Genomic DNA, 115,343 nt, shown 5'->3' on the forward strand with positions numbered 1-115,343 from the left:
GCAGTACCAGCCGTTGCCGAAGGTGCCGAAACTGACGAAGCCGCCCTTGCCGAAGCCACCGCAGACGAAGTCGTTCCAGCCGCAAGCACCGCCTGAGCCGCCAGGTTGGACCGGCCTTCCAGCGCCACATCGACCTGATCGAAACCGAGATCAAAACCGGCAGGAAGCACCTCATCGGCATGCCTGAGCCTGTAGTGGACAAGCAAAGTCACCTTACCCAGCTCAGGCACGTCGAATGCAGGCAGTCTCAGCTCGGCCTCACCATGAGCCGGAATACTCGGGACCGAACCGCAATAAGTCTCGGCAGCAACGTCGCAAGTTTCAGATGGGTCGCACTTTCCACCGGTCGGCGCGAAACAGCCGCGCATTTGAGTCCTGCCATCCACAAGCAATTCCCAGGAGAACGTGACATAGTCCGACAAATCCACAAAATCCATGTAATTATGAACTCTGAACACCCCGGTAGACGCATCAAAACCGACTACACGAGCGGGGCGGAACACGTTTTTGAACTCTTTGAGACCAGTGTGTGGCTTACGGTCCGGATAGACCAAGCCATCCATGCAGAAGTTCCCTTGATGCGGGAATTCGCCGTGGTCACCGCCATATAGGTAAACCTTATGCCCTTCCAGGTCGCGCCCTTTGTCGATGGCATGGTCGCACCACTCCCATACACAGCCGCCCATCAAACCGTCGTGCCGTTGGAACGCCTCGAAATACTCCTCCAAATCGCCAGGGCCATTACCCATGGCATGACAGAACTCACATAGGAAGAAAGGTCGCAATCCGCCGTTCCCGTCATCACCGGTCTTGCATACCCCATGAGGTCCTTCTGGGGTGAAATAGTCGTCGATCATCTTCACCGAAGGGTACATACGCGAATAAATATCAAGATTGGAATAGTCCAAACCCACCCGCGGAGAGCCGTGAATAGCGGATTCATAGTGCGTCAGGCGAGTCGAATCCCGTAGCTTCGTCCATTTGAGAGCTTCTTCGAAGCCACACCCGTACCCGGATTCATTCCCCATAGACCATATGACCACGGCCGGATGATTCTTCTGCCCCTCCACGTTGCGCTGCACACGATCCACAATGGAGCGGGTGAACCTGGGCTCGTCAGCGATTTTGCCGTTCCATAAGTCAAAGTCACCGCCCTTTGAATGTCTACCATAAAGGGATTCGATGCCATGCGATTCGATATCAGCTTCCGCTATGACATAGAATCCGAGCCGGTCGAACAGCGCATAATACTGCGGCGAGTTGGGGTAATGGCTGGTGCGGATGGCATTGACGTTATGTTCCTTCATCAACGTCAGATCATGCATCAGTTGGTCCTGGCTGATCGTAAAACCGGTTTTTGGGTCACTGTCATGGCGGTTGACACCATGGATCTTGATGGGGTTGCCATTCACCTTGACCACATTGCCCTCGGCATGAACCTCACGTATCCCTATATAATCGGTAATAATCTCGACAGGTGTAGGTTCGTTTCCACAAGCGGAAACATCGTGGACAGTACACGGAGCGAACGTCTCCAGCTCCAAACGGTACAGATTAGGCTCTTCGGCGTTCCATAATTGCGGTGTACTGATGTCCCAAGTCAGGTTCGCCTTGCCGTTCTCGACCACTGCCTTAGTTCGTCCTACGAATTCATCATCAGGACCGTACAGTGACGCCGAAATAGGACAGAAAACACCTTCTACGGCCGAATCAGCCAATATACCGTCACGAGACACCACGACAGAACCTGAAATCTCATCGGACTCGAGCGTTCCTCTCTGGCTGGGATGCCCCGACATCAGAAAATCGACGTCGACACTCACCCTCGCCGCACTATAGTCGGCGTTGAGGTCCGTACGAACAAAATAATCTCGTATTCCCTCTTTCGGACGCCGTAGCAGATAGACACTGCGGAAAATTCCACTCATCCTGAATTTGTCCTGATCTTCCAAGTAGCTGCCATCGCACCATTTAAGGACAAGCACCACCACTCGGTTGCGACCCGGACGCAGCAAGTCGGTTACTTCGAATTCCGTAGTGGAATGACTCACCTGGCTATAGCCCACCAGTACACCGTTCATCCACACGTAGAAACAGGAGTCCACCCCTTCGAAATTCAGGAAAGCCCTAGGAGCCTTCGAATCGACCTCATAGTCGAAATCCCGCAGATACACTCCACATGGGTTGTCCTGCGGAACGAACGGCGGATCATAGGGAAACGGATACTCGACGTTGGTATACTGCTGATGGTCATAACCTTGCATCTGCCATACGGAAGGAACGGGAATCGTGCCATACACACCAGTACCGTCATCGCAACACATATCAAAATCGATGTCGTAGAATGGTTTGGAACCTTCTATCTGTGCTCTGGAGACTTCCGCATCCAAGTCATAAACACTGTGGTAATAGTGAAAACCCCATTCCCCATCAAGGCACACGAACCTAGGTGACTGCATGCGCAGATCACCACGCAAATCGCCAGGAACCGAATCCGGTACAAAATAAGCATGTGGCGGCTCTGCACCGACATGGAGTTGAGAAGGATCTTCGTAGTAACGTCGTATAAACACAGCTATCCTTTATCCTTTGCTTCAACGCAGCGGCCACAGAGCCGGGAGCGAGGTATGCCATCGTACTTCCAAGAACAATGGTAGTAGTCACAGTAAGCAGAATCGCCAATTGGACAAATCATAGGGGCACAGACCGATATGTGAACTTTCCCGCAAATCAGGAATGAGACGAAACATGCAATCTGACCGTCACAAACGAGCAAGGAACGTTGCAAGCCTAACGGTCAGCTTCTTTGAATTGGCCACGAGAGAGCAAAAACACAGAACGACGTCTATTCCCGTGAAAGCAGCTATGCATGCTTGTCCGTAACATGAGCGATGCGAATCCTCCTGTCGTGTCCCGATCATGTGCGACAAGGCGATCGCGATGCCACTGGAGGACACGAACGAATTTTTGCAAAATCCGGAAAGCCCCCGCCCTTAGGTTTCGAAGACGGACCGATTGCCATATGACGATTGAGACCGTATCAAGCAAACACGTCGTCATCATAACCTCCACGGTCTCATCTGTGCACTTCATTCGAAGAAGCCCCGCGTCAGAAGGGTATCCGCCGGCACAAGGCTCGTCCCATGATTCGCCTAACGACCTGCACAACGACTGACATCACAGACCTGTGCACGTTCAAACCAGACATCCTTGTCACAAACCAAAGAAATCAAAGGAGCTGCGACATGTAAGACATGCCTTGAGAACGAGGACAACACGATATAATGAATGAACCGCCAGTATGCCTAACAGCTGGAAGCCGGAACCACCTGTAGCATCAACGCGATCTTGGATCAGATTCCGGCATTCGCCCGAGAAATCCATGACCATGAACGATGCTGCCCCGTAGAATCAGGTAGGCTTGCCCAAAGACGGTCCAACGAGTGCATGCAGACAACTCTTCACTCTTCACCTATACAGGCTTATCTTGACGGGGAAACACGGCAGTATGGATGTCCGATGAGCGATTCGATCACGTCACGGTCGACAGGGGCGACGTCACTCGGATCGCCACCAGCACGCACACGGTCGATCTCTTCCAACACGATCCCATCAGTGTGCCTATCCAGAGTCAAAGTGCGGCAGATCAACCAGCACATGACCAAGGAAACGGAAACCCATCCGAACATCAACACGGCCAAGGCCGCCCTGGCGCTTTGCGGTTGCCAGGGGCGCCTGGAATCGAAGCCCGCCCACATAAGAATCATGCCTACAAGGATGTTCGACAACCCTGAGCACGTCTGTCGAAGACAGGCTTGAATTCCCGAGTAGGTGGCAGGACGATAACGCCCGGTCATGACTTGATCTACATCTGAAATATAGGGGAACATCGCCCAAGGAAGAAATCCGTACAAAGAACGGAACACGAAAAAGAGCAAGGATCCCATGACCGCAAGGAGCGTCCATGATGATTCCGACAGTCTGACCGACATTGCGACGGCCACGAAATCAAAACCAATGAGCCGAGAGCGCCAGCGAAACCCGCGCCGTACAGCGGCTTGGGGGCCCATGCGTGAAAGCAGGGTGTTAAACAACGGCATCAAAGGCAAACATATGACTCCTGATGAAAGCAGAAGAGACGCAAAAGCGGCGGTGCGGTTCCAGTCATAGACCACGAAGAACACAAACACCTGTCCGAATACGTCACCTGAAATCTGGATGAGCAGATAAACGGAAAGATGCTTGCGAAAGACGGAAAGCCTCAGCGTACTCGCCTATTCGCCAATCGCTTTGGAAACGCCACGCACCATAAGAGGTAACGATGCGAACCTGCCGTAACCACCAGACTGGCTCCCCCTGCCACCCGCCGCAGAAGACGCTTGGATACCCTTCATGCCGTCACCGTCATCAGACGAATATCGTGCGAAACCAGCCTCCTCATGCGTCATTTCCCAAGTGGATCGCCAGCAGATGAACACCGCCGCCGAAAAAAACATTACGGTCGTGACAGCAAGAATCATGTACCCTTGGGGACGGCGATCGCCGAAGACCTTAAGAACGACGCCGCTGGCAAGCAATATCACCGTGCCGGCGAGTGACGATATCGTCAACCGTGTGGTTGAAAGGAGGTTGCGCTCGTTGAAATTACGTGTCATTTCACCCGCAAGAGGATTATATGCGGCGGCAAAGAGCTGTGCCAAGACGATCCAGAATACATAGGTCAGAAAATAGAGAGGAACCGGGATGCCGGGAATCCACATCAGAGCACCGAGCAGAACAAGCGGTGCAACGACGAGCAGGACAAGACGCCTCCTGCCAAATCGTCGGCCTATGCAAAAACGGTAAAGATTGTCGTCCAATACCACGAAGCATAGGGCGACAATCGCACTGACGAGTGTGCTCAAACCGATGAACGTCTGTGCGGTGGCGATCGACATGCCACAGAAGCGCGTCCAAAACAGGTTATGATAAGTCCCGATAAACGTCATTTGTCCGCCGCTGAAGAAATCCCCACCCCGTATCCGATTGCTGAATGTACGATCACTTGACGCTTGACAGTAATTTTACCAGTTGTCTTCCAGGAAACCTCAAAGGGGTCCGCCTTTCGTTTACCGTACCTTCGAAAAGCCGGTGAAGCGGGAACGATACCGCATTTTTATACACCTGCCCAAAATCGTCATCATCTTTGATATGCGTATTGGCTCACACACCTATGTCTATTAATCCTCCAAGGAGACCGGCTGAATGATATCCTTCGACTGCACCTTGGAAATGAAACCCGGAAAACCGGATTCCTGTGACCGGTTCCGCGACATTAGCCGATGTACCCATCAGCGGCTTGCAGACGCTCATATTCAGCTCGGGTAAGCGACAGTACACCGCCATGCTTCGTATGGGCTCGCATATGGAAATCATCGATGTCCATGTACGAGAACCCACGGTCCGGGTCGGAACTGATCATTGGCCGATATCCAATGGAAGGTATCACATCCACATATAAATAGACGGCGGAATCACTGTGCGACGCGAAGAGAGCCGGGCCTTCCACCCCGCCGGGATCGCCGTTCTCGGTCCAGTCAGCGCCGATGTTCTCTTGAAGCAGTGTCCATTGTGCCTGAGGAAGCCACCAACGTGGGTCGTCAGTGGCATCAAGCCAGATGTTCGCGTGAGGCCCATTGTCCTTCGTGGCTCGGTACGTACGCTTGACCCCTGTGGGTGACGTGAGCTGAAGCATCGTAGTATCGATGGTGTCGTGGCCGCGATCGATGAAGATGCCACCGAAAACGAACGTGTCCTGAGTGAAATCGGTCGTCACTCCCCAGAGCACACGGTCATACACATTGGGATCCTCATGTAGGCAATCGACATTCGCGAATACTTTGCTCGACCAATAGAGAACGAACGCGCCGCGACCGCCGCCATGCCCTTGCGGATAATAATCCGGAACCCACGTGGCTTCCGGAGCCCAGGCCATGCCCAGCTGCGCATGCGAGCCATCACCTCTGGCTGATACGTCAAGCGAGCTGGCCTGCCCCCAGTGCACCATGTCATCGGACTGCCAGACGATGAGATTCGTACTGCCGTGATGGGAGAATGAATTCCAATCCGTATTACAATCAGAACCACCACCATTACCGAAAACACGCAAATCAGTCGCTATTATGTAAACACGTCCGGTCTGCGGATTACGGACCAGGTAGGGGTCTCGGACACCGGATGTACCCAGCCGTGAGGTAAGCACCGGCTCTCCCCCATTGAGTGGTTTCCAGCTGTTCGGCTTGTCACCGTCCGAAAGATCCAGATAGATTCGCTCCGCATAATTATCGGGATCTTCGATGAAATGAATCAGCAGATAGCCATATGGCCTTTCATCTTGCATAAATCCTCTTTATTCCATAAATCAGATGACCCCTCATCGCTTGGGCCAATGTACCAATGAGTAAATCTTCCATTAAGATCAGTTATCTGCATATGTATGCGCTGCCATAAAGCCGTAGTTTGCCAAATCATTAATTCCCATTCATCACAAACACATATTATTTAGTAAATAATGATGGCCTATAAGGCAACAACAACATATGCAGATAACTACGTTATATCGTATTTATTTCAGTCACGGGCTACTTGCGGTTATCGAGCCTGTGCACCATCTCGCTCAATTCAAGCTCATGCTCGAACTGACGAGGCTCCGTGCGCTCGTCGATTGTGGAAAGTTCCACTCCGGCAATGCGGGCGAAGTCCTCCCAAGCCTCACGACCAACGGAAGTTGTCATGCAGGTGTGGTGGGACCCGCCGGCGCGCAGCCAGCATTCGGCAGCGATCTTGAGGCTCGGGCGCGGCTCCCACAGCGCGCGGGCGCAAGGCAGCTTCTCCAAGCTTCCCTCAGGTTCGACCACATCCACTACATCCATCAACAGACGGAAGCGCTCACGCATATCGGCCATGGAGACCACCACGGCGCCCTTGTGAGGGGCGGCGGTGAAGACCAGACGCGCGGGATCGGATTTGCCGCCGATACCGAGCGGGTGAATCTCCAGACGCGGCTTGGCGATGGTGCCGATGGAGGGCGATACCTCTAGCATGTGCGAACCCATGTCCATCTCATGCCCAGAGACGAAGTTGTAGGAGTAATCCTCCATGAGGCTTGCCCCGCCTTCAAGGCCGTAGCCCATCACATTGCCGACGCGCACCAGCATCGAGGTCTTCCAATCGCCTTCAGCAGAGAAGCCGAAACCATACTCGCTCGGCATACGCTGTGCAGCGACGCCGGGAAGCTGGGGCAACGTAGCGAGATCCTCGAAGTTATCCACGCAGGCGGTCGCACCGTTGTCCCTCATCATGTTGACCATGGCAGCCTCCTCACGAGCCTGCACTTTAAGCTCATCCAGACGCGCGTCAAGCAGCTCGGGAACCACATCGTACTTGGCCTTGTAATCCTCGATGATGTCGTCGATCTGAGCGTCGCCGACCTTTTCGTAATAGCCGACCAGCTCGTTGACGGCCCAGGTGTTGACCTGGGTGCCGAAGACTCGCTCGGCCTCGGTCTTATCGCCCTCGGTGACCGCCACGTTGCGCATGTTGTCGCCCCAACGCATGACCTTCATGTTCTGAGCTTCGCTCCAGCCTGTGCAGGCACGCGCCCAAGTGCCGATGCGTTCGCAGACTTCCGGATCGCTATAGTGCCCGACCACGATCTTGCGCGGGATGCCGAGACGGGAGACGATGTAGCCGAACTCGCGGTCGCCATGCGCGGCCTGGTTGAGGTTCATGAAGTCCATGTCGATGGTGCTCCACGGAATCTCCTTGTGGAACTGCGTGTTAAGCTGCAGCAACGGCTTGGTGAGCACCTGAAGCCCACGAATCCACATCTTGGCCGGAGAGAACGTATGCATCCATGCGATGACGCCGATGCAGCTCGGGTCGGCGCTGGCGCCGGTCATGAACTCCTTGACCCCGTCGGACGACTTCAGCGTGGGCTTGAGCACAAGCCTGACCGGAATCTTCCCCGTGGCGTTGAGCGAGTCAACGATCTGCGTGGATTGCTCAGCCACCTGGCGCAGGGTGTCTTCGCCATAGAGATCTTGTGAGCCGACGGCAAACCAGATTGTCTTGCCTTCATATGGATTTTCGAATGTCATATTGACTTCCTTTGCATGGTTGTTTGTTTGGACGATACATCAGAACCGCTGGAACTCAGCGTTCCAAAGATATGGATTCTATGGCTGCCCGCTCGATTGGCAGGCTCTTCTCGAACTGCTCGAAGAATGCTTGGAATCCCTCCACATCCTTCGGATCAGGCTGTTCGGTGGTGGATTGCGCATCCTTGAAGACACAGCTTTCCAAATAGTCCTCAAGCGGCATGTCGGCATGACCGAGATAGTCGGCCAGGACGGCCATCCCCCATGCCCCGCCTTCCGCAGCCGTTGACATGACTGTGATCGGCGCGTTGAACGCGCCTGCGAGAATCTTCTGAGCGACTCTAGGTGTCTTGAAGATGCCGCCATGCCCGACCATCGAGGTGACTTTCACGTCCTCCTGCCGCGTCATGATGTTCATCCCGATCGTCACCGGGCAGAAGGCGCCGAAAAGCTGCGCGCGCATGAAGTTCGCCAGGTTCATCCTCGACTCCGGGCCCCGGGCGAAGACGGGGCGGCCTTCTTCAAGACCTGCCAGGAACTCGCCCGAGTAGAAGCAGTAGTTGAGCAGCCCGCCGGCATCCGGATCGGCCTGCGGACCGATGGCGGCGTTGAACAGCGCTGAATACAGCTCGCCTCCGCCAACCTTCACGCCGAGCGCGTCGGCGAAGTCAGAGAACACCGATACCCATGCGTTGAGGTCGGAGGTGAAGTTGTTCGCGTGGCTCATTCCTGCGGCCTCGCCTGCCGGAGTGGACACCAGATCGATTTCCGGGTGGAACTTGGCGAGGCTGTGGTCAAGAACGACCGTGGCGAAAATCGAGGTGCCGGCCGATACGTTGCCGGTACCTACGCGCACTGAATTCGTCGCTATCATGCCGGTTCCAGCATCACCCTCCGGAGGGGCCACAGCGATGCCCGCTTGCAGGACGCCACTGGGGTCAAGCAGCTTCGCCCCAGCCTCGGTGAGCGTCCCCGCATCCTGCCCCGCCACAAGAACCTGCGGAAGCAAATCGGTGAGCTTCCATGGCTGAGCCTTGGATTCCTCAAGCTCATCGAACTGAGCAATGAACCGTTTGTTCCAATCATGGGTCTTAGGATCGATGGGGAACATTCCGGATGCATCCCCCACCCCAAGCACCTTGCGCCCGGTGAGCTTCCAATGTACGTAGCCGGCAAGAGTCGTGAAGTACGCCACACTAGGCACGTGCTCTTCGCCGTCCAGCATGCACTGATACAGGTGGGCGATGGACCACCGTTCCGGGATGTTGTATTGGAAGAGCTCTGATAACTTCTCATGGGCCTCATGCGTATTGGTGTTGCGCCAGGTGCGGAAGGGGACCAGAAGTTCACCGTCCTTGTCGAAGGCGAGATAGCCGTGCATCATCGCGGAGAACCCTATGGCTCCGGTGGTGGCCAGCGGCTGGCCGTAACGCTCTTCTACATCCGCCGCGAGCGCGGCATACGCGCTTTGCAGGCCCGTCCATATATCGTCGAGCGAGTAGGTCCACAGACCGTCCTCGAGCCTGTTCTCCCAGCCATAGTCGCCCGAGGCCAGAGTCTCATAGGTCTGGGAATCTATAAGCACCGCCTTGATACGAGTCGAACCGAACTCTATGCCCAGGCTCGTCCTGCCTGAGGAGATACTGCCTGCTTGCGTACTTCGTTCCATTCCGGTTGCCTTCGCCACCATCACGGGTTCCGCCTTTCTACGTCCACCATGACGCACATCACTGTTGTGAGCGCTAACATTCCTTGGGTATATTGTACCCACAGAGTCCTATTGGCACAACCTCCGCGTGGCTTAGACGAATTTGCGCTTACGCACGCCGAACACCAGAACGTCAAGCCCACCGAGGTGGAACTCCCCGGCGAACATGACGATACAAAAGCACTGATCGTAAGTCGTCAACGCGGGTCTATGGCAAACCAGAGCACTCCGTGTGCCGGCACCGTGCCGCGAATCATCCTATCGGCACCGGAGCCGTCAAGACGTGCCGCAGCCCCCGAAGCACCATCAACCACGTCAGCAAACAAATCCGTAAGCTTGTAATCGGTCCGAGCATTCTCAATGCCCACAAACGTCTGTAATTCGATGGCCTCGTCTATCTCATGAGCCTCACTGCCAGTCCAGAACACGGCTCCGTAATAACCATCTTGATGCGCACTGACCGTACCGTCACCCCAATCAGCCGCACGGGCGCTCCATATAATCAAATCGCCAAGATAGGAGTCAGGGTGATCAGGACCATCACGATAGATTCGCTCACGCCCTACTTCACGGTTATCCACACTGCCCGCGCCCACCTCTCTGAGGACTGGATTCGCAAGCAACGCCACAGTTTCAGGTGTGCTCGTGGGCAGATCGCCACCCACCATCAGGGGCGAACGACCCATGCACCACAAGGCCATCAAGGTGCGGCGCTCCTCAACAGTCAGTTTGCAGTCACGTGAGTCACCGTTGTGGGCGCGAACGCCGATGTGCCCCAACGGCAGCATGTCCGCATCAGCCCAATGTCCATTGGTCTGGAATGGCGCCCAACGCGAAAGCCTGACGAACTGCTGGTACACATCGTCCCAGCGATCCCATAAATCATCGGATATCCGCCACATCTGTGCGTTCTTGCGCAGGAAGTCGACATGCGTGGTGCTGTTCCAGGTTCCCGGCGAAAGCGACAGCACGATTTGCGTGCCGTATTTGGCTTCGGCCTTAACGATGGCCTTATGATACGCTGCGATTTCGGCGCTGTAGAATGGCGCCTGCATGTCATCGACCTTCAGGAAGTCCACCCCCCAGCTGGCGAAAAGATCGACCTGCGCGTCGTACCACGCCTGAGCCGCGGGATGGCTTTGGTTGATGCCGAAATTATCGGGGTTCCAGCGGCAGACATGCTCCCTGTCCGCGATGTCGGCCGCCGTATATCCCTCGGCGCCTTTCACTGGCAGATGCCGTTCCACGGCCAAACGAGGGACTCCGCGCATCATGTGCAGACCGAGTTTCAAACCCATGTCATGCAAACGCTGCGCCAAGGAGGCGAAGCCGTTGCCGTCGGAGGCGCTTGGGAACCGTCCCGGGTCGGGAAGCTGACGCCCGTATTCGTCGAGCAGCAACGGAGCGCCGTCGTTGTAATGGTGCGCACTCGCTGTGGGGTCATACCAATCGATGTCGATGACCACGGTGTCCCATCCGAAACGAAGCAGATGTTCGGCCATGAATTCCGCGTTGGACAGCACCTCGGCCTCCGTCACCGAGCTTCCATACGAATCCCAACTATTCCAACCCATAGGCGGTTTTGCCGCGGAAAAACAACCATTATCATCTCTCATTGCATTACCTCGTTGACGATGGGGTGCGCATAATTCCATGTTGAATCGCACAATACAGTATCTAGCATATACAAGGCCCATCAACAAATAAAGGTGTCTGCAACCGGTGCATGACCGGAGCAGACACCCTGCAGATATTGTTCCGAAAGCCTTACTTCATGCCGGTCATGGCGATTCCTTCGACGAACCGCTTCTGAATAAAGAAGAACACGATCACTAGGGGCAGTGCGGATACCAACGCACCGGCCATCACCACGCCGTAGGGAGTGACGGACGAACCATGCCCGGTAAGCATGGCCAACCCGGCTGTGATGGTTCGCGTCTCAGGCTTCGAGGTCATGATGAGCGGCCAAAGAAGGTCGTTCCAGTTACCCATGAGATTGAACATGCCGACCGTAAGAATGGCAGGAACCGCGTTCGGCAGAATGATTTGAAGGAAGATACGGAACTCTCCCGCACCGTCGATGCGGGCGGCTGCGTCGAGGTCCTTCGGAATGGAAACGAAGAACTGACGCAACAGGAAGATACCCCCCACATCGGCCATGCGAGGGATGATGATGCCCCAGTAGCTGTTGACCAAGCCCATATTCGCAAGAAGCTTGTATACGGGGATAAGCAGCGCCATGGCCGGAATCATCATCGTCGCGATGAGAATGTTCAGGATGACGCCTCGTCCCTTAAACTCAATACGAGAAAGGCCATAAGCAGCCAAGGAATCAAAGAACACCGAGATGATAGTGACCGCACCAGCGAAGACCAGTGTGTTCAGCATCTCCCTGGCAATCGGCAGACGCTGGAACAAGGATGTGTAGTTCGACAGCGTGAAGGCGCTCGGAATCAATTTCGGTGGCCAGGTCTCCGTGATCGCGTTCGGGGTGAAGGAAACGAAAATCACGACCAAGAGCGGGAACACCATGATGACGGTGATGATGATCAGGGCCGCATATGTCCCGAAAAGTCCGAAGCGCCGACGGAATCGAGCTTTTCGGCGCAGCTTGTCGTTGAATTCGCCCTCAGCCGACTGAGTCGAGGCGGCCGCCGATGCTTGAGATGTTAACGTTGCGGTGCTCATGCGAGTTCCTCCCTTTCATGCTTGGCGTTGCTCAACAACTGTGCCAACCCGACGATCAATGTCATGATCAGCAGCACATAGGAAAGCGCCGAAGCGTAACCAAGTTTGCCGTTTCCGAAGGCCTCGGTATAGATACGGTACACAATGGTCTCCGTAGCCCGGTCCGGACCTCCGGATGTCATGATGAACACCTGGTCGAACACCTGGAAGGAGCCGATAAGACCGAAGATGATGATGTAGTTGAACGTAGGCCGAAGGGCAGGTACGGTGATGTAACGGAACTTCTGCCACCAGTTCACCCCGTCCAGCGCCGCGGCCTCGTAGAGCTCCTGCGAGATGCCCTGCAGACCGGCTAGGAAGATGACCATGAAGTAGCCGAAATTCTTCCAGACCGTGATAAGCACGATGGTGATCATGGCCGTTGAGGTGCTGCCCAGAAGGTCCATATGCATGACACCGGTGAGCTTGCCAACCCAGTAGGGCACAAGACCAAGGGAAGGCGAGAGGATGAAGTCCCATGCGATGGAAGCCACGGTCATCGAAATCACGAAAGGCAGGAACATGGCGCTGCGGAAGAAACCGACGAACTTCAGGTCCTTGCGGTTGAGCAGAAGTGCAAAGAACAACGCGACGATGACCACGAGCGGAGCATAGAGCACCGCGTAGATGAGCGTATTCTTCACATCAGTCCAGAAGTCAGCGTTGGTGAATAATTTGACATAATTGTCAAACCCGACGAACCTACCTGGACGAATGATCCTGTCTGAGGTCAGCGATGTAATGAACGTCTTAATCGCAGGATAAAAAACGAATATAGCGAGAACAATCAGCGCCGGTCCCACAAATATCATGCCGAGGAAAAAATTATGTCTGGATAAGGCTTTCTTGTTTTCCTCGATGCTCAGAGCCCCAGAACTCCTTTTAGAATGCTTCTTTGCCATGAATCCCTCCCCATGCTGGCCGTTTTACCTGCAGCCGGCCAGGTATGCACATGAACATACCCGGCCAGCAGTCAGTGTCGCCATTGACAACAGCGACAAGCCTTTTATTTATCAGTCCTGTGAAGCCTGCTCTTTGAGATAGCCTTCAAGCTTTTTGTTCGCGGTCTCCAACAGCTGCGAGATGTCGGTGTCCTTGCGGACCGTGTTGTTCGACAGGGAATCGACGGTCGCGCTGATATCACCGAACCCGCCTTTGAGACCGGCAATGGCGATGTAGGAATGATCTGTGTTCTTCGCGATCTTGGCGATGAGTGGACGCTTGGCAAGATCAGCCTCAGTGACCTGCGTGTTGTTCGGCGGATAAGCCGAGCCGAGGGACCATTCGATCTGCTTGTCCTTGGAGTTGTAGTACTTCATGAACTCGTAGATGCCCTTCTTCTTCGGGGAGTTACCCACCTGCGAAGTGACCCACCAGTACAACCCGGTCGAACCGGTATTGGAACCCTTAGTGCCGTCAGGATAGACATAGGTACCATTGCCATCAGGAACAGGGAACAGGTCATGATCGATATGCTTGTCGGTAGCCGCTTGATCTTCCCAAGGACCGACGATGGCCATCGCAGACTGTCCAGACTCGAAGGATTCACGGGCTTTAGTATCGTCCATGCCCTTAATGGAATAACCACCCTTATAGAAGTCGCGCATCTTCTCGAGGAACGCCTTGTTCTCCGGGGAGTTGAGCGAGGCCTTGCCGTCTACGGTGTAGACGCCAGTGCCGTTGCCCTTGAGGAAGGTGGCCCAGCCATAGTCCGGAAGCGCAATGCCATACTGCTTGCCTGGAATGGTCAGCTTTTTGGCGGTCTCAAGCAGCTCATCCCAGGTCTTGGGATAGTCGTTCTCCGTCAAACCGGCAGCCTGCCACATCTTGGTGTTGTACCATACGGCCGTAGGCGCATAGCCCATGGGCACCGCACACTTTTCCTCCTTGCCGTCGATCTTGTAAGTGATCTGCTTGACGACGTTGGGGATGTAGTTCTTGGTCTCGTATTGCGGATCGCTATAGAAATCGGAGACGCACTGGAACGTGCCGTCGATGGACCAGCCCTGACCATTGTCAGCACCGGTGGTGACGATATCCGGACCATCTCCTGAAGTCACCTTGGTGACCATCGTTTCGCCGATGGTGCTCCAAGGCTGCAGCTGAGCGTCGATTTCATACTTATTCTGGGACTTGTTGAAGTCCTTGACGATCTTTTCCAACGTTTTGCCATCGGCTTCAGAGAAGCCATGCCACATGGTGATCTTAACCTTGCCATCAGCCGTCTTCGCTTCCTTGGAACCATTGGCACCATTGGAGCCGCACCCGGCGAGGCCCATGCTGGCGGCCAACACGAGAGCCATGCTCGCCACCAGAGTCTTCTTGATTTTCATGGAATCTCTCCTCTTTTTCCTATTATGCTGAATGTGCTATCGTTGCCAAGCGGACAAACACTGTCCGGTCTAACGTTCAGCCATCACATCGACTTTAAACACCGATGCTAAAGCCCAACATCCTTTCATTTGCAACGATGTAATTTATGTTATAGCACTATTTCTATCGTTGTACAAATTAGACACGCACTTTTATTGCCTATTTCGCATCATCTCCTCCGTCTGGAGGCAAAATATCCACCGTGACCGGAGTCCATCGCGTGTCCGGCTGAGGTACGCCAAAGTCCGGCGTACCGTCAGCCTTCCAATTCACGACGCCGACACGAGCATGACGGTTCGGGTCGAAGAGCGGATCGCCTTCGATATGCGTGTAGTTTCGCGCATGGTAGACCATCAGATCTTGTTGCCCGTCTTCCGATTTCGTGAAGGAGTTATGTCCGGGACCATACTGCCCATTCGCCTGGCAGGTTTTGAAGACCGGCACCGGGCTCTTCGTCCAGCTGGCAGGGTCGAGCAGGTCACTGCCCCGGCTGGCCGTAAGCAGCCCTACGGCATATGGGACACCAGTACCGGAGGCCGAATAGGTAAGGAACACCTTGTCGGCGTGCAGCAGGAAAGCAGGCCCTTCGTTCACAAGGAAATCGATGCATTCCCAGTCATACTCCGGACGGCTGAGCATCACAGGCTCGCTCGCAAGCGTCCACGGATCGCTCATCCTGGCGATGTAGAGATTCGAGTTGCCTTCTATGGCAGGGTCCTTCTGCGCCCAGACCAGATACTGCACACCGTCGATGACTTCGGTGGTGGCGTCAAGGGAGAACGAGTCAATGGGCGTCTCTATGCGCCCCTTCTCTGTCCAGTTGCCACTCATGGGATCCGCATCCGCGTTCTCGAGCACGTACATGCGGTGCGTTGGGAGTCCGGAGGCTTCGAAGTCGGTCTGGGCTGCGGCGAAGTAGATGTACCATTTCCCCGACACCTTGTGCAGTTCAGGCGCCCAGATGTATTTGCTCATTGGACCTGAATCATGCCTATGCCAGATGGTGACCTCCGGAGCCTTCTGCAGGTCGTCGATCCGTTTCGCGGACCGGATGCCGATGGTGTCGTAGCGCGGGTCCGAACTCGTGAAGTAGTATGTGTCACCATCCTTCAGCACCCACGGATCGGCACGTTGCAGCACTATCGGGTTCTCATACTCAGCCATCATAACCTCTGCTTCTTGAGTAATTTATAACGTTGAATATATCAAATTTACATCGTTATAACAAATTACGGCGTTCCTTCAGGGAATCCAAACGAATCCACAACGAACCGCTTGCAACCTCCTCCGCCCCAAACTTCCGACTCGACATTTGGCGCTTGCGAGTTTAGGCGCCAAACGGAAACGACACCGCTTCCCTACTTCACAGAAGCGGCAAAGCGGCGCCAACCGACGATTCATTCCCTTACCGCCCAGAAGGCCGTTTCACCTCCATGCTGCTTCGCGTCCGGACCGGCGTTCCTGAAAGCATCACCGCCCAGACCAGTGAAGAAAAGCCTCTTGCGCCCGGTCTCGTCGTACTGCTCGTTGACCCTGGCCTTGTATTTTCCATGCAAGTGGGACTGTGCAGGTGCCGTTGCCACGTCAAGACTCACCTCGGTGCCGTCGACGGACCAGCTGCCCGAAACCCCCTCCCCGCTCAGGCTGCCATCGCCCTTGAGTTCAACGGTCTGTGCCTGGTACACCGCCTTGCTGCTTGCGTCACCACCGGAATAGAAAGTAGTCGGGTTATGCACGACGAACCCGTATCTACCCTTGATCTGCCCCGTGGTATACCCCGGTTTGCCGAGCAGCTGCCCGGATTTCTCATACGGGGCCATGACTAGCCAACCGTTGGCGTCAACCATCGGCGTGACCCGTACCTGGTGCTCCTCCTTGTCACCCGAATCGCGCACGAACCTGGTATGGTACACGTTGTAGATGATGCCATCCGAATCCTTAAGCAACGAATTACCTCCCTGAGCGGCCAGAACCGTCTGCATGCCGGGCTCGCTGTACGAGCTGTCGATCCGCAGCCCTCGGTTGAAGGCCAGATTCGTGTCCACATGGCGCGTATAGATTGCGGCGTTGCCGTTCTGATCGAGGTAGGGACCGGTGATGGACTTGGAGCGGAACTCTCGCATCTGATAGCCGCCTCCCTGCTGCAAAGCGCCGTAGGAGAGCATCATGTACCAGTATTCACCGTTCTTGACGAGGGCCGTTCCCTCACCGGAATTGCCGTGGCCGCCAGCCAGCTTGTGGCCGTAGTACGCATCGGAGACGTTCTCCTTGGTGGGATAGGTGGTCTTGTAATCACGCAGACCGGTGGACGGGTCGAGCTTAAGCATCCAGATGCCGCCGAACCAGCTGCCGAACGCCATCCACATATCGTCCCCGTCGTACTTGACGCAGGCATCGATGGCATTGATCTCCGTATCCTGGGTATCGAAGTAGCGGGTGAGGTCGGCACCGCTGCCCAGCACCCTGGGGACGTCCGTCTTGTCCGCATCGCCATTACCGAAACCAGAGAAGACCACAGGGCCCACGTACGTCCAGTCTCCTTCGATGTTGTCGGCGGTCAGCAGGACGATCACCGACTTGTAGTTGTCTCCATTGGCGGAAAGGTACATGCACCATTTCCTCATGGTTTTGTTCCAGATCACCTCCGGAGCCCACATGTTGCCCCTTACGTCCGGATTGGACGGCTGCTTGGGCCAGGCGTTCCAGATCGGACCGAGCAGGGTCTCGTAGTCCTGGGTCAGGTTGTTGCTGAAATAGCTCCAATGCTGAAGGTCGTCGCTCTTGGCGAAGGCCCTATGCGTGCCGAAAATGTAGTATTTTCCATTCGCCTTGACCACGGACGGGTCGTGCGAACTTACGCGTGAATGGGTCAATTTATCTCCTTGCAAAGCGGATTCGATAGTGTCTTTCGCAACGAAACCACCAACGGCGAGCAAAACCACCAGCAGTGCAGCGATTGCGACAATCAGTGGTTTGTGTGAACCTCTTCTACGAGGTGCATGACCAGCGGAAACGACGGCTTCGGATGAATTCACATTTATGGCTTTCGAATTCAGGGAATCTTCATTACATCGTTGTATATCTGGCATATCATCCTTTCGTCCATGCAACGATTGATTGACAGAAACAACATATCAATTGTCTATTCGTACAGCGCATAACCCTCTACCGTCTGCGCTGTCGCAAACGTCCTTCTTTGACTATATTTACAACGTTATAGTAGCCGACACGCCGGAACCGTCTGCAAATCCATATTTTATTCGTTTCGTATCTTCAGCTGCGCAAAACACGATATAGTTGTATAAGAGGGAATGAATGTCCCCATATCAGCGCGCATAAAAACATAGGAGTTGTTTATGTCATTTTTACATCGTTGTATATCGAATTCTAGAAAAGGTGAATCAGTCAACCCTCCATGCATATCGCGTAGCCTCAACAAGGCCATGGCCGCACTAGCCGCCATGTGCGCCCTTGGCGTCATGACGGCTGGGGTACCTGCGAGCGCAAACCCCGCTTCAGTCCGTACCATAGGCATCACCGCGCAAGATCTGCCGAATGCAATCGTGGATTACGACTTCACCGACGTTGAGAACGGATCCACTAGCGTCAACAACAAAGCAAGAGGATCCACACTTGGCGAAGCGAAGATTCAAAACATCGCGAATGAGAGCACGAAGGGCACCTTCAAGAACGGAGCCCTGCAGATGGATGGCAACGTCTACGTCAAACTGCCTGACGACATCCTTAAAAACAAGGCATCCGTCACAGTTTCAACCCAAGTGAAGAACGACACCTTCAACAACGGGGGCCCTTGGACCTACCTGTGGGCATTAGGCAGTACGGGACAAACAGGCACCGGCTCATGGGCAGCCTCCACCCATACCTCGCTTTACACATCCATCACCTCCAAGGGCAATGGGGAAGGTGAGACTTTCTTCCCGGCCAGCGAGAACCTATCATTCGACGACTTCCAGACCCTCACCGCCACTGTGGATGGAACGACCAACCTGGTGAAGCTTTACCTCAACGGGCGGCAAGTGGGCCAGTCGAAGGCCACCACCAATCCTTCGAAATTCAAGAACCAGACGAACGATGTCATCGGCAACTCCCGCTACCCGGGAGTGGGGGACGCGCTCTTCCACGGCGCCATCAAAAACTTCGCCGTATACGATGGAGCACTCAGCCAGGAGCAGATCGCACAGACACTGCCCAAAGATCAGGTGAGCGATCTTCTCCTGCACCAGGCAGCCGACATACAAGTACCGACCGGTGCATGTAAGGACTTCACGTTGCCCTCCACTACCGACAATGCTTCAGTCAGCTGGCAATCCAGCAATGCGGCTGCGATCAGTCTCAATGCCAACCAAGCACACGTGACGTTGCCAATGAGCGACACCGACGTGACCTTGACTGCCACGCTGAGCCCAAATGCAGGGATCCCCGTACCTGAAACTCCGGTGACCAAGACCTTCACCGTCCGCGTCCCCAAAGCCGTATCCACCGACACACTGCGCAAGCTCATCGCCGACGCGGTGAAAATTGAGAGCCCCGATAACATCCGGGGCAACATCCTGCTGCCGGCCACGCTTTCACTCAGCCAATATGGAGTGAGCGCCAAAGTGGTTTGGACTTCCTCGGATACCAAGACGCTCAAGATTCTTCCCTTAAGCAAAGGCGCCACAAACTACGAGACAGAAGTAAACCGCCCGACCGGGAAGAAAGCTCAGGCCGTGGAGCTGACGGCCACGGTCACCGACGATGGCCACAGCGATGCAACAGTGGCGCACGATTCCCTCGTAAATCCGGTGACGCGCGTCATCCCATCCACCGTACAACCACTCAGTGCGGGCAACGACACCACGCACTCCCGCATCAGCTCGCACGACCCATCGATCGTGAAGACGAACGGCAAATATTACATCTTCGGCTCGCACCGCGCTTTCGCGCGCAGCACCGACCTGCAGCACTGGGAGTATTTCCACAACAACCTCACCGACGACTACGAAAACGTGCTTCATGACATCTGGCAATCCTGGCCCAAGCAGGAGAGCAACCCTGACGTGGCCGGCAACATGTGGGCTCCCGAGGTGATCTGGAACAAGACCATGAACAAGTGGTGCATGTACCTGTCCATCAATGGTGGAGGTGCGCATCAGAAGACCCTCATGGCACTGCTCACGGCAGATGACATCGAGGGAGACTGGACGGTGGTAGGTCCGGTCATCTACTCCGGATTCGAACCAAGCAACGTCGGCCAGACCGATGTGCCGAGGGTACTCGGCTCGAACGCCGATATCTCTCGCTACCAGAGTCTGTGGAACACCGGCATCAACGCCATAGACGCCAGCGTGAAGTACGACGAGCACGGCGACCTGTGGATGGCCTTGGGAAGCTGGTTCGGCGGCATCTGGATGATCAAGCTCGACCCGGCTACCGGCCTGCGCGACTACAACACCACCTACGAAACCACACCGAACGTCTCCGATGCCTACTACGGCCATAAGCTGGCAGGGGGCTTCGGCAATTCCGGTGAAGGGGTGGCGCTGACTCACGCCGGCGACTACTGGTACATGACGCTCTCCTACGGCGGGCTCACCCAAGGCGGCGGCTACCAGATGCGCGAGTTCCGCTCCAGGAACATCTACGGACCCTACACCGACCAGAACGGCAACTCGGCGGTCTACACACAGCACGTGACCAGCGACCTGGCCTTCAACCGCGGCCTGCGCATCGACAGTTCCTACGTCCTGCCGGGCAGCGAGAATGCCAAGACCGCGCAGGGAGGCAATGCCTTCCTCACCGACGACGACGGATCAATCTACAATATCTACCACACACGCTTCGTGAAAGCCGGCGGCGCCGGGGTAAACCTTGAGGAGCATCAGGTCCGCGTAACCCCGATGGTTCTTTCTCCCGACGGTTGGCTGGTCATGGCGCCGTTCGAGAAATCAGGTTCCCTGGCCTCACAGCCTTACACCACCGCTCAGGTGGCGGGCAAATACAGCCTGGTGGTGCACAACCCAATCAAGTTCTACGCCGGAGGCGACGAAAACAGCGACGGCATCTACCATGCCATCACCGTCCAGCTCAATACCGACGGCTCGTTGGGCGCAGACGCAACGGGCACCTGGACACTGGACGGTGGGGCGCAAAGCCTCACCCGCGCGGCTTCCGGGACGGCAGTGACACTCAACGTCACATCAGCGGCGGGCACGTCGTTGCTGCACGGCGTTTACCGAGCCACACTCGGCGAGCAGACCGATGAAAGCGGCAAGCCAACCTTGTTCATGACCGGCGACGGCGGCGACGTATTCACCGATGACGGGCCGGACGCCACCTCACACGGAGGCAGCGCGGCTTTCTGGGCGGTGCAGGAGTTGGAAAATCCAATCACTCCACCAACGCCAAATCAGGATCAGAAACCGAATCCGAATCAGAATCAGAAACCGAATCCGAATCCGAAACCTAATCCAAACCAGGAACAGACACAGAAGCTCGAAGCTGACAAAGGGTTGTCGCACACCGGCACGACAGTAGTTGCAGTCATCGGCGTTGCGGCATTGCTTGCGGCCTTCGCCTCTGCGATGAGCATGGCCGTTACAAAAGAGCGGCATAGCACCACACAACGCTAGCGGTTGATACACAAAGATTGCGGGTGCCAGCCACAAAACCGGTACCCGCACCTTATGCTGAAGTCTCAGCACTATCCGATAGTACGAAACACTGCAGGACTCATCAGGGCACAAAACACGAGACCGTTCATCCTACTTTTTATTCCAAAGGCTTGGTGGAACCGCGCACCACGAGCGCAGATGAGACCTTACGGAACACATGCCTGCCGGGCCCAACGCCCAGTACGTCGGTCTTACCGTCGATACGGTCGCGCAGCACACGCACCGAAAGACGAGCAACAGCCTCAAGTCCAGGAGCGATGCTGCTCAGCGGGGGCGAAAGGTACTGCGAATCATCGGAGTTGTCGAAACCGATAACAGAGATATCGTCCGGCACCTTGAGCCCACGCATCTGGATGGCGTGCATGGCGCCAGAGGCGAGCATGTCGTTGAGCGCGACCACGCCGTCCGGCCGCGCGTCCCCGTCGAGCAACTCGTTCATTGCGTTCACGCCGTCGACGCGGTGCCACATGCCTGCGGGAGCCACCAATCGCTCATCGAATTCAATCCCATTCTCCTCCAAGGCCTCACGGTAGCCTTGGAAGCGCAAACCTGCCGAACCGACCTTCTCACCAGGGTGCACGCCCAGCACGGCGACGCGCCTACAACCGCTCTGGATGAGGTAGGATGTAGCACGTTTGGCACCTTCCACATTCTCAGTGGCCACATGGTCGACCGTATTGGTGAAGATGCGTTCACCGATGAGCACCAGCGGGTAGTCCACCTTCAGTTGGTCCACATCTTCCTGCCCCAGCTCCAACGGACTGAAGATCACCCCGTCGAACAGGTTCTGCCGGCTGCCATGCAAGGCATCGATTTCACCTTCTCTGGAGTACAACGTAGGCTCCACTATCACGTGAAGCCCCAGTTTCTTTGCTTCACCGATAACCAACGACGAAAGTTGGGCGAAGTAGGGCAACTGCAGATCGGGGATAACAAGCGAAATCACACCGGTCTGGCCCAATCGTAAGTTACGTGCCGACACGTTGACCACATAGCCCAGCTTTTCGATGGCCGTATTGACCTTACGCCGAGTGGCCTCGGAAACATGCTCATAATCATTAACGACGTTCGATACCGTTTTGACAGATACGCCAGCCGCTTGAGCCACTTCACGCATGGTTACGGATTTGGTCGCTCCATCCAGCGATTTCGCAAGGCCACCGCCGTTGCTGCTCTTTGTTTTCATATTCGCCCCATTCATGCACAATGTATGTAAATGCTTTCTCGAGCTCGACCTTAAATGTTTTACATCATTGTAACTTCTACTCTCACCGAAGGCGTTAAGAACGAAATCCCTTTTTCACGCTCACCTGACGGCAGCATACCGCCAGCCTCATGGCGAGCAGACACCCATGTGCCATAGCTGCAGTGATTCAAAACTGTATTCTGTATTATGCAAAAACATGAACCGGACTCGCGTTTCCACCGCTAAAGCAAGACATCCGGCTTCCAACCGTCGTATGTCGTTGTAAAGCACCGACCTGCAACGCGGATTACCCAGCCAACACAAAAACCGAATTCCAAGATCACACAAACCCGCGCCGAACCCCACACATATATCGGCGAACGGGCACGACTCCGATTCGTCAGCATTGTCACACGCCGTACGACTCTCACCCACCGATTTACCTATTTCCATGATGCCTTTGTTTCCGGTTCCGTTAGTTCCACGTTTCCACAATGGACCTGATGCACCAGCCTCCCACCATCGAATCATTGGCGGCATCATTAATGTACACCGTGAATCCAAAACTCAATCAGCGTCAAGAAACACACGCATCTCCCCCAAACCCCGGTTGGCCCATGCGAAGTAAGGGATCAGGGTGACTGTCACAGGCTCGCGCCTTACCGGTGCCCATCGGTAATATAACGGCTGGTGCCGGTTCGAGCGGTAGGGATGTGCATCCGACACCTGACGCCAGGCACGTACACGGAGTTTTACCATTTGGCGGACACACTCATCGACCTGTCCGATCCCGTCCTCTCCGAACCCTTCCGAACCTGCCTTGAAGGCAAAAGCCTCCGCCTGTGCCTGGATGGTCCCATCCGAGGTATCGACATGAAGTTCATGCAACCTCGACCCATTGTCACTTTCCTCGGCACAATAGACGATCGGCCCTCTCAAAAATGCGACCTTACCGGCGTCCTCGTTCACCCGACCGTCGGCCATGAGGGGAATCACCGGCATGGCAAAGTCAAGCCTCACGACATCGCACTCGTGCCATTCGCCGGTAAGATACAGATATCCATCACGCACCTCTCGCCTTATCCGTGAGGTCACGGGTCGCCCCGCCGCATCCACAACACCGACCCCGGCAGCCGCTTGGTCCCGACCGCCGGCCCAAGCGGGAAGATGGAAGGCAAGAGTGAAGTCATGAGAACCACGATACCCAGGCGAATCCTTCCGAAACCTCGGCTTGTCCACATCATCTGAAGCTATATGCACCTTGGCCTTGGCCGAACCGGACCAGGGTTGTTCGCTCTGCATCTCAAGGCATATATTCGAGAAGGCATCGGAATCGGCATGGGTCAACGCAAAACGCACTTCCCCACCAATGTATAGATGAACAAACAAGGTGCTTCCATCATCTCCAAGGGTGTAGGCATAACTCTGCACCGACTGGACGAGTCTGGCGATGTTGGGTGGACAACAGGCGCAGCCGAACCACTTACGGCGTAAGGGAGATACATGGGCAAAGCGGGAATCATGGTTGAGATATGTCTGAGGCCGTACCTCCAACGGATTCACATAGAAGAAGCTTTTGCCGTCCAAAGCTATGCCCGCCAACACGGTGTTGTATAGCGCCAGTTCCATGACGTCGGCGTATTCTCCCTTGGGTTCCAGCTGCAACATGCGCCGAGCAAGGAACACCAAAGATACGGCCGCACAGGTCTCGCTATAAGCCAAGTCGTTCGGCAAATCATAGTCGTATGAAAAAGACTCACCCACCGCCGTCGAACCCATACCACCGGTTATGTAAAGTTTATGATCGACGATGCTGCGCCAAAGCGCCCGTACGGCATTCCCCAGTTCGTCATCTTGCGTAAGACGGGCGATGTCAGCGATGCCGGAATATAGATAACCTGCACGTACCGCGTGACCTACGGCTTCATTCTGCGTGGCCACCGGCCTGTGCGCCTGATAATAGGCATAAGGCTCAGGCCAATCCTTGTTAGGTTCGTATGGGACGCCGTCAAATGCCGCCCGCTTGCGATCCTCCTGTTCAAAATACAAGGGGGCGCTTCCTCGTTGGTGTATGAAATACGAGGCCAGCTTCAAATAACGCGGCTCACCGGTTACCTCATAAAGTCGAGCTAAGCCCATTTCAGCGATCTCATGTCCAGGATACCCATGAATCCGTCCCGGCTCAGTCCCGAAGACGGACCCCACATAATCAGCGAAGCGTTCGGCTGCACGCAGCAGCTTGTCTTTACCGGTTCCCTCATAATATGCAACGGCGCCTTCAATAAGGTGCCCCATGCAATACAACTCGTGATGGTCCTTCAGATTAGTGAAGTGCCGGTCCATTCCACCCAGGATGTAGAACGTATCGAGGTACCCGTTGGGCAGCTGTGCGGCGCAAACCACGTCTATTGCTGTATCCGCAGTAGCTTCCAGCTGCGCATCAGGGTGGTGCGCCAACGAATAACCGACAGCCTCGATCCACTTCGAGAAATCGGTGTCTTGAAAAACAAAACCGTAGAACCGATCGGGATCGGGGTTTTTCGGATCATCAGGAAGCACATCGAAGCCACGGTCCGTATACCTAGGGGCCTCGAACCGGCCGCCATTACCCTCGACCTCACTGCGCCGCTGGTTCAGTCTTGCGGCTGCTCGGAAGTTGTGCATGCAATAGCTCGGATCGGCACCAGGAACCTGGTCGTTGAGGACACGCCACTGATACGGTAGCACGACAGATCTCACCAGCTCCTGCTCCGCAGACCAGAACCGTCCAGTGACCGATGCCGAACAAATATCAATCGGATGACTTGTGACCGGCCCACGATGTCCACTTACAGCTTCTTTGCCCATGTGAGGAATGCCTCCGGATTCAGATTTCTAACGTTAGAATAATACAATATCCGAATTACATTCAAATATGAGCCGCATTTGCAACCAGAATCAATTGCGCGACACCGGGCCAAGGGAACGACGCTGCATGATTTCGCACGAAATCAGACCGGCTCCGTGCGCCGATTCCTGGAACGAAGTCTGCCCAGTGACGCCAAGCAGACGAAGCACCTCCTGCATGGCCGCCGCACCCAAGCGATCAAAATCAGGCCGCACCGTCGTCAACGGCGGCATCATGTTGTCCATGCCTGCCATATCATCGAAGCCAACGACGCTCACATCTTGAGGGACCCGTAACCCGTGCTCACGCAACGTCCGATATACGCCGACGGCCTGTGCGTCGTTGGCGGTGATGACGGCGGTGGGACGATTCTGCCCCGACTGCCCCAATCGTTCCAGCTCCCGGTTCATCAGCGAATACGCCTCACCGGCCTCCCAAGATCGCGCCTGTATTATCCGGGTATCGATGGAATGCAATGCAGAGACCTTTCGCCAGGCGGCCAAGCGCGTCACCGCATCACGCCACTGAACCGGCCCTGCAAGGTACCACACCGATCGGTGTCCGAATTTGGCGACCAACTCGGCCACTCGCTCCATGGCACCCCATTGGTCGAGGCCAACGATGGCCGTACGCTGGCGATCCTCATCGCTCATCATCCTTCCGGCCTGCCCCATGCCCAATTGCCCGTGCGTGGAGGTGACCAACACGCGAGGCTCGCTCAACCTCGCCTTGCAAGCCGCGGAAAACATGACATCGGTAGGTGCCAGCATCACGAAAGCATCTACGTTCTGGTCTTCGAAGGTGCGGCACAATTCCTCGAACTCACCCTGTGTACAAAGGGCCTCATGGATGAGCGACACGGTCACGAAAAGACCATGTCTCCGCGCGAGCTCCTCGATGGAAGCCAGAGTCGAAACCGGTCCGAAGAAATGCTGTCCTCCTGCAATCAGTCCGATGGTGTGGGATCGCTTTGAAGCCAATGTCCTAGCGGAATTGCTCGGCCGGTAGCCCAGATCGTCGATAACCTGCTGGACTCGCGCACGGGTGGACGCGGATACATGCGGCGAATCGTTGATGACGCGGGAAACCGTCTGATGACTGACACCGGCCAGCTTCGCCACCTCGAACATCGAGGGAGACCTGTCGGCCTTATGACTCGCATCGATGCCCATGCCGCCTCCTGTCGTTTCGCACGTCAGCACATACTCACATATTACTATCCCAAGAACAAACCCCGGCCGGACTCCAACGATCCCTCCACCGGAATAACCGGAATATGCCGCGGAACGCTAGGCATACACATCAAGGACACCGGCATCACCACCGGCATCCAAAATACGCTGATGCCGTTTCTTCACTTCTCCGACGACGAATTCGCGATATGCCTGTGCGATTTCGGGGTCAAGCCCTGCATCGATTGCCACACGACGCTGGCGCGCCGCCTGCTGCGCCTCCCTCTCGGCATCCTCGGGCGCAAAACCGGAAGACGCCTTGAGCCGCCCCACCTCGCGGTCGTTTTGAAGCGTTCCGCCAGCAATGACGTTATGGCTGTATCGATATTGTCTATCGTTCGGCGCAATTCCTTGATGCGCCGAACACTGCCGGCCACTTCGGGGTTCGCTGCGGCCAAGGCGTCATCAATCGTCGTATCGCGCCATCGAACGGACCCCACTCCGTCCGCCACACCGACTTTACCGTTCTCGCTCATGGAATCCTTAATTCTGCTGTTGAATCAAACTTTTAAGGAAATCACGGTTGGTGGCCGTCTTCTTCATCCGCGGAACGATGGTCTGATAGGCCTGCTCGGGTTCCATGCCGCCGAGCAGACGGCGCAGACGGTAGATGACGGCGAGTTCGTCCGGCGCCGTGATGAGCTCCTCACGCCTCGTGCCCGAAGCGTTCATGTCTATGGCCGGGAAAAGACGCTTGTCGGCCAATTCTCGGGAAAGACGTAGCTCCATGTTGCCGGTCCCCTTGAACTCCTCGAATATGACCTCATCCATCTTGGATCCGGTTTCCACCAAAGCTGAAGCGATGATGGTCAACGACCCGCCGTTCTCGATGTTGCGCGCGGCACCAAAGAATTTCTTGGGCGGATAGAGAGCCTGGGCATCGACGCCACCCGAAAGGATACGACCCGAGGCCGGGGCGGCGATATTGTATGCCCTTGCGAGGCGGGTCATGGAATCGAGCAGCACGACGACATCCTGACCAAGCTCGACTAGCCTCTTCGCCCGCTCTATGGCCAGTTCCGCAACGGTGGTGTGGTCGGAGGCTGGACGGTCGAAGGTCGAGGAAATAACCTCCCCTTGCACCGTGCGCTCCATATCCGTCACTTCCTCGGGCCTTTCATCCACAAGCACCACCATGAGATGCACCTCTGGATTATTGGTCGTTATGGAGTTCGCGATGTTCTGCAACGTGATCGTCTTGCCCGCCTTGGGTGGAGAGACGATCAATCCTCGCTGCCCTTTGCCGATGGGCGCCACCAGATCCACCAAACGACCGATGATATTACCGGAGACCGTTTCCTGTTTGAGGCGTTCCTGTGGGTACAGCGGGGTGAGTTTGGAGAAGTTGGGCCTGTCGCCCACCTCATCGAACGCGACGCCATTGATCGTCTCGATGGATTGCAAAGGCACGAACTTCTGACGCTGGTTACGCCTGTCGCCTTCATGCACCGGGCGGATGAACCCATGCACCGCATCACCTTTGCGCAATCCATACTTGCGAATCTGACCCATCGAGACATAAATGTCATTTGCACCAGGCAGGTAGCCCGAGGTACGAATGAAAGCGTACGAATCAAGCACATCGACTATGCCCGCTACAGGCACCAGGTTCGCTTCGTCTCTTCTGGCACCACGGCGCACCGGCGCTGGTTCGACGCCCTCTTCCGCGCGATAATCATGATTGCCATGCGCACGGCTGTTACGATCGTCATACTCGACATCGGACTCATCTTCGCGCTCAGGTATCCTGCGTTGGCGTGTCCTTCCGCGATCAGAATCATTACGAGCGTAACGCTCCTCGCGCATGCGCCCACGACGGACGGAAAGCGACGGCTGCACTTCGACCGACCCATTGCCTTCTTCAGCTACGGGAAGCGTGGCTAAGATATCGTCTAAATTACGCACTTGACCCTCATCGTGCGCACTACCGCTGTTTGCACGAACGTTTTGATTGAGCGGATGACGGCGGAACTTGCGCTCCGACGAATCTTCATCATGGTTACGACGGCGTGGCGAATCCAACCCAAGATCCTCCAACAGATTCATTCCACCTGCGCGGCGGCCCCGAGACAGGGAACGCCCACGCACAGGCGCCCTTCTTACAGCGCTCTTTTTGCCTTCGTCGTCAGACGAGCCCGCGTCAGCGTCGGGCAAGCCGACCTCGTGTCCGATCCTGGAATCCGACCCTTTAAGATGAGTAGCATTTTCCTGCTCCTGTACTGGCAACTCACCCTGCTCTGGCATGTCACCATCCTGCGCCGCATCACCTCCGGCAACGCGCGTCGTTCCGGCCACGCCACGTGTGGAGTCATCCTCCGCATGGTCGCCGTTATCCATCTCAAACGGACTTGAGGATTCCTTGGCGCCAGACTCAACATCATCCGACACCCCACCGGACTTCTTTCCGGTGGGCACAGCTGAACTAGCCGTTGTCTGTTTTTCAGCCACGGGTGCCCCCGCGCTAACACCTTCGGGAGCTTGACCGCCGGAGCGGGCTGCTTGCAGTGTGGCTATCAATTCCGGCTTACGCATCGTCGACGTGCCGCGAAGACCCATCTGCTTAGCTAGCTGCTTCAACTCAGACAGCTTCATATCTTTAATATCTTGGCTTATTGCCACTAGTATGCCTTTCCTTGACTCTTCACGCATTAACCGCCCAAGAGCTTTATGAAAAAGATGCGGTATCCATACCGCGACTAAACGTTCACCTCTTAATCAAGGATTTGAACTTCGTATTATGGTACAGCACATCTCGGACCTGAACACCATCGGCGTGGCGTTTCAATCAATACGCTTATTGCATCATTGTATGCCGCCATGAACAACCATGACTTCACCGATTAGGATTCACTGTCCGCAGGATGCCATTCTCAAACCCTTTCAGGCTCTGGGCCAGCAAACCGATACACCGATCCTCATGATTTACGACAAAACATCAACCGTCCAAAAATCAACAGTACGACCATGAAAAGGCGGTGCGCGCCGAGAGGGAGCACACCGCCTTCAACCATAAAATCATCGGGAATTCATCACGCGGACTTTTCCTCATGATAGGATTTCTCAGTGTTCACAGACCATACGTTCTTCTTATCCTTGCGACCTGACTTGATATTGTCCACCGCTTCAATGGCGGTCGCCATGGAATGGTCTTGGTTGTTGTAACGATGCTGTCCGTTGCGGCCAACGCAAAACAGATTGCCGAAAGTATCAAGGTAATTGATCAGCTCAGGCATCTGGTCATAGGTGTCGAAGTAAGCGGGATACGCCTTCTTCACCTTCTCGCAGTGCGAATCGCGGACATCAGAAGCTCCGTTGATGACGCGCATTCGCGTGAGTTCCTTGATGGCGAAAGCTATGTGCTCCTCATCGCTCATGTTCCAGAACTCGTCGCCTTCCTTGCAGAAGTACTCCAGACCCACCCATACAGTGCCATCGGGGTTCTCCACCATGTAAGGGCTCCAGTTGTTGAATATCTGAAGCCGGCCTACCTTGTAGCCCGGATCCTGCACATAGATCCAGCAATCCGGAACAATCTGAGGATTCCCCAGCGTACGGATGTTCGTCTTGTTCTTGAGACGCAAATGATCCACCAACAGCCCTACGGTCACGAAATCACGATAAGGCAATCCATTAGCCACCCGCACCATCTCAGCAGGAACCGGTTTCGTGGCTTTGGAGTGTCCGGACTGCTTGGAAGGCGCGTCAATCGCGTTGATGAGATCCTTAAGAGGCATAGAACTGATGAATTCATCGGCGGCGAGTTCCGTACGTCCGCCCTGCGCGTCTTCGAACACGACCGAGGTTACAGCCCCGTCCTCACCCTGACGCAACTCGACCACATTCGCATCGGTAAGCACCTTAACGCCGCCTTCGACGCACTGCTTTTCGACCGTCTCCCACAGCTGCCCCGGCCCAAGCTTGGGATACCAGAACTCTTCAATCAGACTCGTCTCAACCTGGCTCGAATCGCGTTTCTTAGGCAGCATCTTCTGTATGGCGTTCTTCAGCACGCTCATCACGCTCAATCCACGCACGCGCTGCGCGCCCCAATCAGCACTGATCTCACTGGGATGACGCCCCCATAACTTCTCCGTGTATCCTTCGAAGAACATGGAATAAAGCTGACGGCCGAAGCGATTGATGTAGAAATTCTCCAAATTGTCTTCCGGCAGCTTGACAAACATGGATTTAAGATAGCTGAAACCGGCCTTCAACGTAAGTTTGAAGCCCAATGCCTTGAACAACGAAGGAGACAGGCTTATGGGGTAATCGAAGAATCGCCTGTTCCAATAAATCCGCGAAACCCTGTGACGCTTAAGCATCACGGCATCGGTTTGTTCCGGGTCAGGTCCGCCCGGCTCCAGATCATGGTGACGGCCCAGCTTCTTGTCATCATAGGAAGGAGCTCCTTGCAACGGGAGGATGTTCTTCCACCAGTCCATGATCCGATCGTCCTTCGAAAAGAACCGATGGCCTCCGATATCCATTCGATTGCCGTTATGCTTGACGGTGCGCGAAATGCCACCGAACTCCTTGGACGCCTCCAAAACCGTCACGTCGAAGCGACCATCGGGTCCGCAACCGCCGTCCTTGGCGAGTTCCCAAGCCGCGGTCAGGCCAGCCGGGCCACCACCGATGATTACGACTGTTTCCTTGCCGGTGTTTCCTGCATCGACCATCACAACCTCCTAAAAACCGAACAGCATCACACTACACGAATGCATGTCCTACCATGAAACCCATGCAGGCTCCTTCCCAACGCAAAACACAACCAAAGTCGTGCCCATACATTGTGGAACGACGTCTCCCGCTTGAAGCATAATCGGACATGACACCTCTGGGCTCAATCCAGCCGTACATCACTTAATATCGTCCAACGATTCGGGAATGTCTATATCGGTCTTTTGAACCTCCTCGACGTTGACGTCCTTGAATGTCACGATCCGAACGTTCTTGACAAAGCGCGACGATCGATACACATCCCACACCCAGGCATCAGTCAGCTGAACATCGAAGTAGACGTCCTGTCCTGCGGAACGGACGTTGAAATCGACCTTATTCGCGAGATAAAAACGGCGTTCGGTCTCCACCACATAGGTAAACAGCTTGATGACATCACGATATTCCCTGTAAAGGGCCAATTCGGCATCCGTCTCATAATTGTCGAGATCTTCAGCGCTCAACGCTGCCTCCTTCACCCATGCGGCCGGGCCTATCGGCATCGGCGTCGACTGACTTCACGACGGACGAATCACGCCCATCGCCACGTCGACCATCCGCACTGCGGCCAAGATTGCGCCACCACGCCTTCTTCGACTTCTTGGCATGGTTCGAGGAATATGGCCATTGCGCCGAATCCTCGGAATCCTTCGTGCCGTGTTGGGCGATTTCCATGGAATGCTCATGCGCCGCCATGACCTCCTGCACGCCGGGATTGTCGGCTATGACGTGCATACCGAAAGCGTCAAGTGATGCAATCGGATCATACTCGTCCGCCAAGGTGTCCATGACAACAAGATCTTGGTACTTGCCTGCGGATGCGTTCCAGAGCGAATCGCGGGAAGTACCGGAAGGCACAAAGCCGAGCGATTGGTACACCGAAAGGGAACGGGTGTTCGTTTCCGGCACCGCCACCCAAATGCGGTGCATCGCCAGCCCCGCCGGTTCCGCAGCGAAGGCATAGGTCATGACCCTGGGCATGGTGTCCCGCGAATAACCACGACCGCGATAATCCTTGCCGAGCAGCATCTGGATGCGCGCCGAGCGGGCCCAACCATCGATATCGATCAGAAACACCATGCCGATAACATTGTCCGTCGCCATGGCATCCACCTGTCCGTCGGAATCATGATCCGCATCAGTAAGCACAGCCCAGGCTATCGTACGGCGGAATTCCGGATCGCCGACACCGGATTCATTCGGCGTACCCCCATTGGACCAAGCCACGGAACGCCGCACCCAGGTGTGCACGATGGCCCGTTCTGCCTTCTCCTCTTTTCCGGTGATTCCCGAAGCATTGTAATAAGCCTGCAACGTGTCAAGCCTGGTGAGGTCGTCAAGAGTGGCAGGACGAAGATGAACCATCTCGCCTCGGATTTCGGGGATGTTCAAACGATCCGGGAGTGTGCGTGAAGCCTGAGAATCGGGAGAATCAGGTGATTTCTCGTCGTTATCTGACATTGGTTGAAGCCCCTTGTTGTGCTTTGCATCTGCATACAAGAATACTGTGCTCGCATGACTATTATCCACAGGCGCCGGGTGCGATCGGCCCCGTTCGTCGCAGCGGCATTGCAAAGAACAAGCGCTGCCGTCCCCATGCGAACTGCACGGGATGGCAGCGCCTCGGAATGCGTCGGCAACGGCCTGAGAGCTCCATCAGATCAGGCCGCGCCGGAATCAGCCCTTGATCTTCTTGATGACCAGAGCGGAGACGGCCTTGGCATCGGCTTGTCCGCGGGTTGCCTTCATGACCGCACCGATGATGGCACCCATGGGCTTCATGTTGCCGGACCGGAGTTTCTCGGCGATGTCCGGATTCTGCGCAAGAGCCTCATCGACGGCCTTTTCGAGCGCACCATCGTCGGAAACGACTTGATAACCATGCTTCCTGACGACCTCATCCGGCGCGCCTTCGCCGGCAAGCACACCCACAACGGTCTGTTTGGCGAGTTTGTCATTGAGCTTGCCATCGGCAACCAGCTTTTCCACCTGGGCCACATCAGAGGGCGTAATCGGCAGCTCCTCCAACGACACCCCCCGGGAGTTGGCTTCGCGCGAAATCTCACCCAGCCACCACTTGCGCGCGCCCGCAGCACCGGCACCGGCTTTGACGGTCTCCTCGACCAGGTCCAATGCGTCGGCATTGATAAGGTCACGCATCTCCAAATCGGAAAGCCCCCACTCCTTCTGCAAGCGCTTGCGACGTTCGGCGGGCATCTCCGGCATGGTCTTCGAGATTTCGTCGATATGCTCCGGGGTAATGTGCAGCATGACCAAATCCGGATCGGGGAAGTAGCGATAATCGTTGGCATCGGACTTCACGCGACCGCCCGCAGTGGTCTGCGTAGCCTCGTCCCAATGACGGGTCTCCTGCAGGATCTCGCCCCCGGCATCCAAGATGGCCGCCTGCCGACGAATCTCGTATTGCAGCGTGCGTTCGATGCCGTGGAACGAGTTGACGTTCTTGGTTTCACTGCGGGTTCCAAGCTCGGTATCGCCCTTACGGCGCAACGAGATGTTGACGTCGGCGCGCATGTTGCCCTGTTCCATGCGGCCATGTGAGATGCCCAATGCCCGCACGATGTCGCGAATGGCACGCATGTACGCACCGGCTATCTCCGGCACCCTCTCCCCTGCACCCTCAACGGGCTTGGTTACGATCTCGATAAGCGGGACACCGGCACGGTTGTAGTCCACCAATGAATGGTCTGCACCCTCGATTCGTCCATCAGTACCGCCGACGTGGGTGTTCTTCCCTGCATCGTCCTCGATGTGCGCACGCTCGATCGGCACACGGAACACCGTTCCGTCGTCAAGCTCGACATCAAGGTAGCCTTCGCCGTTGGTCGGTTTGTCGAACTGCGAAATCTGATAGTCGCGAGGCATATCCGGATAGAAGTAGTTCTTGCGTGAGAACTGGCTCCACTCGTTGATATGGCAGTGCAACGCCAGACCAAGCTTGATGGCGAAATCCACGGCAGTCCTGTTGACCACCGGCAGCGATCCCGGCAACCCCAAGCTCACAGGGGTCAGTTGGGTGTTCGGCTCCCCGCCGAACTCGATATGGGCCGGGCAGAACAGCTTCGTGTTCGTGCACAGCTCGACGTGCGTTTCCAAACCGAATACCGGATCAAACTCTTTGACGGCATCAGAATATTTCATCAAATGTTCAGCCATGATATCCATTCTCCTTACCGTCGTTTACTTCGCGGACTTGCCGTCAAGCCAAGGGGTCTTCAACGAGCTCCAGATCGGACCGCCCCATTGTTCCTCGAGCGCCGCCTCGAGCGCCGCCGCGGGTTTGTACATCACGTCGTCACGCTTCTGCGGCCCAATGAACTGGAAACCGACCGGAAGACCGTCGTCGCTCAGACCTGCGGGAATGCTCATGGCCGGTGTTCCGGCCATGTTCGCCGGAATCGTGGCGATGTCATTCATATACATCGAAAGCGGATCATCCATCTTCTCTCCAAACCTGAATGCTGTGGAGGGCGAGGTTGGAGAAATGAGCACATCCGCCTTTTCGAACGCCTGCTCGAAATCATGGATAATCAGCGTGCGGACCTGCTGTGCCTTGCCGTACCAAGCGTCATAGTAGCCTGCGGAAAGGGCGTAGATGCCAAGAATGATACGACGCTTGACCTCGTCCCCGAAGCCAGCCTCGCGAGTGTACGCCATCATATTCGCCGCCGTCTGTGGAACGCCTTCCGGGGGCATGACGCGCAGACCGTAGCGCATGCCGTCGTAACGGGCCAGATTCGAGCTGACCTCCGAAGGCATGATGATGTAATAGGCGGCCAGGGCATAGTCGAAATGCGGGCAATCGACCTCGACGACTTCAGCACCCATATCCTGCAACAACTTGACACCCTCGTTGAAACGCTGCTTGACACCAGGTTGATAGCCGTCACCGCCCAGCTGCTTGATCAAACCAACTTTCAGCCCCTTCAGATCTCGTCTCATACCCTCACGGGCGGCCTTGGAAAGAGCTGGAACCTCCATGGGAATGGAGGTGGAATCACGCACGTCGTGACCGCCGATGACTTCCTGAAGCAGCGCCGCATCAAGTACAGAACGGGACACCGGTCCGATCTGGTCCAGAGAACTGGCCATGGCAATGGCACCGAACCGTGAAACACCGCCATAAGTCGGTTTGACTCCGACCGTTCCGGTCAGGGCTCCAGGCTGACGAATGGAACCGCCGGTATCAGTGCCCAAAGCCAAAGGAGCCTCAAACGCCGCCACCGCAGCTGCCGAGCCACCACCGGAACCACCGGGCACACGGCTGGTGTCCCACGGATTACGGGTAGGGCCGAAGGCGGAATGCTCCGTGGAGGAACCTTGCGCGAATTCGTCGAGATTCGTCTTGCCGAGAATCGGCATGCCGGCAGCCTTCAGCTTTTCAATGACGGTGGCGTCGTAGGGCGGCACCCATCCCTCAAGAATCTTCGAGGCGGCCGTCGTCTCGATTCCTTTGGTGACGATCATGTCCTTGATGGCGATGGGAACCCCCGCGAGCTCAGGCAACGAACCAACCTCGCCGGCAATGTTTTTCTTATCGAATTCATCGGCCTGGGCACGGGCTTCGTCCGCCGAAACCTTCAGGAACGCATGTAAACCTGGTTCCGCCGCATCGATGACGTTCAGATGCGCGTCCACCAATTCTCGGCTGGAAATCTCCTTGGCCCGCAGCCTGCTCGCCATCTGCGCTGCAGAAAGTCGCAGCAAATCGTTGTCTTGCGAAGTACTCATCACTCTTCATCTCCAAGAATCCGTGGGGCTACGAACATGCCATCCTCAGTCGCCGGGGCTCCTGCAAGCGCGTCCTCACGCTTAAGCGGCGCTTGGGGGATGTCGGGACGCAAATACGCCTCCAACGGAATGGGGTTGGCCGTTGGCTCGACATCGTCGGACGCGACTTCCTGAACCTTGTTGATAGAATCTGCGATGACGTTCAACTCGCCTTGCATGCGGGTCGCTTCCTCGTCAGTGAGCGCTATTTGTGCGAGCTCACCCAAATGCGCGACTGTTTCTCTAGTGAATGTAGGCATGAATCCATTATATTAGGCGATTGTGACTTACAGGTTACTTCTCAACGCCTGCGAACCACGGAGGTTTACCCGGTAACCCGACCGCTCGGTCCAAACGCCGCCCCAGCGTGCGCCGGCGTTCGAAAACGGTATACGAAAACGGCCGCGCCGAATCCCACCAAGAGACCGACGCGGCCGAATGACTGATGCCAATGATGTCACAGATTGTATGTATGCGACACTTTGGCGCCGTTCGTCGAGATGAAATCGGTGATCTCAACCGTGATGGGCGAACTGTCCTTGAGCACGTATCCCTGAGTTACCGTACCGTTGGCGCCCGGTTGCAGCTCCGCCAAGGACGAGTTCGCATCGTACCCGGCCGGCGCATCGGTGTATATCGCCAAATCAAGAGCCTGGCCGTTTTGGAAGGCCTGTGCATGGGTCGCCACGCTGAAGGCGGTGTTCTTCGTGTCCTTGTTCGTCCACTGATACGTGACCAGCGCGGTCGGTGCGCCGTTGTAATCGTTCCCGCTTCGTGCCGCCGAGACAATCTTCACATGAGCGTGCCCCAGGTCCCCCTCGGTATCCTGAGCACCGCCCTTGGCTGCGGATTTAGAGCCGTCGCCTTTCTTCGCATCCTTGGAAGAACCGGAGTCCTTCGGCGCAGAGACCGATGAGGACGCGGATTTCGATGTGGAATCATTGAGCGACTTGCTCAGGCCGGACTGCATTCCCAGCGTAATGACGATTGCCAAAACATTGAGAATCGTGGCGATGATCGTGAGCGCCTTGCCTTTCTTCTTGCCGCGGAACACACCAATCAAGCCGACAACCGCAAGGATCACGCCGATGACGGCAATGATCGCCGCAAAATTGTTGACAATGGGGATGAAACTCAGAATGAACGCAAGAACGCCAAGCACCAAAGCGATGATGCCGCACACCGAATTCCCCACCGGGTTGGAGGAGTGCCGGCCGTCAGGCAACTGCCCACCTGGTACAACGTCGTTCGTATCTAATTGCGTCATGATATCTCTCTTCTACTTGATGTTGCATACTTTGCGTTTTCCTAAACTACGGCATGGAGAGACCTCCCGCTATGGGGCAAAAGGGCAAAAACGGATGACCGTTCGGACACGTGAGAATCTCATAAATGACCTTACGTATACTGGCGCTTGGGGTATCGAGGCAATATCGTAGGAAGCGTGGACACCGATACTGCGCAACAAACCGGTATGACCGGAGACATGACACGACAGGACATGACCGGACCGGCTTCGGGGCATGAACGCATCGTCCCCCAACGTGACGGGGAATCGGGGGAAGTACCCGTACATACGAAATGGTTATGTACAATCACCATGATGGTGTTCGGGTTGCTCCTGGATATTGTGCAGCCCGCGATGCAGACGAACCAGTATTCCCAGGGCACCGTCGGATTCAATTGGTGCATCTTCTCCTTCTTGGTCGGGCTGGTAGCCATCATCATCATCCCGTACCGTTCGAAGTACCCCGAACAGATGTTCTGGGTGGCATGCCTGCTGGTGGTGATATTCCCGCTTGATTCGCTGTTGGCAATCATGATGTTCACGTCCACGCTCGCTAGAAGAAACCAGCGGGCAGTGGCCATACGCTCGACGATAATGGTGACGGCCGTCTCATTATGGTCCCAGCTGCGCGATGCCCGACAGGCCCCGAATGCGTCCGTGTGGAAGATATTCTTCTCCGAGCCACGCGACGACAAGGAGGCACCGATCATCGTGACGACGAACCAGACGACCATCAATTGGGCGGCTACAATCGTGACGTTGAGCGCCATAGCGGTGGCGACGTTGATAGGACTGTACATACGTTCCCGCGCCAGTCTCGATGTAGCGAACCTAAAGACCGATGAAACGCAGAACCATGCCGCCACCCTCGAGAATGCACTCAGCAGCAAACAAGTGTCGGAAGCCATCGCCGCCGAGGCACATGACACACTGGCGCACTCGCTCACCCTGATATCACTGAATGCCAACGTCGTAGTGATTCAAGCCGAACAGCTCCGCAGACAGATGGAAGCCGGTGATGCTCAACGGAACCCAGATCGGCCGGCCGTTGACTACGACAATATCCGGGATACGGCGGCGTCAATTCACGAGAAGGCCACCGACATACAACGTCAGGCAAAGAACGCCCTGAACGACGCGCACTCCATCATCGGCATGCTCAAGAATCCACGGACAGCTCTGCAGGCGTTGGCTCCCAATGACGAGACCTCAATGACCAGGGAGTCGTTGGAAGGACTCATCAACGACGCCAAGGCAAGCGGCATGAAAATCGCCACATGGATCGACATCCATCAATTGAGTGAACTGAACCCCACAATCAGCAAAGTCGCATACCGTGCAGTACAGGAAGGCCTCACCAATGCGCGCAGACACGCCCCAGGCCAGGAAGTCTCTCTGGAACTGACCGCCGCTCCCCAACTTGGCGTGCATATACATATCAGCAATGAGACGGCGGGCGGACATGGCCTCGCGGAGGTTTCGCAGGGCGGACGGACGGACGCCACAAATTGGCCGATGCAGGAACAACAGCCGGATACCGGGGGCAACGGGCTGCCTGGATTGAAGGAACGCGCACGTGCCGTCGGCGGAAAATGCGAATATGGTGTCGACTCCAGGCGCCATTTCACTTTGGAAATGAGCCTGCCCTGGCTCTCCAACACCGCCGAGCCCGTGAAACCCAGCTGAAGGAACATATCCAGCATCGTGACGTGTTCAAAATCACTCTTGCCGAGTACAGTTATGTGCTATGAACGATCTTCTGCAAGCGAGTCACCGGTTTGACACCGATTCGTGTGACGCTGCAGAAGCCGACAGCGTGAACGGCATCCACGGTGAGGTTGAGGGCGAGTTTCATCGACCCATCCGCGTGAGCATAGCAGATGACGATCCGGCCATCTGCCAGCTTATGGAGCAAATCCTGACCACATCATCGAATGGAACGATTCGCGTCGCATCAACATCGACCGACGGCGCCGCTGCAGTGGAGCACGCGCGCGAGGAGCATCCCGACGTCGTCCTTATGGACATCGCCATGCGGCCCGGAATGGATGGCATAACTGCCACGCGCCTCATGCAGGACATAAAGCCCAAGCCGCACATCCTCATTTTCACAGCTTTGGGTCCTACCGACAACGTGCAGAGGGCCATAGAGGCCGGAGCCGACGGGTTCATATCCAAGGCGGGAGACATCAGCGAATTGATAGGGCGGATCACCGACGTCTGCCACGGTGACCCCCAATTCGACATGCCGAGCCAGAGACAGATCATCCATGATCTGCACCATGACCAGCCAAGAACGCGAAGGGACGAGGCGCGAAAACTGCTCGATTCCCTGACCAATCGTGAGCGGGAGATAGCACTGTTGGTAGGGCAGGACTGTTCCAATGCCGAAATCGCCAACAAACTGTACATCTCGGAAAGTTCCGAGAAGAAGACGTTGACAAGTGCCTGCAATCGGCTGGGCATGAGCAGGGTGCAACTCGCCCAACTGGTCGCCGTGGCGGACTTCGATGCCTGCGACCTTTGAGCATCCACCCGCATCACTGGCTGCAAAACCGTGCCGCCCGTTCGCAAGATAGGGCAAACGAGCGGCACGGATAAGAAATCTGATTGTAGACGTCAGAGATTAAACGTGTGCGATATCTTGGCTGTATCCGACCCGAATAAATCGGTTACCTCCACCGTGAGGGGCGAATTGTCGGATACGATATATGCAACAGTGGTGGTCTCACTGGCTCCAGGCTGCAATTCCCTGCTCTCGGAAGACTGATCGTAGCCCTGAGGAGTATTTTCACTGCTATAGAAAGTGGTCTCCAGTTCTTTCCCGTTCTGGAAGACCACAGCACGCATCGCCGTAATGAAGTCACTGTTCTTAGTATCCTTGTTTGTCCATTGATACGTCACCAGTGCGGTCGGCTTGCCGTCGAAATCGTTCACGCTCTTCACCGCCGAAACAATCTTGACGTGAGCATGGGGCAAATCGCCCTCGGAGTCCTGTGTGCCGCCCTTTGAATTTGACTTGGCGCCGCCGGAGGCTTTACCGGAGTCCTTCGAGTCATGGTCATGCTTAGGAGCAATAGCCGATGAGGATTGAGATTTCGTGACGTCCTCATTCATTGCCTTGCTCAATCCAGCCATCATGGCGAAGGAAATGATCAACGCCAGGACATTAAGCACGGTGGCGATGATGGTGAGCACTTTACCCGTCTTTTTGCCGCAGAACACGCCGACCAAACCGACGACGGACAGAATCACACCCACAATCGCGAGCAGTATCGCAAAGGTATCGACGAGGGGTATGAAACTCAGAATGAATGCAAGAACACCAAGCACCAAAGCGATAATGCCGCATACGGTGTTCCCTTCAGACCGGTTCGGTCCGTCGGTACCCGGCATCTGGCCATTGCCACCGGCGAAAGGTTGCTGGAACTGGGGCTGCGGTTCCTGCGGGAACAACTGCGGAGTCTGCTGACCCTGTTGCTGGCTTGACTGGAACTGCGGCTGCGCCTGAGTCTGCGGGAACTGCGCACCCTGCTGAGAAACCTGGAAAGGCTGCTGAGATGCCGGCTGATATGGCTGAGACGCTTCCTGATACGGCTGGGCAGGTTCCTGGTACGGCTGAGACGCCTCCTGATACGGCTGGGTATAAGGCCCTTGTTGAGTTTCATGAGCAGTCGAATCATGCTCAGGAACCTGGGGAACTACGGGGCTTGGCGGAACCTGAGGCGTTTGTGAGACCTGCGGGGTTGTTGCGTCCGACGCTCCCAAGGCGTTGTCACCATTATGGCTTCCATTGACATACGGCGAATCATTCCCAAGACCGTTTTCCGTTGGATTCGGCTGATTCACCTGCCCATCATTACCGGGCTCGAGACCATCAAATTCCTGCATATCTTTTCTCCTGCTCTCGATGCATACCTTGCATCTGCTATAAATTATTACACAAACTATGGTATTTACGGCATGCCCAACCAAATTCGAGGAGCATTCTTACAACCGTGTTCCTGCCCATACCGCAGACCGCGTTATTGCCGTCTCTCCGACACCGCCGCCAAACAACCGCTCAGATCCACAGCCAGTATCATCTTCCGCACCGATACACACGGCATCACTGGCGGCATCATTTCGTCACAATCACATATCACTTCATCGGGCGATGAAATAAAACGCTCATTAACAAGCGACGACATAGCGTTCAATATTCGACTATGCCCAACCCCGCACTTCAAAACGAACGATACCGTATACCCTGCGCAAAATTAAGAATGCTGGTGCCACTTGCTGCACTCTAAGGGACGTCACAGATGCTGCGAAAGACAGCAGTGCATGGCCACTGCCGCCGCCGCACCGGCATTGATGGACCGAACCGAACCGAATTGCGAGATGTAGACCACGTCATCGGCGAGTTCCACGGCCTTTCGTGACAAGCCCGGCCCTTCTGCACCGAAAAGCAGCAGACATCGAGCGGGAAACCGGTAGGTCTCGATCGGGACCGCACCGGGGATGATGTCAAGCGCTATGATTTTGGATTCTCGGGCTTCACGCTCGATTTCACGATATCGCCGCTCATCCTGTTCGAGTCGCCCTTGCTTCTCGTCATCCGAAGCATCATCGCCATCCGTCCCCCTACACGAAGCCGTACCTTCCACGGCATCCATGTATGAAGCGCCATATTTCTTCGTGGCCATTCCATTACCGCAGATCGTATCGTAGATACGGTCACGGGCTTCTTCGGCCCGAGCGATCTCCCCGGCGATTTCACAATGCCAAGCATCCACGAGGCTCTCAATGGAAGGATAATGGTCGACATGCTGATACAGCTCGGTCATCAACGAACCTTTGCGATTCCATTTATGCGGGCCGACGATGTGCACCGACTTCGCACCGAACGCGTTGGCCGTGCGAACCATCGACCCGATATTGAAATCGTGCGTCCAATTTTCGACGGCGACCTCAAAACCATGCCGTCCCTGGCGATCGAGCTCGGATTTAATGGCCTCCACAGACCAATACCGGAAGCGATCAAGCACATTACGCCGATCTCCTTCGTCAAGGAGCTTCGAATCATACCGGGAATCGAAATCCGGACTGGAATGGTCATCCGGACGTGGCACCCCAGGGTGGGTTTCACTCCACGGACCTACGCCCACCTCTCGGAACACCGGTTCTCCTGAAGCTTTTGCGGCGGCGGTAATCGCATTGGGCTCACGCACGGACCCTCACCTGCCATTCCTTGTCATACCGCCATCCAGTTCATGGGCGGCACCACGACGCAATTCGTGCTCTTCAAAAGCCATGACGAAGGGAATTGACCGCCGCCCACCGTCAACCGGATCGACGACTTGAATGTCATGCGCGGCCGTCATGTCGCTGGCTGACGCAGAGGGAGCGGTATCATGCATTGCGCCGGCCACCTCGCCAGAGCCGTCGATGCTGCCGCCAGTGGCACATGCGGCGACGGCATCACTTCGCGAATCGTCCACCCCACCTATCAGCGAGGCCACGGCCAACACCTGCGCACCGGCGCGGGATACGATCCCGAAGTCAAGGCTTAGCTCATTGCCATTATGTAATGTAACCAGGGAGGAGGTCTGTACATAGGATTTCTCGGAAAGCCAGGCATCCACAAGTATGACCTTCTTCCCCTCGATGGACGGCCCTTTGATGGATGGGTAAACGAAGTCCATAACAAACCCGTCCAATCCGAAGCCAGCTTGCGCCGCCGAGGTTACCATAGCCGTGACCACTGGAACCGCAGCCGCCGTCAGCGCACCAACGGCATCGAAAGAACCAGCCCCAAAACCCCGGCGATCAAGTTCATCGAGCAATACGGAACCCAGCACGCAAGCCCCTTCATGACTCAAGGTCACCGCGAACAATTCATTGAACGGCTTGTCTGAAATCTGCTGCTCAAGCAAGGCACGCAACGTCTCTTTGTCATCCAGCCGATGCGCATCGACCGTCCGTGTACGTTGCGCCATTCGAACTCCGTCCTCACGATCTAGGTTCTCCATACTGTCACCATAACGTGAGTGCAGGTCATAGACCAACACTTCACGAAGCTGCATCCAAAAAGCCGCTGCGTCGAATTCTCTCCATGGACCACCCGAAGCACACCGATCTGCTGAGATCAACAGACACCGTGTGCGAACGTCACGACAGGAGCACTGGCACACCGTCCACATCACCGACTTCAGACAGGCGTGACCGGAGAATCGTCATCCGATTGAAGCTCGGGAGCGCTAAGCTCACGTAGGTTGGCCTTATCTGGATCGACCATCTCGACGGGTTCAATCACCTTGTTTCCATCGATCTTCTGCATCTTACGCGCCGTAACGAGCACGCGCGACTCCAACGACGATGCGAATCGATTGTATGCGTTCACGGTGCTTGAAATGGATTTGCCCAGTTTGTTTGCATTCGCCCCCAAGGTCGCGAATCTCTCATAGAGCTCGCGAGAAAGCCTGAACAACGTCTTGGCATCATCTGTAAGGCTCTGCTGTTGCCACGCGAACGCCACCGATTTGAGCACCGCCCACAACGTGACTGGAGAGGTCAATGCCACCTTCTGGGCGAATGCATCATCCATCAATGAGGGGTCAACCTCAAGAGCCGACTGAAGCAAAGCATCATTGGGGATGAAGGCTATGACGAAATCAGGCGCGGTATCAAACGCATTCCAGTATGCCTTGTCTCCCAGCGTTTTCACATGCTCGCGCAAGGCACGCGCATGGGCCTGCAGCAAACTCTTCCGTCTGTCAAGGTCTTCGGGCGAAGCCGTCTCTGGAATCTCGCAAGCCCTTTGATAATCGGAATACGGTACCTTGGCATCAATCGGAATGGCCTTCCCGCCGGGCAGATGGATCACCATATCCGGCCGTTGAATATTGCCCTCGGGGTCGGTGACCACCACTTGGGTGTCGAAATCGACATGCTCCAGAAGACCCGCCGACTCTACTATGTTGCGCAGCTGCGCCTCACCCCAGGCGCCACGAACCTTGTTATTGCGAAGCGCGGCAGACAATGAACTCGTCTCCTTATCGAGCCTTGCCTGCTGGTCCCCAAGACCCTTGAGCTGCTGGCCCAAAGCGCCCATCTCGCTTTTACGTCCCTCCTCGATTTGGGCGACTTTCATCTGCAGCGCATCGAGATTCTTCTGCACCGGGGCGAGCGCCGCAATCACTTTGCTCTGCTCGCTCATGGTCTTGGCCTGTTCCTCGCGCTTTCGTTCCGCCTCCTGTGCGGCACGCTCGCGTTCATGCTGCACTCTGATTTGCTCGGCCTGCTGTGCCTGGGCAAGCTGCGATTTGACGAACGACAGCTGTTGACTCAGACCTTCCGCCTGAGCGCGAACACGTGCGTTGTCCGCGTTCAACGCCGAGACCTGTGCGTTGAGGCTCTCGTTTCTGGACCGAAGCGCGTCTGCCTCCTGCACGGTAAGCATACCCGCACCAAGACCACCTTCGGCCCCATCGTGGAGCACGGAGCGCTCACCCTTCGTCTTACCTACGGCATACCCGGCGATCAGCCCCAGAGCCGCTACGATAAGCATAAGAACTATTCCAACCACAGGATTATCGAACATATGTTCGATGTTATTATACAATTCGAGTGCACACGCCGACGATTCCGATCCGTCGTATGATTGTTTTCTCTGCACGACCTGCAATGATGGAGATGAAAGGAGGAAGACGATTGCACATCAGCATATTCAACATATTCCAAGACGGACTTGCCGCCGTTGTGGCCGCGGTGTTGACATGGTTTGTCATCCAATTCTTCCATTCCGACGGAGCGGACGCCTCCACTGAGGCGACCCTGCTTGGGCACGGTGACATGAAGGCCGTGTCAGACCCTTCGAAGCTCCGCGATTACACTAAACACACGTCACGCTCACTCGCCATCGCCGCGATACTCACCGTTCCCGTGCTTGTCGTTTCGTTGTTCACACGATCAGCTCCAGGATTCCTGCCATCGTGGCTTGACAGCCCTTGGCTCCAGGCGATTCTCATCACGCCGGTGATGTTCTACTGCGGCTCATCCGTGCTGCACGAAGGATGGGAGGCACTCAAGCACAGGATTCCCGGCAGGTCGGTCCTTATCTCGCTGGGCATCATTGCCTCCTACCTTTACAGTATGGTGCTGTGCATCGCAGGCAATCAGCTGCCAAATGGCTCTCACCCTTATTTTGAAGTCACCGGCATCATCATCTCCCTGTCGCTGTTCGTAGACCGGCTGAAGGCAGGCGCCTTGCGCCTACATTCCTCTACTTCACAACGGCGGACTGCCAATGTGGAAGCATCCACTCAATTGGCGCATGTCGCCGCGTTCATTAGAGTTTTCGTCATCGCGAGTCTGTGCGCAGCGATTTGGTGCTTCGCAATATTCCTGGTATTCGGACCTCAGCCGCGGTTGGCGAACGCCTTAATCATCGCCATAGGGGTTCTACTCATCACCGGATTGTTCCTTTCAGCCTACTCCATATGGGAACTTGCTCGGGAGCCACGCACAAACCAGGATTGACGCTCGACACCGCCGGTCGCATCCGACAAGGCGGCGACTGCGACAATCTTCGAAGGCACTACGGCACAAAGGAACACGGACATAATCTAATCCAAGAACCACTGGCGGTGGTTTCGCAGTCGCCACCGAACGCATCCGTGAACCCACGGAAATGGAATCAGTGCGGATGGATCAAGACAGGTCATCACCCATCCGCATCTGACGACCCGCGGGGAACGCACCTTTAGACCTGAACTGTTCGTTTGAACGGTTCGTTCAGACGAACCGTTCAAACGAACACTCGCACTCCTGAATGCGTCACGCCTTCCCTTCCTGCGAATCCTCGGCAAGCGGGTCGGATGGCATGACAGTGAGTTCAAGATGCTCGCCACCGGTCTGGTCGACCAACACGGTGTCACCGTCATGCACCGCTCCGCTGAGCAGCATGCGGGCCATCTGATCGCCGACCTCGGTCTGCACCAGCCGACGCAGCGGACGAGCCCCGTAGGCGGGGTCGTAACCGGCATCGGCAAGCCAGGACTTGGCGGCCTGGGTGACCGACAACGTAATGCGCCGATCGGTCAGACGCGAGGCGACCTGCTTTACCTGAATATCCACGATGCCGCCAAGCTCTTCGCGTGTGAGCGGATGGAATATTACCATCTCATCAAGCCTGTTGAGGAATTCCGGCTTGAAGTGCGCGTGGGCCGCATCCATGACCGCCTCACGTTTCGCGTCTTCATCCAGGTCATCCTGAACCAGGAACTGCGAACCCAAGTTCGAAGTCATGATGAGGATGGTGTTCTTGAAGTCCACCGTCCGGCCCTGTCCATCAGTAAGCCTTCCGTCATCCAACACCTGTAGCAGCAGGTCGAACACCTCCGGGTTGGCCTTCTCCACTTCGTCGAACAGCACCACGGAGTATGGACGGCGCCGTACGGCTTCGGTCAGTTGACCGCCCTCGTCATAACCGACGTAGCCTGGTGCAGCACCGATAAGCCGCGATACCGAGGATTTCTCCATGTATTCGCTCATGTCGATGCGCACCATGGCCTTCTCGTCGTCGAACAGGAAGTCCGCAAGCGCCTTGGCCAGTTCGGTCTTGCCCACGCCCGTAGGCCCGAGGAACATGAAGGATCCCGTCGGTCTATCGGGGTCGGAGATACCTGCACGCGAACGGCGAACCGCATCTGAAACGGCTTGGATGGCCTCTTTCTGTCCAATCACCCGCTTGGACAGAAAGTCTTCCATGTGGAGCAGCTTCTCGTTCTCCCCCTGCATGAGCCGTCCGACCGGAATGCCCGTCCACTCGGAGACGATACCAGCTACGGAATCAGCGTCCACATGGTCGGGAACCATGGGTTCCGTCTCCTGGCCACTATCGTTCTGCTCATCCGCGGCCTGCTCGGCCAAGTCCAACTGTTTCTGGATCGCCGGTATCTCACCGTACAGAATGCGGCTGGCTTCTTCGAGGTTGCCCTCGCGGGTGAACTTGTCGGCCTGAACACGCTTGGCATCGAGTTGGGCACGCAAATCGCCCACCTTGTTGTGCCCCGCCTTTTCAGCATCCCACCGGGTCTTCAATCCCGCAAGCTTCTCACGGGTATCCGCAAGCTCCGATTGCAACTTCTTCAGTTGGATCTTGCTGGCCGGGTCCTCGGCTTTCTTCAGCTGCATCTCCTCCATTTCGAGACGCGTCTCGCGGCGCTGCAGCTCATCGATCTCCTCGGGCTGACTGTCAAGCTCCATGCGCAGGTGCGCGGCGGCCTCATCCACCAAGTCGATTGCCTTATCAGGCAGCTGACGACCGGAGATATAGCGGTTCGAAAGCGTGGCCGCGGCAACAAGAGCGTCGTCACCGATCGTCACCTTGTGATGAGCCTCGTAACGTTGCTTGAGACCACGAAGGATGGCAATGGTGTCCTCGACACTCGGCTCACCGACGAACACCTGCTGGAAACGGCGCTCCAACGCAGGGTCCTTCTCGATGTTCTCGCGATACTCGTCGAGTGTGGTCGCACCGATGAGGCGCAGCTCGCCCCTGGCCAACATGGGCTTGAGCATATTGCCCGCATCCATCGATCCTTCGGCGGCACCCGCCCCAACGATGGTATGAATCTCATCGATGAAGGTGATGATCTCGCCATTGGCACTCTTGATCTCGTTGAGCACGGCCTTGAGGCGTTCTTCGAACTCGCCGCGATACTTCGAGCCAGCCACCATCGATCCTAGGTCGAGACTGATCAGACGCTTGTGTTGCAGACCAGTAGGCACGTCACCGGCGACGATACGCTGCGCCAATCCTTCGACCACGGCCGTCTTGCCGACTCCCGGCTCTCCTATCAGCACCGGGTTGTTCTTGGTGCGCCTGGAGAGAATCTGGATGACGCGGCGAATCTCCTGATCACGGCCGATGACCGGATCGAGCTTGCCTTCCTTCGCCTGGGCGGTCAAATCGGTGGAGTATTTCTCCAAGGCCTTGTAATTGCCCTCGGCTTCGGGACTGGTCACTTTAGCTCCGCCACGAACCTTGGGCACGGCATCGCGAAGCGCCTTGGCCGTGACGTCATGCGAAGTCAGGATGCGGGCGGCCTCGTTCGGCGCCGCATCGATGATTCCCATCAGCAGATGCTCGGTCGAGACATACTCGTCACCCATCCGCTTCATCTCTTTTTCGGCCTCGCTCAACGTTTGGCTCAGCTGGCGGCTGGCATCCGGCTGCGATGTGGACGATCCACTGGCACTGGGCAACTGGACCAAGGCGTTGCGTACTTGCGCGCCAATGGCCTGGCGATCACCCCCTGCCGCTTCGATGAGTCCGGGCACCACTCCGTTCTCCTGCCGAAGCAGCGCATCCAGCAAATGCAGGGTGTCGACCTGCGGATTTCCTGCGGCGGCGGCGCTTTGAACGGCATCTCCGATGGCGCTTTGTGCCATAGTCGTAAAGTTCTGTTCCATATGATTCCTCCATGCTCGTTCACACCCGATGTCCAACCAACCCCGAACGTCCATCGGAAGCGAGATTTCCGTAACTGCCATGTTCAACAGTTCACGAGCACAGATATTCCCAAAAGTTGAGTTAGCTGGACTCAACTTTTATAATCCTTCGTCGCTGACCCCATGCGCGTAGACGCGATGCGCAAATACCGTCGCACCCTCGACGCCGAGGGCATCGACCCATGCACGAACTTCAGCCGGACGACGATCGCAACGCGTGCTCCGGCAACGGCGTGCGACCTTGCGGCGTGGACGGGCCGTTCCACCACGGCCGCGAGCGCACCTCACCGACCACGGCTGGGATTAGAATCGGAGACATGCAACTTCATGTATTGAATCACCCGCTGGTGGAACACAAGCTCACCGTTCTACGGGACAAGAACACGCCATCCAACATCTTCCGCGAACTGGTCTCAGAGCTCGTCTCACTGGAAGCCTATGAAGCGACGCGCAACCTCGCCGTCGAAGATCGCGAAATCGAAACCCCAATCTGCACGATGACCGGCAAGCACCTGACCAATCCACGCCCCATGGTGGTTCCCATCCTTCGCGCCGGCCTGGGTATGCTCGACGGCATGACCCGTCTGCTGCCCACCGCCGAAGTCGGATTCCTCGGAATGAAGCGTGACGAGGACACCCTTGATATCATCACCTACGCGAACCGCCTGCCCGAGGACCTGACGGGACGTCAGTGCTTCCTGCTCGACCCGATGCTCGCCACGGGCGGCACCACCGTCGCTGCCACGCATTACCTGGCGGAACGCGGAGCCAAGGACATCACCTCGATCAACATCATCGCCGCCCCCGAAGGCCTCAAGCGCGTCGAAGAAACCTTGGATCCGAGCATCGACTTCAAGGTCGTGGTATGCGGCGTTGACGAAAGACTCAACGAGCACGGCTACATAGTTCCGGGCTTGGGTGACGCAGGCGACCGTCTCTACGGTCTCATCGACTGAAACACCGAAGTGGTATCGTAACGGCTTCGCAAGTTCTTGCAAAATAAGGGGCGTTGTGGCACATGGCCGCATGCGCCCCTTATTTTCACTTCCCATCGCACCCATACACGCCATCAAGATGGCATCATCGGGGTTCATGGGTCCGTGCTGAAAGCCAGCCGTCCCGCTACAACCCGTGCATTAAAGCCGGCACGATGTCTTCCGGGCACGACTGTGCATTCATTCATTCAGGGCACCCACAGAACCAACTGACGAAACCCGTTCAAATAAGGCGGAAAACAACACGCGCAAAACGCAATTCGATTACAGTTGTATGAATGACAGATGACGGCGAGCACGCAAATCGCTTGGCGACAAGCGAGCACACGAATAGACGGGCTAAAATCTGGATTCCCGACCAGCCCGGAGCCTGGTTCATGGCACTGGGACCGGCGTTGGGGGGGGTTCGTCATAGGCGGTCCTTCCTGGAGAGGGGCATGGCTTCTTGTGGCTTGGACGTTATGCTACTGCCTCCAATTCAGCACGGCACGCTATCTGGCGCTGCTCGCACACAGTACCTCGACGCGCAAAGGAGCGCGGCACCACGGTCATTGCACGGGCAACTCGACCACCTCCGCAACGGCCCACCCACGGGCAGATGGCCAGCAGACGGGCTACCTGCAGTCCCATACACCGTCCGATGCCGGCAACGTGCATGTGCGGCAGGCGTCCCACACGTCACAGACCCCACATACTACGACGAACGCCGGCAAATTCAACGCACGCACCACGAAATACAAAGCCAGACTGTGCAAGGCCGCGATACCGACGCTGACATATGCGGCGTGCACGGCGGCAGTCGGGGTCCCCTTGGTCGTACTGACACCGAGACTGTTGTGGTGGGCTCCAGTGATGATCGTGCTTGCGGCGATGTCCTTCATCGCGGCTTATGTACGCAAGGAGCGCTCCTTATGGGGAAACGCCGTCGCGGTGATCTGCGCATCATTGATGTGCGCCATCACGTCGTCACTGGGAACGCATCATGACGCTCAAACGCTGGTATACGCTTTGACGCCGACCTTGGCCTTCGCCGCCACGGAATATGCATCAGTGCTTTTCGTGAAGACCATGATCAGAAAACATGGAGATTCCCGATACTACGCACTTTCCATGGGCTATCACCTCATCGTGGCGGTACTCGGCTTCGCCGTACGACCGCTTTGGGGATTGGCGGCCTGCGTCCTGCTTGCGCGGGCGTGCGCACTTCCTCTGATCAAGCGCCGCATCAGACCTATGTACATAGGAATGGTGGAGATTGCCACAAGTCTCATGAACTGGCTGGCCATCGTCTTAGGTGCGGCGTGACGGCCCACGAACCATGACGATGGCCGCAAAGGGTGCGGTCAGAAATCATTCTCATGTACCCCGGCCGATCCGCCCTGTTCGCATTCGGAGACGGGCAAACGGAGGCGGTCGCCACGTCGGCACCATAACAGGCTCTCGCAGAAGCATTCGGAGACGGACAACGGGGACTGTCGCCACCTTGAAACGGCATGATAGCAGGTCCGCTCATCGCATATCCGAACGATGCGCGAAGTGCTTGAGATCCACGCCGAGCAATCGTGCCTCCTCGGCGGTGTCTGCCGTGACCAACAGATCCGTGCGACGCAGGTCGGTGACACTTCGCGCACCAAGCAGCGCCATAAGAGAAATCATCTGGGACTTCCAAGCGTTGATCTCATCGATAAGGGACTGCTCCCCATGCTCGTCCAACGTGTGCAGGAAATGCCCTGAAACCCCCACAGCTTCGGCCCCCAACGCGAGCGCCTTGACCACGTCGAGCGCGCTACGCACTCCTCCTGAGGCAAGAACGGCGACCGGCGAAACATCGGTCTGCGTCTCTGGCTCCGTGCCGAGCGGCTTTTCGCCCACACCGGACGCAGCCCGTTTAGACAAGGCAGGGCGTTCATCGAAAAGTGCACCCTCGGCATCGTCTGCCATTGCGGGACCCTGCATCGTGCCTGAACCGACCCGGTCGTCCTCAAGCTGAAGCAGACACAGCGGGGTGGACTGGCCCCAGCCATTCATATAGGCATACTCGTGCAGCCGGCGACGTTCGTTTTCTATGACTCCGAAATCCGTACCCCCGCAACCACTGACATCCACGGTACGCACGCCCAGATCGGCAAGTTGCCGCACTGTACGAGGACTCATGCCGAAACCCACCTCCTTGATGACCACGGGCACCGGCGAAGCCTGCACAATATGGCGGATGTTGTCCGGCCATGAGCTGAAAGAGCGGCTTCCTTCAGGCATGATGGTTTCCTGCACGGCGTTGAGGTGGATTTGCAATGCTTCCGCATGCATCATGTCCACCGCCGCCAATGCCTCATCGACGCCGGCATCAGGACCGATATTGGCGAAAACGAATCCCGTGCGGTCCAGACGCCGGATAACGGTGAACGTCTCGGCCAACGTCGGATTATGCAACGCCGAGCTCTGTGAACCTGTAGCCAAGGCGATACCCGTCGCCGCAGCCACGCGAGCCAACGACGCGTTGACCTCCCCGGCTTGAGACGAACCTCCCGTCATGGCGTTGACGTAGAGAGGGAAGTCCCATCTCCTGCCGCAAACCCGTGTTGAAGAATCCACTTCGGAGGCCGAAATACTGTCCAGACTGTGATGGACGAACCGAATGTCGTCGAAAGCGTTTCGGCCTTCATGCCGGCGCTGATCCAAAGCGAGCCTCATATGCTCGTTCTTCCGGTTCTCCCCATACCCCTGGGCGTATGCCCCTGAAAGAGCATTGGCTTGCCTGGACCTCACGGCCATCCACCCATCGAGCCGCAACTGAGGGGCGGTGACCGACAAATCCAACGGCAGAATTCCCCTGTCACGCCATTCACGGCATATTTCGGCGCTTTGTCCGTCATTGTCGTTCGCGCCGGAAGCATCACCACGGAGCGCCGGGACGATGGCGATGCCGCAGTCACCACCGCCGGCACCTGAGCTCTTCGCTGCCGCGCCGTATGCCTGCGCTACATCGATGAGCTCGGTCAGTTTCGGAGTTTCGATCAAGGTACCCGTGAAATCGGACAGACCTTTCAGCAGCTGACGCGCCTCACCTATGCATCGGGAGACAACCTCCATATTCCCCTCGACAAGAGCCTCAGCAAGAGCGTCCACACAAACGTCACTGGCATGCAGAAACTCACGGTACAACCGTTCATGTTCAGCAGCACTGCGTTCCTTGACCTGACTGACCAACGCCGACGTCGACGCCGGATTGCCGGTCCACCCGACCAGCAACTTCAATGGCGCGTTATTCAGGGAACCTCCGCGTGCCCCGGCGCATCCGCCGGAAGCCCGCGCAGGAGCATGACCTTCATGACGGTCATCGACTTCACGTCCGTCAACCAATCCGCCAGCGGAACCGACGGTGGCCGACGGTACACCGCTGTTCCCCTCAAAGGCATCGATCCTGGCCATGCTCAACCCAGGCCAAGGCATATCGATAAGCTCTGCGAGCGGAACGCCCTGCAGACGCTCCGTGACCCATTGCCGATCCACCGAAGTGAAGCGAATGCACCCGCCGAACAGGCTGGCGGCTATGTCTCCGCCCGAACCCACTTTCTGCGCCCTGCTTGCAGCGGAAAAAGCGAGTTTGTAAAGCTGCATGGATGTCAGATCAAGTCCGTAGAAGCGCACAAGTGCCTTGACCGTCGCCACCGTCACTGCTGCGGAAGACCCCAAACCGTACTTCCGACCCGAAGCATCGTCCAACTCACTGGTGATGTTTACGTCGTAGACGCGCAGCGTTCTTCCGGCCGTCTGAGCAAGTTCCTCGACCGCATGAATCGCCGCGAGCACGAAGGCCGCTCCGGGCTGCTCCAAATCGGGGACGGCGACACCACCGCGCCGTCTCCAGGTGACGGAGGCTTCGGGATGACCTTCGGAATGGATGCGTCCGACCAAATCCACTCCGGCGCCCACACCACGCAAACCGGAACGAATCGACCCCGATTGCCCCAGCCACACGTCGGCGGATGTTGAAACACAATTCTCATTCCCGTCCACACGGATCGTCTTGGAAGGAAGGGAACCGACCTCACCCTCCGTCCCGCCGATACGGGAACTCAAGGCCCGCACACCACCATCAGCGCTCTCCCCTATGACACCGACTGAAACGCCGAGACCCGAAGCGCCCTCATGCTGGCGCACTTCGCTGACCCGAACGGTGAGCCAACGGTCGACGCCGACCAGAATAGCCGGATGGCCCTGCTCCACCACAGCGTATTCTCCGGCGACGTAGAGCTTCCCGGACGCCCTCGCTTCGGTCTCTCCCGGCAGATCACCGTCCGTCACCTGATTACGCCCGTTCGCCGTGTCACGGTCGATGGCCTGCCCCGAAAGATTCCCATCAATGTCCATCTATCAATTACTTCCTCACGCCTACGCCCTGAAGCACCAAAGACTTTCCTTCATCATAGCCGAAGCCGTGCGGGCTTTCCAACGAACAGCGCACGCCGTACCCGCCATACCCCAAACCTCCGGCGACACGATCTCAATCGCATTCCTCGAAGCGCACGGCATGACCGGACATATGCACCGATACCTTGCAACCAGGAACGCGTTCCTTCAGCTCATCCGCCACGGACAATGCATCACCCGCATCTACAAGGACCTTCACATTGGGGCCGGCATCCATCGTGGACCAGGCGCCGACCCCGTCAGCACGAATGCCCTGCACGGCACGGAGTATCGCTACGGACTGGGGAAGCCAGTATAGGATGGGTGGGCGCGCGGTCATCATTGTCGAATGCATGCCCATTGAGTTCGCTTCGGTGACGCGGCCCAAAAGCTCAAGATCACCGTATTCCACGGCTTTCATGGCTTCTTCCATATCCTTGGCGCACGAACGAATCCAGGCGTCATATAACGGCGAGGTGGCAACAGTGCGTTCCATCGCCTCACGACTGGATAACGGTTTGACGCCCTCCGAAACAGAGACGACTACAATCGCCAGATTCAGCTTCGAGCCATCAATCGGTTCCGCGTAGGAGGTCTCATCACTGACCCCAGCATTCCACCGCACCAATCCGCCGAAAACCGACCGACAAGCCGACCCTGAACCACGCCGCGCCAAGCGCGACAACTCACGTGGAGAAAGCCAGAGACCGGCAGCACGCGAAGCCGCAGCCGCCAACGCCGCGAACGCGGATGCGGAACTCGCCAAGCCCGCACCATAGGGGACGGTGTTCCATGAAGCGACATTGGCAACGGTGCCTTCCAACCCGGCCATGGATCTCACGATGTCGAGAAAACCGCTCACGCGTTCCAGGGCTCTTCCGCTTTGAGGCTTCCCGTCGATCGTAAGCGTGTCTCTCATCACAAGGTCGTCGTCCTTGACCTGGGCATCATTCCCGGGCGTCTCCAGGAAGCGCACTTCGGTCCTCGTCGAAAGACCGTCTAGTGTCAGCGAAAGACTGGAGGACCTCGGTAGTATGAGCCGCTCATCCGCCTTGCCCCAATATTTGACCAGCGCTATGTTCGCATCCGCGCTGGCGGCCGCGAAACCGACGCAAGCGCCATCGTCAGACGACCGCCGACCATCGCCCGCCCCTAGGTTTCGAGCATGGGACGATGAACCAGCGGATGCCGAACCGCCGATCGGCGCATCCGCGGCAGGAGTGCCTTTGGTGTCGATGTTCGTCAAATTTTCCACGTAAGAGAGCCTACCACGCACGTCTAAGAGAGCCTACCACGCACGTCATTGCATCGGAACGGGATTCCGGGGCGAATCCGCACCATCACCCAGTGGGAGCCGTGACGAGTGGCCTGCTGGAAGCGCAGAACCGCACACTTGGGCACCGGCATCGTCATTGAGCGAGTGTATCCAAGCCCCGGCGGCACCTTCACGAAGCAGCGAGTCGCGCACATGCGAAGCCACCGACTTGTTCTTGGTCAATGCCACAAGGCACCCACCCAAACCTCCGCCGGTCATTTTCGCACCTTCCGCTCCGGCTCCACACGCCACACCCGCCAACCGATCAACCACTGGGTGGCTCACTTTCAGTTGTGCCAGAAGCGCATGCGCCCGGTTCATACGCGTGCCCAGGCGCGTGATGTCACCTATGACAAGATCACGCTGAGAGCATCGCGCCAACGTCCCGAGCTCATCCATGATCCGCTTGACCCGCGAACCGTCATGCTCATTCTGCTTCCCAACCAGCCCGACCGCTTCGCGCGTGCTGCCGACGATACCCGAGTCGGCTATAACAAGATAAGCGTCCATGCTCACGGGAAACTCGTTGAAAGAACCCGATTCGAAGGTGACCGCCTGGTGCGAGCTGGTCGCCACCGTATCAAGCCCCGAAGGACGACCATGCGTGATGACTTCGGCTTTTTGCGTCAACTCCAGCAGCTGCCTACGGCTCGCCTTTACGCCGCATGCACTGAGAATCGCCCGGATGACGGCACCTGCAGAAGCGGCGGAAGAACCCATGCCACGGCCCGCCGGGAAACTGCAATCCGTGGTGATGTCGAAATCAAGATCCGGACGTCCCGCGAAATCACGGGCTACGCGCACTGCTCGCTCAACGCCGCCGAAACGCGGACCTGCAAGCCGCAGCGGCCCGCAATAGTCAAGTGCGCGAAGCCGCCCACCGAGAGCCAACCTCGCCTGAGAAGCGGGAATGGTGCATTCATGGTCGCGTAAGTCAGAATGAGCGGCACGCGCCTGCACACCGTCGCCTGTTCGCGTGGAAACGCACGGAACGGGTCTCGCCCACGCACGCATGCGTAGCTGACGCACCGGCAAAGCAACCGCAGGGTAACCATAAACCACGGAATGCTCGCCCATCAGGATGACTTTTGCCCAAGTCTCGCCATACCCCACTGAAGGCACACCTGTTTCCCGCATAAGGTCGAAATCGTGGGAATTCCGAGGTTTGCGCACGTCGTACAACCCACCAAACAACCCGTCGTCATCCGCGGGAACCACTTCATCACTGGCTTGCACCATGTAGAGCCTCCGTTTTGCCGATTACAGGCGGCCTACAACGAGCGCACCTCGGCATGATTCGTTATCTGCGCTTCAGCTTAAGAGCTTTTATGTGAAACTGCCGCGAAGACCGGTGAAGATTATGTACGAAATGTGAAGCAATTGTGAAGATGATATGAGCCGGCCGACTCGCCGCGCGGATTCGCAACACAGACATCAGCTCAATAACGGCGCAACCTGCTTGTCATAGGCAATAAGCGCGGAATTGATGACCTGGTGCATGTCGTAATAAGCGTACGTGCCAAGCCTTCCGCCGAACACCACCTGTGGTTCGTCTTGCGCCTTGGCTGCATAGTGCTGATAGAGTCTCCGGTCCGCATCCGTGTTGACCGGATAGTACGGCTCGTCGCCGCGCGACGCGGCACGACTGTATTCCTCCCAGACCACGGTCTTGCCCGGGTTCTGATGCCCCGACCGCTCAGGGTTGAAGTTTTTGAATTCGATGGCACGCGTGTACGGCACATCTGCATCGGCAAAGTTCATAACGGCACAACCGAGATGATCGCCCTCGTCATAACGGCGTTCCTTGAACTCGACGGTACGCCATTTGAGCTCGCCCAAGGCGTAATCGAAGTAGCGGTCCACCGGCCCCGTGTAGACCACCGGCACGCGCCCCACCAGTGCGGACTTGTTCCAAGGCTGGCTTTCGTCGAAGAAATCGGTTCCAAGGCTCACTTCTATCTTGGGGTCTGCGATCATGCGCTCCATCCAGTTCGTATAGCCGTCTGTGGGCAGACCCTCCCACGTGTCTTGGAAATAGTGGTTGTCGTAATTGAAGCGCACCGGCAGACGCTTGATGATGCTTGCAGGCAACTCCTCCGGTGCGGTCTGCCATTGTTTGGCCGTGTAATGCTTGATGAACGCCTCGTAGAGCGGACGACCGATGAGTTGGATGCCTTTGTCATTGAGGTTCTGCGGGTCGGTCCCCGCCAGCTCACCGGCCTGCTCCTCCACCAGCCGACGCGCCTGCTCCGGTGTGTAGTGAGCATGAAAGAACTGGTTGATGGTACCTAGATTGATGGGCAATGGGTAGACCTCACCGTCGTGGGTGGTGTAGACACGGTGCTCGTAATGCGTAAAGGTCGTGAAGCGGTTCACATAATCCCAGACCCGCTTATTGGACGTGTGGAACAGGTGCGCGCCATACTGGTGAATCTCGGCACCCGTTTCCATATCCATATAGGAGTAGGCGTTCCCGCCGATGTGTCCGCGCACGTCGATGATCCTGACCGTGTGCCCGTTCTCGGCCGCCTGCTGAGCCACAGTCAAACCAAACAAACCAGCGCCAACCACCACCAAATCTGGCATCCGCGAACCATCGACAGCCAGCGCGGACTCCTCGTCCGGACTGCGCAGAGTCGAAGGCACGCCACCACGCTTCCCTGAAGACGGTCTAACCTCATAACCATCATCATGCGCCCCAGATTTCGCTTCATCGGCCATATGCGTTTCCTTCCATCAAAACCAAGTACCGTCGCGACGGCCAGGGTCAGACCTCCGACACGGCCCCTTCGAACGATGTCTCCATTATCCACACCATTCAGCCAAGACGCCATGCGCGGGGAGGCAAGCGCGTTCCCGTTCGCCCATATTCCGGCACCCCTGGGTCGAACCTGCATGAGCTGACCACATGTCGAGGGACCCATCCCACCATCACCTTCCACCGATTCCACCATCATCATCCCACCACCCGCACGCCTATAGCTCTATCGCGCCATCGTTTCGAAGCCGGATGTTCATCGTTTGCCCCCAACCTTCCATCAAGTCGATGCCGCATCTTTCCAGTTCCGCATCCTTGCGGGCGAATTACCGCCTGAAGAACGTCCCGGCACGGCTCACCCAAACCTGTATTCCAGCCCACAGCGGCCAGAAAGGAGCCATCGATCCAGCCCGAACAAACGCCCATGCGGCGCTGCCCAAGCCCGTGGCTTCTCTTCGGAAGCGTGTGACACGGGGTAATTGCGAAAATCCTCAGCCCATGATATCTTAGACAGGTTGTTGGAGGTGGGTGACCCCAACCAGCGACAGTGGAGGATTCGCCTAGTGGCCTATGGCGCACGCTTGGAAAGCGTGTTGGTGTAACAGCCTCGCGAGTTCGAATCTCGCATCCTCCGCCAGCAAGGGTTTCATACTTCGGTACGAAGCCCTTTTTCATGCCGAAAACAACGTTTGAGACCGTGTCTCGGAAGCATGAGTTATCAAGGTTGAATGGTTGTCCGACCGTGAATACGCTGACGTTAGTATCCCCGGCCGGGCACTGGCGAAAGACACAACCCGGGACAACGGGTTAATCCGACATTGATCGGGAATCGTTCAAACAACGACTCGCAGGCGTCCACTCCCTTGCAGCCACGGGATATGCCATTATCCATATCGAATGATTCACAAATCCGCCAGCGGTCGTGTTTTTCATTCATCGTTTCATTTCCCGCACGACCCACATTTTCCATTCTCATGCGCTAGACTTGTAATATGAAAGAAAATACAGAACAGATCAAGGCTTGGCTGACCGACATGGACGGCGTCCTAGTGCACGAGAACGAGGCACTACCAGGCGCCGTGAAATTCGTCGAGGCCCTCAAGAAGGCCAAAGTGCCATACCTAGTGCTTACCAACAACCCCATCTATTCCCCGCGCGACCTGAGTTGGCGTCTACATAACTCAGGAATTAACATACCGGAGGAGAACATCTGGACGAGCGCCATGGCCACCGCCAACTTCGTCGCGCAGCAGATCCCCCACGGGCGCGCGTATGTCGTGGGCGAGGCAGGGCTCACCACCGCGCTGCACGATGTCGGCTATATCCTGACCGACCGCGACCCCGATTATGTGATCATCGGAGAGACCCGCAACTATTCGTTTGAAAACCTCACCACCGCACTGCGGCTCATCCAGCACGGGGCAAGGTTCATCTGCACCAACCCCGACTACACCGGGCCGTCCAGCTCTGGCGATCTGCTGGCCGCCGGTGCGGTGGCCGCCATGATTCAGTCGGCCTCAGGGTTCGAGCCGTATTTCATCGGCAAGCCCAATCCCATCTTCTTCCGCACGGCCATGCAGCATCTGGGTGCCCATAGCGCCGAGACCGCGATGATCGGCGATAGGATGGACACCGACATCAAGGCAGGACTTGAGGCCGGAACCGAGACCTTCCTTGTACTCACTGGAATCTCGACACGCCAGTCGGTGGATAAGTACCCGTTCCGTCCTTCACATGTGGTCAACGGCATCTCCGACCTGATCCCCTACGTGACCGGCGACCAACAGGACCTGACCGCGCTGGGGACCGCCAAGGCCCCCGCCGCGAGGGTCTCCTCCGCGAAAGCCTGAACCGATTCGACCGGTCCGGGACGTTTGTTGTGTGGCGTGCCGGCGGTTTGTGCGTATGCGCAGACCGCCGGCGCACTGGCATCTAAGGGGTCTCGCCACCGGCCATATTCGGCGCTTGCTGTATCCCTCTACTTCGACGACGGCTTTTGCCTCGGCCGCTTTATCTCGGATTCCTCCCCGTGACGCCGTCGTGCCCTTCACGCAAGCGGTTCCTGCCGGAAGCCTCTTTCTGAAAAGCAGTCCTTACGATGCGACACGCCGATAGCATACCGACCGTCGGTATGTATAATGATACCGTCGGCACATCAAAGTCAGGAGGAACCGATGTCCAGAAACACCCATCCGGAGGAGACCAGGACCCGCATCCTCGACGCCGCGGAGATTCTGTTTGCGGCAAAAGGCTATGCCAACACCTCTGTCCAGGACATCGTAAACGAGCTTGGAAACCTATCCAAAGGCGCAATATATCACCATTTCGACTCAAAACTGGAGATTTTGCTCGCACTCAACTCCCGCGACAACACCTCCAGCGAAAACCGTCTGGAAAGCATCAGGAAGCGCGACAACCTCAACGGCCTGCAGAAGATCCAGGCGATCATCCGCAGCGAAATCAACGATACGCACCATTTCAAGCAGCTCAAGGCCTTCACGCCGGTGCTCAATGACCCCGAAAACTTCTATATCAATGTCAGGAACTGGAGCAGCAAAGTTCCGCAGGAGATTTACCTGCCCCTCATCAGGGAAGGGATGGAGGACGGCTCGATCACCACCGATTACCCCGAAGAGGCTGCTCAATTGCTGGGTCTCATGCTCAACTTCTGGTTCCTGCCGCCGGTGTTCAACGGCACGCGCGAGCAGACCCGCCACCGCTTCGAATGCTTCTCCGTGATGCTTGAGTCCATAGGGGTTCCGGTATTCACCGTGAAACTGATGAACGACATGGCCGACTTCATTTCGGAGCTCGGCAACACGGCCGGCAATGCGGACGAAAGTAACATCAAGGCGATCATCAAGGACCTTCACAAAGAGGAAAACGACGATGCTAAGCCCTCGAAGAAGGCGAAGCAACCTACGGGCGCGGACGCATACGGAGCCGCCACAAGCTGAACCGCGGCACTTTACGCTTGCTCCCCTATCCGCCCATCCACCAGCCAAGACCGGAAGGTCATCCCTAAACCACGTCGTTTCGCACAACCAGCATATAACCCCCACACTGATGCCACTCGCATCGATGACACCAAGCAAATTCGACAAACATTCTTCCGTAGCCAAGCACTCGATAATTTACATACCTTCGGTCGGTATGAAACAAAGGAGAGTACCATGACAGAACCAACACCGCTTCCCGAACCGACGAATTCGCCGCTTCACCAAGACAAAGCCGCCAGCACCGGAACACACAGCCGCTCACCGCTGCTGCGCCCCAATTTCATCCTGCTCATGGCCGGACAGGGATTCTCCTTGTTCGGAAACACCATGCTGCGCTTCGCACTGTCCATGTGGGTGCTTGACAAGACCGGCTCCGCCACCATCTTCTCGACGCTCCTTTCCCTCTCCATCGTACCGACCATCATCCTCAGCCCGTTCGGGGGCGTGATCGCAGACCGCGTGAACCGCAAGGTCATGATGGTCGCGCTGGATGCCATCTCCGGCGTCGTCGTCCTGACCGCCATACTCGGGTTCGCTACGATGCAGGCGCACACCATCGTGGCGATCGGGGCGCTGCTCATCGTCCTTTCGATGCTCGATGCGATGGAATCCCCCACCACGAGTGCAGCCATCCCTCAGATGCTCGGGCGCAGCGACGAGACCGTGCTACGGCAGGCCCAAGCCGTTTCCAGCCAGCTGAACGCCATCATGCAGATTATCCCCACGTTCGCAGGGGGTGCGCTGTACGCCGTGCTGGGCATCAGACACATGCTCGAGATAACGGCGATCTGCTTCTTCGCTACCGCAGTCTTCGAATGCTTCATCAGGCTGACCGACATCCGCAAGGAACGCGGGGAATCACTCGGCACGCCGCTTCAGGACATCAAAGGGGCTTTCGGCCTGCTGACGCATACCCCGAATCTCATCAGGTTCATGCTGCTCATCGCCGCACTCAACTTCCTGCTTTCGGGAATCTCCGCCGTGGGCATGCCCTTCATCATCCGCACACTGCTGCATTTTGGCGCGGACGTGTACGGCTACAGCGACGGCATCATGAGCATCGTCTCCCTGCTTGGCTCATTCGCCACCCTTGCGCTGGCCACGAAGCTGGTGCTCAAACGGATGCCTTTAACCATCGGCGCAGCGGCGCTGTTCTTCGCCCCCATCGCAGTGGCATTCGCACTTCCGGTGAACAACTGGAGCAAACTCGTGGTGTACATCGTCTCGTTGTGCTTCATTACGCTCTGCATCGATTTCACCAATGTGATGATCGGCCCAAGCATGATCAAGCTCGTTCCCGACGACATGATGGGCAAGATCGGCGGGCTTTTCAGCACGTTCGTCCTATGCGCCGCACCGTTGGGACAGATGGCGTACGGCCTGCTATTCGACCACATGCACGTGAGCGTGATCATGACCGGCACCGGAATCTGCCTCGGTCTCATGGCCATCGTCCTTACGCCGACCGTCCATGCCCTTGACCGTGACATCGATCGAATAAGCACGGCGAATGCTGCGGTCGCAGCCTGAACCCATGTGTGCCGTCCGTTACAAGATGCACCTGCGATGGATGCCGAACCGTGCCACGCGATGTGCGCATCGTGCTTGAACATGGCAAGACGATTCGCATCGATTGCACACTCCATCCGGTTCAGCGCAGACATAGGCTAACGTATCCGCAAACCGGCACGCGGGCGGCGGTCACATGGACCAACCGAATCTCAGGTGCTCTATGGCCGCCGCGGTATCATCGGGAACAGTAGAGGTTCCCGTCGATGATATACCGCCGGAGACGCTCCTTGGCGCGGGCGACGCCGATGCGCGCGGTGGCAAGGATGGTTTCGCCCGGAAGCAGACGACCGGTCTCCAACTGCAGGTCAGGTTCCTGCAAATCATGCCCATACAGATCCATCCCGATACCCAAGGCCCGGGTCAGCTTTCCCGGTCCGTTGAGACACAACCGGACGGGGCGGCCGTCACTGTAACGTGCAAGGATGGCATCCGCACTTTCATCATCCGCGGGCTCGGCGGCTCTGATCAGCACGCCGGCCCCGAAGCCGTCGCTTCCGGCGGTGATGTTCAGACACAGGTGCATACCATAGACCAAGTAGATGTAGGCATGGCCTGCGGGACCGAACATGGCCCGGTTGCGCTCGCTCATCCCCCGATACGTGTGGCTCGCGGGATCAAGCTGGTCATATGCTTCGGTCTCTACGATGCGCACCGAGATGCACCGTCCGTTCAATCGGCGCACCAACCGGCAACCAAGCAATCCACGGGCCGCAGTGTCCGCATCGCGATCAAGAAAATCAGGGAACATGGCTCCATCCGATCATAAAATCCATAGACATGAAGTAACCGACGGGCCACCCGACGGCAGCAGGCCTTCACAGCCCCGAGGGTTCAAACCCTTGCTGGCACCGAACCGTCGATAAATTCGAGGGAACCGTTGCTGCGTCGTCCCTCGAATCGAATCTCCTGCAATCTATCCCAACAGAACGCCCCAACAGCCTCAGCGCGAAATGAGGACTGGAGTCAGTCGATGTCGGCACCTAACGCCGTAAGCTTGCCTCGGAAATCCGCATAACCGCGATCGATAAGACTGATGCCCTGGACGTTGCTCGGACCTTTGGCTGCAAGCGCCGCTATCAGATGGCTGAATCCACCCCTCAGGTCAGGGACGTCGATGTCACGCCCCATGAGTGGTGTCGGTCCGAAGATGACGGCGGAATGTTTGTAGTTACGCTGTTGGAAGCGGCAGGGCAGGCTACCCAGGCACTCCCGATAGAGCTGGATGGTGGCGCCCATCTGCACGAGTGGTTTTGTGAAGCCGAAGCGCTCCTCGTACACCGTCTCATGCACGATGGAAAGGCCTTTGGCCTGGGTAAGCGCCACTACTAGAGGCTGCTGCCAATCAGTCATGAAACCTGGATGCACGTCAGTCTCAATCGCCACAGGCTTCAAATCACCACCGGGATGCCAAAAGCGTATACCTTCGTCGGTGACCTCGAACTCCCCGCCGACCTTACGGAACACGTTAAGGAACGTCATCATTTCGGGCTGGGTCGCACCACGCACGAAAATATCGCCGCGCGTCGCTAGCGCGGCCGAAGCCCAGCTGGCCGCCTCGATGCGGTCGGTCAGCGCGGTATGACTGAAACCCTTGAGCTCTTTGACACCCTCGATGCGGAACGTGCGGTCCACATCCACTGAAATGATCGCGCCCATCTTCTGAAGGACCGCCACCAGGTCCATAATCTCAGGTTCGGTGGCGGCACCGGAAAGCTCGGTCTTCCCCTCCGCCTGAACGGCGGCCAGCAGCGTCTGCTCAGTCGCACCTACAGAAGGGTAGGGCAGATGGATTTTTGCACCATGCAATCCATCCGGAGCGGTGATATGAATGCCGTCCGTATGCTCCTTATCGACGTTCGCACCTAACTTGCGCAACGTCTCCAAATGAAAATCAATAGGTCTACCACCGATGTTGCAACCACCGAGCTGGGGAATGAAAGCCTCACCCAGGCGATGCAGCAAAGGGCCGGAAAACAGAATCGGAATACGCGAAGAACCCGACAACGTGTCCACATCGGCCACATCGGCCATTTTCACGTGCGTGGCATCAATGGTCAGCGTTCCGGCTTGAGTGTCGAAATTGACGGTGGCACCATGTAACCGTAGCAAATCCGAAACCACACGCACGTCGCGAATTTCAGGCACATTGCGCAGAACAGAGACCCCCGGCGCCAGCAATGCCGCCACCATGGCCTTGCTCACGAAATTCTTTGCGCCACGCACCTTGATTTCGCCGTTCAACGGTTTTCCGCCCTCGACGTGCAACACATCTTGAGTTTCATCGACCATCGTAACCTCTTCCTTACATGGCCACGTCATTGACATGACATGCTGATACACGAATCTGCTTTAGAGATTACACTCCAGCATCGAGCAGAAACGAAAATGCGCCACGGGTAAAATAATCCGGAGCCGTAGCCACCTCACGCCGCATACGGCGGTACGAATGCTGCCGGACTGAAAAGACCACACCCGCAACGTACACACAAGCACACCCGCACAAGCAAAAAAGGGCGGCCGCCCCACAAAGGACGACCACCCCGAACAAGGAACACCGGTCAATAACCCACAACTGCACGATGGCGTGCCATGCCAGCCACACCAGCCATGGTCACATCACGCGACAAAGGCACCTGAACACCGGCATGACGACCCGAACCAGCACCAGCGGCACGGGAACGACCATCATCACCATCGGCACGACCATACCCGTCACCAGCATCACCATCATCCATACGACGACGCAACAACAGATACACCGCCTCCATCGCAAACCCGCCGACCAAAGCACCCGACAGGAAATACGGCAGCCACGTCACATAACGCACACCACGCGCCCCACCGATAACAGCCGACCGCTGATCGGCACACGGATCGGACACCTGACGCACCTGACCAGGCACCACACGACCATTGGGACCATAATCCGACAACACGCCATCACCACCGGCATCCAACCACGCCACACACTCACGAGTATGCGAGCGACCCCTACGCCGCACACCGGAACGAGGAGACACCGACCCACCAGAGGGAACCGGAACCGGGGCAGAGACAGGGGCGCCCGGGGCGACCAGAACCGACAGACGACCCGGCACACCACCCGCACCAGGAACCACACCAGCAGCACCACCATTGTTGCCATTGTTGCCATTGTTGCCGGCATTACCACCATTGTTGCCATTGTTGCCGGCATTACCACCATTACTGTTGGAACCATTGTTGTTGTTTCCACTGTTGTTGGAACCACCGTTGTTGGAACCACCGTTATTGTCTCCACCACTGCCGTTGGAACCATTGTCCCCACTGCCACCATTGCCGCCACCGGAGGTGACATGCTTCATCGTGACCGTCAGCGTACGATCCTGAGAGCCGATCACACCCGACATGCTCGCACCCGAACACGAATCCGCAGGAGAGGCCGTCGGATTGGACGAACAGGACGTGAACTTCCAAGCCGCATTACCCGGAAGAGCGACCGAGAACCCGTCACCCGGGTCGCCAGCCCGCCAAGAGGGCAGACCAAGACCGCTCACCACACCAGCGGCAAGCGGGTTGCCCTGCGCGTCCACGTAGTTAAGCCTGATCAGATTCCCCATCGCGTATGTGACCGCACCGGTACGCACCTGCCCGGGCCCGCCGGAAGCCGGCCTGAACAACAGCCCCTGGTCCGGATCGGTAGTCGTCGAGCAGGAGGCCTGGTCACCACCATTGACGTAACACGCCCCCGGAACAGGAGCAGGATCCACCTGAGTCCAACGACCGGAAAGACCCGAATACCCACCACGGAAATACGTGTGAGGTCCCAACCGCAACGACCGCAAACCAGACGCACTCCAGAACATACCGTCCATGTCCCAGACGTTGCTCGCATCCCAACCACTCAAATCCAACGACCGCAAACCAGACGCATTCATGAACATGTACGACATGTCCGTGACGTTGCTCGTATCCCAACCACTCAAATCCAACGACGACAAACCAGACTCCCAAGAGAACATGCCACCCATGTTCGTGACGTGGCTCGTATCCCAACCACTTACATCCAACGACGTCAAACCAGACGCCCAAGAGAACATTTCGCGCATGTACTTGACGTTGCTCGTATTAAAATGGCTCAGATCCAACGACCGCAAACCAGACGCCCAAGAGAACATGCACGACATGTCCGTGACGCGGCTCGTATCAAAATGGCTCACATCCAACGACCGCAAACCAGACGACTTCATGAACATGCCCGACATGTCCGTGACGTTGCTCGTATCGAAACGGCTCACATCCAACGTCAAATCAGATACACCCCGGAACATGATCGACATGTCCGCGACCTTGCTTGTATCGAAACGGCTCAAATCCAACGACCGCAAACCAGACACACCATCGAACATGCCCAACATGTTCGTGACGCGGCTCGTATCCCAAGTGCGAGAGCTGAGACCGGTCAACGACGTCAAACCAGACATATCCTGGAACATCTCGTGCATGTCCGTGACCTGGCTCGTATCTAAACCACTCACATCCAACGACGTCAAAGCGGAATCACCCTTGAACGCGTAGCTCAGATCCGTCGCGTTCTTGAGATTCGACAAGCCCGTCAACGATGTCAGATAGTGCAGTTCAGCCAGCCAGACATGGTCGCGCGGAGCCAACTGGATCGGATTGTCGATCGAAACCGAAACCACCTTATCCAAATCCAAAACACCAAACTTCGCTGTGTATCCGTAGCTATTACCTTGTAGGGCGTCCCTGCCGGTCACATGCACCGCACACCTGCCGCCACCCGCATCATCCGCATACCAATCGGTACCGGTCTGCCTGCCAGTAGAACAATCAAGAGTATTACCCCCATAATCCTGTGGTGAGATGCCGCTTCGGGCTCGCGGCCCAGCAGCCGGAGCAGCCGGCGAACCGGAAACACCCGCAGCAGGAGCCTTGGCAGCAGAGGCACCGGCACCGTCACCGGCCACGCCGTCCGAAGAAGACGAACCATCCAAAACCTGGGCAGACGCCACACCATCAACACCAACCTCACCCGCCGAAGCCGGCAGCGAAACAAACAAGCCACCAAGCATCGCCACCACACCGGACACGCCCACCAGCGCACGCATCCAATCCCTCACACCACGACCAACAGCCATCACAACACCTCTCCACTCACACAACGACACCACCACATGTCAAACCGCACCGGGCCACGAACACACCGACACCGGATACGAACACACGGCCGAACCGACACCGACACCGACGGCAGCCGTACCCGACGCCACCACACCGGGCCGGCACCGTACACCACACGACGCGGACATGCATAACCACATCATCCATACAATAGTATCAGAATATACCCCCGACGGATTCAAACCACCGGATATACACACCCACCATGCACAACAACCACAACAACGAGGGGCGGACGATTCCAAGGTTCCGGGTCAGCCGACCACTCCCAGATGAACTCGCATGTTTCCAGGAAAGAACGGCTTCCCACACCATGAACCATTTTGTTTTGTTCCTTCATCGCCCGCACCGACTGATACGAATCCTTAACACAAGGAACAAACCCAATAGACAACACTTATCTTCATGGTATACGGTATGCCACTTCGCACATGGACACGAGGCAACGCCTCATCGTGGAATCAACCCAGCACATGAGCTTCGGAACGGAATTGACACAAGCAGCCCCACAAAGCTCCGGACAAAGCTCTGATGGTGGCTTCAGCCAAGGGTTCAGTCAGCGCCGAGGTCAAACGCCGCCGCATCATCCGCAGCGGAATATTGTCGGAACGCCATAAGCGTCTGCGTGCTCACCACACCCTCGACTTTGGCGATCCTGCCGGGAATGATGTCCGAGAACCGGTTGAAATCCGGCGTGGAGACGAGCACGACCAGATCGATCCCTGCGGCCGCCACGGAGTAGACTCGGGCCACGCCCTCTATATTCGCGATCGTTTCCGCGACCTCATTGATTTCACTGGATTCTGTAGTGATCAGAACAACCGCATCAGCCATGTGTGCTCCTTTAACGCATGTACGGAAACGACTTCCTGTACGCTGTACCGACAATCATACCGGAAGCATGCTGCATAAGGGACTTGAGGACCATTTGGCAAGCACATCGGGCACCAGAGACCCCGGACATAAACATACCACCAGGGCATCCGGCTTGCGGCACCGAAACACGAATGCTCCTCGAACTCGTCAGGAGACGCCGGAATCATTCGCAGCCGCGCGATGGGCGCCGGAAAAAACCCGCAACAGGATTCACGCTCAAACCCATGCAGACTTTTGGGCCACGAACTCAGGCGATACCACCCGATACGTCGCCATCGACCGAATCGATGGGCCCTGGCCAATCACTGTCGTCTACCGGGCGGGCGGAGGACACCGGCTGCTCCGGTTCGCGCATGACCGGCAGGGTGACCGGCTTGAACGGAAAACGTTGGGCGCGCTCGGCCTCATACGCCGTGATGTCGGCCTCATGCTGCAGGGTCAGGTCGATGTCGTCGAAGCCGTTCATAAGCCGCCAGCATGTATAATCGTCGACCTGGAACGGCAACGTAAGTTCACCGCAGGTCGCCGTGCGAGTCTTGAGATCCACGCTCATCGACATGCCGGGGTTCGCCTCCAACGTCTCCCAGATCTCCTCCACGCTCTCCTGCGGCATGATGGCCGCAAGCACGCCGTTCTTGGCGGTGTTCCCATAGAAGATGTCGGCGAACTTCGAGCTGATCACCACACGGAAGCCATAATCGCGAAGCGCCCAGACGGCATGTTCGCGTGAAGAGCCAATGCCGAAATCAGGCCCAGCCACCAGCACGCGCGGATTGGCATACCGCGACTGGTTGAGGATGAACTCCGGGTCGCGGCGCCACGCATAGAACAGCGCGTCCTCGAACCCGGTTTTCGCCACACGTTTGAGGAACACCGCCGGTATGATCTGATCCGTATCGACGCTCGAACGTCGAAGAGGCACCGCCACACCGGTCACCTTCGTCAATTTTTCCATGATTACCTCGTCATTCTCTTCGTTTCATCGTTTTCGTCGTTTTCGTCACCTATGCCAGACCACCCCATGACTTACGCAAACCGCTGCCGAACCCCAATCGTCTTTACGCATCAGCGCACATATCAGCCTCACATGGTGCATACCGATTTACATGAGGGCGCAGGCGGAATCGGAACCCATTGTCGAATGGACCTCTGGAACTGTGGACCCGGCCTACAGATCGGCGGGACTGGAGATGGTACCGCGGACGGCGGTCGCCGCAGCCACCAGCGGTGAAGCCAGATGTGTGCGCGAATCCTTCCCTTGGCGCCCTCGGAAGTTGCGGTTGGATGTGGAAATGGACCGCTCGCCGGGTGCCAGCTTGTCCGTGTTCATGCCAAGGCACATCGAGCACCCGGCGTTGCGCCATTCCGCGCCAAAATCGGTGAAAATCTTGTCAAGACCCTCCTCTTCCGCCTGCAAACGTGCACGCGAAGAGGCCGGGACCACAAGCACCCGATGGATGGAGTCCGCCTTATGCCGTCCTTTCATGACGGATGCGGCGGCACGCAGATCCTCGATGCGACCGTTCGTGCAAGAGCCGATGAACACGGTGTCAACCGGAATGTCCTTCATTCGGGTGCCTGGTTTCAGGCCCATGTACTGCAACGACGACGAGATGGCTTCGCGCTTCGCTGGATCGTCATAATCCGAGGGATCGGGAACGCAGGAAGAGATGGGCACGCCTTCACCGGGGTTCGTGCCCCAGGTGACATAAGGTGAAAGCGAGTCGGCGTCGATGTTCACCTCGGCATCGAATGCCGCACCCTCGTCGGTATGTAACGTATCCCAGTATTCCACCGCCCTGTCCCACATCTCGCCTTTCGGCGCATGGGGACGGCCCTTGAGATACTCATACGTGGTTTTGTCCGGAGCGATCATCCCGGCGCGAGCGCCGCCCTCGATGGACATGTTGCAGATGGTCATGCGGGCGTCCATAGACAGGTTGCGTATGGCGGAGCCTCGGTACTCGAAGACATGGCCCTGCCCTCCACCGATGCCTATCTTGGCGATCACCGCAAGGATGATGTCCTTGGCGGTCACGCCTTCCGGCAACGTGCCTTCCACATTGACGGCCATCGTTTTGAACGGTTTCATGGAAAGCGTCTGCGTGGCCATCACATGTTCTACCTCGGAAGTGCCGATGCCGAACGCCAGTGCTCCGAACGCCCCATGCGTCGAAGTGTGGGAGTCGCCGCAGACGATGGTCATACCAGGCTGCGTAAGTCCCAGGTTGGGCGCGAACGCATGGACTATGCCCTGGTCCGCGTCGCCAAGAGGGTGAAGCCGCACGCCGAATTCCTTGCAATTCTTCTCCAACGTAGATATCTGCACCGCGGAAACCTTGTCGGGATTGGGCTTGTCGATGTCAACCGTGGGAGTGTTATGATCCTCCGTAGCTATGAGCAGGTTCGTATGCCGCGGCTTGCGACCTGCGAGACGCAAGCCTTCGAAGGCCTGGGGGCTGGTCACTTCATGCATGAGCATCAGGTCGATGTACAGCAGGTCAGGCGCATCGCCTTCGCTGTGCCTGACCACATGGTCGTCCCAAACTTTTTCGGCCAATGTTCTCGCCATACGTCCTCCTTTAATGTATACGGCGAATCCGCCGCCCTACGACAAGCCCCAACACATCGGGACCCGCGGGAGCCCGCTTCATCACCAGTACTTAGCAGTATGTGCGTCCGCCCTCGATATGGACATTCCCATTTCAGCATGTGAGAAAACACCACGATATGAGATGGAAACACCCCAACGTATACTATTGGCGTATGAGTTCTTCAGTGCCTTCCTTGCCCGTGACCGGCCCACAATCGTCATCATCCGCGGATTCACGCGACGCGAACGCACCCGTGGCGCTTGCGGCAGATACGATTGCTTCCAACCCAAAACCTGTTGCACATTCGTTAAGTATGCATGATGCCGATATCTACGCTTCTACAGCAGGCACCGTAAAGTCGCATCCAGCAGGACAATGCGGCACAGCGACAGTGGAATTACATTCGCGAGCATCATATTCACCCACCGAGTTAGGAAACGCCGCCGCGAAGGACGAAGACACTTCATTCCAAATCCATCCCGAAATGCTCAATCCTCCGCAGGCCGAAGTTCATTCCGGGGTAGGCGTGCTCGATAAGACCATCAAAATCATCGATGCACTGGAATCAGGGCCAGCGACGCTCGGGCAACTGGTCGAGATCACCGGACTGGCACGCCCCACCGCGCACCGCCTGGCCATCGCCTTGGAAAAGCATCGCTTCGTCTTACGGGATGTACACGGCCGCTTCGTGCTGGGCCCACGGTTTGCCGAGCTTGCCACCGCCGCCGGCGAAGACAGGCTACTCACCGCCGCTAACCCGGTATTGCAGACCCTGCTCGAACGAACCGGTGAATCGGCACAAATCTTCCGGAGGCAAGGGGACCAGCGCGTATGCATCGCCGCCGTGGAGAGATCCAGTGGGCTGCATGACTCGATTCCCGTGGGCGCGCTGCTTTCCATGCGCGCCGGTTCAGCCGCGCAGATACTGCTCGCTTGGGAAGAACCCGAACGCTTGCACGAGGGTCTACGCCACGCTAAATTCACCGCCTCCACGCTTGCAGCGGTACGCCGCCGCGGCTGGAGCGACTCGGCAAACGAGCGCGAACAGGGCATCTGCTCGGTCTCCGCACCCATTCGCAACGCATCAAACCAGGTAATCGCCGCCATCTCCATCTCCGGACCCGCAGGCCGCATGGGGCTGACCCCCGGCAAGCGTTACGCTCCATACGTCATGGCCGGTGGCCGCTACCTGAGCCAGGCACTGCGCAAGGCAAGCGCCGGGCGCTGAAGTGAGCCCAGCAATGGCCCATTCACCGCATGAAGCATCGGTTCGTGCGCAGGACCAGCGTCGGGCACTGAAGCCGTAGCCACACCGGCACAAGGAGACAGGACTTACGCTCCGTGGTGAAGTTTCGTAAAATACATTTTCACTTCTTCAGATGGAACTTACGCAGAACCTGGGCTATGAAACTTGGCTTGCGGAGCAAATCCGTCCCCTCATGAGCGATGTCTCGTGCGCCGTTGAGGTCGAAAGTGTACGCTCCATGTGCCTTGGGCTTGCCTACGAACTCACCGAACTCGAAGAGCTGCGTACGAGGCTCATAGGGATGACGAATATCGAATTCCAGCAAGCGCGAGGCACGTTGGGTCGGAGCCGGACCATATGAGCCGAACCCGCAGGTGGGGGTGGCCATCATGGTGAGACCACCCGAACGCCCCACAAAACGGTTGCGATGGTCATGCCCGGCAAGCACCGCGAAGTAGGCGTGCGCACCGGTCAAAATGGAGAATTCCCCCATATCCATGTCGGGGCAGCTGACCCCCTCGCCCAAGAAGCTTCCTGGATCGGTCTTCGCCTCATCAATCACGAACGTGCGGCCGGCGTATGTGCGATATCCTTCCACCGCATGGGCGGCGTTCGCCGGCACCTCCTTGAGAAGGTCGTAATACTGGGGAAGGGGGATGTGCTGGAACACCATAGACTCCACCCCAAACGCCTTAGGTACCACACGAAGGAAATCCATGGAACGCGGGCTGGGAGCGGCATAACCGCCGAGCTTGCCGTAATCACCGGAATTAAGCACCACCAAACCAAGGACGGTGCGCGAATGGGTGACGTCACTGACCGGAAGGGCGAAGGTACCCGGCTCACAAGGATAGATGAGCTGATCAGGTAAACCGGAACCGGGTTGCCTGCGCGGATGTCCGAAGGCGTATGCCTCAGCTGCCGGATTGTACGATGCCCGGCCATTGGAGTCACCGGAAGCCTCCACAGCCGCCTGAGTGCGATTGTTCCTGTCCTGGTTCTCGCAGTTAACCACAGTAACGGCGTCCGCCTCATCCACGCTGGCCGCCTGCTTTGCATTCACCGATGAAAGCCCCGCTCCCAAACCGGTGCCATGTAGGCCTGACGTATCTGGCTCTGGATTCAAACATCCCGGGAATTCACGGTAGATCGCATCCTGTTCCGCACAACTCAAACCGCATTGAAAATCATGGTTGCCATACGTGACCGCCCACGGAATGCCACGTCGAACCAACGGGGCCACGAGTTGGGCTATGAAGCCACGCACCTTGTCACGCAGCTTGTCATGGTCATCCGCCCGCTTGCGCAAGGCCGCGGGACTCACCGCCCACCCTTGCGACGTCCACGTACGCTTGCGAAAAGTGTCGGCATAGGCCTCGTCATAACCGGCGATCTGGTTACCCGTGAAAATGACGACATCAGGCCTTGCGGCATCGAGCGAGGCCTCCATAAGGCGCGTGGTGTCCGTGTTGAGGTTCGGCCCGTCCTGTACATCAGCGAACACCAATACCCGGAACTTGCCCGAGTCATGGAACTGAAGACGGCCAAGCCTGGCGGAGATGGAGACCGGGCGAGTATCCCACGCTTGAGCGGGCTGAATGCGAGGTCGCGAAGATGCGGAATCATCGGCGTGCCTTGCAGACAGTTGTTCAGCTCGAAGTTTTTCAGTCATACCACCACTTTACCAGCCCTTGCCTTTTCCACGGGAAGAACCGGAGCACACCTGTCAGTCTTGAGGCACAAACGACTCGAAAATATGGCGGTCAAAACTGCGGGACGCCTCGGCCAATTCATCCGCACTGCGAATCGTCCACGAAACCGGCATGGCACCGAATTCGCCGGCCGCGCGCAACTGAAATCGAGTGCCACCATGCCATTCGTAAGCCACGAAATCCGGACGTCCGACAAAATCGAACAGCAGCTTACCGGCAAACCACCTCTTCATCCGCCTCTGTTTCAGATCCTGCTTGAAATCACTGTCAACAGCAAGCTGACCGCGGCAAACCTCTGGCCTGTGCTGTCGGTACCAGCGGAGCACCATGGGGTTGAACGACTCGATTGCATACGCCCCTTCGTAAGCCTCAAGAAGAGCATCACCTTTGGCCATCAGCTCCTCCTCATAAGTCCACCAATCCTCATGGTGAATCTTGTACTCCACAATTATAGGCACCCGGCCTGCCACCAAATCAAGGACCTCAGAGAACAACGGAACATGCTGGAACGTTCCGGCACCTTGGAAATCGGCCGATTCCTTAGAGGAATCGACTTCATGGGAACCTTCGGATTCCATGCCCGAAACCGTGCCTGCCTCCTTCTCCACGTTCACCTTGGAATCACCGGGCTTGGCCGGGTCCGGGAAAAGGGGAATACTTCGCAGCTCGTCGTAGGTGAGGTCTTCGATGCGGCGCGGATCACCGGCCACTCGCCTCAGATCGGCATCATGGACGACCACCACCTCGCCGTCGGCGGTGAGTTGAATGTCGAGTTCGATGCCATAACCAGCCTCACAGGCTGCGGCGAAGGCCGCAAGGGAATTCTCCGGGGCTATGGGGAAAGGACTGTCGGCGCTGCCGAAACCAGCCTTGTCCGCCAAGGTACGGGCGAGTGCCACGTAGCCGCCACTGGTCTGCGCATATCCCTTCGTCAAACCTGAACCGGCATCGTGCAACCCGCGATGGGCATAATAGACATCGGGCATGTCGCATGCACGTGCGACTCTACGGCTTTCCTTGTTTCTGGGCATCATGGCCCAAGCCGCCAGACCAGCACCAGTCGCCGCGAGTGCGGTCGAACGCTTCATGAATCGTTTGAGTCCCATAACAACCATCTCCTGTGTGAGGCCAAGTTACCTGACTGGCACTCAGTTTATCGAGAGAACGCTACTTCATTGAACCGATGCACCAATAAATGATTCAAGAGTCCATTGCAACAGGACAAACACGATTGCGACTGCTATGTAATTGAACGGAAGCGGATGGTTTACATTGCACCATGCAACAGCGCACCATACTGGCATAGTTATATTACACAAACTAAGAACCGAAACTCACCACGTTTCCATGAGCTGGGGTACCTGGACTCGAACCAAGAATGGATGAACCAGAATCACCTGTGTTGCCAATTACACCATACCCCAATTCGCACCGTAGTGCTGTTGCACACTATAGCACTTCGTACCCCCGACCGGATTTGGACCGGTGTTGGCGCCGTGAGAGGGCGTAGTCCTAGACCGCTAGACGACGGGGGCTTTCAGTTATCTGCTGCCTCGTTCAAGACAACAAATAACTAGTATATGGAAGCGGCATCACGTACGCAAGGCGGCGTGTCGAAGCTACTTGAGTTCGAAAAGGTGCCCAGCAAGCCCCTTCAGGCGAGCGAGCGTGATTTCCTTGCCCACGATCTGCATGGATTCGAAGAGCGGCGGGGAGACGCGGCGTCCGGAAAGCGCCACGCGCACCGGACCATAGGCCAGACGCGGCTTATAACCTCCATCCTCCACCAACGCCTTGTCCAGCAAACCATGCAAGGATTCGGCCTCCCAATCCCCCGCGGCTTCATCCACGCCTTCAAGTACCTCAATGGCTTTAGCAAGAACATCCGCAGCGGAATCCTTGAGTTGCTTCTTGGCGTCATCCTCCGGCTCGATGTAGTCGGCCTTGCTCAGCAGACTGCCGACCATGCCGGAGACTTCACCGAGAAGACGTACGCGCGACTGCACAAGAGGCGCGGCGGCCGTGAGTATGCGTCTTTCGTCGTCATCCAACGACTCCCAGGAATCAGCTGAAACCACGCCATCGCGTTGCAGATACGGCACCGAGCGGTTGATGAAGTCCTGTGGGTCGAGCATGCGGATATGCTCGGCGTTGATGGCGACAGCTTTGTCGATGTCGAAATGCGCCGGATTGGCCTTCACATCACGCACATCGAATTTCTCCACCATCTCGTCCATGGTGAACACATCGTGGTCCGGAGCAATCGACCAGCCAAGCAACGCGAGATAGTTGAGCAAGCCTTCAGGAATGAAACCGTTCTCTCGATGCAGGAAGAGGTTCGATTCCGGATCCCTCTTGGAGAGTTTCTTATTACCTTTACCCATAACATAGGGCAAATGGCCGAATTGTGGCATCCCCTGGGCGATACCGAGTTTGACGAGGTAGCGGTAGAGCACCACTTGGCGCGGCGTGGAACTCAGCAAATCCTCACCTCGCAACACGACGTTGATTCGCATAAGGGCGTCATCCACCGGATTGGTAAGCGTATACAGCGGGTCACCATTGGGTCGGACAATGACGTAATCCGGCACGCTTCCTGCCTTGAACTCGATATGGCCACGGATGAGATCGTCAAAAGCGATGTCTTCGTCCGGCATCTTCACGCGCAAAGCCGGCTTACGTCCCTGAGCACGGAACGTCGCTTTCTGTTCTTCGCTGAGATTCCGATCAAAGCCATCGTAGCCAAACTCCTTAGGCCGTCCTGCGGCCAAATTTCGAGCCTGCACCTCTTCCGGAGTGGAGAACGACTCGTAGGCATAACCGGCATCCATAAGTTTTTTCGCCACATCACGATAAATGTCTCCACGCTCGGACTGCTTATAGGGACCGTCGGGCCCTCCGACGTTGACGCCTTCATCCCAGTCAAGGTGCAGCCAATCGAGGGCATCAAGGATCTGGTCATAGCTTTCCTCGGAATCACGCACGTTATCGGTGTCCTCAATGCGGAAAACAAATGTACCATGTGCGTGGCGCGCCTCGGCCCAGTTGAACAGGGCGGTGCGAACCATACCTACGTGCGGGGTGCCCGTCGGGGAAGGACAAAAACGGACTCGTACGTCCTTGGGCAATTCAGGTTTGCCGGTCTTTATGGTTTCTTCAGCGCTTGTTTCAGCAGTGGTTTCAGTCATATTTCTATTGTGCCGCGTAAACGGGACGTGCGAGTCAGAGCCGCATGGGACATCTCGAAGCATGCCACTCTTTTGACTACCCACCGAACGAGAAACGGGCGAAACAGACAGACCGACGCCGTGGCTCCTGGCACATCCAAGAGCGAAAGCGTGCAACAGGCGTACACCGGCAAGATCCCGTGCCACAGCCGTCAGAGTATACCCAGGAATGTATACTTGCGGTGTTCGCGCGGTTGGTGGCAGCAGCTGCGCACGAATACTGACGAAACGTGCCGTCTGACGGACACCCAACGCGGAACCGACTTTCGACCGCGCTTGACGACTGACCTCATGCGAAAGGCACGCACCAAGGTACGACGCGCGGACTCCTCACCTTTCCGCCTCCACCGTATCTGGCTAGTGAGAAAGCAAGGTGAAAACGGTGAGTCACGCAAAATCATGTTTCTACGGAATCCGTTCCAACATCGGCAAATGCATTGCGGCGTTCGTAGCGCTGACATTGAGCGCCACGATTGCCGGATGCGGTACGAACCGCGCTGAAAGCAACAGCAACAACGGTCTACCTACACTTACGTTCATGCTCGATTGGACGCCGAACACCAATCACATCGGACTATATGTCGCGCAAAAACTCGACTATTTCAAAGAAGCCGGCATCAACGTGAAGATCCTACCGACGGCACAGGCCGGCGCCGAGACGAGCGTAAACAACGGGGTGGCGAACATCGGCTTCTCCAAACTCACCGACCTGGCGAACGCCGACGCACAAGGGGCCGACCTCCAGCTTGTGTTCGACCTTACCCAGAAGCCCATTGCTCGCTGGTGCTCCCTCGCCAGCCGAACCGACATCAAGACGCCGAAAGATTTCCAAAACAAGACTTTCGTTTCATTCGGATCGGCTGAACAAAGCGCCTCAGTACGTCAGATGATCAAGCACGCAGGCGGAAACGGGGAGTTCAAGACCGCCACCGCAGGCACGAACACCTTCCGCACGCTCACTTCAGGAAAAGGCGATTTTGCCGGTTTCTACGCCAACTGGGAGGAAGTGGAGAGTAAACTCAACGGCCCAGCCTTGAACTGTTTCACCGCGGATCAGTGGGGGGTTCCAGGCAATCCCGATCAACTAGGCTTTGCCGTAAAACGGTCGTGGCTGAAAAACGAAAACAACAGGGACAACATCGCCAAATTCGTCGCTGCTGCTCGCAAAGGCTACGATTATGCGCTGTCGCACCCCGACAAAGCCAGTGACATTCTGGTGGAGGAGACTCCTACATCCCATCTTGACCCCAAACTGGCCAAGGCATCGATGAAGACGGTCATCAAAAACGACTTCTGGACCACGCCTGAAAGCGGTAAGAAAACCATCCCTGGGACCATCAACGTCAAGCAAGGTCAGGATTACCTAGACTTTCAGCAAGCTGCCGGCACTTATAGCGACAAACACCATAAGCGCCTGAGCAAGGCGCCGCAGGCGGAGGAACTCTCCACAAACGAATTCGTAAAGAGGCGGTGAATCTGACACCCACGAACGATTCCACCACATGCGTGGCTTTCCGTCTGCTTTGAGGAATGTCGACCACCATCGGGAAACAGATATGACATATGAAAACGAGACCATGAAAATGCATCAACCTCGGCACGGTTGGCTAAAGGCCGTCTTGCCTCCGGCATTCACCGTAGTGGCGGTGGTGGCCATTTGGCAGGCAGCGGTCGGCTTTGGCTGGGCGAATGGCGAGACTCTTGCTTCCCCGGCCGACATCGCTCTATCTCTGGGTCAGACTTGGCGAGATTTGGCCAGTGCGACTGCGGTCACCGCCCTCGAGACGGTGACCGGTTTCCTCATCTCCATCGTCGTAGGCGTAGCGCTCGGCATCGGACTATACGCTTCGAAGGCCATGCATCGCAGCATTTACCCGCTGCTGGTGGCGGCTCAGACCATACCCATCATCACCATCGCCCCATTGTTCATGATCTGGTTCGGCTTCAACATGACCGGCAAGATCGTGTTGGTTACGGTCTTCAGCGTCTTTTCAATCGCAGTGGAGACATCGCGGGGACTGTCGGCGGTTCCGGATTTCTACGAAGCGGTTGCCCTGACTTGCGGTGCGGGGCGCGTTTGGACACTGTTCCACGTGAAACTGAGGGTGGCCGCACGTCAGGTTTTCAGTGGCATCCGCATCAGCGCGGCCTACGTTGTAGGGACCGCTGTTACCGCTGAATATCTCGGCGCCACCAACGGTCTGGGCGTGTGGCTGCAGAACGCGTTCAACTCATTTCAAACACCCATGATCTTCTCCGCCACCCTCGTCATCGTAGCAATGACGGGGATGCTGCTCGGCCTGGTGGCTCTGGCGGAACGACTTCTGCTTGGGCCTGGCGGCGAAGATGATGCAAGAAACCTCGATGAAAGCGAGAACTGAAAGGTGACAATCGACGAAGACGTCCTATCCGGAGTTTCGGAAAACCGTGGCGTGAGTAGAGACTCACACTGACCGTAACGATATAAGCGGCATGTAATATAATGTCATCGTTATAAGAAATCCGTCTACGCATGATGACGACTAGGAAAGTACATGCGATGAAGACGCCGCACGCGATCGGAAGGTAACATGACCAATTACAACATGCCTGTCACACCCTCACCAGATCCTTCCTCCGACATGGAATTCCCTTTGGAACTGCCGTATTACGGCTGCCCCTTCGTAGAAGCCATCAGACGCTTCTTTCTGAAGTACGCCACATTCAAAGGCCGTGCCTCGCGTAGCGAATTCTGGTTTTTCGTGCTATTCAACGCCATAGTGGGTACCGTGTTGAACATTGCAAAATGGAGCCTCCCCAGAGAAGCCAAATCCTTCATCATATTTCTGGACGTGTTGTGGGAGCTGGCCATTCTGATTCCATACATCGCCATCGCGGTACGACGCCTGCATGATACGAATAAATCGGGCACATGGCTTTTTGCATGCTTCGGCTCCATGATCGTCGGACTCATACTCGTTATTTCCGGCATTGGCAGCGCGTTGTTCTCCATGGCATCACATTTTGACCTGGACATGATGGATGATGTCTCGACACCTGACCTGAAACCAGCCGGAATGGGAATCTTCCTTATCGTTTTAGGACTTCTTGTCGTCCTTGCCGGATCTATCCTCTTCATCGTACTTATGGTGGCTCCGGAGGATCCCAGAGGAGTGAGATTCGACGACCCGAGATTCGTCATGAACACGGGAACCGTCGGGTACGGACCAAGCGCAGCGGAAGGGTTCAACCAACAGCCGTTCAACGGGTCATACGCCCCCGGGCAATATTCACCTTTCCCACCCCAAGGACAAAGCCAATCACAAGCACCTTCTCCGATGCAGCCGACCCCACAGCCCAATCCATCCCAGCAGTTCGCGCAACAGCCTGTGCAGCCGTATGTACCCGCACAGGAACGAACACCTCAAGATTTTTACTCCCAGCCATCGCTCTCCTCCGAAGAAAGGGCGCAATGGGTTCAGCCTCAACCAACGAATCAACAGCCGTACCAAGACCCAACACAGACTCAGGCTCAAAATCCTCCATATCAGGCAGGTGCCCGCCCCTTCAATCCCGCTATGTCTCCATCGCCCACACCGCAGGTTCCCACACAATTCCAAGCACCAGGGCAATCAACGGCAAACGCCAGCCAAAAGCCACAGTCATTTGGCCTGTCAGGTAATCAGGCCGGCCAGCAGCCGGCACCAAGCATGACTTCCGATCATGACTCATACCAGCAGTACCAGCAACCACACTTCACCCAGCAGGTTCCTGAGAAAAACCCGTATGAGCGGAAGAACGATGATCACCAGCAGCCGCTTGCGCCGCCACAGCCGATTCACCAGGAAACATTCCCTTCGATGAACACCGGAACCGCACAACAAGGCGGCACCGGTGACGGTCATGCCAACCATGGCAAGGACGAAAGCCAAGAAGAGCGGTGATCCTGAAGCATTCGGAGCCAAAAGCCTGATCCACTCATCCCCATTCCCCGACGAGTGGATCAGGAAGGACAGTCCGCCTGTATGAAGAGCAGCATCGACTGGTACAACAGCTGATGATAGGCACCATCAATGGGTCCATTACAATCATCATGCTGATTTAGCATCTCCCTGCGGCACGCATGGTCATCAGGGATGGAAGGCTCTCCTCGCATTCGCACCAATCGGCTCGAATGACCGGCATCATCACATGCGAAATCGAACAAGACGAATTCCAGAGCCGAGACCATGACCCGGATCCGACAACTGCCAGAATGTGGGTTCCGACAGCGGCGAGGGCGTGTCAAATGAATGACGCATGCAAAGCAATACGCCCCTATTATGGAAAATGCAACGGTTGCCTAAGGAGACTTAATATATTATTAATGCTGTATGAAGAACACCGTCACTGGGCTGAGCAACATGGAAATATGACATCACCAATGACACGGATCGGAAGGCAATATGGACAACTACACCATGCCAAGCTCACCAACGCCAAGTCCTATGACCGATACTGAGGTGCCGCTACAGGCGCCCTACTATGGTTGCTCATTCACGGAAGCCGTCAAACGTTTTTTCACGAAATACGCCGTATTCAAAGGACGTGCCTCGCGTAGTGAATACTGGTTCGTCGTACTGTTTCTGGGCATAATCGACATGGTGCTCTTCTCCCTGATAGAGGTCACGGGAGACACGGGTACACCCAAGACCATTGTGTTGTCGGTCAACAATGTATGGGGACTTTTCTGTATAGTGCCGAGCATAGCCCTTTCCGTGCGACGCCTGCACGACACGGGAAAGTCCGGAGGCTGGTGGTTTGTCGCGTTTATTCCTGAATTCATAGGAGTTATAATCTCAGTCAACGGTGCCGCTATGGACGATCCCATTCCGGGGGTCATAGTCATTGGAATCGGCCTGATAATCATGCTAGTGGGCTTAATCATCAATATCGTACTGATGATCCAGCGTGAAAAACCGGAGGGCGCACTCTTCGATGACCCGAACTTCGCCATGAACTCATACGGCCATCCTGCGCAGATGCCGGCGACGGGCGGCGCTTACCAATCACGCCAATCACGGCCCTTCGGAGAGCAGTATCCGACGGCCCAGCCCATGCCATACCAGCCACAAGCCCAGCCCATGCAGCCAACTGCGGTTCCTCAGCCCAGCGAAGCCTACAACAACCGACCTCAGGCGTTTGCACAGCAAAGCAACGAACCATATATCCCACTTCCAAACCAGCAACCCGGAAGCTCTTACGGACAACCACCAACATCCACTCAACAGACTGGACAGTGGGGACAATCCCAACAACAGGCAGCCAATGGACAGCACCAGCCTTCTTTCGTACAACAACCCGTACCACAAGGCAACCCGATGCACAATGACAACACCACGGGTGATGCTTCGCAAAACGGTAACGTAGGAATTCAGATCTCCTGATTGCGAACCAAACATGATTCAGCTGTAGGTAACTCGGCACAACCAGCAGTATGGCATGGGACCAACGGCGAATGCCGTTGGTCCCATGCCATTATAGTTCGACCGGTTTTTTATTCGGATCTTCGGGGATATCGGCGAATTTAGCTGCCAACCTAGCCTTCTTGGCCTTCTCTTCCTTCTCCTTAGCCTCCTGCTTGGCCGCATCTGGGTCGAAGAGAAGTTCGTCGTAATGCCGACTCCATTCGCGGGCGCCTAACGGCGCCAGAATATCAGCGACCGCCTCTACATTATCAATGCCAGTGTTCAAGGCGGCACCGGATTCATTGGTACGAACCGACAATAGACTAATCAGATCGGCAGGCTGCACCACCAAACGCGGCATAGAAATGCGCTCACACAACTCATTGATATACAGAGGCAGTGGAGCGCAACGACGCATCAATGAGGGATTTGGAAAACCTTCGTACCCCAACGCCACACTTTGCCCGTCGACCGTTGCAGTACCAGTCGTCGTGTCTCGGGACAAGCTAGCCACAGATATTCTTTCACCGGGAACTGCATCCGTTGCGGTCAAAATGTCAAGCAACCCGGCACACGCAACCACCAGAAGAGAAAAACGCTGCGACATCGATTCCACGCCCTCCTCCGCCGCGCCCTTGCCACAGGCTTGGTCACGAGCGGTGACGATTGTAGCTTCGATGGTCTCGAGGGCCTCAGAGAACCTCGTGACGGTGGCTTCGTCCCAATCCACCTTCAAATCGCCAGCACCTGCCATTATCTGTGTCGTCTCACCGGTTTCAGAATAGTTCGACATCTGTTCCCAGCCTTCAACGACATTCAGCAGGGTGTCCACCTCTTCTTGTGGACGGCCCGGGATGCTCAGGGCACCATCATAGACAAACTCAGCATCGGCAACTGGCACCTCGTTCTGAATCAGAAGCTGAGCCACCGATCGGATCACTCGTACTTGAAGCGTTTCGCAATACCGTACGTCATTCGCAAGCTGCAACGCCTCTTTCAACGGCCACAAAGCCACCAACCGCGCTCCGATTTCGCAAGCCTCGCGCACCTGCGGAAGCATGTCCACCTTTGCTAAATCGCCAGCTTCGATATGAAACGTCATAACTCATCCCCACCCTTCACGCAGGCGTCAACTTTGATTCGTCTATTCTACCGCATGGAGACTAGCCAATCATTCACCGCGAACGCTACAGCACTTTCCTCGCTGGATCCGCGTACCGGATGCCTATCACTTCACCGGTTTGACTGTCATAGGTGATCGAAGTGACGGAAGCCAAAGCCGTGTGACGCAACAGCATGTTGTGCTCTGGGTGCCCCGTCTCCAGCATGTGCCGATAACTCCAAATTGGAGACTCATGACTGACCACAATGATGTGTTCGCCTGGGTGTTCGTGTACTTTTTCCTGAGCGAAGTCCGCAACACGATCGGCGATGTTTCGGTAGCTTTCCCCCCAACTCGGACGCCACAGATTACGGACGAGCTTGAGATTACGCGGCTTCCATAATGCAGCGGCACCATAACCTATACGCGTACCTCGAAAAGCATTGCCCGCCTCGATGAGCCGCCTGTCAGTCTGCAATTTCAACGGATCCTCGTGACGATTTAACCTTACGGCGTTCAGATCGGTCAAGATAGCTTGCGCGGTTTCACAGGTGCGTTCCAATGGCGAAGAATACAAAGCCACGGCTTGATTCATTGCCTTGTCCGTAGCGATGAATTCCGCCGTGGTACGCGCCATGCGCAGGCCTTGCGCGGAAAGGTGGAAACCAGGAAGTCTCTCATACAGCAAGTGCTTTGGGTTGTCGACCTTTCCATGTCGTACAAAATGCAGCGTGGTGGTTGGCATACGAACCTTTCATTCATGGCATTCATGGAGACCGGCGTACCCTACGGCAATCACCATCCCAGCCTCCGACACCTATCACTATACCCAGTGGACACACTTACGAGCCCTCGCCTCCAAACCCTAGGGGCCATACGGACCGTGAGCACACCCGTGTCAGCTGTACAATGTGAAGCACCGCGGCGGTACGGCGCGCGCTTAGGACACACCAGTAGTCAGAGCAATCCCGCAAACGTCATGCGCAGGATTCAACCCGAATCCTGCGGCAATGAATCGCCAACCGTAACCGGGATGTCCGTCTCTTCGCTCACTTCCAGCCTTGAGGTGTATGTTGCAATGACCACAACCCCAGACGGTGGGAAAATGTGTCCTCCTCAGCAGACGTCTGAGCCTTGGAAAGCGCTGGTGTGGCAGCGGCTTCGTCACCATCCACTTTCCCTGCATCCATCTGGGCTCCAACCGTTCTGATGTTGGTGGCATCAAGCAGCCACTTGCGGATGATGAAATTCCAAATGGCCACAACCACCGTGGCTACCAGTTTCCCAACGTTGGTGCGCAGCGCATAGGCACCATGCTGCATCGAAGCCGCATCCGCCGCCATGCCCAGGGTGCTCATCCAGATGATGAGCTCATTGATTCCCAGACCGATTACCGACGATACCAGGAAAATAAGCGCCTCCATCCACCTGGCCATGTCGGACCGATGTATGAAAACATACTTCATACTTGCCCAATAGTTGAACACCAAGGAAATCAGGAATGAAGCAGTGCTGGCCAATAGGTTATTGACATGTGCAAGCAGCAGGAGGTTCATCACACCGACGTCGATGACAAAAGCGACGACACCCACAAGACCAAACTTGACGATTTGTTCAAACAGTTTTTTCATGATTACCCATTTAACTCCTCCTCATGGTCAGTAAAAGCCAGCCGCACCCTACAGTGCGATTGCTACCGGGCGATAAGCAAACCAAAGTGCTAGCATAACAGTAATAAACCGATTCGAGGATGCGCACCGGCATCATGGACAGCAGGCGCACCCACCGATCCAAGGAGTCAATATGCCCGTCATTCGCACCCAGGTTTCCGTACCCACCACGCGCATCCAGCGCGAAGCGCTGAAGACAGCGTACGGCAAGGCCATAACAGCCGTTCCCGGCAAGACAGAGGACTGGCTGATGTGCCCATTCATCGACAACACACCTATCTACTTCGCCGGTAGCGACACTCAACCGGCCGCATTCGTGGAAGTCAACATCAAAGGCAAGGAGAGCAGAAGGGACGAACCCGTATGGGAGAAACTGGCCAGGCAAATCACAACGGCACTTGGCACCACCCTCGCCATCCCCGCGGATCGAATCTATGTCCGCTTCTCAGCCACCGAGGAATGGGGCTGGAACGGGGACCTGCTCTGAGCAGTTGAACCAAGCACGGCGGCCATACCGCGGCGAGTCGTCCAAGCCTTCCCTTTGAAGGTCAGGGCGACTCGCGTGTTTCATACGATTTTCGGCATCGGCGTGGTCAGACTCGTGGTAAGGCTGACATGCAGAAGGCCAGCACCGAAATGAGGGTCGACCTTCTTGAGGGTCACGGTGCGCTCCCCCTGCGCAACACGGTCGTCATCGGTCATGGTGGCGGGGGACTTGACCGCGAGGAACGCCAAATCGTCGATATTCACTTCGGCCTGAAGGCAAAGCCTGCGGGCATCTTCCAAGGACTCCTCAAATCCGGGCTTGAGCAATACATGGTTTTCGGACACACCATATGCGCTGGAGGCAAGCCACCTGGCCTCATCCAATACATCCACGCCCCTATGACTCGTCTTGTCTGCCATCCGGGCCGTTGCCACCGCCGAGGGGGCGGAACTTTCCGCGTGCTGGACTTCGCCAGTGGGGCCGATGCCCAGCACGGATACGAAATCGTCCAGTTGCCCACTCAACGCCAAGCCACCGTCACGGAAGAGGTTGCCTACGATCGGAGTGCGGAAACCAAGCGAACGGGCGGTCTGCCTCAACGAATCAACCTGACCGTCCTCACCTTCCCACAGATTGATGAGCGGGAAGGTCGGGATGCCTATGCTTTCCAACCGGTTTACATGGAACGGATAACGCCACTGCAGTTCGGGGTCGTCACGCCAGGTCGAGGCTCGCGTTACGACCACGGCGGCCGCCGGCCATTGAGCCCCATACTCCCGACAGGCTATGTCGAGCCACTTCTGCGCCCCGGCATCGGCTCCGTACCCGGCTTCCACAACCACAACATCATGCAACGCGCAAGCCATGTCAACCGAAACGAGGGTGGGAATGCCAAGGGAGACATTGGCGAACGGGCCTCCATGCACATATACCGGTGATCCGTTCACCGTTTCCGTGAGCACCGGTTTGACGGCGTCATGGAGAATACCGGTGATGCGCCAAAGCTCGATGAACTCTCCGAATCTGACCGGCTTGCCGTCTTTCGTACCGGCCACCATGGCGGCCACTCGCCGGCCAAGTTCATCCATGGATCTTGAAAGCACCACAATCTGCATCATTTCGGATGCCGGGGTCAGCACCATGCGCTCAGGAACATCACCCTTGCCGCGATCGACGGCTATCTGACGCGCCGACCGTGAGGGCACCTCACAAACGCGAGGCACCAGAACCGTGTCGATGATTCCATCGTCTACCGCTTTCTCCGCGAATGACGCAAGCAGGTTCTGGGCGGCCTCGATGGCGCTCATCTCACCGGTCAAACCCCAATCGACCAGCTCCGGATGCGTCAGTGACGCCTTTCCACCCCCCGAAGCACCGCCCTTGGAGCCGGCGGCGGTAATGCCCATGCTCGGCTGCCTCAGAACGGCAGCCGCATCCACGCCACGGGCACGCAGGGCGTCGATGAGTGCGATGGTCGTGGTGGTCTTGCCTTCGCCGCGCGATGCCTTCAACGGCGTATCAGCCGTGACGAGTATGACTCTGCCCTGCTTGCGAGGCTGGCCTGGATCCTTGCGAAGCCGCTCAAGATAGCCGAATGCGTCCATCTTCTTGACCAGACCATACTGCGTGGTGAATTCATCGATCAGTGCCATGCTTGTTGTTCGTCCTTCATTTGGTTTGACGGTATACGATTCATTGTATTGCATGAGTAAGTCACCTGCGAATATGTCTCAGCATGAAACCGCATGATACACAGCCATTGCCGGCCACATGTTCCGACCCGGCAACGATGACACCGGGTCGGAACGGCATTCGACCTCAGTTATCGGAACGGTTGAATCCGTTCGACATTTTCATGCTCGCCGTATAAAGCACCGAATCAAGAAGATCGTCCGTTTCCTTTTTCAGCGCATGGGCCGTCGCCTGGTTGACCTCCGCCAGGGCCTCACGCACTTGGGGGGTACGGGTGGCTTCGATGATGTCATCAGGCTCCATCGGATCCACATCAGGTTTTTCCTTGGTGTCTCCACTGAACATGGCTTTGAGCAGCGATTTCGCACCATGCCGATCTGCGGGCACATCCTGGGACTCTGATTGTGACCCATCGGAATTCGGAGTCAAGGTATCAGTGCCGTCATGCGACCGTGCCGAACCCGCGAGCAATCCTGCCACCCGTTCATCAGCCGCGGATACGAAGGAGTGTCCCATCGCGCCGGTCTTCTCCTGATAACGTTCCACGGCGTTTGCGGTTTCAGCGAACGCCGCGTCGCACAAAGCCGCGATGACACGATTGGCCCAGTAATAGTTCTCGGTAGTGACACGAGTGGTGGTCGCCTCCAAGTATTCAGGAGTCGTATCCACATTCGGGAAGAAGGGCATGAGCGTATTGAACGGATTGGATCCGTAGGCTATCCATTCGATGGCACGGCACGCCTGGGGCCGGTAAGGCCTCATCTGAATCACCGCGAGCTGACTCTGCCTGTTGATCCCGATGGTGCGGTACATGTGGCGGGTATGTTCGTCCCCTTGATGCCCGTAAGGATCGAATGGAGTTCCCTGGTAATGAGAACTGAGCACATATTTCACGTCCTCAATGGTGATTTTCCGCTCCGGCTGGCGTGCCCAAGGGATGTCGTTCGACTCAGGGCGATGATCGGCCTCGGAGCCATCCCAAACCTCGTCGTACGGATTGAGGAAACGCTGCATATACCAGGCGCGAGGGGTGTTGTAGACATGGTCGGAGTCGGAATGCGATCCAAATGCGTCACGGGGGTTGAACGGGCTGCTTGACTCCACAGACAGGTCAAGGTGGTTGTCTTTGATGAACCGCGCCAAATCGGAGGAGCACATGTGCTCCTCCCGCTCCCCATAGGCATCGTTCAAATCGAACTCATCGATGCCCAGCTGATTAGGCATGGTGACGTATGCCTCGTCCGGAACCTTCTTGGCGATCCAGTGATGACCACCGACAGTCTCAAGCCACCAGATTTCGGATGAATCCGAAAAAGCCACACCGTTCATTTCATAGGTGCCATATCGCTCAAGCAGGGAGCCAAGACGTTCGACGCCTTCACGGGCGGTCCTGATGTACGGCAGAACGATGGTGAGGAAATCCTCCTCACCGATGCCACCGGGCACCTCGCCCTCATAGTCCCGATCGCCTTCCTTGCCATGGGCGGGCTTGAGCTCCACGAACGGGTCGGCACCAAGCACGCGCTCGTTGGTGGTAAGCGTTTCGGTGGCGCTCATGGCCACGTTGGCCTCGTTTACCCCTGCCTCGCCCCATATGCCATCGGACAGATCGGCGTTCGGCAGAGCAGTGTACTGCAACGGATCATCAGGCAAATCGAATTCGACGTGGCTCAGCACGCTGCGGTACCGACGCGGCTGGTTCTCCGGCTTGACCACGACGAAACGCTTGGGGTTGAACTCCCCATTCGCCGAATCCTCGTTGCGCGCAATGATGGTGGAGCCATCGTAACTCGCGTCTTTCCCGACCAAAATGGTGGTGCATCCCATGTTTGAATTCCTTTGCTGTGCTTTCTTGTTGTATCGTGCGCCCACGAAATCATGCTGGCGGCACATCCCACCCGAATCGCGCAAACCGGACGTACCGGCGCACAGGGGGACGACCGACCGTCCAAGCCCCTTGCCAGGAGGGCAAACCGCAGTCGGCCCGCGTTTTTAGCGCGCAGGCTCAGCCATCAATGTGATTCCGGCCGATTCGAGAACCGAGCCTTCCGATTCGCCGTAGTTGACTATGGCGTGCCGCAGATCATTGAGCCAAAACCCCTGGGCCAATCCAGGCAACGGACTGGCCGTAGCCCAGACGCTCAATTCGTAGCCATGCGGCTTATCAGGAGGGGTCGGCCCATTATACCGCATCGTGACGGAAGGATCGGTGGAACCAACGTACTTGCTCGCCGCCGACGTGCGGCCCTGCAGCGCCTCGGGAATCATGGAAGGCAGCTGGCGCGAGAAATCCGGAGGAATGGCAAGGGCATGCGAATCGTTGAAATCAAACATCAGCGCCTCGACCGGCATGTTCGCCACACACCAGTGAATCCACTCGAAACCGCACACGGGTATCGAGTCGGGGTCGGTGAGCTGCCAGTGCAACCAATGCGACTGCTCCCCCACCGAATCAATGTAAAACGGGAACGACACCACAGGCACGCCGTCGACCTTGTCTTCTGGAGCGGCCGCACCCGTATACGCGTTCGGTATGATCTTAAAATCCGCTGAAATCCTCATACCTCCGGTACCGCTCGTAACGGTGACGATCCACCCGACAGTAACAATAAAAAAACCCGACCCAGGCAGGCGGGTCGGGAAATGTTACAGAAGTCAGGCTGACCTTGCATCCAGCAGGTCAGCCTGACATGATTCATTGTTATAAGAAACCAAAGAACCTTGCCAAGCTGGAACATCAGGCTGTGGCGGTACCAGCCTTCTCCGCCTTCTTGGCTTCGCGGGCGGCGGCTTTCTCAGCCTTCTCCTGTTCCTTGACGCTCTCGATGAAAGCAGCATGGTCCTTTCCAGGCAGCCAACCCTTGTTGACCACCTTGACCTGCCACAGCCAAGCGGCGGCAAGGAAGACAAGCGCGAAGACCACCAGGCAGATGGAACCGGTCACCGGGCCCAAGTGGGCGAGGTTGCCGGTGACGATGCCATACCAGTCGAAATCGCTGTCGCCGAAGGTGGAGTTGGACAGGCCGAAGCTGCCCATGACCTTCATGAGGCATGCGGGAAGGAATGTGATGAGCAGACCGTTGATGAAGGAACCAACGATCGCACCAATACGACCACCCGTGGCGTTGCCGAACACACCGGCACCGCCACCATCGAAGAAGTGAGGCACCATGCCGGGCAGGATGAGCGCCAAGCCCCAGACGGGCCCGAGCCAGACGGCGATGATGAGCAATGCCACAAGACCGCCGGCGAAGGAGCCAAGGAAGCCGATGAGCGAAGCGTTGGCGCCGTAGGGGAAGACGATCGGTACATCAAGCGCGGGCTTGGCACCGGGAACGACCTTGCTGGCGATGCCCTGGAATGCGGGGACAAGCTCGCCCAGGATGATGCGAACGCCGTAGAGGATGATGCTCACGCCAATGCCGAACTGCAAAGCCTGGGCAAAGGCCGCCATGAAGAAGGCGCCGTAGTCACCAGGGTGCGACGGGAAGATCTTGAAAGCGACGTTCGCCGGCAGCACAATTGCAGCCCAAATGGCGAAGACAAGGTAAAGGATGACCATAAGCAGCGTGGTAGAGACCATGGAATCACGCAGGAAGCTCAAACCCTTCGGGAAGTCGATGTCCTCAGTGGACTTGGACTTCTTGCCGACTGCGGAGCCGACGGCGCCGGAGACCAAGTAGCCAAGGGAGTTGAAATGACCCATGGAAAGCTTGTCGTCACCGGTCACGCGATTCATGAACGGCTGGGTGAAGGAGGGCATGGCAACCATGATCACAGCCATCAGCAATGCTCCAATAAGGATGACGAGCAGCTGATTGCTTCTGCCGAGACCAATGGAAAGCACCAGCGCGAGGAGCGTGGACATGAACACCATATGGTGGCCGGTCAGGAACACGTACTTCAATGGGGTAAACCGTGCGAGCAGTAGCATGATGATGAAGCTCAGTACGATGATGTAAGCGGATGCTGCACCGAACTGGGTGGATGCCTGCGCCGTGATGACCTCGTTGGTCGGCACTACGCCTTGCGCGCCCGTGGACTTGAGCACCAGCGTGCCGAAGGGGGCGAGGGCGGCAGTGACCACATTCGCACCCGCTCCAAGGATGAGGTAGCCCATGGCTGCCTTCAAAGCGCCGGAGATGACCTGGCCGGCACTGCGCTTGAGCGCAATCAGACCGATCGCAGCCACGATGCCGATCAGATACGCTGGCACATTCAGAATTTCCTTACTGATGAAATTCAGGACGTCTAATACAACGTTCATGTTTTTTCTCTATTCTTCTTGTTGGATTTTGGGAGCCGGCGACCAAAGCCGACTCCCCAGCCGTCCAGCAACCTTCCCTACATTGAGTGGAACATTGCATATTCGGCCAAAATGGTTTTCAGACCGTTCCGTGCTTCGCGCAATCAGTCGTTGTAGCGCTCAAGGATGCCTTTGATCTCATCCTTGTCCATGAAATTCTGGACGGTTTCGACAGGAGTGGTGACACCTTCCAGCTCAGGGGCAAGCTGAGGCGAGGTGAGCACCAGATCGTTCATGTTGGCGGTGCCCTTAGCGCTTCCGGCATCGGAAGTGGTGACGGTGACATCCATGCCCAGATCGGCGGACACCTGCTCCACATTTACTTTAAGCAGAACGGACGTACCAATGCCGTTGCCGCACACACACAGAATATTCATGTTGATTTCCTTTCATCGTGGCTACAAGGCACCTCCGGCACCATGCAACCGTTTACTGCAACCACAACCGTGTTATTCAACACGATTCCTCTCAGAGCCTGACATCACGACGTCCGACACAGTGGGTGTCTGCTCAGCTGTTGAGAATCGCCCGAATCTCTTCCGGGCTCTTCGCAGCGGCGAGCTTACGCGTCTTCTCCGCATCGGACAGCGAACCTGCTATCGCCGACATCACCGAAACGTGCTCGTTTTCGTCACGTCCCGCAAGGCCGATGACCAAGGATACCGGATCGTTCGCCTCGTTACCGAACTTCACCGGCGTGCTGAGCCTGACCCAGCTCAGACCGGTTTCCAGCACCGCGTCGGAGGGACGGGAATGCGCCAATGCAAGGCCCGGCGCAATGACGATGTAGGGACCCATCTTTTCGACGGTCTCTATCATCTCGTCCGTATAGGCATCCGTGGTGAACCCCGCGTTCACCAACCCTTGCCCAGCCAAGCGGATGGCGTCCTTCCAATCCTGTGCAGCCACATCCAGCTGAAAGGCGGAGTCAGGCAAAAACCCATTGATATCAGTAGCCATTGAAGGCTCCTTTCTTTAAATCCATGCCGTTTTGACCGGAACGAATCAGTGTTCGACGCTTTCCTCGAAATTCCACTTGGTTGGGTTGTAGAAGTCCCCGTTCAAAGCCTTCGCAGCCTTCTCCTTGGCCTCTTCCATCGTGAACTTCGCCAGTTCAGCACGGACATCATCCAAAGCCACAGGTGTCATGGAAAGCGAATTGACGCCGATCCCAGCCAAAACCACAGCGAGATCGGGATCGGCGGCCGCTTCGCCGCACACGCCGACGGGCATCCCGTTGGCATTGCCGGCATCGGCGATCATCTTGATGGCACGCAGCACGGCCGGATGCCAAGCGGTCTGGTAGTTCGCCACGGAACCAAGCGTACGGTCGGCTGCGAGGGTGTACTGCGTCAAATCGTTGGTTCCTATGGACACGAAATCAGCAACCTTGGCCACCTTGTCGGCCATAAAGGCAATTGACGGCACCTCCGCCATCACACCGACCTTCTTCAGACCCATCGATTTACCAAGCTTGACGAAATACTCCGCTTCATGCTCATCCGCAACCATGGGCATCATGACCCATAGGTCGGCATCCGTCTGAGCATCCGCGGCAGCCAGCGCCTCGAGCTGGTCGGTCATGACCTGCATGTGCTCCTTGAGCGTGCGCAGGCCGCGCAAGCCGAGAGCCGGATTCGGCTCGTCCTCAGGTGTGAGGAACGGCAATGGTTTGTCGGCTCCCGCGTCAAGCATGCGAATGACGACCTTCTTACCCGGGAAACGCGAAAGCAGCTTGGCGTACGCCTCGGTCTGCTCTTTGACGCCAGGTGCCTGTTCATTGCCCAGGAAGAGGAATTCGGAACGGAACAGACCGACACCCTCGGCACCATACTCCAGCGCCGGATCGGCATCCTCGGGTTTTCCGACGTTCGCCAGAAGCGGCAGCAAGGTCCCGTCCTTCAATGCACCGGGCTTGCCACGAAGCTCTTTGGCCTTGTCGGCCTGGGCACGCGCGGAATGCGCCTCTTGAATCTCTTCCTCACTCGGATCGGCGGTAACCGTGCCTTTTGCGGCGTTGACGATCACCGTTTCGCCGTCTTTGAGTTCCGTGGCCTTAGCCGCGGAGACGACGGCCACCACACCACGCGCCCTCGCCAGGATGGCGGTGTGGCTGGTAGGACCTCCCTGGCTGGTGACGATGGCCAGGGTATGCTCCAAATCAAGTCCGGCGGTATCCGCCGGCGAAAGATCGTCCGCCACGAGCACGAACGGGGTATCGCTGATGGGCAGACCAGGGGCCTGCACTCCCATCAGGTCGGCGATCACACGCTGACCGACGTCGTGCAGATCCGCTGCGCGCTCGGCCATGTAACCGCCCAATGCAGTAAGCGTCTGTTCAAACGTGGCGAAGCCATCGAAAGTGGCGCGTTCGGCACTCTTACCTGATTCAATACCTTGTCTGATGGCATCGGTGAGAGCCGGATCAGCTGCCATCTGAGCCAATGCCTCAAGAATCGGAGCGGCTTGTTGGGCACCTTCGTCACCCTGTTGCGCCTCTTGCGAACGGCGATTGAGATCATCACGAACCGACTTCATCGACGCTTCCACTCGTGCCCGCTCGCTCTCCGCACTGATTGATGCGGCACGGGGCTTATCGTCTGGTTCATCCAGCGGCTGTGCCATGCGGATCACTGGGCCAACCGCAACATTTCTGCCTATGCCTACGCCTGTAATTATCATAACCACTCTTTCCCGACCCATATGCCGAACAGCCGATAGCCGAACGCGAAGCGGCATGCCGATAATCAGGCAAGCCCGTCACCGCGTAACGAACATACGGGTCTATTGAGAAATCATTTCCATCCACGCCCATTATACACATCAAAGTCGGCACCGCAACTACGGTAAACGTTTTCTCATTTTTTCACGTTCAGTGCCCTGTATGCTACAATACGAATCGGATAAGGCCGCATTCATCCGACGGATGGGTACCACAACGGCCTCGTCGATCAACTACAAGTATTAAGGAATACCGATGTCAACAGCAACACGCACCACAGCCATAACCGACCCAGCAGGCATCCACGCCCGCCCCGCATCGCAGTTCACGCAGGCGGCCACCGCATCCGGGTGCACCGTGACCATCTCCAAACAGCCAGGAACGCCGGGAGTGAACGCCTCGAGCATTCTTTCCGTAATGGGTCTTGGCATCAAGCAGGGCGATACCGTAGAAATCACCGTGGATGGCGAGAATGCTGAGACCGTCGCTGACGAACTCATCGAGACGCTGACCCAAAGCGAGTAAGCCCCGCCACAGGCTAACTCGATATATCGTTTCAGGAAGATTCCGGAGCGGAACGCTCCTTACCAGCGAAGGTTTCATTCCCGGCATGCACGAACGGAACCGACAGACCGTGCATGCCGCACTATCCACACGAACGACGATACAATTCCCAGAACGTATATGAACGGCGAAAACAACGTCTCGATAATAGAAGTGGCCGCACTGGCCGATGTGTCCACGGCCACCGTCTCCAGGGTGCTTTCCGGAAAGCGAACCAAGAACGACGACATATCGCGCCGTGTAAGGAAAGCGGCACAGAGCCTGAACTATGAGGCGAATTACGCCGCCAGCGCGCTGCGCAGCGACGTCACGAAAAGTTACGGGCTCCTTATCGAGACCGTTCAAGACACATTCACCGCACAGATGGTCGATGCATTGGAGCAGGCGGCAAACACGGCGGACAGACAACTGATACTCGCCATCGGAATGAATCGCGAGACCAGGGAGGAAAGACTCGCAACACTGTATTCTCGTCGAATCGACGGCCTGATTGCCGTGGCTCGCGGGAAGGGCGCACGTACAGGCGGTGATGAAAGCACAAACGGTCCGGACGACCAGGGCATCCAGGGGCATCGCATCGCCGACTTCGCCGCATCGCACCCCGATTTTTCCGTAGTTCAGATTTCAGGTAACGCGCCGACTCTATACGCCAACTGGGTGGGGATGGACGACAGCGGTACGATACAGCTCGCAATCGATCATTTGACGGCACGCAACGCCACATCGATAGCGTTTTTGGGAGATTTCCCAAATAATATGCTCACAGCGAACATGTTCGCCACGTTCCAATCGACAAGCGAGATCACGAGCATGTACACGGAACCGGAATGGTCGACTTTTGGACCACATACCGTGGAGCGTGGATACAGGGACACGCTCGGCATCTTCTCACCGCAGTCCGGCAGCGGGAGGAGGCCACAGGGTCTGATCTGCACAAGCCTACATGTGGCGATCGGCGCGCGGATGGCCCTCGGCCAGCTCGGCCTCAGCGTGCCTGAAGATGTAAAGATCATATGCATCACCGACAACAGGCCCTTCACCAACGAAGAACTCGAATTCACAACGGTCTCGCCGGCGTACGAATATATGGCCGAGGAGACAATCAGACTTCTGGAAAGCAGGAAGAAGAGCCCTCACTGGCTTCCGGCGCACACCATGTTTCCACCGCACATCGTGCAACGCGCATCGACGCATGCACCGCGCTTCGGAGCCAGTGACATGGAGCAGCCCGCCAGTAGGGATCAGTAGGGATCAGTAGGGACCAGTAGGAACCAGTAGGAACCAACAGAGGCTTGTAGAACCTGCAGAACCGACGGGCCGGCAGAAACCAGCAGAGATCAGCAAAGATCGACAGAAACCAACAGAGATCAGCAAAGATCGACAGAAACCAACGGTGCCGGCAGAAACCGCTTCACATCCCGTGACAGTCTCGACCGAATGTTCACCCTTCCCACCACCAAATGGAAACATGCCGCCGCACGACCGCACTACATGCACCATACGTCCGCTATCTGATCGCCAATGAATCAAGGAAAACCGTCAACCGGGCGAGCGCACACCCACACACCACACATCCTTGCAACAGATGATGAGGTGATGAGGCGCTCAGACGATGAAACAGCGTGAGGCGCTCAGACGATCAGCGCGCACAGCAACGCTTCGAAATCGAGAAGCTGGTTGCCGTTGCCGTTCAGCCGCCGCCGTGCCGTGGCTATGGCATCCATACGCTGCACCGCCCCTTCCCGGGTGAGGCGGGAAGCCAAATCGGTTATGGCGTCCCTGTTCTCGAGATTGATCAAACCGGCCGCATCCTCAGCATCGTTTTGAATCACGGAGACATCGCGGTAAATGCTGGCCATCGTATTGATCGAACGATCGAGCACGTCACGGCTGCGTCGAGTCACGCGTCGTTTGACATCATCCTTCTTGCCTATGGAATTGTACGCACTTCGTAATTGCGGCGGGATACGTTCGTCGTCATCAAGACCATTGGCCTGGCGAAAATCATGCTCCTGCCTGGCGACATCACGTTCGATGTCGCTTTGAGCCTGGGATTTTGCGCTGTCGATCAGCCTCTCCGCCAAAAGCACGGCATCCGAAGCACGGCCAAGCGAAAGCACACCGACCACGAGGTCGTCGCGATCGTGAAGCACTCGCAAAGGATCTTGATCCCGCCCAAGCACGGCTTTGCCTCTACCCTTGCCTTTGACCTTGCGCCCTGTCGTGACTCCACTTGGATTCCGCTTTTTTGTCGGTGTACCGACCACATGACCCGACCTGCCGCCATCGGTTTCATCGTCACCATCACCGGCTTGAACATCATTGGAAACACCCGCATATAATTTGGCCACACCTATATGCCCCTGCGAAAGCCTGGCTGCTCTGGAAGCCAAAGCCGGCTCAACTTCGTAGGCTGATACAAGGTAATCGGCGACATCAGAAGTCCGCGGCACCGCCAGGTTCACCACCCTCGTCCGCGAACGGATCGTCGGCAAAACGTCTTGGGCACTGGGCGCGCACAGAAGCCATATGGCGTGCGCACTGGGTTCCTCGATTTCCTTCAACAGAACGTTGGTGGTACGCTCAAGCATGCGGTCCACGTCCTCGATGATGATGATCCGCCAAGGCGATATGCTCGGTGTCTGCTCCGACGTTTCGATAAGATCACGCACCTCGTCGATGCCGATGGTGACCCTGTCGGTTTTCAACACCTTCACATCCGGATGAGTGCCAGCAAGCACCTCCTGCGTAATGCGAGTAGGCTCGTCACTTGCACCACGATCAGGACTCTCCAGCGCAGCGGCGAACGCCCGCGCCACGTTGGAACGACCTGCCCCCGGAGAGCCACATATAAGCCATGACTGCGCTATTGCCTTAGGGTCTCCTTCGGCGACGGCCTTAAGTTGCGCCGACACGCGCTTCTGCCCTACCAATGCGTCCCACACGCTCATCGCATTCACTCCGTTCCTTGTGATGGCAAGTCTTTCGCAAGCTATCTTCAGTAGCTGCAACCGAATCATGCCGTTGCAAACGCTGACAGATTCCCCGACTTCCATAGCTTCCTACCATCATACGGGTTGCCGGCACAATCGGCGGGACGAACAAGATTTGCTCTTGGAAGCGAATCAGAGCGCGTTTCAGCTGATGTCTGGTCATCAATGCAAACGGAGATTGCCTCCAATGACCAGCCTATGTCGACTTCTTAACCCCAAAGGCTCAATTCCGAAGCAAACCATTGAAATCCCGGACTATGTCATCCCAGACTCTCTCAACGCTCTGAGAAGCATCAATGACGCGGAAACGATCAGGATCAGCACCAGCTAATTGTATGAACTCCTCTCGCGTACGCCGTTGAAATTCCAGACCCACCGATTCAATTCGATCCTCCCTGTGAGCGAACCGCAAGTGAGATGCCTCCGGGTCCATATCAAGTAAATATGTGCGGTCGGGCAGCAAACCGCGCGTGGCCCATACGTTGAGCTCACGGACCTCGTTGACAGTAAGCTCCCTGCCACCGGCCTGATAAGCGAGCGAAGAGTCGATGTAGCGGTCCGAAACGACCACGGCTCCGCGTGCGAGCGCCGGAGCGATGACCTCGGCCACGTGCTGGGCACGGTCAGCCGCAAACAGCAGCGCCTCAGTGCGCGGAGCAATATCAGCGGTATCCACTTTCCTCCCCTCGGCACCATCCGCGACACCGCCTTTGCCTAGCGCAACACCGCCGCCAGCACCGACGGCGACTCCGCAGTCGGATCGGCCACCGCCACAGCCTCCGATGGCACAACCAGCGGTGTCACCGACATCACCGGTGTCACGCTCCTGGAGCAGCAGTTCACGCAGACTGCATCCCAGCGCCGTGCCACCCGGTTCACGAGTCACAACCACTTCACGTCCCTGCGCTTCGGCGTAATCCCGCAGACGCTGAACCTGCGTGGTCTTGCCGGCGCCATCCACACCCTCAAACGAAATAAACAACCCGCTCATACCTCAAGGTTACAGCCAAACCCGAACCGCGAGGCGGCCGGTGCGACGGCGACCACATCAGATTGCTGTAGAGACGGACTTACGCACTGCATTCAAAATCAATCGACAAAAACGCGAAAGGTATGGTACGTTCGGTGACAATGCACAGAACGCCCATGCACTTGCGGTCAATCCCCGCGAGCTTAATTCAACCAAACACGAATTCATCATTCACAATGCACCCGATATATGGAATTAGAGCCGGTCCAGGCCGCAACGACCAACCAGCCATGCATCAACGCCGATTAGCCACATCATCGGAAGTAATTCGAGAGCCGTTGATCCGATCAAGTTTGCGCTCAATGATGTCCAACCGCGTGTTGAGACGCTCAACCTGTTCACGAGTGATCTTGGTCTCCTTCGCCTCATCGTCATTGACCTCATCAACGATCCACGACGCCAGTGTAGCTGTTACCGTACCAATCAGGCCGATGCCAGCAAGCATGAGGGCATAGGCTATGACCCTACCCATGGCTGTCACTGGTGTGTAATCGCCGTATCCGACGGTGGTAATGGTGACGAACGTCCACCACAAGGCATCGCCAAACGTTTTGACACTCGCCCCGGGAGCATATCGTTCAGCATCAAGCACCGCCAAAGACCCGACAAACAGAAGAATAATCAGAGAACTCGCCACGTACATGACGATCTTTCCCCGCAACGCCATTCCGCTGGTCTTATGCAACGCGTTTAAGGCTGAAATGATACGCAGAACCCGCAAAGGACGTATGACCGGCAGTACCACCACCGCCAAATCGAAAAGATGATGCTTGAACCACTCCCACTTCTGAGGAGCGAGAGCAATGGAAACCACATAATCAAGCGCGAACACCGCCCACATCACGTTCATTACGAATTCCGCAGACCAATTCCAAACGCCAGTCGGTTCAGCCAAAATCTGCCAAGCATATACTCCGATGAACAACACCGACAGCACCGTCAACGGCCATTCCGTTATTTTTTCCCATTGCTTAAGATTCATATCGAAATTCTAACCATCCCACGGATACACCTATACCCCACAAATACACGAATCGGCAAAGCAGCCTAGCTCATCTTCAAGTCGGAAGAAGCCCGGAAGAAGCAGAGCCGACATGGACCATCCTGAAGGGAAAATGACACGAGGCAGACATAATGACAATATCAGCGATCGCAATGAAAAGCACCTTCAGCCTTGTCAAATCCGGTGTAATATGACTTAAGATGCGGTATGCACGATGTGAGCCAACAAACCAACGGACCATAACGGTACCCTCATCGATAAGAAACGATGCTGAACCAACAAAGAACAGAATTCCAGCACCGTCCCGACAAAGCATCGCAATGAAACAACCCCACCAGCGCAAGCACGCCCTTCACTGCCGGAATTCGCCATGAATCCCTACTTTTCCACGCCAGAAAAATCCCTGTTTCACAGTATCCTTCACTTGGCAGAAATGCCGAAGAAGGAGAAAAAATGAAGAATACAACGCTCACATGGTATGGGCTCATGGCATGTTTGGTCGCCACGCTACTCGTATCACCCATTTGCGTTACTGCGCAGGCGGACGAACCAGCTACTGCGCAAAGCGTCCTACAATCGATGCCGGTCAAAGGGAGAGCACCAAAAACAGGCTACAGGCGGTCCCAATTCGGGCAGGCCTGGAAAGACGAAAACAGAAACGGCTGTGACACGCGCAACGACATTCTGAACAGGGATCTGACCGATAAACGATTCAAGCCTCGGACCAATGATTGTAAGGTCATTTCCGGAAAACTCGACGACCCGTATACCGGCAAGACAATCATCTTCAAACAGGGCCATATGACCTCCAACAAAGTGCAGATCGACCATGTAGTGGCTTTATCGAACGCCTGGCAGACCGGGGCGCAGCAGCTTCCCACCGAACGCCGCGAAGAATTCGCCAACGATCCATATAACCTTTTAGCTGTGGACGGACCGTCGAATCAGAAAAAGAAAGACGGAGACGCCGCCACTTGGCTACCACACAATAAAAAATACCGTTGCGACTACGTGGCCCGTCAAATCGGCGTAAAGCACAAATACGGCCTGTGGGTGACATATCCCGAAAAACAAGCCATGGACCGTATACTGCAATCGTGCCCTACACAACAGATTCCTCAAGACACCGATGCCGCCGGCGACTCCAACCCACAGCCCGACCCAGTGCCGGCTCCGGCACCTGAATCGGAAGCCATCCCCCACTCCGGCACCTGCACCTGCACCGGCGCCCGCACCGGCACCCATGCCGACGACCAATGATGTGTACTATCAAAACTGCGCCGCGGTGAGAGCCGCCGGCAGAGCACCTCTGTACTCAAGTCAACCTGGATACCGACCGGCCCTTGACCGCGACCATGACGGCGTGGCCTGCGAATAGAACGGACACATACTGACAAAGTCAAGCTATGGAAGGATTCCCATGAAATTCGGAATGCGAAAACCCAGCGTCAGGCGCTCCATCAGTGCCAGGACGACCGGAAGATTGAAACGGTCGGTCAAGAGGGCACTCATACCTGGTTATGGCAAAAAGGGCATGGGTTGGATTCGCAACCCAAGAAAAGCCGCATATAACAAGATCTACCACAAGACCACGTTCAGCCTGTTCGATCTGTTCAAGTGACATCAACCTGTTCAAGTAGCGTAAAACCCCGTTTCGGCGGGGTTTTACGCTACTTGTGCCAAAGTAAGCGCGGCCATGCAGATGTTTTTCCCAATCACTAGGCTCTGCCGCATGATTGGCGGTGCTAGGGCCCTCGAAACAATGGTCTATGGCGTGCGAATGGGCTTTGTTGCAAGACCAACAGTGCCAGGGGTCTGCGGTTACGTCACCCCTACGTGGAAGACATGACAGTCCACACATAAATCCTTAACCAACGGTATCCTACTTTTGGCAGAGATGCCAAGAAACAAAGGAGAAGAATTGAAGAAACCGATAGCCATCCTTACTTGTCTAGCCTTGCTTGTTGGGGTCTCCGCGTGTGGATCAAAACATTCCACACTGCAGAATAGAACCTCCGCAACTTTAAAATCGAAAGAAACAGAGCCCAAACTGAAGACGCTACCCGATGGACTATCAGGAACATGCGCAGGTGATCCATACGCACCGAACAATAATCTACAAAAAGTAGATCTCAATACAACTGATGGGCAACTAAATATTTCAATACCCAACGCCACCGATATGATGCTCGTAGACGTCGGCTACTACGTCAACATATACACGAAGGATTTTAAACAAACGCAAATCAAAATCGAATATCATCAATCCGAAGATAAAAAAGAAGTAACAGTAGCACCATTGTTCGGAAACGCAAAGATCACAAAAATCGGTGGTTTTAACGTGGACTCCAGCGACGAAAACCTGCTTAATGTCAGCGTACCGACAAACTTAATCGCAGGAAATAAACATGTTACTTGGAACGCCGCATTAGATATGAATGGAAAGGATATCGCTTTCTGCCCGGGACAAAGCAAAGAAGAAAAAGTTCCGCTGCAATAATCAAGCATCGTTTCCATAACCAACTTCGATAGAGTTCATCAAACCATTTTAGAAGAGAGATTGAGAATCATGGAAGAAAAAACCACTGTCATCCCACCAGTCAGCATGGACAGCGAAACCTCCGCACAGCAAGAGAAACCCTCTGATGTGACGTCGTCTGCCAATCTGCCATCGAATAACGGAAGACAGAAACACACTCAAGGCAACAAGCCATGGAAGCAAATAATCACAGCGATCATCGCCTTCATCATAGGAGTTGCCATCACGTCTTGCGGCAGTACGAAACCCCAAGACACGCAGGAATACAAGGATCTGGACGCGAAGTACTCCAAGGTCAGCGATGATCTGAGATCCACCAAGTCGGAGCTTTCCGACACCAAGAAAGAACTCAAGGCAGCAAAGGAAAAAGCCGGCAAATGGGACAAGGAGCAAGCCAATAAGAAGGCCGCTGCAAAGAAGGCCGACGATGAAAAGAAAGCACAGGAACAAGCAGCGCAGCAAGCCGCACAGCAGCAGGCCGCCCAAGCCCAAGCGCAACAACAAGCCGAACAACAAGCACAAGCCCAAGCGCAAGCGCAACAACAGGCTCAGGCCCAACAACCAGCTCAAGCACAAACGCTGAGCCAAGGCGGACCAACCGTACACCGGGGAGCGTTCTGCTCAGGTCAAGGAGCCACCGGCACATCAGACCAGAACGGAGCCACCTTGACTTGCAGGACGGCGCGCGACGGACGACTCCGCTGGATGAACTGAAGGGAGAGATAATGAAGTTCGGAATGCGAAAACCCAGTATCAAGCGGTCCATCAGCGCCAGGACGACAGGAAGAATGAAACGAGAGGTCAAAAAAACATTGATTCCGGGATACGGCAAAAAAGGTATAGGCTGGGTCAAGAACCCCAGAAAGGCCGCGTACAACAAGATTTACCACAAGACCACATTCAGTCTCTGGGATTTATTCAAATAATAATAAGGCCCCGCTTCGGCGGGGCTTCTCGTTATACCCATGATTAAAATCAGTGCGGGTCCGATCAGCGAGCGCCTGACATTGATATTGATATAGGGAACGGTATTGCTGTTATGACATGTTCCATTGTTTTTCGGAAACGTTGCTATTCCAATAAGTCCAAATGCGCCGACACACCGTTCAGACTCTGTGATTCGTGTTTAAATCCTTACAATTCCAACGAAAAACAGTAGGCTCCTGCATAATCGTCATTTTTCATTGATAGAGAGGAAGTGGTGGACCAAGACCCCAGGTCGACCGGCCAACATGGCAAGTCATGCTTGCTGGCCCAAATCCCACCAGGTTCCACCCGCTATTATTCCCCATTGAATCTATGGTCTGGCTTGTCTTGATCTCGGACTGTTGCGAGACTTTCACCGATATGCGGTTACTCATCTCAATGACGTCCGCAGTCGCAAAATAATTTTTGCATTTGGTGTGCATGTGACCTGATTTACGGATTTTCCGAAGACTTGAAGCAACCCGAAAACTCAATGTTTCCAAAGGTTTCATTGAGTGGGCTGAATGGGATTCGAACCCACGACCTTCTGTTCCGGAGACAGACGCTCTATCCACTGAGCTACCAGCCCTCAGCCCGACTTATTGTACACGCCGTACCGACCAAGTCCCGACCGAATCAGTAAACCTCGTAAGCATTTTGCCCGGTTACGCGACATGAAGACCATAAAGTCGCTAGAATCGTGATATGAACGATTCGAACGCTATGGACGGAATACCCGGTCAGGTCAAGGAATTCGAGTATGACAGGCGGTTCTTCTGCCATGCGATGCCAGGCGAACTCGACGACGGGTCGGCACCTATGCTCATCGTGCAGAGCTACTACGTGGATAGCGACAACTATGCGCTCCGCGTGCGCCTCATCAGCCACAGCCTGCACATCGAGATGACCCCGTACACCGATCCGGAAAACGTGCTGCGCGAGCACAGGGACGACTTCACGTACGGTTCGGTCACCGTCAAAGGCCCGTCGGTCGGCGGCACGCGATATGAAGCCGAAAAGGAGATCGACGCATCGATCGCCGCGGAACTAATCCGCCGCGGCGGCACGGACATCATCAAAAACCGTTACAACGCATGGGTCGGCGAGGACGGATGGGACATCGACATCTTCGGAGGCGCGAACCATCCACTTGTAATCGCCGAGGCGAAGCGCAACAGGCCGGTGACAAACCTCGTGATCCCAGACTTCTGCGTCACCGAAATCACCGACCAGGCACGATTCTCCAACGACGGACTGGCTGCACGCCCCTTCAATGAGTGGCAAGCCGAATTCATGAAGGAGCTGGCCGAGCAAGGCCCTCATTTCGAGCAGATCTACGGTCGCAACCGCATGGAATAGGGCGTGAGCCGACGAAGAGTCCCACGTCACCGAAGTTTCCGCGCAACCAAAGTACCGCCAGTGCTGAAGAGCTATCGCACAGCCAAAATACCGAAGAGTGCCGCACAGCCGAAGAGTGGTAAACCATCGCTGAACGAAACCCGATTCCGTTTCTGACATGGCCTCCATAGCGGCGTACTGCTCACCCGGCACCCAAGGGGTGCAAAGTCTGGTCACGGTTGTGGAGGTGCTGCAAGTGGCATTGATCGTGGCGGCGTTGGAAATGTTCGTGCCACTGATGCCCACATGGGAGCGGCTCAACCTTGCCCGGAGCCGCTGGAGAGCCCTGGCGGTAGCCTGCATCTGCATGGCGGCTCCGCCTGCGATGATTCTGACGGCGGGCGGCGCGAAAACCTCGTTGATCGTTCTGGCGGTCAACATCACGATCGAGGCTTCACTGTCTCTTCTGGGCATGGCCTTACCGGGCAACTTCTACGGACTGTTCCTCGGCCTGACGATTACGGCCGCCAACCTGTTCACTCAGAATCTCCAACTGCGGACCGGCTGGGCGCTACATCTGTACAACCCCATTGAGGGAGTACAGGTCCTCGGCTTCGTCGCCGTGAGCGTTGCGGCGGTTATTCTGACCTGCCTGGCGGTCGGATTATGGTCGGCGAGCGCAGGGAGAGGAATCTGGAGGTTGTCGATCTGAACGGCCTCCTACCGCACATGTTGGAATACAAGAACATGTGTTGGAATACAAGAACATGTGTTGGAATACAAGAACATACTAGACGCACGAAACGTACGTACCCAAACCTATTCGTACCGAATGAACCGGTTACAACCACTCGAACCCCGAGCAATAGACGGCAGAACCAGTCATAGCAACAGCACATCGAAAGTGTCATGCGCGGCAGTGCACACGCGCAACCACGGCTCACAGCGCAACCACGGCTCACAGCGCAACCACGGCAGCACAACCACGGCTCACAGCGCAACCACGGCAGCACAACCACGGCTCACAGCGCAACTAGGTCCCCTACGTCAAGCCGGTACATCTCGCGGAACCGAGGATTGCTCTCATACAGATCGGCAGGCCGCCCCTGCATGGCGATGCGCCCCGACTCCAGGAACACCACGTTGTCCGCGTCTTCGAGACCCTGCAGGTGGTGCGTGACCCACAGAAGGGTACGCGAACCCACGGCCTGCATCATCTGCGCCATCACCTCACGCTCGGTGATGGGGTCAAGGCCTATCGTCGGTTCGTCAAGCAACACCACAGGATTGTCCTTGAGTACGATGCGGGCGAGCGCCAGCCGCTGGCGTTGGCCGCCTGAAAGCCGCTGTCCCGACTCCTCTATCGACGCATCCAATCCACCCGGCAACGCATGTACCGCATCGTCGAGCTGCACCGCCCTCAATGCCGCCCACACCTCGTCGTCGCTGGCCTGCGGCACGCCCATGCGCACGTTCTGCCCGACCGTGGTGTTGAACAGGAACGCCTGCTGATTAAGGTATCCGAAAATCTTCGGACGCTCATTCTGAAGTGCCATGACGGGAATGCCGTTGACACTGATTTCCCCGCTGACCGGCTGTAGGTCGCCCAGCAGCAGTTGCAGGATCGTGGTCTTGCCTTCGCCGCTTGGCCCGAGCAGGGCGACCTTCTCCCCGCAGCCGATATGCAGCGAGAAGTCATCGAGCAGCACCGGCTGCCCGGGGCCATACGAGAAGGTGACATGGCTGAAATCGATGCTTTCCACCGGCCCTTCAAGCTTCTGCTGAGGCACTGGCTCCACCTGCCGGGCTTCGACACGCTCGCTCAGATCATTGAGGTGCGTTATCGAATCGGTGTAAAGCGGAACTTCGGCCGCAGCCTGCGCCACGGCGATGAAACAGTCCACCAACGGGAAGACGGCGAGCACCACGGCGGCCGCGAAGTTCGCCAGCGACTTCGAGCTGGTCATCGTCAGATCAGCCCCCACAAGCAGCCCCACCGCGATGATGCCGAAGATCATCTGTATGGCGAAGTTGCGCCAACGCTCGAAGGACTTCTGCGCCGCCTTGCTGGCGGTCACCTCGGCGAAATCCTGAACTCCGATGTTCGCGAACTCCCCCTCGCGCCTGGTGATGATCCAGTCGCTCAGCCCAAGGTAACTCTCCGTGACCTGCGTGTATTCGTCACGCTGCCTAGCCTTTTCCAACAGATAATGACCGTCGGAGAAGGTCAGCGAAACCAGCGGTATCAAAACCAGCACCAGAGCCAGCATGACGAACAGCATCAGGCTCGACACCCAGGAAAACACGCCCATGGCAAGCGTCACCACCAGCCACATCACATATGCCACGATGGTGGGGAAGATGGTGCGCAGATAGAAGTTCTCAAGATGGTCAAGGTCGTCGGCAAGCAGGCTCAGAACCGTTCCCGTGCGCTCATGCTCAGTCAGGAACGCGGCGTCCCTCGAAAGCGTGTCGTAAAGCTGCACGCGCAGTTTGGAGACCACATGGAGCACCCAGTCGTGACTTTTGATGCGTTCGACGTATTTGAACGCCGGACGTCCGATGCCAAAGGCGCGGGTAAGCACGATGGGTACATAGACCATAAGAATGTTGTACGGGTGCCGCGCCGAACGGCTGATGAGGTAGCCGGAGGTGAACATGAGGCCTGCACCGCACACGAAGGTCATGACACCAAGAAAGAAGATAAGCGCCAACCTGAGCTTGTTGTGCTTGAGATACGGCCAGAACCAGTGGTCATGATGCCAAATGCCTCGGTAATCCGTACGTTTCGCAGCACTGGAAGTCTTCACGCTTCGCGCCGGGCCGAAACCAGCCTCCTTCATGAGTTTGGTGCCGTCGCCAACGGCGGGGGTTGTGCCCGTCCTCCCGCATGCATCGGTGATTGTGTCGGTACCCTTCATACCGTCAGTGTCCATCGTCCCGGCTTTACCGTCACGTTTGGTCGTTCTACTTGCGGTATCCGTCAATCTGGTTACCTCCCATCTCATCGATAAGCGCGTCCAATGCGCCCCCGGTGCCGATCAGCTCGTCTGGGCGGCCTTGCTCGACCACATGCCCCTGGTCAAGCACCACCACCTGATCCACATCAGCGAGCCAGTGCAAACGATGCGTTGCAAAAATGACGAGATGCCTGTCCATGATTGGCAGCAGCGTCTTCTTGAGTTCATATTCGGTTTCGATGTCCAGGTGCGCCGTCGGCTCGTCGAAGATGAGGATCTCGCGCGAACTGTCCAACAGCACCCGAGCCAAGGCGATGCGCTGCGCCTGCCCCCCGCTGATGCCTCGGTTCCCTTCGCCTATGGCGGTTTGAAGACGTTCCGGTAGTTCGTCAAGCCATCCATCGAGTCCTGCTTGGCTCGCGGCAGCCGCCACCGCACCGTCGTCGGCGTCCGGAACATAGAAACGGATGTTGTCTGCGATGGTGCCGCTGAAAATGTATGGCGTCTGCGGAATGTAACTGATATGGCGCTGCCAGGCGAGAGCGTTGAAATGCCGCAGTTCCATGCCATCCAGCGTGATTTCCCCCGAATCGGGAACGTTGAAGCCGGCTAAGAGGTTCACCAACGTCGACTTGCCGGCACCGGAGCGCCCGACCACCGCCACCTTCTCATAACCATGCAACCGGAACGAAATATCATGCAGAGCATCTGGAATCGAATCAGCATCGTTGCACTTCGCAGCTTCGACATCACCGGACTTCGCGGCTTCGACGCCACCATCAGTGCCAACGCCACCATCGGCACCGCCATCAGTGCCGCCACCGTCCTTCCTGTCTCGAGCGCGTCTCGCGCTTGTGCGTCGCTTCCTCCTGGCAGAGTCGCCCGTATCACGTTGCTGCTCGACGGCCTGCATGGCCACGGAATGGCCGGCGACCTGTGCCGCCGCCGAATTCTCCGCGGCCGGGGCGACGCCGTCATATGCGAAGTCAAGGCCACGGATGTCCAACGTACTCTCTGAGGTCCACCCATCCCATTTGAGAGCCTCATCGGCCTCGTTCTGCGCAAGACCAAGGAAATGCATCACATCGCCCAGGGCGTTCTTGCCATTCAGCGTGGCGTGGTAGTTTTCACCGAAGGCACGGATCGGCATGAAGTATTCGGGGGCCAGAATCAAAGCGAAAAGCGCCGGAAAGAGGACGATTGTCCCATTAATCAGCCCTATGCCAAGGAATACCGCCATGATGGCGATGCCCAGCGTGGCGAAGAAATCAAGGGCGAACGTGGATGTCATGGCGACGGCGATGACGCTGATGGTGCGTTTACGGAACTGCTCGCTCGTCGAATATATCTCATCCTCATATCCCTCGCTCATGCCGAGCATTTTCAGTGTAGGCAGGCCGAGGATGCTGTCGACAAACTTCGAATTGAGTATCTTGAACTGGGCGTACTGCTTGTTTGACCGATCGCGGGCGGCCAGCCCTAGAATCACCATGAAAAAGATGAGCAGAGGGAACATAAGCAGTAAGATCAACCCGCTGACCCCGTTCTGAAGCCAAACGAACACCAGCACCACAAGGGGCACCAGCATCATGTCAAGCATCTTCGGCAGGACTATCTGCACGTAGCTTTTGACTTCATCCAGCCCGTCGATGAGCATGGTCACGGTGGATCCGGTACCTCTTGCGGCAAGGGCGGAAGGGCCAAGCCTGAATACCTTGGATTGGATGCGCGGGCGCAGCTCGCATACGACCTCATCCCCCTGACGTGCGGCTATCCGCTGCTTGGCGACATCACAGAGCTGTCGCAAGGTGTAGCAAGCCAGGAAAACCAGAATCGGCATGCCCAACGTATGCAGGGCATGAAGCTTCCATACCTCCACCAGCCCCCACGTGAGCCCATACGTCTGACCCACGATGCAGAACGCCTGAACAAACGACAGCGCGGCGAGCAACGTCATACTGCGACGCACTCCCGAGAATGTAAACAGACTTTTATCTATCATTTGAGAACCTTTGCCCCAAGCAGCCGCACCTCACATCCGATGCGCCCCGGTGATTGATCGAGGGGGCCACCATCCGACCACGTTCGACCCCATCCACCAGCAAACCTTCAGACGGACGGTTTTTCCACCGTACGTTTCACAGCCCACTGTGTACTTCATACCTTAACATCCATGGTCTCCGCGCAAGGACTCGAAACCATCAAGCGAAAAATCGATTGAAATGGATACCACACCAATATGGATGTGCCCGACATCCAACCCGACACCAACAGGCACCGGAGGCAGGACATCGGGCACGTCACCGACCATTTCAAAACCGTTTCAATGAATCACACTTGAGACGGCGCGGCGGAAACGGCAGGAGCCTGCGCATAGACCAGACGCTTGCGCTGGATGTAGTAGCTCCAGCTGAAGTACACGAGGACGATCGGCAGGAAGATGCACAGCACGATGCTCATGGCCTTCAACGTGTAGGGCGAGGCTACGGCGGTCGTGTAGAGCAGGCTCTTCGAGGCGTCTTTCGCGATCATGACGCGGGGGAACATGCCGTTGAAGATGAACGCGATCACACCGGCGAGCGTTACGCCCGAAGCGATGAACGCCCAACCGCCGCGCTTCTTCGTAGCGGCAACATGGCCGCAGATCGTGGCAGCAAGAATCACCACGGTGATGAACAGCGAGGACCACGTGCGCTTCTGGTAGAAGTCGGTGAAGAAGAAGGCCAGGATGACGAACACGACCAAGGCCGGGTAAGCGATCCAGTAGACCTTCTCACTGACGTTGAGCATGTGACGGGAGTCTTCCTTGTCAAGCTTGAGACTCAGGAAGTGCAGCCCGTGCACGAAGCTGAAGAACACCACGGCCACGCCTCCGACGATCGACAACAGGTTGACGACATCGAAGAAACCAGCATGGACGTTCTGCTTGGCATCCATCGGCACGCCCTGGATGAGGCTGGTGAGCATCATGCCAAGGAAGAACGGCGGCAGAACACTTCCCAAGAAGTTGGCCCACTGCCAGACGTTGCGTTCCGAATCGGTTATAGAATGGGCGGCAAATTCGAAGGACACCCCACGAAGGATGAGCCCGACGAGCACCAGGAAGAGCAGGATGTAGTACCCCGAAAACAGGCTTGCATACCACAATGGGAAGGCTGCGAACATGGCGCCGCCGGCGGTGATGAGCCACACTTCGTTGCCATCCCAATGCGGGCCGATCGCCCGCATATAGATGGCGCGCTCATCACCGTTGCGCGCGACCAGGCGCGTGGCGATACCTACGCCGAAATCGATTCCGCCTAGGAAGAGGAAAATCGCGAACAACAACGCGATGACAAAGAACCACAGCAGTTGCAGGAAATCAACCATACTCATGCCAAAGCCACCTTTCTTTCAGCGTGACGGGCGCTGGCGCGCACCACGACGCGTTCATCCTCGGCATCACCGTCAACCGACTCCGGCCCCTGATGCAGGGTGCGGCGCGAGTAGAAGACCATGACGCCACCAAGAACCAGGAAGAGCAGGAAATAGACGATGTTGGTAAACAGTAGGCTCGGCACCGTAGCCGTCGGAGAGACACCGTCTGCAATGGTCAGCAGGCCATAGACGAGCCATGGATAACGACCCAGCTCCGTAATGAGCCAGCCGCCGGTATTGCCGATGAACGGCAGATAGAGACAGACCCCCAAGACCCACAGCTTCCAGCAGCTGTCCGCAAGCGTGTTCTTCGACTTACGGGTGAACCACAGGGCCAAAGCCGCGAGTATCAGCACGGCGAAACCAACGGCGGCCATGAAACGGAAGCTCCAGAACAGCACATTGGTCGGCACGAAGTAATTCGCAATCTCCGGATGAGCCTTGCCGAACTGCTGCAGCATTTCATGATTCAACGTGTTCATGCCCTTCACGGACCCGTGGATGCTGTGGTATGCAAGCAGGGAAAGCATCGCCGGAATCTCGATGCCCTTGGTGGTCTTCGCCTGTTCGTTGATCAAAGCGATCACCGTCCACGGGGCGGGATCTTTGGTGTCGTTGTAAATACCTTCGGTGGCAGCGAACTTCATGGGCTGATCACTGATGATCTGCTGGGTCTGAAGATCACCGGCTACGATGACGAGCACAGCGGAAACGACGGCGATCACAGCCGCCACTCGCAACGAGGAGACATAGAACTCGCGGTTGTTGGCCTGCTTCTTATTGAGAAGACCAAAGGCCGCCATTCCTACGATGACGAAAGAACCCGTCATAAGCGCGCCGGAGATAACGTGCGGGAAAGCCTTCCACAGTTGTGAATTGCCGATAACAGCCCAGAAATCGGTCATCTTCGCGTGCCCATCTTTGGGATCGATCTTGAAGCCAACCGGGTGCTGCATGAAGCTGTTGGCGGCAAGGATCCAGACTGCGGAGATAGTGGAGCCAAGCCATGTAAGCCAAATGAAGATTACATGCACGCCGGGCTTAAAACGGTTCCATGTGAACATCCACACACCCACGAAAGTGGACTCCATGAAGAATGCTAGCAATGCCTCAATGGCTAACGGCGCCCCGAAAATATCACCCATGAATCGTGAATATTCCGACCAGTTCATACCGAACTGGAACTCCTGGATGATACCGGTGACGATGCCGACGGCAAAACTAAGTAGGAAGATCTTGCCCCAGAATTTCGCCATCCGTAGATAGACCGGTTTACGTTTCACAACGTACAACGTTTCCATCACTGCTACGGTGAAGGCCAAGCCAATACTCAGCGGCACGTAGAAGAAATGGAAAATGGTGGTCATTGCAAACTGGAAACGTGACAGACCCAGTACACTCATTCCACCACTCCTTTCTCTTTTATCTCATAAATTCACATTTGCCGCATTACGCTATGCAACAAATATCAGTTACTTTCAAGCATAGTCTTGATGTCCGTCATCTCCAAAACGGAACGGTCATTGACAATCTTCTTGAGAATCTGCACTACAGCGCCCTTGAGCTTCATATGACCGAACGCATCAAGTTCGGCGATTCCGCAATGAGGCCCCAAGGAGCACACCGTACCAAGACTCTTATATACGAATTTCTTCGTAGGCTTGCCTTTGATTCGCGCAACTACATTGGCCGCCGCACAATCAGCCTGAACTATGGAAATCTGACCGGTTCCTGGATACGGCCTGCCGTCTGCGGCGGGATTGGGGACCGCGGACACGTCTCCAATAAGAAACTCGTTCGGATTCCCTTCAACGGACAAATCGTCCTTGACGATCACACGGTTGCGTTTCTGATCATACCCTGATTTGGCGATGACTTCGCTGCCGCGCACACCAGTCGCCCAGATGACGGTGTTGGCTTTGTATTCGGTGCCATTGCTGACCACCGCATCAGGCTTGACCTCGGTGATTGGCGTGGAGACATGGAAGTTCACACCATGCCCTTCCAGATACTTCACTGCCCACTGTGCGAGTTTGGGTTCAAACATCGGCAGTATCTTAGGCGCAGCCTCGATGCAGTCGATACGAATTTTCTCCTCCGGCAGTCCATATTCCTTGACCAGCCTGGGCAGACGCCATACCAGTTCGCCCAAATACTCGATGCTGGTAAAACCAGCGCCACAGACGACGATATGCAGGTCGTTTTCGTCATGGCTCGTATTGTAGCGGGCAAGCATGGATTCGAGACGCCTGCGTGCGGCGAGCGCCGTATCCACATCGACGAGCGGCCAGCCGTTTTCTTCGGCTCCCTTGATTCCGAACGTCTCCGATTCGAAGCCCAAGGCGTTCAACAGGTAGTCATAAGCCAAAGGCTCATGGTCCTTGAGCAACACCTTGTGCGCCGCCCTGTCGATTTCAGTGACCTCGTCGATGAGGACTTCCACCTTCTGTGGTTCCACATCGCGAATGTCAAACGTTATATCTTCCGGCTCCTTGGTGCCGGCAGCCACTTGATGCAATTGAGTGGCCTCGTAGTGATAAGGGTTCTTATTGACAAGCACGATTCGTGCATCAAGCTTTGCATGCACCAGCTTTTTCGCCGCTCGCAAACCCGCATACCCCGCGCCTAAAATTACTATCGTTTTCATACTGCATCCTCAATGGTTGCGGCACTCCTATCGTCAATCGTAGGATACGCGAAAGAGGCCGGCTATATATCGTTTATCGGGCAATAATCTATCTCATCCGCGGAACAAACGTTACACATGAAATCGGCTTTGAGTATGCCATACGTGAACTTGCTGACATTCCCAAACAATGCCGATCTTCCTAAGACTTTGTTTCTCTAGGACCTTTCTTTCGATTCAGACCTTAGCATTAACGCAATGTCAATTGTGATCTTCCTTACAAGAACGTGTCTTCGTTCACTCATTTCAAACGTTTTACTGCTTCCGGGAAGCTTGCGACTCTTACGATATTCACAATACTCTCCTTTACAGGCCACTAAAGAACGCAATTACCA

General features: G+C 56.5%; 83 protein-coding genes, 4 tRNA genes and 3 pseudogenes (1 of these 90 cut by a window edge). 26 read left to right on the forward strand and 64 right to left on the reverse strand.

The annotated features are described in order from the left end of the window. From BBOMB_RS04390 to BBOMB_RS04440, 12 genes are all read right to left on the reverse strand, one after another. On the reverse strand, positions 1-2,573 hold the 5' portion of the coding sequence (locus BBOMB_RS04390) for a glycoside hydrolase family 2 TIM barrel-domain containing protein (RefSeq protein WP_044087005.1). It extends 877 nt beyond the left edge of the window; only the first 2,573 of its 3,450 coding nucleotides appear in the window; it begins with the start codon at positions 2,571-2,573; its stop codon lies off the left edge, out of view. A gap of 909 nt (positions 2,574-3,482) precedes the next feature. Beyond that, positions 3,483-4,265: an MFS transporter gene (locus BBOMB_RS07590; protein ID WP_081867293.1), complete on the reverse strand. Its 783-nt coding sequence runs from the start codon at positions 4,263-4,265 to the stop codon at positions 3,483-3,485. 9 nt (positions 4,266-4,274) lie between these two features. Then, positions 4,275-4,988, reverse strand: a complete 714-nt coding sequence (locus tag BBOMB_RS07595; protein WP_081867294.1) for an MFS transporter — start codon at positions 4,986-4,988, stop codon at positions 4,275-4,277. A 326-nt stretch (positions 4,989-5,314) separates the two neighbouring features. After that, positions 5,315-6,379 (reverse strand): glycoside hydrolase family 43 protein, encoded by a 1,065-nt coding sequence (locus BBOMB_RS04400; RefSeq protein WP_044087004.1) that lies wholly within the window; start codon positions 6,377-6,379, stop codon positions 5,315-5,317. Positions 6,380-6,620: 241 nt separating this feature from the next. Continuing rightward, the gene (araA, locus tag BBOMB_RS04405) at positions 6,621-8,138 is read right to left on the reverse strand and encodes an L-arabinose isomerase (protein WP_044087003.1); all 1,518 of its coding nucleotides are present in this window, start codon (positions 8,136-8,138) and stop codon (positions 6,621-6,623) included. Positions 8,139-8,193: 55 nt separating this feature from the next. Next, positions 8,194-9,807, reverse strand: a complete 1,614-nt coding sequence (locus BBOMB_RS04410; protein ID WP_081867398.1) for a xylulokinase — start codon at positions 9,805-9,807, stop codon at positions 8,194-8,196. Positions 9,808-10,043: 236 nt separating this feature from the next. Next, positions 10,044-11,420: a glycoside hydrolase family 27 protein gene (locus tag BBOMB_RS04415; RefSeq protein WP_044087253.1), complete on the reverse strand. Its 1,377-nt coding sequence runs from the start codon at positions 11,418-11,420 to the stop codon at positions 10,044-10,046. Between the two features lie 193 nt (positions 11,421-11,613). Continuing rightward, on the reverse strand, positions 11,614-12,534 hold the full coding sequence (locus BBOMB_RS04420) for a carbohydrate ABC transporter permease (RefSeq protein ID WP_044086999.1): 921 nt from the start codon (positions 12,532-12,534) through the stop codon (positions 11,614-11,616). Beyond that, positions 12,531-13,475: a carbohydrate ABC transporter permease gene (locus BBOMB_RS04425; protein WP_044086998.1), complete on the reverse strand. Its 945-nt coding sequence runs from the start codon at positions 13,473-13,475 to the stop codon at positions 12,531-12,533. Before BBOMB_RS04425 ends, BBOMB_RS04420 begins: the two co-directional genes overlap by 4 nt. Before the next feature lie 111 nt (positions 13,476-13,586). Beyond that, entirely contained in the window at positions 13,587-14,906 is a 1,320-nt protein-coding gene (locus tag BBOMB_RS04430; RefSeq protein ID WP_044086997.1) for an ABC transporter substrate-binding protein, read from the reverse strand. 199 nt (positions 14,907-15,105) lie between these two features. Further along, positions 15,106-16,110, reverse strand: coding sequence for a glycoside hydrolase family 43 protein (locus BBOMB_RS04435; RefSeq protein WP_044087252.1), 1,005 nt, complete (start codon positions 16,108-16,110; stop codon positions 15,106-15,108). A gap of 233 nt (positions 16,111-16,343) precedes the next feature. After that, on the reverse strand, positions 16,344-17,819 hold the full coding sequence (locus BBOMB_RS04440) for a family 43 glycosylhydrolase (protein ID WP_238549885.1): 1,476 nt from the start codon (positions 17,817-17,819) through the stop codon (positions 16,344-16,346). A 483-nt stretch (positions 17,820-18,302) separates the two neighbouring features. On the opposite strand from BBOMB_RS04440, the gene BBOMB_RS07600 reads away from it, so the two are divergent. After that, complete coding sequence (locus BBOMB_RS07600; protein WP_081867295.1) at positions 18,303-21,578, forward strand: family 43 glycosylhydrolase; 3,276 nt, start codon at positions 18,303-18,305, stop codon at positions 21,576-21,578. 139 nt (positions 21,579-21,717) lie between these two features. On the opposite strand, the gene BBOMB_RS04450 is transcribed toward BBOMB_RS07600, so the two are convergent. From BBOMB_RS04450 to BBOMB_RS04505, 12 genes and pseudogenes are all read right to left on the reverse strand, one after another. Next, positions 21,718-22,737, reverse strand: coding sequence for a LacI family DNA-binding transcriptional regulator (locus BBOMB_RS04450; RefSeq protein ID WP_044087245.1), 1,020 nt, complete (start codon positions 22,735-22,737; stop codon positions 21,718-21,720). Positions 22,738-23,373: 636 nt separating this feature from the next. Continuing rightward, positions 23,374-25,653, reverse strand: coding sequence for a glycoside hydrolase family 127 protein (locus tag BBOMB_RS04455; protein WP_044086996.1), 2,280 nt, complete (start codon positions 25,651-25,653; stop codon positions 23,374-23,376). A 90-nt stretch (positions 25,654-25,743) separates the two neighbouring features. After that, on the reverse strand, positions 25,744-26,859 hold the full coding sequence (locus BBOMB_RS04460) for a LacI family DNA-binding transcriptional regulator (RefSeq protein WP_414133073.1): 1,116 nt from the start codon (positions 26,857-26,859) through the stop codon (positions 25,744-25,746). 123 nt (positions 26,860-26,982) lie between these two features. Continuing rightward, positions 26,983-27,401, reverse strand: a pseudogene (locus BBOMB_RS04465) (chorismate mutase). A 7-nt stretch (positions 27,402-27,408) separates the two neighbouring features. Further along, positions 27,409-29,517 carry a transcription termination factor Rho gene (gene rho, locus BBOMB_RS04470; protein ID WP_414133051.1) on the reverse strand — a complete coding sequence of 703 codons (2,109 nt, stop codon included), beginning with the start codon at positions 29,515-29,517 and terminating at the stop codon, positions 27,409-27,411. Between the two features lie 437 nt (positions 29,518-29,954). After that, entirely contained in the window at positions 29,955-31,604 is a 1,650-nt protein-coding gene (locus BBOMB_RS04475; RefSeq protein WP_044086991.1) for an NAD(P)/FAD-dependent oxidoreductase, read from the reverse strand. Between the two features lie 180 nt (positions 31,605-31,784). After that, positions 31,785-32,108, reverse strand: coding sequence for a DUF2469 domain-containing protein (locus BBOMB_RS04480; RefSeq protein WP_044086990.1), 324 nt, complete (start codon positions 32,106-32,108; stop codon positions 31,785-31,787). Next, positions 32,098-33,105 carry a GNAT family N-acetyltransferase gene (locus BBOMB_RS04485; protein ID WP_081867297.1) on the reverse strand — a complete coding sequence of 336 codons (1,008 nt, stop codon included), beginning with the start codon at positions 33,103-33,105 and terminating at the stop codon, positions 32,098-32,100. Before BBOMB_RS04485 ends, BBOMB_RS04480 begins: the two co-directional genes overlap by 11 nt. 216 nt (positions 33,106-33,321) lie before the next feature. Next, positions 33,322-34,821, reverse strand: coding sequence for an Asp-tRNA(Asn)/Glu-tRNA(Gln) amidotransferase subunit GatB (gene gatB / locus BBOMB_RS04490; protein ID WP_044087242.1), 1,500 nt, complete (start codon positions 34,819-34,821; stop codon positions 33,322-33,324). A gap of 24 nt (positions 34,822-34,845) precedes the next feature. Further along, a complete protein-coding gene (gatA, locus tag BBOMB_RS04495; protein WP_044086989.1) occupies positions 34,846-36,396 on the reverse strand; it encodes an Asp-tRNA(Asn)/Glu-tRNA(Gln) amidotransferase subunit GatA in 1,551 nt (516 codons plus the stop codon). After that, positions 36,396-36,695: an Asp-tRNA(Asn)/Glu-tRNA(Gln) amidotransferase subunit GatC gene (gatC, locus tag BBOMB_RS04500; protein ID WP_044086988.1), complete on the reverse strand. Its 300-nt coding sequence runs from the start codon at positions 36,693-36,695 to the stop codon at positions 36,396-36,398. Before gatC ends, gatA begins: the two co-directional genes overlap by 1 nt. A 197-nt stretch (positions 36,696-36,892) precedes the next feature. Continuing rightward, entirely contained in the window at positions 36,893-37,702 is an 810-nt protein-coding gene (locus tag BBOMB_RS04505) for a DUF5067 domain-containing protein (protein ID WP_081867298.1), read from the reverse strand. Positions 37,703-37,879: 177 nt separating this feature from the next. Between BBOMB_RS04505 and BBOMB_RS04510 the strand changes: the two genes are divergently transcribed. Then, on the forward strand, positions 37,880-39,409 hold the full coding sequence (locus BBOMB_RS04510; protein WP_052400126.1) for a sensor histidine kinase: 1,530 nt from the start codon (positions 37,880-37,882) through the stop codon (positions 39,407-39,409). A 61-nt stretch (positions 39,410-39,470) separates the two neighbouring features. Then, on the forward strand, positions 39,471-40,250 hold the full coding sequence (locus BBOMB_RS04515; protein ID WP_081867299.1) for a response regulator transcription factor: 780 nt from the start codon (positions 39,471-39,473) through the stop codon (positions 40,248-40,250). A gap of 92 nt (positions 40,251-40,342) precedes the next feature. Here the strand turns inward: BBOMB_RS04515 and BBOMB_RS08310 are convergent, their stop codons facing one another. The 5 genes and pseudogenes from BBOMB_RS08310 to BBOMB_RS04535 form a co-directional block, all read right to left on the reverse strand. Further along, entirely contained in the window at positions 40,343-41,614 is a 1,272-nt protein-coding gene (locus BBOMB_RS08310; RefSeq protein WP_052377466.1) for a DUF5067 domain-containing protein, read from the reverse strand. A gap of 407 nt (positions 41,615-42,021) precedes the next feature. Beyond that, positions 42,022-42,252: pseudogene (locus BBOMB_RS08505) on the reverse strand (TrmH family RNA methyltransferase); the annotation flags it as partial. 203 nt (positions 42,253-42,455) lie between these two features. After that, positions 42,456-42,936 (reverse strand): annotated as a pseudogene (locus BBOMB_RS08510) (RNA methyltransferase); the annotation flags it as partial. A 6-nt stretch (positions 42,937-42,942) separates the two neighbouring features. Next, a complete protein-coding gene (locus BBOMB_RS08515) occupies positions 42,943-43,737 on the reverse strand; it encodes a hypothetical protein (protein WP_044087233.1) in 795 nt (264 codons plus the stop codon). Between the two features lie 179 nt (positions 43,738-43,916). Continuing rightward, complete coding sequence (locus BBOMB_RS04535; protein WP_044086986.1) at positions 43,917-45,308, reverse strand: DNA recombination protein RmuC; 1,392 nt, start codon at positions 45,306-45,308, stop codon at positions 43,917-43,919. A gap of 92 nt (positions 45,309-45,400) precedes the next feature. Between BBOMB_RS04535 and BBOMB_RS04540 the strand changes: the two genes are divergently transcribed. Then, on the forward strand, positions 45,401-46,246 hold the full coding sequence (locus tag BBOMB_RS04540) for a hypothetical protein (protein WP_044086985.1): 846 nt from the start codon (positions 45,401-45,403) through the stop codon (positions 46,244-46,246). Between the two features lie 297 nt (positions 46,247-46,543). Here BBOMB_RS04540 and clpB read toward each other — a convergent pair whose 3' ends face one another. Beyond that, on the reverse strand, positions 46,544-49,183 hold the full coding sequence (clpB, locus tag BBOMB_RS04545; protein ID WP_044086984.1) for an ATP-dependent chaperone ClpB: 2,640 nt from the start codon (positions 49,181-49,183) through the stop codon (positions 46,544-46,546). A 356-nt stretch (positions 49,184-49,539) separates the two neighbouring features. Between clpB and upp the strand changes: the two genes are divergently transcribed. Further along, on the forward strand, positions 49,540-50,178 hold the full coding sequence (gene upp / locus BBOMB_RS04550) for a uracil phosphoribosyltransferase (RefSeq protein WP_044087232.1): 639 nt from the start codon (positions 49,540-49,542) through the stop codon (positions 50,176-50,178). Positions 50,179-50,502: 324 nt separating this feature from the next. Then, positions 50,503-51,522 carry a YwiC-like family protein gene (locus BBOMB_RS07610; RefSeq protein WP_052377468.1) on the forward strand — a complete coding sequence of 340 codons (1,020 nt, stop codon included), beginning with the start codon at positions 50,503-50,505 and terminating at the stop codon, positions 51,520-51,522. 204 nt (positions 51,523-51,726) lie between these two features. Here BBOMB_RS07610 and fni read toward each other — a convergent pair whose 3' ends face one another. The 4 genes from fni to glf form a co-directional block, all read right to left on the reverse strand. Continuing rightward, complete coding sequence (gene fni, locus BBOMB_RS04560; protein ID WP_044086982.1) at positions 51,727-54,588, reverse strand: type 2 isopentenyl-diphosphate Delta-isomerase; 2,862 nt, start codon at positions 54,586-54,588, stop codon at positions 51,727-51,729. Positions 54,589-54,721: 133 nt separating this feature from the next. Then, positions 54,722-55,882 (reverse strand): diphosphomevalonate decarboxylase, encoded by a 1,161-nt coding sequence (mvaD, locus tag BBOMB_RS04565; protein WP_206538236.1) that lies wholly within the window; start codon positions 55,880-55,882, stop codon positions 54,722-54,724. A 45-nt stretch (positions 55,883-55,927) separates the two neighbouring features. Then, entirely contained in the window at positions 55,928-57,181 is a 1,254-nt protein-coding gene (gene mvk, locus BBOMB_RS04570; RefSeq protein WP_052377470.1) for a mevalonate kinase, read from the reverse strand. A gap of 195 nt (positions 57,182-57,376) precedes the next feature. Then, a complete protein-coding gene (glf, locus tag BBOMB_RS04575; protein ID WP_044087227.1) occupies positions 57,377-58,528 on the reverse strand; it encodes a UDP-galactopyranose mutase in 1,152 nt (383 codons plus the stop codon). Between the two features lie 721 nt (positions 58,529-59,249). On the opposite strand from glf, the gene BBOMB_RS04580 reads away from it, so the two are divergent. From BBOMB_RS04580 to BBOMB_RS04595, 4 genes are all read left to right on the forward strand, one after another. Continuing rightward, positions 59,250-59,337, forward strand: a tRNA-Ser gene (locus tag BBOMB_RS04580). 355 nt (positions 59,338-59,692) lie between these two features. Further along, positions 59,693-60,550, forward strand: coding sequence for an HAD-IIA family hydrolase (locus BBOMB_RS04585; protein ID WP_044086981.1), 858 nt, complete (start codon positions 59,693-59,695; stop codon positions 60,548-60,550). A gap of 324 nt (positions 60,551-60,874) precedes the next feature. Continuing rightward, positions 60,875-61,657, forward strand: coding sequence for a TetR/AcrR family transcriptional regulator (locus BBOMB_RS04590; RefSeq protein ID WP_052377472.1), 783 nt, complete (start codon positions 60,875-60,877; stop codon positions 61,655-61,657). A gap of 216 nt (positions 61,658-61,873) precedes the next feature. After that, positions 61,874-63,229: an MFS transporter gene (locus BBOMB_RS04595; RefSeq protein WP_052377483.1), complete on the forward strand. Its 1,356-nt coding sequence runs from the start codon at positions 61,874-61,876 to the stop codon at positions 63,227-63,229. A 217-nt stretch (positions 63,230-63,446) separates the two neighbouring features. Here BBOMB_RS04595 and BBOMB_RS04600 read toward each other — a convergent pair whose 3' ends face one another. From BBOMB_RS04600 to leuC, 6 genes are all read right to left on the reverse strand, one after another. Continuing rightward, a complete protein-coding gene (locus BBOMB_RS04600) occupies positions 63,447-64,019 on the reverse strand; it encodes a DNA-3-methyladenine glycosylase (protein ID WP_044086980.1) in 573 nt (190 codons plus the stop codon). 215 nt (positions 64,020-64,234) lie between these two features. Further along, positions 64,235-65,560, reverse strand: coding sequence for a UDP-N-acetylglucosamine 1-carboxyvinyltransferase (gene murA, locus BBOMB_RS04605; protein WP_044086979.1), 1,326 nt, complete (start codon positions 65,558-65,560; stop codon positions 64,235-64,237). 269 nt (positions 65,561-65,829) lie between these two features. After that, positions 65,830-68,409 (reverse strand): BspA family leucine-rich repeat surface protein, encoded by a 2,580-nt coding sequence (locus BBOMB_RS07615; protein ID WP_052377485.1) that lies wholly within the window; start codon positions 68,407-68,409, stop codon positions 65,830-65,832. A gap of 595 nt (positions 68,410-69,004) precedes the next feature. Then, positions 69,005-69,286 (reverse strand): Lrp/AsnC ligand binding domain-containing protein, encoded by a 282-nt coding sequence (locus BBOMB_RS04615; RefSeq protein WP_044088015.1) that lies wholly within the window; start codon positions 69,284-69,286, stop codon positions 69,005-69,007. Between the two features lie 289 nt (positions 69,287-69,575). After that, a complete protein-coding gene (gene leuD, locus BBOMB_RS04620; protein ID WP_044088014.1) occupies positions 69,576-70,283 on the reverse strand; it encodes a 3-isopropylmalate dehydratase small subunit in 708 nt (235 codons plus the stop codon). Between the two features lie 213 nt (positions 70,284-70,496). After that, positions 70,497-71,900, reverse strand: coding sequence for a 3-isopropylmalate dehydratase large subunit (gene leuC, locus BBOMB_RS04625; protein ID WP_044088012.1), 1,404 nt, complete (start codon positions 71,898-71,900; stop codon positions 70,497-70,499). 506 nt (positions 71,901-72,406) lie between these two features. Between leuC and BBOMB_RS04630 the strand changes: the two genes are divergently transcribed. Beyond that, a complete protein-coding gene (locus BBOMB_RS04630) occupies positions 72,407-73,150 on the forward strand; it encodes an IclR family transcriptional regulator (protein WP_044088024.1) in 744 nt (247 codons plus the stop codon). 139 nt (positions 73,151-73,289) lie between these two features. Here BBOMB_RS04630 and BBOMB_RS04635 read toward each other — a convergent pair whose 3' ends face one another. From BBOMB_RS04635 to gltX, 5 genes are all read right to left on the reverse strand, one after another. Then, positions 73,290-74,840 carry a metallophosphoesterase gene (locus BBOMB_RS04635; RefSeq protein ID WP_081867302.1) on the reverse strand — a complete coding sequence of 517 codons (1,551 nt, stop codon included), beginning with the start codon at positions 74,838-74,840 and terminating at the stop codon, positions 73,290-73,292. A gap of 54 nt (positions 74,841-74,894) precedes the next feature. Continuing rightward, positions 74,895-75,986 (reverse strand): glycerophosphodiester phosphodiesterase family protein, encoded by a 1,092-nt coding sequence (locus BBOMB_RS04640; RefSeq protein ID WP_044088010.1) that lies wholly within the window; start codon positions 75,984-75,986, stop codon positions 74,895-74,897. Between the two features lie 246 nt (positions 75,987-76,232). Next, positions 76,233-76,304: transfer RNA gene (locus BBOMB_RS04645), tRNA-Gln, on the reverse strand. A 38-nt stretch (positions 76,305-76,342) separates the two neighbouring features. After that, positions 76,343-76,415, reverse strand: a tRNA-Glu gene (locus BBOMB_RS04650). A gap of 84 nt (positions 76,416-76,499) precedes the next feature. Then, a complete protein-coding gene (gene gltX / locus BBOMB_RS04655; protein ID WP_044088009.1) occupies positions 76,500-78,068 on the reverse strand; it encodes a glutamate--tRNA ligase in 1,569 nt (522 codons plus the stop codon). Between the two features lie 421 nt (positions 78,069-78,489). On the opposite strand from gltX, the gene BBOMB_RS04660 reads away from it, so the two are divergent. From BBOMB_RS04660 to BBOMB_RS04680, 4 genes are all read left to right on the forward strand, one after another. Further along, positions 78,490-79,581 carry an ABC transporter substrate-binding protein gene (locus BBOMB_RS04660; RefSeq protein ID WP_238549886.1) on the forward strand — a complete coding sequence of 364 codons (1,092 nt, stop codon included), beginning with the start codon at positions 78,490-78,492 and terminating at the stop codon, positions 79,579-79,581. Between the two features lie 82 nt (positions 79,582-79,663). After that, a complete protein-coding gene (locus tag BBOMB_RS04665) occupies positions 79,664-80,488 on the forward strand; it encodes an ABC transporter permease (protein WP_414133052.1) in 825 nt (274 codons plus the stop codon). Positions 80,489-80,677: 189 nt separating this feature from the next. After that, positions 80,678-82,030, forward strand: a complete 1,353-nt coding sequence (locus BBOMB_RS07620; RefSeq protein WP_052377487.1) for a DUF805 domain-containing protein — start codon at positions 80,678-80,680, stop codon at positions 82,028-82,030. Between the two features lie 501 nt (positions 82,031-82,531). Then, complete coding sequence (locus tag BBOMB_RS04680; protein WP_044088006.1) at positions 82,532-83,512, forward strand: DUF805 domain-containing protein; 981 nt, start codon at positions 82,532-82,534, stop codon at positions 83,510-83,512. A 91-nt stretch (positions 83,513-83,603) separates the two neighbouring features. Here BBOMB_RS04680 and BBOMB_RS04685 read toward each other — a convergent pair whose 3' ends face one another. From BBOMB_RS04685 to BBOMB_RS04695, 3 genes are all read right to left on the reverse strand, one after another. After that, the gene (locus BBOMB_RS04685) at positions 83,604-84,635 is read right to left on the reverse strand and encodes a hypothetical protein (protein ID WP_044088005.1); all 1,032 of its coding nucleotides are present in this window, start codon (positions 84,633-84,635) and stop codon (positions 83,604-83,606) included. Positions 84,636-84,720: 85 nt separating this feature from the next. Continuing rightward, entirely contained in the window at positions 84,721-85,380 is a 660-nt protein-coding gene (locus BBOMB_RS04690; RefSeq protein WP_044088004.1) for a histidine phosphatase family protein, read from the reverse strand. A gap of 304 nt (positions 85,381-85,684) precedes the next feature. Further along, positions 85,685-86,266, reverse strand: coding sequence for a GtrA family protein (locus BBOMB_RS04695; protein WP_044088002.1), 582 nt, complete (start codon positions 86,264-86,266; stop codon positions 85,685-85,687). Positions 86,267-86,438: 172 nt separating this feature from the next. Here BBOMB_RS04695 and BBOMB_RS04700 point away from each other — a divergent pair, with 172 nt between their 5' ends. After that, positions 86,439-86,792 carry a phenylpyruvate tautomerase MIF-related protein gene (locus BBOMB_RS04700; RefSeq protein ID WP_044088000.1) on the forward strand — a complete coding sequence of 118 codons (354 nt, stop codon included), beginning with the start codon at positions 86,439-86,441 and terminating at the stop codon, positions 86,790-86,792. 80 nt (positions 86,793-86,872) lie between these two features. Here the strand turns inward: BBOMB_RS04700 and BBOMB_RS04705 are convergent, their stop codons facing one another. The 7 genes from BBOMB_RS04705 to ptsP form a co-directional block, all read right to left on the reverse strand. Then, positions 86,873-88,444, reverse strand: coding sequence for a formate--tetrahydrofolate ligase (locus BBOMB_RS04705; protein WP_044088016.1), 1,572 nt, complete (start codon positions 88,442-88,444; stop codon positions 86,873-86,875). 166 nt (positions 88,445-88,610) lie between these two features. Then, a complete protein-coding gene (locus tag BBOMB_RS04710) occupies positions 88,611-90,377 on the reverse strand; it encodes a C69 family dipeptidase (protein ID WP_414133075.1) in 1,767 nt (588 codons plus the stop codon). A gap of 99 nt (positions 90,378-90,476) precedes the next feature. Further along, positions 90,477-91,046, reverse strand: coding sequence for a YbhB/YbcL family Raf kinase inhibitor-like protein (locus BBOMB_RS04715; RefSeq protein ID WP_044093280.1), 570 nt, complete (start codon positions 91,044-91,046; stop codon positions 90,477-90,479). 175 nt (positions 91,047-91,221) lie between these two features. Beyond that, on the reverse strand, positions 91,222-92,751 hold the full coding sequence (locus BBOMB_RS04720; protein ID WP_044088061.1) for a PTS ascorbate transporter subunit IIC: 1,530 nt from the start codon (positions 92,749-92,751) through the stop codon (positions 91,222-91,224). A 143-nt stretch (positions 92,752-92,894) separates the two neighbouring features. Further along, positions 92,895-93,167 carry a PTS sugar transporter subunit IIB gene (locus BBOMB_RS04725; RefSeq protein ID WP_044088060.1) on the reverse strand — a complete coding sequence of 91 codons (273 nt, stop codon included), beginning with the start codon at positions 93,165-93,167 and terminating at the stop codon, positions 92,895-92,897. A gap of 133 nt (positions 93,168-93,300) precedes the next feature. Further along, complete coding sequence (locus BBOMB_RS04730) at positions 93,301-93,750, reverse strand: PTS sugar transporter subunit IIA (protein ID WP_044088059.1); 450 nt, start codon at positions 93,748-93,750, stop codon at positions 93,301-93,303. Positions 93,751-93,795: 45 nt separating this feature from the next. After that, complete coding sequence (gene ptsP / locus BBOMB_RS04735; protein ID WP_044088058.1) at positions 93,796-95,472, reverse strand: phosphoenolpyruvate--protein phosphotransferase; 1,677 nt, start codon at positions 95,470-95,472, stop codon at positions 93,796-93,798. A gap of 295 nt (positions 95,473-95,767) precedes the next feature. Between ptsP and BBOMB_RS04740 the strand changes: the two genes are divergently transcribed. Both BBOMB_RS04740 and BBOMB_RS04745 read left to right on the forward strand, forming a co-directional pair. After that, entirely contained in the window at positions 95,768-96,037 is a 270-nt protein-coding gene (locus BBOMB_RS04740) for an HPr family phosphocarrier protein (RefSeq protein WP_044088057.1), read from the forward strand. Between the two features lie 159 nt (positions 96,038-96,196). Further along, positions 96,197-97,324: a LacI family DNA-binding transcriptional regulator gene (locus BBOMB_RS04745; protein ID WP_044088056.1), complete on the forward strand. Its 1,128-nt coding sequence runs from the start codon at positions 96,197-96,199 to the stop codon at positions 97,322-97,324. A 383-nt stretch (positions 97,325-97,707) separates the two neighbouring features. Here the strand turns inward: BBOMB_RS04745 and BBOMB_RS08320 are convergent, their stop codons facing one another. The 3 genes from BBOMB_RS08320 to BBOMB_RS04760 form a co-directional block, all read right to left on the reverse strand. Continuing rightward, the gene (locus BBOMB_RS08320) at positions 97,708-99,027 is read right to left on the reverse strand and encodes a DNA polymerase III subunit delta' (RefSeq protein WP_044088065.1); all 1,320 of its coding nucleotides are present in this window, start codon (positions 99,025-99,027) and stop codon (positions 97,708-97,710) included. A 265-nt stretch (positions 99,028-99,292) separates the two neighbouring features. Next, positions 99,293-100,060, reverse strand: a complete 768-nt coding sequence (tmk, locus tag BBOMB_RS04755) for a dTMP kinase (RefSeq protein WP_044088055.1) — start codon at positions 100,058-100,060, stop codon at positions 99,293-99,295. A 274-nt stretch (positions 100,061-100,334) separates the two neighbouring features. Continuing rightward, positions 100,335-101,081 carry a potassium channel family protein gene (locus tag BBOMB_RS04760; RefSeq protein WP_044088054.1) on the reverse strand — a complete coding sequence of 249 codons (747 nt, stop codon included), beginning with the start codon at positions 101,079-101,081 and terminating at the stop codon, positions 100,335-100,337. A 474-nt stretch (positions 101,082-101,555) separates the two neighbouring features. Between BBOMB_RS04760 and BBOMB_RS07625 the strand changes: the two genes are divergently transcribed. The 6 genes from BBOMB_RS07625 to BBOMB_RS04785 all read left to right on the forward strand — a co-directional run bounded on the left by BBOMB_RS07625 (position 101,556) and on the right by BBOMB_RS04785 (position 104,567). Next, entirely contained in the window at positions 101,556-102,362 is an 807-nt protein-coding gene (locus BBOMB_RS07625) for an HNH endonuclease family protein (RefSeq protein ID WP_238549887.1), read from the forward strand. Further along, positions 102,346-102,480, forward strand: a complete 135-nt coding sequence (locus BBOMB_RS08565; RefSeq protein WP_238549888.1) for an excalibur calcium-binding domain-containing protein — start codon at positions 102,346-102,348, stop codon at positions 102,478-102,480. The genes BBOMB_RS07625 and BBOMB_RS08565 overlap by 17 nt, the downstream gene beginning before the upstream one ends. Positions 102,481-102,522: 42 nt before the next feature. Further along, positions 102,523-102,723 carry a hypothetical protein gene (locus tag BBOMB_RS04770; protein WP_044088053.1) on the forward strand — a complete coding sequence of 67 codons (201 nt, stop codon included), beginning with the start codon at positions 102,523-102,525 and terminating at the stop codon, positions 102,721-102,723. A gap of 300 nt (positions 102,724-103,023) precedes the next feature. Further along, positions 103,024-103,602 carry a hypothetical protein gene (locus BBOMB_RS04775; RefSeq protein WP_044088052.1) on the forward strand — a complete coding sequence of 193 codons (579 nt, stop codon included), beginning with the start codon at positions 103,024-103,026 and terminating at the stop codon, positions 103,600-103,602. Between the two features lie 69 nt (positions 103,603-103,671). After that, positions 103,672-104,355, forward strand: a complete 684-nt coding sequence (locus BBOMB_RS04780; RefSeq protein ID WP_044088050.1) for a hypothetical protein — start codon at positions 103,672-103,674, stop codon at positions 104,353-104,355. A gap of 11 nt (positions 104,356-104,366) precedes the next feature. Next, complete coding sequence (locus BBOMB_RS04785) at positions 104,367-104,567, forward strand: hypothetical protein (protein ID WP_044088049.1); 201 nt, start codon at positions 104,367-104,369, stop codon at positions 104,565-104,567. Positions 104,568-105,123: 556 nt separating this feature from the next. On the opposite strand, the gene BBOMB_RS04790 is transcribed toward BBOMB_RS04785, so the two are convergent. Continuing rightward, positions 105,124-105,196: transfer RNA gene (locus BBOMB_RS04790), tRNA-Arg, on the reverse strand. A 116-nt stretch (positions 105,197-105,312) separates the two neighbouring features. Here BBOMB_RS04790 and BBOMB_RS04795 point away from each other — a divergent pair. Next, entirely contained in the window at positions 105,313-105,966 is a 654-nt protein-coding gene (locus BBOMB_RS04795; RefSeq protein ID WP_238549889.1) for a CYTH domain-containing protein, read from the forward strand. Positions 105,967-106,201: 235 nt separating this feature from the next. Next, a complete protein-coding gene (locus BBOMB_RS04800) occupies positions 106,202-106,657 on the forward strand; it encodes a hypothetical protein (RefSeq protein ID WP_152570190.1) in 456 nt (151 codons plus the stop codon). 310 nt (positions 106,658-106,967) lie between these two features. Here BBOMB_RS04800 and cydC read toward each other — a convergent pair whose 3' ends face one another. From cydC to BBOMB_RS04825, 5 genes are all read right to left on the reverse strand, one after another. Further along, complete coding sequence (cydC, locus tag BBOMB_RS04805) at positions 106,968-108,932, reverse strand: thiol reductant ABC exporter subunit CydC (protein ID WP_238549890.1); 1,965 nt, start codon at positions 108,930-108,932, stop codon at positions 106,968-106,970. Then, positions 108,913-110,907, reverse strand: a complete 1,995-nt coding sequence (locus BBOMB_RS04810; protein ID WP_044088071.1) for an ABC transporter ATP-binding protein/permease — start codon at positions 110,905-110,907, stop codon at positions 108,913-108,915. Before BBOMB_RS04810 ends, cydC begins: the two co-directional genes overlap by 20 nt. 329 nt (positions 110,908-111,236) lie before the next feature. After that, positions 111,237-112,280 (reverse strand): cytochrome d ubiquinol oxidase subunit II, encoded by a 1,044-nt coding sequence (cydB, locus tag BBOMB_RS04815; RefSeq protein WP_238549891.1) that lies wholly within the window; start codon positions 112,278-112,280, stop codon positions 111,237-111,239. Next, the gene (locus BBOMB_RS04820) at positions 112,277-113,725 is read right to left on the reverse strand and encodes a cytochrome ubiquinol oxidase subunit I (RefSeq protein ID WP_044088069.1); all 1,449 of its coding nucleotides are present in this window, start codon (positions 113,723-113,725) and stop codon (positions 112,277-112,279) included. The genes cydB and BBOMB_RS04820 overlap by 4 nt, the downstream gene beginning before the upstream one ends. Before the next feature lie 65 nt (positions 113,726-113,790). Then, on the reverse strand, positions 113,791-114,969 hold the full coding sequence (locus BBOMB_RS04825) for an NAD(P)/FAD-dependent oxidoreductase (RefSeq protein ID WP_044088068.1): 1,179 nt from the start codon (positions 114,967-114,969) through the stop codon (positions 113,791-113,793). Positions 114,970-115,343: the final 374 nt, after the last annotated feature.

Origin of the sequence: Bifidobacterium bombi DSM 19703 (assembly GCF_000737845.1) — a bacterium.
Lineage (GTDB): Bacteria > Actinomycetota > Actinomycetes > Actinomycetales > Bifidobacteriaceae > Bifidobacterium > Bifidobacterium bombi.

Coding starts and splice junctions, on each gene's coding strand:
- BBOMB_RS07595 (WP_081867294.1), bottom strand. CDS start 4,988: ATGACGTTTATCGGGACTTATCATAACCTGTTTTGGACGCGCTTCTGT.
- BBOMB_RS04400 (WP_044087004.1), bottom strand. CDS start 6,379: ATGCAAGATGAAAGGCCATATGGCTATCTGCTGATTCATTTCATCGAA.
- araA (WP_044087003.1), bottom strand. CDS start 8,138: ATGACATTCGAAAATCCATATGAAGGCAAGACAATCTGGTTTGCCGTC.
- BBOMB_RS04410 (WP_081867398.1), bottom strand. CDS start 9,807: ATGGAACGAAGTACGCAAGCAGGCAGTATCTCCTCAGGCAGGACGAGC.
- BBOMB_RS04415 (WP_044087253.1), bottom strand. CDS start 11,420: ATGGGTTGGAATAGTTGGGATTCGTATGGAAGCTCGGTGACGGAGGCC.
- BBOMB_RS04420 (WP_044086999.1), bottom strand. CDS start 12,534: ATGAGCACCGCAACGTTAACATCTCAAGCATCGGCGGCCGCCTCGACT.
- BBOMB_RS04425 (WP_044086998.1), bottom strand. CDS start 13,475: ATGGCAAAGAAGCATTCTAAAAGGAGTTCTGGGGCTCTGAGCATCGAG.
- BBOMB_RS04430 (WP_044086997.1), bottom strand. CDS start 14,906: ATGAAAATCAAGAAGACTCTGGTGGCGAGCATGGCTCTCGTGTTGGCC.
- BBOMB_RS04435 (WP_044087252.1), bottom strand. CDS start 16,110: ATGGCTGAGTATGAGAACCCGATAGTGCTGCAACGTGCCGATCCGTGG.
- BBOMB_RS07600 (WP_081867295.1), top strand. CDS start 18,303: ATGTCATTTTTACATCGTTGTATATCGAATTCTAGAAAAGGTGAATCA.
- BBOMB_RS04450 (WP_044087245.1), bottom strand. CDS start 22,737: ATGCGTGAAGTGGCTCAAGCGGCTGGCGTATCTGTCAAAACGGTATCG.
- BBOMB_RS04455 (WP_044086996.1), bottom strand. CDS start 25,653: ATGGGCAAAGAAGCTGTAAGTGGACATCGTGGGCCGGTCACAAGTCAT.
- rho (WP_414133051.1), bottom strand. CDS start 29,517: ATGAAGCTGTCTGAGTTGAAGCAGCTAGCTAAGCAGATGGGTCTTCGC.
- BBOMB_RS04475 (WP_044086991.1), bottom strand. CDS start 31,604: ATGGTCGATGCAGGAAACACCGGCAAGGAAACAGTCGTAATCATCGGT.
- BBOMB_RS04485 (WP_081867297.1), bottom strand. CDS start 33,105: ATGTCAGATAACGACGAGAAATCACCTGATTCTCCCGATTCTCAGGCT.
- gatB (WP_044087242.1), bottom strand. CDS start 34,821: ATGGCTGAACATTTGATGAAATATTCTGATGCCGTCAAAGAGTTTGAT.
- gatA (WP_044086989.1), bottom strand. CDS start 36,396: ATGAGTACTTCGCAAGACAACGATTTGCTGCGACTTTCTGCAGCGCAG.
- gatC (WP_044086988.1), bottom strand. CDS start 36,695: ATGCCTACATTCACTAGAGAAACAGTCGCGCATTTGGGTGAGCTCGCA.
- BBOMB_RS04505 (WP_081867298.1), bottom strand. CDS start 37,702: ATGACGCAATTAGATACGAACGACGTTGTACCAGGTGGGCAGTTGCCT.
- BBOMB_RS04515 (WP_081867299.1), top strand. CDS start 39,471: ATGAACGATCTTCTGCAAGCGAGTCACCGGTTTGACACCGATTCGTGT.
- BBOMB_RS08310 (WP_052377466.1), bottom strand. CDS start 41,614: ATGCAGGAATTTGATGGTCTCGAGCCCGGTAATGATGGGCAGGTGAAT.
- BBOMB_RS08515 (WP_044087233.1), bottom strand. CDS start 43,737: ATGGAGAACCTAGATCGTGAGGACGGAGTTCGAATGGCGCAACGTACA.
- BBOMB_RS04535 (WP_044086986.1), bottom strand. CDS start 45,308: ATGTTCGATAATCCTGTGGTTGGAATAGTTCTTATGCTTATCGTAGCG.
- BBOMB_RS04540 (WP_044086985.1), top strand. CDS start 45,401: ATGAAAGGAGGAAGACGATTGCACATCAGCATATTCAACATATTCCAA.
- clpB (WP_044086984.1), bottom strand. CDS start 49,183: ATGGAACAGAACTTTACGACTATGGCACAAAGCGCCATCGGAGATGCC.
- upp (WP_044087232.1), top strand. CDS start 49,540: ATGCAACTTCATGTATTGAATCACCCGCTGGTGGAACACAAGCTCACC.
- BBOMB_RS07610 (WP_052377468.1), top strand. CDS start 50,503: ATGACGGCGAGCACGCAAATCGCTTGGCGACAAGCGAGCACACGAATA.
- fni (WP_044086982.1), bottom strand. CDS start 54,588: ATGGACATTGATGGGAATCTTTCGGGGCAGGCCATCGACCGTGACACG.
- mvk (WP_052377470.1), bottom strand. CDS start 57,181: ATGGTGCAAGCCAGTGATGAAGTGGTTCCCGCGGATGACGACGGGTTG.
- glf (WP_044087227.1), bottom strand. CDS start 58,528: ATGCCAGATTTGGTGGTGGTTGGCGCTGGTTTGTTTGGTTTGACTGTG.
- BBOMB_RS04585 (WP_044086981.1), top strand. CDS start 59,693: ATGAAAGAAAATACAGAACAGATCAAGGCTTGGCTGACCGACATGGAC.
- BBOMB_RS04590 (WP_052377472.1), top strand. CDS start 60,875: ATGTCCAGAAACACCCATCCGGAGGAGACCAGGACCCGCATCCTCGAC.
- BBOMB_RS04595 (WP_052377483.1), top strand. CDS start 61,874: ATGACAGAACCAACACCGCTTCCCGAACCGACGAATTCGCCGCTTCAC.
- BBOMB_RS04600 (WP_044086980.1), bottom strand. CDS start 64,019: ATGTTCCCTGATTTTCTTGATCGCGATGCGGACACTGCGGCCCGTGGA.
- murA (WP_044086979.1), bottom strand. CDS start 65,560: ATGGTCGATGAAACTCAAGATGTGTTGCACGTCGAGGGCGGAAAACCG.
- BBOMB_RS07615 (WP_052377485.1), bottom strand. CDS start 68,409: ATGGCTGTTGGTCGTGGTGTGAGGGATTGGATGCGTGCGCTGGTGGGC.
- BBOMB_RS04615 (WP_044088015.1), bottom strand. CDS start 69,286: ATGGCTGATGCGGTTGTTCTGATCACTACAGAATCCAGTGAAATCAAT.
- leuD (WP_044088014.1), bottom strand. CDS start 70,283: ATGGAAAAATTGACGAAGGTGACCGGTGTGGCGGTGCCTCTTCGACGT.
- leuC (WP_044088012.1), bottom strand. CDS start 71,900: ATGGCGAGAACATTGGCCGAAAAAGTTTGGGACGACCATGTGGTCAGG.
- BBOMB_RS04630 (WP_044088024.1), top strand. CDS start 72,407: ATGCTCAATCCTCCGCAGGCCGAAGTTCATTCCGGGGTAGGCGTGCTC.
- BBOMB_RS04635 (WP_081867302.1), bottom strand. CDS start 74,840: ATGACTGAAAAACTTCGAGCTGAACAACTGTCTGCAAGGCACGCCGAT.
- BBOMB_RS04640 (WP_044088010.1), bottom strand. CDS start 75,986: ATGGGACTCAAACGATTCATGAAGCGTTCGACCGCACTCGCGGCGACT.
- gltX (WP_044088009.1), bottom strand. CDS start 78,068: ATGACTGAAACCACTGCTGAAACAAGCGCTGAAGAAACCATAAAGACC.
- BBOMB_RS04665 (WP_414133052.1), top strand. CDS start 79,664: ATGACATATGAAAACGAGACCATGAAAATGCATCAACCTCGGCACGGT.
- BBOMB_RS07620 (WP_052377487.1), top strand. CDS start 80,678: ATGACCAATTACAACATGCCTGTCACACCCTCACCAGATCCTTCCTCC.
- BBOMB_RS04680 (WP_044088006.1), top strand. CDS start 82,532: ATGGACAACTACACCATGCCAAGCTCACCAACGCCAAGTCCTATGACC.
- BBOMB_RS04685 (WP_044088005.1), bottom strand. CDS start 84,635: ATGACGTTTCATATCGAAGCTGGCGATTTAGCAAAGGTGGACATGCTT.
- BBOMB_RS04690 (WP_044088004.1), bottom strand. CDS start 85,380: ATGCCAACCACCACGCTGCATTTTGTACGACATGGAAAGGTCGACAAC.
- BBOMB_RS04695 (WP_044088002.1), bottom strand. CDS start 86,266: ATGAAAAAACTGTTTGAACAAATCGTCAAGTTTGGTCTTGTGGGTGTC.
- BBOMB_RS04700 (WP_044088000.1), top strand. CDS start 86,439: ATGCCCGTCATTCGCACCCAGGTTTCCGTACCCACCACGCGCATCCAG.
- BBOMB_RS04705 (WP_044088016.1), bottom strand. CDS start 88,444: ATGGCACTGATCGATGAATTCACCACGCAGTATGGTCTGGTCAAGAAG.
- BBOMB_RS04710 (WP_414133075.1), bottom strand. CDS start 90,377: ATGTGCCGCCAGCATGATTTCGTGGGCGCACGATACAACAAGAAAGCA.
- BBOMB_RS04715 (WP_044093280.1), bottom strand. CDS start 91,046: ATGAGGATTTCAGCGGATTTTAAGATCATACCGAACGCGTATACGGGT.
- BBOMB_RS04720 (WP_044088061.1), bottom strand. CDS start 92,751: ATGAACGTTGTATTAGACGTCCTGAATTTCATCAGTAAGGAAATTCTG.
- BBOMB_RS04725 (WP_044088060.1), bottom strand. CDS start 93,167: ATGAATATTCTGTGTGTGTGCGGCAACGGCATTGGTACGTCCGTTCTG.
- BBOMB_RS04730 (WP_044088059.1), bottom strand. CDS start 93,750: ATGGCTACTGATATCAATGGGTTTTTGCCTGACTCCGCCTTTCAGCTG.
- ptsP (WP_044088058.1), bottom strand. CDS start 95,472: ATGATAATTACAGGCGTAGGCATAGGCAGAAATGTTGCGGTTGGCCCA.
- BBOMB_RS04740 (WP_044088057.1), top strand. CDS start 95,768: ATGTCAACAGCAACACGCACCACAGCCATAACCGACCCAGCAGGCATC.
- BBOMB_RS04745 (WP_044088056.1), top strand. CDS start 96,197: ATGAACGGCGAAAACAACGTCTCGATAATAGAAGTGGCCGCACTGGCC.
- BBOMB_RS08320 (WP_044088065.1), bottom strand. CDS start 99,027: ATGAGCGTGTGGGACGCATTGGTAGGGCAGAAGCGCGTGTCGGCGCAA.
- tmk (WP_044088055.1), bottom strand. CDS start 100,060: ATGAGCGGGTTGTTTATTTCGTTTGAGGGTGTGGATGGCGCCGGCAAG.
- BBOMB_RS04760 (WP_044088054.1), bottom strand. CDS start 101,081: ATGAATCTTAAGCAATGGGAAAAAATAACGGAATGGCCGTTGACGGTG.
- BBOMB_RS07625 (WP_238549887.1), top strand. CDS start 101,556: ATGAAGAATACAACGCTCACATGGTATGGGCTCATGGCATGTTTGGTC.
- BBOMB_RS08565 (WP_238549888.1), top strand. CDS start 102,346: ATGCCGACGACCAATGATGTGTACTATCAAAACTGCGCCGCGGTGAGA.
- BBOMB_RS04770 (WP_044088053.1), top strand. CDS start 102,523: ATGAAATTCGGAATGCGAAAACCCAGCGTCAGGCGCTCCATCAGTGCC.
- BBOMB_RS04780 (WP_044088050.1), top strand. CDS start 103,672: ATGGAAGAAAAAACCACTGTCATCCCACCAGTCAGCATGGACAGCGAA.
- BBOMB_RS04785 (WP_044088049.1), top strand. CDS start 104,367: ATGAAGTTCGGAATGCGAAAACCCAGTATCAAGCGGTCCATCAGCGCC.
- BBOMB_RS04795 (WP_238549889.1), top strand. CDS start 105,313: ATGAACGATTCGAACGCTATGGACGGAATACCCGGTCAGGTCAAGGAA.
- BBOMB_RS04810 (WP_044088071.1), bottom strand. CDS start 110,907: ATGATAGATAAAAGTCTGTTTACATTCTCGGGAGTGCGTCGCAGTATG.
- cydB (WP_238549891.1), bottom strand. CDS start 112,280: ATGAGTATGGTTGATTTCCTGCAACTGCTGTGGTTCTTTGTCATCGCG.
- BBOMB_RS04820 (WP_044088069.1), bottom strand. CDS start 113,725: ATGAGTGTACTGGGTCTGTCACGTTTCCAGTTTGCAATGACCACCATT.
- BBOMB_RS04825 (WP_044088068.1), bottom strand. CDS start 114,969: ATGAAAACGATAGTAATTTTAGGCGCGGGGTATGCGGGTTTGCGAGCG.